This window comes from Paenibacillus sp. sgz302148, from assembly GCF_056120465.1.
Genome location: NZ_JBVYOJ010000021.1, coordinates 1 through 114023, shown reverse-complemented (window position 1 = coordinate 114023; position 114023 = coordinate 1). Strand labels below are relative to the sequence as shown.

Below are 114023 nucleotides of genomic sequence, written 5' to 3'. Positions count from 1 at the left end.
AGCACCTTATTGCCGCTTTTCTGCAAATAGGGGAGAGCAAAATCCTGCCCGGGATCGAGCAGCTCCGGCAAAATCGTTTGCAGATTTTCCTTCGGCACCATAGTCATCTCTTCTGTCGCTTTAAGCAATTTATAGATGTGCTCTCCGATTAGCCTGTTCCCGGCTTTTTTCATCTCGATCACGTCCTGTGCAGTCCCCCGAACTACGGCCAGCCGTGCGGTAATGGCTGTTTTCGCCTCGCGGTAATAGACTTGAGCAGCCGGGTATATTCCTTTTTTCGCCATACGTTCCCCGATCAGCTGCACGTACATTTTATTAAAAGCGAGCGTATCAGAAATCTCATGATTGAGAATATCGCTTCCGTTCCGGGGCGTCTTGGCTTTCACCGAATGAATTTCATTCCGGTCGCTCGTTCCCGAATCCGATTTCTTCGCGTCCACGATCGAAATCGTGCCCCGCAGTTCTCCCTTATCCGTCAGGTCCCAGCCGCCGATCGAAACGATGCGCACGTTTTTTAACAGCTGCTGATCCCAACAACCCGATAAAACGGCCGCCAACAGGGCGATAACCAGACAAGAAATGCCTCTTCTCACGTTCGGTTCACTCCCGTTTGGCGGATGCGGAACGCAAAGGATATTCCCAGGATGACAAGGGGAATGACCAAAGTAAACACGTAGCTGACGATGGAGATCCACCCCGTAAAAGCTTCAATCTTGAACGGATCTTTCATAAACATGGCAACCACGAATACGAGAAAAGCCGTATAAGGAATGGCTTTGCTATGCTTATTGCCGCCAAAAAGCCGTGTCAATCCTTTGGATGCCAAGTATAAATTTCCGATGAGCGAGGTAGAAACCAAAACCGTCCAGATGCTAAGAAAATAAAGATCCGGCCGCTCGATTAATTGAAAGGTAAATGCTCTGAGCATATAGAGAACAGGCTCGGGAACAAGCTCCATTTCATTCGGGCTGAAGAAGACCAGGCTCGTAAACACCATAAACACGTACAGTATTGTCGTAAAAACGTTTCCGAGAGAAGCTGCTTTTAATACTGCTTTACTATCCCCCTCCACGTACGGGTAAACGACTAGCAACAGCTCGAATCCGATCATGGCGATCGTCACCTGATAGGAGCCTTTCACGATGCTCGGCCAGCCCGCTTGGCCAATCGGCAAAATATAAAGAAGATTGGCTTTTGTATAGGCCCATGCAGCGATAACGATCATGAAGACAATCAAACTTGTAACGAGCACAAAAAAACGGGCGATCGTTCGAAAATTTTCCCGAGCCAGATACATGCATACGCCAAGCATCAGAACATATATGACCCAATTGGGCGTATTCGAGAACATCCATTTGCCGATAATGCCCCCGAAGTTAACGGTCGTCGAGACCCCCGTCAGGATGAAATAAACGATGTATGCGGCATGGAGCGTTTTGCCAAGCGGCTTTCCGAAGACATGCGGCAATATCTCATACACGGTCATGGACGGGAACCGCCTGCCTACTGCCCAAATCACCAAAATGATGAGCTGAATGAAAATTCCGGATAAAAAGGTAGATATCCATCCGTCCGCTTTGGCGACAGAGAACACTTGGTAGGGCAGAGCTAGTACGCCGTAGCCCACCTGCGCCTGGGTGATGACGAACATCAGCTGACCTGGCGTAATTTTATTTTTCTCGTCCGTCATTTCGCTGCCACTCCCTTGAACTATGTTCTCTCTCCAGGCTTTGAGGATGGGCATCCAGAGGGCGTTCGTTCTGCTTCCAAACCGGAAGACGGGCAAGCGTGTCCTTGAAATCTTTCCAGCGAAACGGTGCAAGAGGCGCAAAATACGGCGTGCCGAACGATTCCAGCTTGCACAGATGGATAAGAATGAACATCAAGCTTACGACGATCCCGAGAAAACCGAACATTGCGGCCGCGATCATGACCGGAAATCGCAAAAGGCGGAGTGAACCGCTCATTTCATGGCTGGGCACGATAAACGAAGCAACCGCGGTTAGCGCGACCACGACGATCATGGCGTTTGAAACCAAGCCCGCCTTGACAACCGCATCCCCGATCACCAAACCGCCAACGATGCCGATCGTCTGTCCGACGCGACCGGGCAAACGGATGCTTGCCTCCCTCAGCAGCTCAATCGTCAGTTCCATGAATAAAGCTTCCATGATTGGGGAAAAGGGGAGCTTTTCTACGCCGCTTTTGATCGTTTCGAATACATCGGATGGGATGGCTTCGAAGTGAAACGAAATGACCGCGATGTAATAAGCGGGAAGCACGATGGCAATGAAAAAGCTGATCAGCCGGATCAACCGGATAAAGGTCCCCAGAATCGAACGGCTGTAATAATCGTCCGGCGATTGGTAAAAAGCGAAAAAGGTAACCGGGAATATATAAGCGCTGGCGCTTCCTTCCGACAAGAGCGCCACTCTGCCCTCCAATAAGTTGCCTGCGACCCGGTCCGGACGTTCCGTGCTTAGAAGTTGGGGAAATGGGCTATACGATCGATCTTCGATATATTCCTCAATGAGATTCGTTGAAAGCACACTGGCAGCCGAGATCGCGCGGATTCTGCGCTCCGCTTCGCATACGAGCTTTGGATCGGCAATATGATGAAGATAAACGAGGGCGAACCGATTTTTCGTTTCCTCCCCCAGCTCATAAAACCGAACAACAAGGTTTCGGCTCGCGATCAATCTTCGGACCAGTTGCAAGTTGACGTTCAAATTTTCAACAAAGCCTTCATGGGAGCCGCGCACGACACGTTCGTTTTCCGGTTCGGCTACCGCTCGCTTATTGACTGCGGGTGCGTGAACGACATAGCATTCCTGCTTATTTTCCAAAAGAAACGCAATGAACCCTTTCGTCATCAAATCCACGACTTTTTCCAGCCGATTCTGTTGTTTTGCGTTTATTGCAGTGAGGACGTGTTCCAACGCACCTTCACTCGTTTCAGCGAGCGGCTTGATTATTTTTTCGTTGATGAAGTCTTCGTCGCACGTCGATTCCAAATAAAGGAGTTGGCCCTGAAGTTGATTGACCTGCACGGGACGTATTTTCAAATCATCCGTATGGAAGAACGCATCCTGGATATTGCTTATATTTTCTTGCAACGAGCAAGATACGGTTTGCGAATATACATGCCGATTATCTTCAACGGGTACGCTGGTCCGCCTATTGTTACGCAGCATTCGCTTCCAGAAGCTCATAGCCCATCATCTCCAACAATTGGTTATTGGTCTTTGGAAAGTATTCCAAAGTTGCACTCGGGCTATTCCTTGCGTCTGTGGCAGATGCCAAAGGCGAACATACGCCGGCAGATCCGATTCAGATCTAAATGAGGTCGTCCGCCTGTATGGCAGTTGAACTTCCTCCTTGAGTTGCCTACAATAAAGTTAACTTGTTCCACTTATACACGAGTTATTAACAGGTCGTTCTGTGGAGAATGTGGACAAAATCAAAGTTATCCACAGGATTATCCACATCGTGTTAACAACGAATAAATGTTCTTGGGATAACAGGGCAATATCTGGGGATAGTCGAAAAAGATCGGAGGCTGGCGAATGATGCCGAATACGGAAGAACAACAAGCAACCTCAACCGCTGCCGCGACCTATGAGCACCACCGGTGGATGCGCGAAGCGATCGAGGAGGCGCGCAAGGCCGAAGCGCTCGGCGAAGTGCCGATCGGCGCCGTCATCGTGCGCGACGGGCAGGTGATCGGCCGCGGCCACAACCTGCGGGAGACCGGGCTCGACCCGACCGCGCATGCGGAGATGATCGCGATCAAGCAGGCGAGCGCCCATCTGGAGGCGTGGCGGCTGCTCGACTGCACGCTGTACGTAACGCTGGAGCCGTGCCCGATGTGCGCCGGGGCGCTGGTGCAGGCACGGGTGCCGCGCGTCGTATACGGCACGACCGACCCGAAGGCCGGATGCGCCGGGACGCTGATGAACCTGCTGCAGGAGCCGCGGTTCAATCATGAAGCAGAGGTCATCGGCGACGTCATGCAGGAGGAGTGCGCAGAGCTGCTGAAATCGTTTTTCCGCAGGCTGCGGGGGAAGAAGGCATGATGATCGCCATGATCGCAATGTTCTTTTTTTGGCCGCTGATCATCTTGTCGGTGATCCTGTCTTTGGCCGGCATAGCGGCCAAGAAGCCGCTCGCGCTTTATATTTCGGCAGTATGCATCGTGCCGACCGCTTTGTATTTTATCAACCTTCTCAAGTGGGGGGTCCCGCTGGTTCCGCTCCTGTACGTCGCGGCCGGCCTGTTCGTTCGACGCGACCGCTGGCCGCTCGCCCTGCTCTGCGCCGCGCCGGTGTACGCGCTGATCGGCTGGCTGGCTTATACGGTGCTGACGCAATAATTCGATTATTTTTACGTAAAATGCATAAAGCTCCCGCAAGCTCGTTCGTCTTGTAACCGCAAAGCCGCCTTGGCTTCTGCGGTTTTTTCATTGCAACGAAAACGATCCGACGTTCCATCGCCATGATCAATCCCACGGAAGGTCGCAGAAATTTTTCCAGCATCAAGGGAACCTTTCGCTGAGTCGTCCGTCCAATTCAATGAGAGGTGACCGAGTTGCGTTACGAATACTTAAAAACGATCTCCCAAGGCATCGACAAAAACGCCGCCCTCCACGACCTCATGATCGATTATGGAGACGACGTGTGGAACTATATTTTTTTTCTTACCCGCCAGTCCAATCTCGCTGACGATCTGTCGCAGGACGCGTTCCTGAAGGTGTTCGAGAAGCTGCATACGTACCGTGGGCAGTCCACCGTGAAGACGTGGATTCTAAGCATTACGTACAACGCCGTGCGCGATTATTGGCGGTCAGCCTGGCTGCGCAAGGTGACGCTGCAGGAGCGGCTATTCCGCAAAGAATCGGCCCCGTCCGCCGAAGCGGAATTTCTCGCAGACGACGGCACGAAGGCGTTATGGGACGCAGTGCTGACGCTGCCGCTTAAGCTGCGCGAGGTGCTGCTGCTGCACGCCCACCATCAGCTCGCATTGGCCGAGATCGCGGGTGTGCTAAACATCTCGCAGGGGACGGTCAAGTCCCGGCTGTTCCGGGCACGGGCCCGCGTTGCGGAGCAATTGAAGCGGCAGGAGCAGGCGGAATTCGATGCGGAAGGAGCGGATAAGCCATGAGCACGAATGCGAACATTCCCGATTGGGAGAAAAAGCTGGCGAAGCTGCCGCTTGCATCCGGCGGCTTTACGAAAGAAATGATGCAGCAAGTAAAGGAGCGTACCACGATGAAGCAAGAGAAGAAGTTCAAGCCGCTGCGCATGGTGTTGATCGCGCTCGCCGCCGTTGTTTGCAGCGCCGGGATTTGGCAGCACGAGCGAATCGGCGAAGCCGTGGGGGCGATGTTCTCGCCGGACGGTTCCCATCTGAAGCCGATGGACAAAAACGCCGACATCAAGTTAAAGGTGTTCACCCCTTATGGCGATCAGTTTATGGATGAATATGGGCGAGCGTTTGAGATACGCAACCCCAATGTGAATTTGATCCCAGTAGCTCCTCGTTCCGATGAATTCCCTGACGGGTCCGCCATGACGATGCAACAGTTGGAGGAGTGGCTGGAAAAGGAGAAACCCGACGTGGTCCAGCTCAGCCCGACACAATACGAAAACTTGGCTAAGGCTGGCAAGCTTTACGATCTGGATGCCGTAATCAAGCAGGATCTTTTCGATCTCGAGAGCTTCCACCCTACGGTCGTCCGGGCGATTCGCGATTTGAGCGACGGCCGTATCTACGGCTTGGCACCGGAAGTGAGCACAAACGCTCTTTTTTACAACAAAGATCTGTTCGATCGTTATGGCATCGACTATCCAACGGACCAAATGTCGTGGGACGAGGTGCTGCAGCTGGCCGCCCGCTTCCCGACCGACGGACAAGAAGAAAACCACGTATACGGTCTCGACGCTTCGGGCAGCGCATTCTGGCTCATCCAAAGTATTGGCAGCACACTCGGCCTGCGTATGACAAACAATGAAGGAACAGCCGCGACGATTGACAGTAAGTCATGGAGCGCCATATGGGAAAAGGTAACTGAGGGCTATCGGAAGGGCTATATTTCGCAAGCCTCTTCAACAAACGGAAGCAAGTCATCGTCAGAGTACAAAAAGGGCCCCTTTTTATCCGGCCGTGCCGCAATGACTGTAAGTACGCTCAACACGTTAAGCTACTTTCTCAGGTATGAGGAAAAGAATGACGGTCCCCAGCCTTTTCGCTGGGATGTTACAACCGAACCCGTCGATCCGGCGAACCGTAATGCAGCGACAACATTCTATTTAGGAACAATTCACGCCGTCAATGCAAAATCCAATAATCTGCGTGCCGCCTGGGAGCTGGTGAAATATGTGAACAGCGCGGAAAATGCAAGAAAACAAATGCGTTCCAAACCTTACACGCCGCTGCTCTCGCGTTCCGCGTTCCTTCCATCCGACGGCGAACATCACTTTGAAGCCTTCTTCAAGCTGGAGCCGAGTGTTCGGCAAATGACCGAACCCTGGAATCTATCGCTGTATTATATGGCGGAAGCCGAAGCGGATCATGTCATCCGCGGCGAAAAAACAGTCGAAGAGGCTCTCTCGGATGCCAACACCCAAGGAAATCTGCTGCTGAAAGGAAAGCCGTGACCCTCATGAAGATGCTAAGAAACATGATAGTTCTGCTCTTTGTACTCATGCATCTGCTGCTTGTCGTTGGCTGCAAAGAACAAGAACCAACCGTAAAAAAGCCGATCAAAATCGCATACAACGATGAAGAATCATTTTACAATCAATACGGCGATTATTTCGATGCAGTTTTCCCGAATCTGGATATTAAAATTATTCCGACGAAAAGCGTCCTCGATCAACCCGGTTCAGCCGGTATAAAGGAGTATGAACGAATTATGGATCAGGAGCAGCCTGATTTGGTCATACTGTGGCCCTTATGGTTCAAGGAAATGGTCAATCACGATAAGTTTTACGATATCACTACCTTCGTTGAGAAGGACCTTGATGCCGATCAGCTGTACCCGATTGCATTGGAATGGTTAAAGTCCGCAGGGCAAGGCAAGCTGTACGGATTAAATTCGCATTTTACAACGTACGCGTTGTACTATAATAAAAGCTTGTTCGATGAATATGGCGTTGATTACCCGACGGATGGCATGAGTTGGCAGGAGATTCTGCGGCTGGCCGAGCGCTTCTCGAATAAACATAATGGTAACAAGCAAGTCTACGGCTACCATCAGATGTACTTGGAATCCCCGAAGGATTTAATTACAACGATCGCGGGAACGCAACACTTATCGTTCACAAACGCCGACGGTACGCGTATGACGGTGGATACGAAGCCTTGGCGGGATATTTTTCAAATGGTCGTAGAGTCGTTGAGTCGGGGGAACTTCACTTTGCAGACCGTCGACACGGCGAGCCCGAATGCGGCGAATAAGATGGATTTATTCCCTAAAGGAAATGTCGCCATGACCATAGATGATCTGTATTACATGAACAGGCTCAAGCAAAACAATGTCCCCTTCGACTGGGGAGTTGTCACCACACCAATTGATCCTGCAAATCCCGAATTCGACAACAACTACAATCCATCGTCTATATTTGCGATTCCGGCCAATGCCAGTCACATCGAAACCGCTTGGGAAGTGATCCGTTATTTCAGTGGTCCTGATTATGCCAAGCTGGGACATGCCCAGAGGTATGTAGGAGAGCTTCCCACCCGGCGCGACGGCAAGTTGAATATCAATAAGGAGGTAGTCGATCTCATTCAGCGAAAATCGTCCGCCGACGCTCAGTATTCGGTCTACGAATCCCTCGTACCCGGATTATCCGAATTGATTGATCGCGAGATTGGGAAGTTGTTGCACGAGGGCGGCTCCGTGGACGAAGCCGTGAAGCGGATCCAAGCGGAAGGCCAGCAGCTGCTGGACGCAGTAAAAACGAAAAAAAGGTATCGGTGAGGCGATGGTAAGCGGACTGGGAAGTCGGAACCCGAGCCGGAGAAAAATTCACCAAGCAGATTGACGGGAAGCTTTGGGAGTTAAGGCCAGATGAACTGCGTGTTTTCTTTTTTGTATGGAGTGATAACAGGCTTATCCTACTCCATATGTTCCGGAAGGAAACTCAAAAAACTCCGACATTGGAAATCGAGAAGGCAAAGCGAGGAATGCAGGATTGGGTAGAGATAACGGGCATTGTGGGGAAGAAATTCCCCTCCCTTACGGGGCTTAACATTCATCATGTAATCTGAATGATCGGTTGATAGGTATAAAATAGGAGGAGGTGAAGAACGATTGTTGTTAAGCCGGTCGGCCTTCCAAGATAAAGAGGGAGATATCAAATCATGATTTCTTGGGAAGATGTAAAGAAAGACGTTACAGCCCTGGCGGAGTCGGAAAAGCTTGCGCTCGAACTGACAGCTCGAATGGACATCATGATTAGTGCTTGCCAAAAAAGCGAAAGTAGCGGAGGGGACGGAATCGATTCTCCCCACTTTAATGCGGGGAACAGGATCGCGCCTTCATTCAACGACTTGGACCTGTCAAGCAGCTTGTCCGCATCGAACTGCACCACCTGTCCGACTCCGGAGCATTCCGGGCACATACCGGCCGGGTCGTTAAACGAGAATACATGCGAATTGCCGGCAAAAGGTTTACCGATTCTGGAGAACAGCAGCCGGAGCATCGAATAAATATCCGTGATCGTGCCAACCGTCGAACGGGAGTTGCCGCCGAGCCTTTTTTGATCGATCACAACCGCCGTAGACAAGTTCTGGATGAGATCGGTATCCGGCCGAGACGCCGGTGAAGATCGTGATTTTTCGCTTCGGGATGCGGACATTCACGTTTTTCAGGTTATTCTCGCGCGCTCCTTCAATTACGATATCATTGACGTTCATAGACTCCACCTCGGATTTCTATTTTCTAAGCCCCTTAAATGAAAAAGCGGCGGTCGAAGACCAAAAATAAAGTCTTAGATTTGCCGCTAAACAAACGATTTTAACATTGGAATGTGCAATATTATTTGTTCGCATCAAAATGATAAATTAGTTGTACAACGCCTGAGGAGAACGTTCTGGTATTGACCATTTTTAAATTCAACCTCTGTTTTATATCCACAAACAGCGGTTTTCCTTCTCCCAAAACAACAGGGTGAACAGATAATCTAAATTCATCAACAAGTCCTAAATTGATAAAAGTTGTAATCAGACTTGCTCCGCCATATAGCCAGATGTCTTTACCAGGCTTATTCTTTATTTTATTTACTTCTTCAAGAATACTATCATTTATGAATACTGCTTTATTATCAGTCCCCTTTTGCGTCCTGGAAAACACATATTTCTCTTTACTATGCACCAGTTCCCAAAACTCTTTTTCAGAATCCGCAGGATCGATTTCCGGAGTAAATTGTCCCCATAAATCATAGCTTTTTCTTCCATAGAAAATGGCATCAATTTGATTTAAAAAATGATTAAACCCTAGCTCAGAGTCCATAATGCACCAATCAACTTCACCATTTTTCCCTTCAATAAAACCATCTAAAGTAACCGCTAAATCTAAAATAATTCTTCGCTTCATGATTTATTACTCCTTTCGTTAATCTACCACCCATTATAGACCTCAAATATGTCACCTTATGTCATATTAATAAAAGAGAGGATATCTTTTTATTTATCTTCCTTCAGACAAAAAGAGGTGCGAGCTGTTAGACAGCGGCACCTCATTGCGTACATTCGTAGTTTGCGTGGCATCCGGCGATCCCATTAACGGGATTCGACGACCGCAGCCAAGGCTGGCTGATCCTCCAATTCCATTTTGGCTTTGGCAGACCAGACCGCTTCGATTTCCTCCAGCGATTTTCCTTTCGTCTCCGGCACAACGCGCCAGGTGAACAGGAACGTCACGACCGACAGAATGCCGAATATCCAGAAGGTCATCGCGGGTCCCGCGGAATTCAGCATCGGCGGGAACGACTGGGATACGATATAATCGGCTGCCCAAAGCGACATGGAAGCGATCGCCGTCGCCCTACCGCGGATGCGGTTTGGAAAAATTTCGGACAACAGCACCCAGACGACCGGACCAAGCGAAATGGCGAAGGCGGCGACATAAACCAGGATGAAGACCAGCACCAGCGGCCCCGACGTATGCCCGCCATGAAAAGCGATCCCGATCACGAAGAGAGATATGGCCATCAGAGCCGATCCGACGAGCAGCAGCGCTTTGCGTCCCACCTTATCGATGAGCCACAGCGCAAGTATCGTGAACAGGAAGTTGATCGCTCCGACCAGAATCGTCTGGATCAGCGATGCGTTCGTCCCGGCTCCGGTTTCCTTGAAGATCTCCGGGGCATAATACATGATGGCGTTAATTCCCGTAGCCTGCTGCAGCACGGCCAGCGCTACGCCCACGATCAATGCGATGCGCAATCCGGGGCTGAACAGCTGCCGGAGCGAAGAACTTTCCTGCTTGAACGATGCCTTGATGTCGAGCACTTCCTGCCGGGCCAAATCTTCGCCGTGAATTTTAAGCAGTATCGGTAGAGCCTCGGCAGGTCTTCCCTGCTTAATGAGCCAACGTGGGCTTTCCGGCACGAAGAATAGCAGCACCAGGAACAGCAGACCGGGAAGGACTCCAACACCGAACATCCAGCGCCAGGCGGAATTGATCGCCCATGCATCGTTTCCGAAGCCGGCAATGCCGGAGTTGACGAAATAAACGAGAAAAATGCCGGTGACGGTCGCGAGCTGATTCAGCGCCACCAAACGGCCGCGGTACCGGGCCGGCGCGATTTCCGCGTTATACAGCGGGCACAAGGTGGACGTAATGCCGATTCCGAGTCCTCCGATCATCCGGGCGACAATATAGCCGGAGAACGTAGCCGGGACAGCGGAGCCGAGGGAACCGACGATGAACAGCGCCGCCGCGGCAATGAGCACTTTTTTCCGGCCGAACTTATCGCTAAGCATGCCGGATGCAGCAGCCCCGACAATACAGCCGATAATCAGGCTCGAGACAGCCCAGCCGACCTCGAAATCATTCAGGCTGAATCGTTGTTTCATAAAACCGATCGCACCCGATACGACAGCCGTGTCAAAACCAAATAATAAACCGCCCAAAGCGGCAACAATCGAAACGAGCGTAACGAACTTCATGCTGACTTGTCCGTTTTGCGTGTTAGGGGAGCTCATGATGGATTCTCCTTTCCGTTGAAAGCGAGTTCATTATATCACGCGGTCACGCAGCGCTGGCGGACAATGACCCGCACTTATTTGGGCTCTTCCCGCATTAATTTGCAATTTCCTGTTCAGAGTTACCGTTTATTTAAAAGCTAGCAAAATCTTGTTCCCCAGAACAAAAAAGTCCATGCCTCCAGCAGCAATGAACCTCCAATAATGCCATAAATTTCACACAACTGCGCAAACGCGGTTTATCTTTTGTAAAAGGCTCCGGGGTGCATGTTACATCTTCAAAGCCACATATGAAATCTATCTGCATCGAAAAAAGCTTCGATCAGAAGCTTCGCTTATTTGCCCTGCCCTCGGTACTCGGTCGGCGTGACGCCGGTCACTTTTTTGAACACGCGGCTGAAATAATTCGGGTCTTTATACCCTACCTCGAAGCAAACCTCCTTCAGGCTCATATCCGTTGAGGTCATCAGTTCTTTGGCTTTTCCGATCCGCAAGCTGGTTACAAAATCGATAAATGTCTCGCCCACCTGCTGCTTGAATATTTTGCTGAAATAATAGGGGTTCAAATGGACAAAGTCCGCTACCTCCTCAAGGGAGAGCTCTTCGGCAAACCGCTCCCGGATGTAGCCTTTCGCTTTGTCAAGAACGGTCAACGTCTGCCGCTCGCGTTCTTCGCGAATGTGCTGCAGCGCCGAGGTCACGTACGATTGCTGCATCGCCACCCCGCTGTCTGTTTGCGCCCCCGGTTCACGAAAGCTGTCCGTATGATTTCCTTTCAGCTCGTCGAAAAGGCATACCTGACCGCCCCGTTCATAATATGTGGAGGCAAAAACCGCTTCAAAATACGACGTGCGCAGCCCTTCCCCTTCCTTGCGGACCGCCCCGATGCCGACCGATACCGCAAATTCCAGCTGCCGCTCGGCTAATTCGCACAGCTTCTCTCCGCACAGCTTGATTTTTTCCTTCCATGCGGTGTCTTCGGTTTCCGGCTTCTTCCGGAGAAAAATAGCCATATGGTAGTTGATGAGCGAACTAACGATACACGGCTCACCCTGCGCCTTGACAAAGCTGCGGATCAGGTCGTAAATCTTCTTCTTGTCCCGCAAATAAGAGGCCTTCGGAAAAGCAATGACCATCGCGCAGCCTTGATCGAGCGGAAAATCAAGCCATTCGGACAACTGGCCGGTCCCGGCGTCCAGCACCTGATCGGCCATAAACATTAAGGCGAGTTCGTTCTCCACCAAGGGCAGCAGCTGGGAAACCTTGTCCCGGAGCCCCAATTCTTCCGTTCGCTTCCGTTTGTCCCGCTCCAATTCCTCAACAAGCTGCTGCAAAATACGAACAACCTGTTCCCGCTTCGCCGGTTTCACGATATATTCCCTTACGCCAATCGACAGTGCTTCCTGGGCATAGGCAAAATAATCGTAGGCCGTCACCACGACCAACTTCGCGTCCGGAAGCCGCTCTCTAATTTCCCGCAGGGCGGCCAAGCCTTGAATGCCGGGCATATTGACATCCATCAGCACAATATGCGGACGATGCTCTTCCGCCAGCTCAATGGCCCTCCGGCCGTTCTCCGCATGAATGACCCGGAACGCCCCCGACAGCTCGCGCCGGATAATCCATTCCAGCCCTTCGCGTTCCAGCGCTTCGTCATCTGCGATCATCAACCGGTACATGTGTCGTTAGCCCTCCTTTTCGCGGAAAAATATTCAGACCGTGGGGAATGCGGATGATCACCGTCGTCCCCTGACCCGGTTCGCTCTTGATGTCCACCAGATCGCTCCGCCCGAAAAACAACTGCAGCCGCTTGAACACATTGCGGGTGCCGAGCCCGGTGGACTGCTTGTTGTCCGCCCGCCCCAAGGCTCTCACGCCGCTTTCGTCCCCCAGCCGCAGCAAGGACTGCCGGACGGCCTCGCTCATGCCGCTCCCGTTATCCGAGACCGTTAGACGCACATGCTCCGGCTCGCCCCGGATCGTCAGACGGATCACGGCATCCCGCTCCATGCTTTCGATGCCGTGCACGAACGCATTTTCCACGATCGGCTGCAGCGTTAGAGCCGGAACGGACGCTTGCAGTGCAGACTCGTCGATCTCCGTCTCGAATCGGAACCGGTCGCGGAAGCGGGCTTTTTGGATCGTCACATATTCTCGGACGTGCCCGAGCTCGTCCTGCAGCGTCACCGGCCGATCAAGCCCGCGCAAATTGTACCGCAGCAGATTCGACATCGAAACGATCAGGTCGCTCGTCTGCTCCGCTCCTTCCAGCAGAGCCAGCTTGGAGAGCGCATTCAGCGTATTGAACAGAAAATGGGGGTGAATCTGGCTTTGCAGCGCTTGAAGCTCCAGCTCCTTGACCAGCCGGCCCATCTCCAGCCGTTCTTTATCCTTCTCGATCAGCAGCTTCAAGTCAGCCAGCATCCGTTTGAAGGCATCGGACAAAATGCCGAGCTCGTCCCCCGTTCGCAGCGGCTGAAGGTCCGGGAACAGGTCCCCTTTGGCGATTTGTCCGGCCATCCCGACCAGCCGATTCACCGGTCCGGTAATGCTGCGGGAAATCCAGACCGCAATCACGACGCTGAGCGCCGTATTAACGATGAATATCGCAGGGCCTAGCCGATTCATACGTCCATTCTCCGCTTGGATTTGTCGATAAACCGGCTGGTACGAGCTCAGTTCCAGATCGACGAGATGCTGTCCTTCCTCCCGGATGAACCGGGTCGTTGTCTCCGTCTCCTCGTATCGGGACGGCGCCGAACCGGGGACGGCGGCAAGCGCTTGTTCCATTTGCGTTTCGAGCAGATGAAGATAGCCGGTTAGCTCGGACGGGTGAAGCGAAGAGCCGCTTTGTGCGGCCAGCATCGTGCGCAGCTCCTGCAGCTTGGCCCGCGCCCGGTCCAGCTCCGCTTTCTCGCCTTCGCCGGGATTCAGCAAATAACGGTAAACCGTTTTAAGATGTTCGTCCGCCGCCTGCGCGGCCTGCTTGTACAGCAGGATCCGGTTCATCATCAGATTGTAGCTCGTCTGCACGACTTTTCCGCTTTCGAACAAGAAGAACGTCACTACATTCACAAGCAGCACCAGCAGAGGAATGAACAACAGCAGCTTTGTGCGGATCGTCATGGGCAGCTTCCTCCGATCCCCAAGGCGCTTCGGTCCAGTACGGTGGTCGCTGTATAATGCCGTGGCTGCGGCGCTCTGCCCTGGAAATAATCGTGGAGCAAGGATACGGCATCATAGCCCATTTGCCGCGGCTGCTGGACGATGGCGGAGACGATCTTGCACTGCCGGATGCCTTCCGTTGTTTCCGGCAAATCGTCGAACGCGAATACCCGCGGTTTCGCACCGCTTGTGCCTTCCATCGCGCCGTGGGACGCCGCATTCGCATGTCGTTGATCAACAGCATATCCGCCCGGCCGGATGCGCCCCAGGGCGTCCAGCATGCCGGGGCCGTCCAGTGCGCTGAATCCGACGAGATAGCCGATCTGCGGATGCCGAAGCAACATGCTCGCCGTTTGTTCCGCGGCCTGGAGACGCGAAATTTGCGAGGTGCGCACCTCGGCGATGTTCAGCTTCGGATAACGCCCGATGACCGAGCGGAAGCCTTCGAGCCGCAGCCGCTGATTGGTCGCCTCGCTGCCGATTAGAACGCCGATCGTCCCTGAGCCGCCCGACGATGACGCCACGAGCTCGCCCATCCGTTTTCCCGCGTCCGAATTGTCCGTGCCGACGTAAGTCAGCCGGCGGCTTCCGGGCTCGTCCGTGTCGACGGCAATCACGGGAATTCCGCGATCGGCCGCTTGGTCGATCCATGCCCGGTACCCGGGGTCGCCGATGCCCTGAAGCACAATCGCATCGGCTTTGGCCGCGATCGCTTTCTCCAGCAGCCTGATCTGCTCCGCCGGGTCGATGCGGAACGGGCCCGTATATTCAAGCTCCATGCCGTATTGCCGGGCAGCCTCGCGCGCTCCTTGCTCGATAGACCGCCAAAACGGGTTATCCAGCTCCTGCGGGATCAGCACGATATGGCGGGGCCGAGCCCCGGCCGGGTGGCCGGCCTCAAGCGGCTTCGCCAAATCCCGGATCCGTAAGGCGGAGAGCGAAAATTGCAGCAGCAAGATGACCAATATGACAAACAGAAGAAGAAGTCCTATATTCCATTTCCGATTCGACATGCAGCCTCTTCCTTATCCTCGCAGAAATATAGGCTCATTATACGTCCCGGCGCCTCAAAGTAAACGCAGTTGTTTGTATCCGTACTTCTGGTACAATAAGGGCTATCACGACATCATCCCAAGGAGCTCATCCATGAAGACAACATCCGAGCGAGGCGGCAAACCGTCGCCATTCAATACATTTACCCGCCAGGAGTGGGCGGCGCTTCGCGACGCGACGCCGCTGCCGCTGACGGAAGCGGAGATCGAGCAGCTGCGCGGCTTGAACGACCGCATTTCGCTTGAAGAGGTGAGCGAAGTCTATTTGCCGCTGTCGCGGCTGCTGAACATGTTCGTCGCCGCCTCGCAGCGGCTCCATTCCGCATCCGGCTCTTTCCTCGGCAATTCGACCGAGCGAGTGCCCTACATCATCGGCATCGCCGGCAGCGTCGCCGTCGGCAAAAGCACGACGGCACGCGTGCTGCAAGCGCTGCTGGCGCGGTGGCCGAACCATCCGAAGGTCGACCTCGTAACGACCGACGGGTTCCTGTTCCCGAATGCCGTGCTGGAGGAGCGCGGCCTCATGCACCGCAAAGGCTTCCCCGAAAGCTACGACATCCGCAGCCTGCTGCGCTTCCTGATCGATTTGAAGTCCGGCAGTCCGGAGGTTCTCTGTCCTGTTTACTCCCATTTAGCCTACGATATTATCCCCGGCGAGATGCAGTCCGTACGGCAGCCGGATATTCTCATCCTGGAAGGACTCAATGTGCTCCAGACGACGCGGATCGACGGCGACCGGCCGATGCCGGAGCTGTTCGTATCCGATTTTTTCGACTTCTCCATTTACGTGGACGCGGACGAAGCGAACATCGCCAAATGGTATTTGGAGCGAATCGCCATGCTGCAGGAAACCGCGTTTCAAAATCCGAGCTCGTATTTCCACCGGCGCTTCGCCGGCTTAACCCCCGAGGAGCTCACTGCAAGAGGCTCCGAAATATGGCGCGACATCAACCTCGCCAACCTGCGGGCCAACATCTTGCCGACCCGTGGCCGCGCCAAGCTGATTCTGTATAAGGGAGCGGACCATGCCGTCGAGAAGGTCCGGCTGCGCAAGCTATAGCGCAGGTGGATATTTTTCCGCACGGAGGCAAATAATACAACCGATTCGCTGCAGCTGACGCTTCAGCGTGGAGGTGGTTGTAGCATGCTCCCGGATTCGGCGCAAGACGTAGAACAGTCCATTCTCGCATCGTTCCATCAAAGCTGCGACCTCGTCGTCAAGCGGATGGATTCCGCAACGACATTATTTTATATGAGCAATCTCGTTGACCCCGCCATCATCCAACAGCAGTTGATCGGAACGCTGCAGCGGATCGGCGGGCATGACATGCCGGTCGAAACGCTGCTTCAAGCGCTGCCGGTCGGTCGTGCGAAGCTGGTCTACGCGGTAAGCGAAGCGGTGGATGCGATTGTGCGCGGGCACGCCTTCGTATTTCGCAGCGGACACCGCCTCGGCATTGCGGTCGATGCGGTGAAACCGCAAACTCGCGATTTATCGACGGCTGAGATTGAAACGAATATTTTTGGCCCGCAGGTCGCATTCAACGAATCGCTGGCGACCAACATCGCGCTGCTTCGCTCCCTGATCGCCGATCCGAGCCTGGTCTGCGAATCGTTCGAAGTCGGCGAAAAAACTCATACCAAAATAGCCCTTCTCTATGTAAAGGACTTGGCGGACGAGAGAAATGTAGGCACGCTTCGGCAGCGCGTCACCGGCCTCGATTTTGACGGAACGATGGGCAGCACGACGCTGCAGCAGCTCATTGAGGACAACACGTGGACGATTTTCCCGCAGATGATGATGACGGAGCGTCCCGATCGCAGCTGCTTCGGCTTGCTCGAAGGCAAGGTCGCCCTTATCGTCGACGGCAGCCCGTTTGTCATTATGTCTCCTTGTACGTTCCTCGACTTTTTCAAGTCGTCGGAGGACTATTACGTCCGGTGGAATATCGGGACGTTCATCCGTTTGCTGCGTTTGCTGGCCGTCCTGCTCTCCATTACGCTAACACCGATTTACGTTGCGGCGGTAACTTACCACTACGAAATCATTCCGCCGGCGCTGCTCGTTCCGCTTGTCCAAACCCGTTCGCGTGTTCCTTTTCCGCCCTTAATCGAAGCGCTTATCATGGAAGTGACGATGGAGCTTCTGCGCGAAGCCGGCGTCCGCCTGCCTACTAAGGTAGGACAAACGATGGCCATCGTCGGCGGTATCGTGATCGGGCAAGCGGCCGTGCTCGCCGGATTCACCAGCAATATCCTGATCATGGTCGTCGCTTTAACCGCGCTGGCCTCTTTCACGACGCCCAGCTACGACATGGGAACGAGCATCCGATTCATCCGTTTTCCGATGATCATCTTGGCAGGGATGTGGGGATTCATCGGGATTGTATTCGGCGCTTGTTTTCTGCTCATTCATCTGCTTCGTCAAACCAGCCTTGGCCAGCCGTTTATGCACCCGTTCTATCCCCTTCGCTTCAAAGCGTGGAAAGACGGCGTGATCCGATTGCCCCTCCCGATGACGGAGCGCACGCCAGGCGGCCAGCATGCAAGCAAACCTCGTTCCAAGGCACGCAATGCCCGCAAACAACATGATATTGACGAATAGTGGTGATTTCGGTTATGAAAGTCACGGAAAAACCGAAACCAAACTTGCTGTTCCCTGCTTCCATGCTGTTGTTTACGATCGCATCGATGCAGGTTGGCGTCGGGTTGTTCGGATTTCAGCGGTACATCTACAAAGAAGCGGGACACGATGCATGGATTAGCGTCATACTGGCCGGACTCGCTTCCCATCTAGCCATGTGGGCCATCCTGCGCTCCCTCCGGCATTATGAATCCACCGATATTTTCGGCATCCATCGGGACGTGTTCGGCAAATGGCTCGGAGGACTGCTGAATCTCGTTTTTATGGCGTATTCCGCTTATTCGATTGTCGTCGTCTCGCGAACCTATATCGAAGCGGTGCAATCGTGGGTATTCCCCGATTTTCCGACCTGGCTGCTGACCTTGCTGCTGCTTGTCCTGGTTGGATACGGCATATACGGAGGAATACGCGTCCTCGTCGGCATCTGCTTGTTCAGCTTTGTTTGCCAAATCGCGGTAACCCCGCTGCTTTATTATCCGTTGAAATACGCGCAATGGAACTACTTGCTGCCTTTTCTTGAGGCAACCCCAACCGAACTGCTCCAAGCCGCCAAAAGCATGAGCTTCACGATAACCGGATTCGAGCTGATCCTCGTTTATTTTCCGTTCGTGCAAAATAAAAAGCTTGCCGGGCGATATACCCATATCGGTTTGGCCATAACAACCTTGTACTACCTTGCCGTTACTTTAACGACTATCGTATATTTCAGCGGCCCGCAGCTACTCAAGCATATCTGGGCTACCTTGAGCCTGCTCAAAATCATACAGCTTCCTTTCCTGGAACGGCTCGAATATATCGCGCTCCCTCTCTGGATGTTTGTGGTTCTGCCCGGCATCATGCTGCCCGCCTGGTCCGTTACAAGAGGGTTAAAGCGCATGTGGGCCATTCAGCAAAAAAAATCGCTATATGGCGTATGTTTGATCGTATTTATCGTCTCGTTGCTGTTCAAAAACCGGTATCAAATCGATCGGATGAACGATTTCATGTCGATTTTTTCTTTCTGCCTTGCTTTTGTGTATCCGTTCATCCTGCTCGCTGTCGTCTCTATTGTCCATGGGGTTCGTAAAAGGAGGCAATCGGTATGAGGAAGGTACTGCTTGCGATTGCAGTTTGTTCGCTTGCCGCAGCACCGGGCTGCATCCAGGCAAAGACGCTCGAAAAGCTCGGCATGTCGATTGTCGTCGGCGTCGACGGCGTAGGCAAGGAACGATTTTTGGCGACGACGGTCATGCAGAAGGTTGACCCTTCGGCCAAAGAAAAAACGCAAGTGGTTGCAAGCACCGGTTTTACGAGCAAAGGCAGCCGGATCGCTTCCAACCGGGAGCTTAGCAAGAAGCTCGTGGGCGGCCAAATCCGGGTCGTCATCTATAGCCGAAAGCTCGCGGAAAGAGGCATCCTTGATCTGGTGGACACCCTTTCCCGCGATCCGATGCTCGGCACCATGATCTACATTACCGTTAGCGACAAAAGCGCCAAGGAGCTGCTCACGCACCGTTACCCCGAGATTTCCAACGTCGGAACTTACATTTACGAGATGCTCCGACAAAATATCGAGACCGAGGAAATCCCTTCTTCGACGCTGCACGAGTTTATGCGCGATTTCTACAGCCCGGGGCAAGATCCGGTTGTTCCGCTCATCCGGCGGACGCACAACGAAATCATGATCAAAAGTCTTGCCTTATTCAATGCCGATCGGATGGTCGGCGAGGCGACGCCGCGGGAAGGCGTGCTGCTCAAGCTGCTTAACAACCGTGCAAAGTCCGCGTCCTATGAGAGTAGATTGCCTACAGATCAGCTTCTTCCCTACATAGGGCACAAAGACGATAAATTAAACGTCGTGTTCGAGATCGGCGGCAGTCGCAGCCGGATTCGACTCGTCGACCCCGTCAAACCGTCGTTTCAGATTTCCATTGCTATCGACGCAACGCTCCAGGAAATTTCTTCGCCCTATCAATTGGGAAAGCCGGATGCCGTACATGTGCTGGAAGACGTGTTGGGCAAACAAATCGCTTCCGAAACGGGACGGTTGATTCGCAAGCTGCAGAAGCTCTCCTCCGACGTAGTCGGATTCGGGGAAACATACCGCAGCTCGGTAAAGCGGCAGGCTCCCCTCAAAAAACGCGAATGGCACGACATGTTCCGGGATGCCAAAATTAGCACGAACGTCAAAGTGAACTTTATTCGCACCGGGGTGATCGAATAAAGCGCGAACTCGGTCCTTCGGAACAAGCTCCTCGTGCGGCGCGGCGTTCCAGCGTCATGGGAAATCTGGCCGGGAAGATAAGGATCGCCACCAACTCGGCGAATGAATTGATCGTAAATGCCGGCTGCCGCTTGCTCAACCCGCGGGATTGCCGTTTTCAAACGGCTTGAGCAACCCATACATCGTGCCGATCACGGGCAGACTTAGTCCCTTGTTCGCAGCAAGCCGAAGCGCGCCGCCTTGCAGGCTCTCCACCTCCAGCGGCAGCCCTTTCATGAAATCCTTATGCATCGAAGACGTCGAGCCCTCGGCGTGGCGGCTCATCCGCTCGATCGTCTTCGCCGTCCAGCCCTGCGGCAACGGCGTCCCGCACGCTTCGGCGAGCGACTCCATCTCTTGCAGCGCTTGCGCAAACACCGTCTTCGCCGGCTCGCACAGCATGATGCGGTCGATCGACAGCCTCGAAGCGGTCGTTACGGCCGAAAATGCGGTAATGAACGCATACTTGAGCCAGATATCGCTCCAGATGGCCGGCTTGAGCGTTGCCCGCATGTTCGCGCCTTGCAGCGCTTCATTCAGCCGCTCGCACACTTCCTGCTGCGACGGTTCGAAGGGGCCGAACGTCAAGTCGTGGCCCGCGCCGCCCTGAACGATGCCGCCCTTGTCGTCGAGCGTCGTCATCAATTGGCATAAGCCGCCGAGCACCGCCGGCTTGCCGCATGCCTTCGTCAACGTGTCGTAATGCTCGACGCCGTTCATGAGCGGCAAAATGTACGCGCCCTTCTCCGCCAAAACGCGCAGTTCATGCAGCGTTTCTTCGTTCAGATGATAGTTTTTGACCGCGAGGATCGCCACGTCGCACCGGTCGATCTCTTCCGCCGCCGTCGCAAGCTTGAGGTCGGTGAAGTTAACGTCGCCATGCGTGCTGCGGACGTTCAAGCCGGTCTCCTTCAGCTGTGCGGCTCGCCCCGCCCGGACGAGAAACGTCACGTCCAGCCCGGCCTCCAGCATTCTTGCCCCGAAATATCCGCCGACGGCTCCAGCGCCGATCATCGTAATGTTCATTCGTATCTTCCTCTCTCTACTCTCTTACTTTCTTTCCTCTCTTCTTTACATCGTTGGTACCGTGATCACCTATACCCGTTATATTCCACGCACCGCCGCGATCTCCTGCGTCTAATGCTCACAAGGCCGCCACAACAATCTTTACTACATTCAAAAAAAAAGCGGCTTGACACTTTTGGTAACCATCGGTTATATTATAACCAACGGTTAGTAACCAATGGTTACATTGGTGATTACAATACAAACTCAGGAGGTTTACGATGGTTAAATCGATGCTGCGCGCTGAAGGATTCGTGGAGTTATCCATTGCTGTCTGCACATACGCTGTTTTTGTCGACATCCCTTATAAATGGCTGCTTTTTGCGCTTCTGTTCCTGGCCCCCGATCTGTCCATGATCGGTTACGCGCGAAATCCGAATCTAGGTTCCTTGCTGTATAACTTATCGCATACGTATGTGCTGCCGCTGTTCCTTATCTTGCTGGGATGGCTCGGCGGAAACAGCTTCATGCTGGCGTTGGGCTTCATCTGGGCCGCCCACATCGCTTTCGACCGGGCGTTGGGTTACGGACTGAAGTATCCTTCCTCGTTCAAGGATACGCATTTGCAGCGGCTTGCAAACCCGATGCATCGATCTTAAAACGCCAAATTGATCATAAAGGAGAAATGGAAAATGGAATTTATCGTGTTCGTCATTTTATTTGCGGCAGGGTGCGGATGGCTCGATTCGCGGATCGACGCCAACATGCGGAAGGGGGTTATGTAAATGTTCGCAGGACATTTCGGACTTGCCGCCGCCGTCAAAGCCGGTCGGCCTGAAGTGCCTCTATGGGCGCTTATGCTGAGCACACAGCTGCTGGACGTGATTTTTGTGCCACTGTACGTCTCGGGGATCGAGACGATTGATCCTGTGGACGGCGGCGGATACGGCGGAGGCATCATTCATGCCGACTATACGCATTCCTTGGTCGGAGCGCTGCTGATCACACTCGTGGCGGGTTACTTGGCTGCAAGAGCCTGGGGGAAACGAAGCGGTTGGGTGATCGCCGGAACGGTGTTCAGCCACTGGCTGCTCGATCTGATCGTTCACCGCAGCGACTTGCCGCTCTTGCCCGGCAATCTCGGCGATCTGCCGCTGCTTGGTTTCGGCCTGTGGAGAAGCCCCGGCATCAGCGCCGCGCTGGAAGCGGTGCTCATCATCGGCGGAGCGCTGCTCTACTGGCGCTCGGCGTTATCCCGCGCCAAAAGCGCAGCTGCCTCGGCCGATAGCCGCAGCGCCTGGATTCGAGCGACCGTCGCCGGCGCCTTCATGAGCGTGCTGCTCATCGCTTCGCTCATCGTCGACGCCGGATAAAAGGATTCGACGCGGCGGCCTCACCCGAAGGCGGTTTGGCCGCCTTCCTACACCGTCGCACCGCGCGCCGGCAGCTGCGAGCGGCCCGATGAAGCGTACCGCTCGCACAAGCCGATCAATCTGTCCTTCCGGGACAACAGCCAACCGCACATGGCGGCCGCTTCGCGCATCTGCTCCTGCACGACGGCGGCCGGATCGACGCCGTCCCAATATCGGCCGAGAAAATGCACGAAGATGTCCAAGGCGCGAAGCTCAACCAGGAGCGGCACGGCGGCGATTTCTTCGGCCGACAGCGACGCCGTATCTCCATATCCGGCAAGAAACGCCTCGACGCCGCGCCAGATGGCGTCTTCTTCTTGCTCCGCACGGATAAGGTCGGAGATGCACACCGCCGGTTCCATAACGCGCAGGTCGTGCGTGACGAATTCAAAATCAAGGATGGCCGCGATCGTGCCGTCCGGCGCAGCCAGCATATTCGAAGCATTCAAGTCGCCGTGCACCAAACCGTGAGGCAGCTTCCGAAGCGACGGTACATCGCTTGCGAACGCCTTCAGCCGATCGCCGATCACGGCGAGCGCCCGCGCCTCCCCGGCGAACTCCTCCGGAGGCGATTCGCAGAAACAAGCCACTTCGGCAGGAGTGCTGCGAGGATGAATGTGCTCGATTTCGTAATAGGGCCGATAGGCCGGCTCAAGATGAACGCTCACCTGGCTTAACGCATCGCTCAACTGCCCCGCCGCCCGGCCGAATGACATGAGCTGCTCCTCCGTAGCCAGCTCCGGGCTCTTGCCATCCATATAGCGGAACAAAGCGGCGATCGGCCCGTCTTCTGCGCCGACTCGCACGAGCGTATCCCCTTCCGGCGTTCGGATAGGCAGCGGGGTGCCGAACGGCGTCCCAAGCTCAGCCAGCGCCAGCAGGACGGCATGTTCGTACCGCACTTTCTCATCGTCGCGATGGGTCTCGTATATGCGCAGCACGTATCGGTTACCGTCCGCTTCCACGAAACGCGTCGTATTATTCATGCCGCTCGCTCCGGCGCTTACCGAGCAACGGATCGCCCCCGGCAAGAACCCCCGTATGATCCGCTCCATATCCAGTTCATTGCCCATTTGTTATTCCTCCCCGGCTCATCTATCATCAGATGTGCGATACCGCTCGACACCTTCCGTTTCACCTATTATCGGAAAAGGAGGCACCCTCGTCAACTTGCCTGAGCGCAATGCGGCCGATCGCCGTCATTCCACGTCGTGCCTATTGACTACGGCATATGGATTGGCGCAATGAAGAGATGGTTATTTGCCCTTGCAGCAATGGTGTGGTACACATGCTTCCGAGTGCTCGCCGAGCAGCTCTGCGCACGATGACGCATGCAAATAACCGCCGTGCTGCGAGCACCGCGGTTATTCGTTCTTGGCTTTGTTTTACCTTCTTTATGCCATTCAACCTTATACGAATCAATGCCCTTGCGGCATCTGTGGACCTTTGCCCTTCGGGGTCAGCTGCACGCGCTCGTTGCCCATCATGAGAATCGATATGGCCGCGAGTATGGCCGGAATGACCGCCCACATGAACATTTGCGCAATTGAAGAAGACAGCGCATCCGTAATTTTGTCCAGTACTTCGGTAGGAATTTGCGCCCGGACGTTCGGATCGAGAATCGCCCGCGGGTCGTCGGCGACTTTGCCCTGCGCGCCTTGGGCGCCGGCGAACAGTTCCGCTAGCTTCGAGCTGAACAAATTGCGCTGCACGATGCCGAAGATCGTAACGCCAAGCGTCATGCCGAGCGAACGGGAGAACGAGTTCGTCGAGCTGGCCGAGCCGCGCTGCCGGATATCGAAGCCTTGAACGGCGGCCATCCCAAGCGTCGAAAACGAGAACCCTACGCCGAAGCCGGTGATGATCATGTAGAGCGTGACAATCCCGCGCGGCAGCCCGGGGTTCAGCGTACTGAGCAGAATCATGCCTGCAACGAAAAATACGCCGGACAGTATCATGATGTTGCGGAACGAGGTCTTGGTCGTCAGAAAGCCGCCCAATTGGCTGCCTACGACCGAACCGAGCATCATTGGGGTCAGAATGAGACCCGAGTTGGTCGCCGATCCGCCGTAAACCCCTTGAACATAAATCGGAATGTATACCGTACAGATGACGAACGTCGCCCCGTAGAAAAATCCGATCACATTGCTCATCGCAAACAAGCGGCGTCGGAACATGCTGTACGAGATGATCGGGTCGGACGCCACCTTCTCGACGAAAAGGAAAATAACGAACAAAACGACAAAAGCGGCGAACAAACCGATAATCTGCACCGAATCCCATGCATAGGTGCTGCCGCCGAGCTCCAAAGCGAACATCAGGCTGACAACCGCGCCGACAAGCGTGATCGCGCCCCACCAATCGATCTTCTGCTCGCGATGCTCTAGCGACTCTTTATACGAAACGAGAATGAACAGCAGCGAAAGGAGTCCGATCGGTAAATTGATGTAAAATACCCACCGCCAGTGAATATACTCGGTAATATAAGCGCCGAGCAGCGGCCCGAAAATGCTGGCTATGCCGAATACGGCGCCGAACAGCCCGGTCATCTTGCCTCTTTTTTCCGGAGGGAAAATATCGAAAATAATCGTGAACGCAATCGGCATGAGCGCGCCGCCGCCAATGCCTTGAATCGCGCGGTAGATGCTCAGCTGCACAATGCTGTTCGCCGTGCCGCAAAGCAGCGATCCGGCCAGAAATAAAATAAGTCCGAGCACATAAAACCGTTTCCGTCCGTACATGTCGGACAGCTTGCCGAAGATCGGCATGCCGGCCATCGTAGCGACCATATAGGCCGAGGTGACCCAAATGAATTGCTCGAAGCCGCCGAGCTCCGAGACGATGGTCCCCATCGCCGTGGCGACGATCGTGTTGTCCATCGCCGACATGAGGATGCCTAGCAGCAGGGCAAATACAACGAAGCCGATGTTGCTTTGTTTGCTGATCATAGACTCACTCCTTCGCTACTTGCATACGATCCCGGTAATAATCGAACTCAAATTATACAAATTATTATAATCATTTTGGATTATATTGAAAAGAAACGAAAAAAGCACATTCCCTCAGGAATGTGCTTAGTATTGACCAAAAATAGGCGGGTATTACGCCTTTGCCGGCGTTTTTAAGAAGTTTTCGATTTTGGCATCGGTTTTTGCTTTCGCGAGCCATTCGCTTGCTTTTTGGTTTGCCTCGTTGCTCTTCAGCAATTTTGCGATTTCGGCTTTTTTCTCGTCGAAGGTTGGGTTGACTGCCGGCTTTTTGTCGGTCAGCTTGATGATATGGTAGCCGTATTGCGTTTTCACCGGCTCGCTCAATTCGCCGACTTTCATTTTCCACACCGCTTCGTCGAATTCTTTCACCATTTGGCCTTCCGAGAAGAAGCCGAGGTCTCCGCCTTTGTCCTTGGTCGCATCTTCGTTCTTCTCTTTGGCAATAGCCGCGAAGTCGCCGCCGTTCTTGAGCTGCTTCAGGATCGCATCCGCTTCTTCTTTTGTTTTCACAAGAATGTGCGAGGCGCGAACTTGCTCCGGCGTGGAGAAGCTGGCTTTGTTTTCGTCGTAATATTTCTTAACGTCTTCGTCCTTGACCGTAACTTGTGGTTCGAAAATTTTGCGCGATTTCAGGTTTTGCTTGATCGATTTCTTCAAATCGTCCAGCGTCATGCCGTATTGCTGCAGCGTGCTATTGAATTCATCCTCGGAAGGAAACTGCTTCTTCACTTCCGCCAATTCCGCGTCCACGTCCGCGTCCGTGACGGTCGTGTTCGTTTTGGCCGCTTCCATGTCAACCAATTTATCGGAAATGAGCTGATCCAGCGCCGCTTGCCCGGATTGTCCGCCTTGCGCTTCCACCATGAAGTTGTACAAATCTTGCTGCGTGATCGTTTCGCCGTTTACCTTCGCTACGGCTTGAGATGCACCGCCGGTGGATGGTTTCACTAACACGAATATAAGCGCGGCTACCGCCGCCGCAGTGATGATCCACGGCCAAACGCTATGCTTGGCTTTCGACTGTTCTGCCGCAGGCTCATTCTCGCGCACAGGCTGAGACGCCTCATCTTGCTCGTCATCGCTTTCTTCAAAAAACTCGTTGTCCGGCTCTTGTTCTTGGCCACGGTCTTTTTTCGATTCCGTGGATGCCGTCAGTTCGTTATGCTCCGCGTTGTTTTCGATCGTTTCTTCGTTCTGCTCGCGCAGCTCGTCCGACTGCTTCTTATCTGTCATTGTATTATCCCCCATCATGGATTTGATTGTGTACTTGGTCGTGACACTTGTCCTAACACAATATATCAGACTTTCCCGATCCTTACCTTAAAGGAAGATAAAAATCCATTTATTTCATTCGTTCAATTACGGAAGCTAGCCATTCACGCTCTGCGCTCAGGATGACCCGGTGATGTTCCATCGCAAGATCAACGCCGATGCCGTGCCCGTGCTGCTGAGCCGACGGATGGTCGGCAATTTGCTTGTCCAACTGCGAAACCCGTTCCGCAAGAAACTCGCGAAGCTCTTGCTTCTCGAGGTGATCGACGAACATCAGGCCTACATCGAGGGCAAATGTCACCCGATCCGGTTGAGACAAATTATCGCGAAGCAGCTCCTTGAATTTCAGCCTGCCTTCCTCCGTAATGGAGTACACCTTGCGAGGCGGGCGATTCCCTTCCTGCTCGCTTGACATATGCACGAACCCTTCCGCGCTCAGCTTGTCGAGCAGCGAATAAGCGGTCGATTTTTTCATATTCGTAATGCGTCCCAAATTTTTCTCCAGAAAAACGTTCATCTGATATCCGTGAAGGCTTTGGGACATCAGCATGCCGAGCAGAAGCAAACTGCGTTCGTCCATGTTCGTAGGCTACCTCCCGTCCTGCTTTGCTAGTGTCATTATAGTCAAAATTGACGAGTTCGGTCAAACGACGTATAATTCATTTCGAATAGTCGATTTCGACTAATCATAAATAATGATATACGGCCTGAATGGAGGAATGTACGATGTCTCACTACAGCAAATGGTTCATTCGCATTTCCGCGCTTTATGCGCTGCTCGGCGCTTTCCTTGGCTCGCACATGGCAGGTTCGAAAGATTATTCGATGCTCCCCGGGCACTCGCACATTTTGGTCGTCGGCTGGCTGTCGTTGTTCGCCTATGGCATTTTTTATTATGTTTTTCCGACGCCGTCGATGCGTAAAATCGCCGCCGTTCAAGCTTGGACCGGTATGATCGGCGGAGCGCTCATGCCCGTCTGCTTCCTCGCTTATTCGAAGTACGAAAACGGACTGACGACGGGTGCGTTTATCGGCTCGGCTTCGGTGCTGCTGGTCGCCTTTATTTTGTTTGCCGTTATGGTCTTCTTCGATAAGAAGCTGTTCGCGCCGAAAGCACGCTGACGGTTGCGGTTGTGCGTTCGGTCTGGGACCAAGTCATAACCCTCATAAGGCAAAAAAACAGGGGACACCGCAAAGAATGCGGTTCCCCTGTCTTGTTATGGTAGATCGGCGGTTTGTGCGCGATTACAGCTTCACCCAGGCCGTAAGTCCTTCCGGCTGGTCCGGATCGATACCTTGGCGCTCTGCGCTGCTTAGGGCAACGATTTGCGGGATGAAAATAAACGGAATGCCTTGCGCCGCAACATCCAGCTCGCTATCGGAAACGATCAGCAGATCGACGTCGCCCTCCGCTACGATGCCGGCACGGTCGGCGAAAGCGATCACTTTCGCGCCGCGCGCACGGATATCTTGCATCAGCTTGCTCTGGTGGCTTGCTCCGTCAGCCGTAAGCACGGCAACGACAAGCGTATCCTTGTTTACCGTAACCATCGGACCGTGTCGTACGTCAAGCAGATGATGCGAGTGCGCTTGCGTCTTCGCGATTTCCGTCAGCGCGATGGCGCCTTCCGCGGCAAGGCCTTGCAGCTCGCCGTCCGCGAGCATCACGGCGTTGCTCCATTCGAAGTTCGCCGTTTCGCGAATGGCGGCCTCTACGCGTGCCATGTAAGCTTCGCCTTGCGAGATCGCCTTGGCGATATCCCCGATCAGCTTCTCGTCGTTGCCGATGAATGCGGCGATCAGCAGGTTGGCGACGTACAAGTTCGTCACCGTTCTCGTCTGGCATACGCTATGGTCGAACGCCCACGGCAGCTCCAGCGACAAGTCGGCTTTGACCGACAGCGGCGAACCGGTTACGCAGGACAGCGCGAGCACCGGGATTTGCTGCTTCTCTTGAATGAGGCGAATCGCCTCGACGACTTCGCTCGTGCTTCCGGAACGGGACGGCGCCACGAGCACCGCATTGTTCAGCAGCGGACGGTAACGCTCCACATTCAGCATCAAGTCGCCTCCGGCAAGCGACACGGCCGGCTGGCCCGCACGCAAACGGATGGAGAATGCCGCCGACTCGCTCAAGCAATAGCTGGAGCCGCATCCCGCAAAAATAACCGACGCCCCGCTCCGGGCGCGGAAAAATTCCACGATCTCTTGCCTCTTGGACAGCATATAGTCATAAGTTTGCTGAAGCGCGGCATACTGTTGTTTCACTTCGCTATAAGTCAAGCTCATTTCAATCTAGCCTCCTCGTAAGATTACATTCGCTCGTTGCGATAGTTCACGTCTTATCTTTCGATGTACTTATTGAAATTATAATTCATTTTTTTGATCGAATCAATCATTTCTTCTGATTGAAATCATCATTTTATTGTGGAATAACAACCTATAATAGAAACACTTTAATGGAACATGTTTTGTCTAGCCATAATTAAAATAAAGGAGCGTACCAAGAGGTAAGCTCCTTTATTTTGGTATCCGTATTGCATTTTGCGGGGATGTCAAAATGCCCTGCCACGGCAAGAACGGTTCCGTCTGTTTAATTTAACTTTTCTAAGGATTTCAACACCTTTACTAATTGTTCTGGAGTGGACTTGCCAGTTATTATGTACCATGTCTTCCCGTTATCATATGACCAACCGGCATCTGAACGAACACCTTCTTTAGAATCAAAAGCTGTGAACTGTCCTTTTTCAGCACCATTAACAGGACTTCTGCCTTTTGGTAAGGCTGCCATAACACGTTTTACGATATTAATTGCATCGTTGGTGTTATCGGCCCAAACTAAATATTCCCACCCGTGATCTTTCCATATGAACGCTGTTTTGTCGGTAAAATAGTCAACCCGATATCCATTAAATCTAATGCGTCCTTCGGACTTCTCAAACATTTCGTATGTTGAGAATGGCTGTTTTCGGTAACTAGGCAATGTTCCAGCTGACATTGTTATTACTTTAAAAGCAAGCATTGTTGGTTTCCCATTACGTACTCTCTGCCGCGATAACTGAAATACATAGTGATCTCGACTTACTTCAAGTTTACTTACAAATAAATGACCTAATTTTCGAGTGAAATCAGACGATGCTACCTTTGTTGGGACATAAACAGGTAGTTCAGCTTCTTTTAAATGAGTAATATATGGATCCTCCCATTTAAAGGGTTCAACATCTTCATCATTAGTAGAGATCACAGCAGCCTGGGCGGCTAAAGAACTTGTAAAAAGAAAAAAACAACTAACGAAAATATTTTTTTGTATTTCAAGTATCTCCCCACCTTATTTAGAGGTTTTCTTCCTGCCAACCTTGAGTACGTAGCGACTGTGCTTATTTTCGAGTCATTTGCTTGTATTCAACTAATTCAATTTTGGGTTTCGATAAAGAGTTTTTAACTTCTTGATTTCTGTAAAGGGAATCATAGTTTAGAGTAATTTGGTCAAGACTCCACTGTTGTTCGCCCACTCCAAATACCTTAATCATTATTCTTGCTTGATAAGTCCATTTATCGGGGCTTATTAGGCGTTTTATTTCTACGATTTTAGAATCGGCCCAATGCACATGAGAACCGTACTTATCTTGAACGAATTTATTTAACTCAGGATATATGGTGTCTAAAAAAATATCTTCAGTTGTTGCATATGTCGTTTTGTAAATCTTATTTTCTTTTGGTTCAGCCTGAGTATGTACTTGAATTGTTAAAGACATGCCGAGAATGGCAATGAGTAATAGATATCTAAGTTTTTTCAATTGAAGTCACCTCACCGGTATAATTTCCTTCGAACATCTCTTCTATTCTTCCCTCGAACCATGGTGACCACCGTAATGACATCGCGTCCAGGAACTGATTTCGTACAGATATGCTCATTGTCAAAATATTCACACTTCCGTAACAACATGTTCATTGCATTTTCCGTATACTGGAATTGAAATCTATTTCCTACCCGAGGTGAAGCTATGTTGTTTCGCAAAAGCCATGAAAACCGCGCGTCCAAGCCTACGCAGAAGCCAAGCTCCCCGCCCCCGATGCAAGGCCTCTCCGAAGAAGTGATCCACGATCCATCGGCACCGGTCACATTTGAGGATCTTATGGTGTCATGGGCAGATGAGGCAGTCCGTGAGTTTGCCGACCGGGGCGGATTCAACGACCTCCCAGGCAAAGGAAAGCCGCTGGATATTCCGTCCGGCGACCCGCTGCAAAGCATTTTGAAAAACGCGAACTTCGTCCCCCCATGGCTCGAGCTTCAGCATAAGATTCGCGACCGGATCGGGCAATTAATCGAAGTCGCAGACGTTGCTTCGGGCACAGAGTTCGATCTGGACCTCGCCGAAATCAATGAAATGATCTATAAATACAATCAGAAGGTTCCCCTGCCGATGATGCAGAAGATGAAGATTACAAGGGAAACGATGCTCCACCAATACCCTAAGTGGATCTAAAATCGCAGCGCCATTCTAATCGAAATTAGGCGGGTGACCCGCTCCTTCCGCTTCTGTGCACATACAATATGGAAGGGGAGGGATACGCATGCCTGCATACCGGATCATCGTCGATGTTTCCGATCGGAAGCTACATCTTCTGGATGGAGACACCGTTGTTCATACGTATCCTGTCGGAATCGGCAAAATGTTAACGCCTACGCCGACAGGCGATTATACGATCGTCACGAAAGCGCCGAACCCCGGCGGTCCGTTCGGTGCCTATTGGCTTGGATTGTCCAAGCCGCATTACGGCATTCACGGCACGAACAATCCTTCGTCGATCGGGCATTTCGTTTCGCATGGCTGCATTCGGATGTACAATCAGGATGTCAAGCAACTAGCCGCGCTAGTGCCGATCGGTACCTGGGTGAAGATTAGGCCGTGACGGCAGTGATCCATAAGTATAAAAATACCCTCCCCTATTGCCTGTAAGGCTTCAAGGGAGGGAGTCGATCAGGATGCATCCATTAACTCGCCAATTTAAAAATAAATGCGAATGTGCTTTTATTTTTAATTAGAAATAGCTATTGGAGAGATATACCTGCGAATGTGCATTTATTTCACACCAAAATTGGCCTGCACGGAATTTTTAAGTAAATAGATGTATTTTTGCATTAAAGATTTAGTCCGAGGGGTAATCTGAAGAAATACATGTACAATTGCAGTTATATGCTTGTAAATTAAAAGACCAGCCATTACGACGTAAATCATATTGGCTGGTCTCCTCTGTTCTTGGCGACGATTCAAAGTGACCGCTTCGCGACGGGCTGACGGAGGATCGTCTTCATCTTCTCCGTCGCCGCTTTGCGCGGGTCGCTTAAGTATATTTCGTGATGCTTGCCGGTTAATGCATACCCGTTGCTTTCAGCAAACGCGTACACCCGCGCAAGCGTTGCGGGCTCATCGGCATAAGTCCCGATATGCAGCGTTTGGATGCACAGCCCTTCGGCGAATGTCTCCAGTCGAACGCCGGACAGCAGTGGAGCCTCCCCTTTCCCTTTGGCGATCAGCCCTTCGCGAACCTGCTCCAATACTTCCGTGGTCACCTTGTCCGGCTGCATCACCATGATCGTCCACTGCCAGTTTTCCCGATCCTGCAGGTCGTACGGACGGTCGTCCTTCATGGACCACAGCCCTTCCAGCGGCATGACCGTATAATCGAGCGAGAACAAGCCGCGCTTCATCGCAAACTTGACGCCGTAAGACAGCTGGAACAGCGCTTCGGTTGCTTGCCGAAACGGAATCAAATTCGGATTGCCTACCCCGTCGATGCACAAAAACTTCATCTCCGGCACTTAGACCAGCGTTACTTCCTTGGCCGACGGCGCGTACAACATTTTCAACGTCTTCTTATAATCTGTCTTGGACATTCAGCCTCACCCCTTTAGCCCAATGTAAATATCCACTTGCGCATCCTCAGGATTTGCGCAGCGCTCGTCGTACACCTCGAAATCGCATGCAAATGCACGCTGTTTTTCCGGATGGGCAGCCGACCACGCCCAAATCGTCTGCCATGCCGCTATGACGACTTCGACCATAGGCCCACGAGACGACGTAAATACAGCGTACGTTCCTGCAGGAACTTGGACTGCAGTCATGCCTTGCGGGACGGATCCGCTGCCCGCCACCTCTGCACCGACAACCACCGAATATTCTCCCTCAACGCCGTTCGCATAACGGGTATACAAACCAAGCGTAACCGTCGGGTTCACCCGATCGGGAATTTTCGCGCCTTCGTTATGTTCGTAATACCGCTGCCATAACGCTCCGATGCTACCTTGACCGCTCATTTCCAGCGCATTCGTCGTTCTTGTTTCGATGCCGATGACCGACATCGCCGGTTTTGTTATGATGACAGGTTCTTTCATGGATGCTCCACCTTTCTGATCTTCCCCTATGCAGATGCGATTTCTTGCAAATCCGATTGCAAATCTGCTTGCAAATCCACTATACCGAACCAATGTTGACAACCGTATGGCAACTTTCCTCGCCGCTTCGAAAAAAATATTTTGAATGTATGCTGCAACGCATCTATAGTATTTTCAGAGACGGGTTGTTACTATAAATGCTAGAAGCTTAAACTCTAATCTACCTTGAGGAAAATAAGCCATGAAACCTATCGCACCGCCCGTCGCTCCGTACCGTTTCTTACCCGTTATTGCTTTCGCCGTCATCATGCTGATCGTTTCCCTATCGCCAAGCCGCACCGCTTTCGCCGAAGGAGCTCCCTCCATAGGCTCGAAGCCGGTTGCCGCACATGGCGAAATCGACTTGTCCCAATGGGATTTCGACCGGGACGGCATCGCCTCGCTGGACGGGCAATGGGAGTTTTATTGGCAGCAGCTACTGACGCCCGGCGATTTAGCCCAACAAGACAAGTCGATGAAAAATACCAAGATATCCGCCGGCGCCCCAGCCTATTATCCGGTCCCGCAAGTATGGAAGGCGGACGAGCGGCTCGGAACGCAGTCGCCGAGTCATTACGGTTATGCTACATATAGGCTGCATATCCGCTTGAAGGAGCCGCTCGCCAAATCGAACCTGTCGCTATACATTCCCGGCGCCGCGACCGCATACAATTTGTGGATTAACGGAGAGCTCGCTGCGCAGGTCGGAACGGTCGGAACGTCGCTTGCCTCGATGGTGCCCAAGTTCATTCCGACAGCGACGACGTTCCGCCCGCAGACGGCCGAGCTTACGCTCGTCATCCAAGTGTCCAATTATGTGCAGCGCAAAGGCGGCTTATGGGACGAAGTGCATCTCGGCACGCAGAAGGACGTCGAACGCCGGTTGTACGGCAAGCTGGTCCGGGAGCTGCTCGTTACGGGCGTTCTCGGCGCCATGGGCATGTACCATCTGTTCCTGTACTTCATGCGGCGAAAGGAACCGTCCACCCTGTGGTTCGGCGGCATCTGCCTCATGATGGTCGCGCGCGGCATCGTCACCGGCCAAGTCGTGCTCGTCTCGGTAATCCCAGGCTTCCCCTGGGAAATCGCGGTCAAGATGGAGTACCTGTCGATCATCGGAGCGCTGCAGTTCCTCGTCCTGTTCGTACGTTCGCAGTTCCCGAATGAAATGAGACGCGGATTCGTCCGCATCTCGCTCGCACTGCTCATGCCCTTTGCCTTGTTCGTGCTGGCAACGCCCGCCCGGATCTATACGGAGACGCTAGTCGTCCTCAATGTGCTGATCGTCGTCATCTTCATGTATTCGATTGCGGTATTTACGATCGCCACGCTGAAGAAGCGCCAAGGCTCGCTTACGAATTTCATCGGGCTCATGATTTTCTTCGCCGCGTCGGTGAATGAAATTTTGTATTTCGCCCACATCGTGTACACCGGCAGTTGGCTGACGTTCGGCTTGGTCGGCTTCCTGTTCACGCAATCGATCAATCTGGCTTCCGTCTACTCCAAGTCGTTCCAGCGAGTAGAGCGCTTGTCCGAAGAGCTGGCCGAGAGCAATGCGTCTCTCGAGGTGAAAGTGGCGGAACGGACGCGCCATCTGGAAGAGGCCAAACGGGAGCTCGAAACCGCCAACGGCGAATTATCCCGCATGGAAGAGTCGCGGCGCCGGCTCATGTCCGACATTTCGCACGAAATGGGCACCCCGCTCACGACGATCCGCGGTTATATTAAAGCGATGATCGACGGGCTCGTGGAGAAAGGCGACCCGAAATATTTGCAGCTCATTTTCGAAAAATCGGGGCTTATGGACCGAATGATCGGCGACCTATACGAGTTGTCCAAGCTGGAGGCGCGCCAAATCGAGTTCAAATTCCGGCTGATGCCGGTGGAGCCGCTCATACGCTCCATGTTCGACAAGTTCCAGTTGGAGATGCGGCAGAAGGGCATCCATTACGAGCTGCTGCCTATCCGCGAACCGGCCGATCTTAAGACGCCTCACGTTCTTGTCGATTCGAACCGGATCGAGCAAGTATACGGCAACTTGATCATGAACGCCTTGAAATTTACGCCGGAGGGCGGAAGGGTCCGGGTAGAGTGCGAATGGAGCGAGGAGCGGCCGGCTTATGTTAAAATCAAAGTCACCGATACCGGCGGCGGCATCGACGAGGTGGAATTTCCGACGCTTTTCAACCGGTTCTACAAAGGAAAAAGCTCGCAGCAAGCCAAGGCGAAAGGTCTCGGCTTAGGCCTTGCGATCGCCAAAGAAATCGTCGCCGCGCATAACGGCGATATCGGGGTGCGCAGCAAGCTGGGCGGCGGAAGCACTTTTTATTTCACGCTGCCGATTCGGAACGGCCAGGAAGAACAAGCAGAACAAGAAGAGGAGCTGTTATCGCATGAAGCAGGAGCATAAAACGATCACGATACGCAGGGTCCAGGCGGAAACGGCCGATTTGGAGCAAGCAGCCGTATTGTTCAATGATTACCGGATGTTTTATGAGCAGGCCTCCAATATCGAAGGGGCTCGGAAGTTTATCGAAGAACGGGTGAGAACCGGGGAATCGGTTATATTTCTCGCGGTGATCGAAGATGCCAAGGGAGAGAAGGCAATCGGCTTTACCCAGCTGTATCCTTCGTTTTCCTCGATTTCGATGAAGCGGTTATGGATTTTGAACGATCTGTTCGTGGCGGAGTCAGCCCGCGGCCAAGGAGCCGGAAGACGGCTTCTGGAAGCCGCCCGCCGGCACGCATTGGAAACGAACGCGAAAGGGCTTGCGCTGTCGACCGCAACGACCAACACGACCGCGCAAGCATTATACGAATCGTTCGGGTTCGTGCGGGACGAGCATTTTTATCATTATGATTTGATTTTCTAGCCGTTAGAGCAAATCGTCCGGGCGGCGGCGAGGGCTGCTGTCGCCCTGGATAAAATATTCAGCGGTGCCGAACGAGCGAATCGCCTCGGCCACCGGCTTCCAAATCCAGCGGTCGATCTCCGTCTGGCAGCGATGCGCCCGGTAAGCTAGCAGCTTCTCCGTCAGCGACTCGCTAATGTCGATCTTCGTAATTTGCTTCGGCGTGTAACCGTAAGGCTCCGGATTTTTCATCGTTTCGCCGTAAGAAATAAAGTACAGATGCTTCAGTCCCTCGTTCCCCCGGCTCCGGGCCTCGTTAAAAGCGGCGGTTGTCGCCTTTCCGATCGCGCAGTGATCGGGATGTCCTCCGTACAGCTCATGAAACGTAAGCACGATATCCGGCTTCACTTCTTCGATCATGCCGATGATCCGTTCCTTCAAGGAGCGGAAGTCCTCGAACTCGACCGTTTTGTCCAAAATATCGAAAAACTCCAGCCGCTTCACGCCCAAGATTCGGCATGCCTCGCGCAGCTCCCGCTCCCGCGTACTCGGCATCGATTCCCGCGTCACGAACGGCGGATTGCCGACACGGCGGCCCATTTCGCCGCGCGTTGCGCTGACGAGCGTAATGTCCGCGCCAAGCTTGGCGTATTTCGCCAGCGTCCCGCCGCAAATAAACGTTTCGTCGTCGGGATGGGCGAATACGGCTAATATTTTGGGTCCGTTCACGCCTCCGCCCCCCTTTCGAAGTCAAAAGGCGCATCGCTGAGCTGCAGCGCCGTCGTAATCCGTCCACGGTCGTCGTGTCCGGCGAGCAGCAGCGCGCCGTCGGCGGCTCTCGTCATATGCGTGATGCCTTCCACGCGAACCCAGCCTCCGTGCTGCAGCCTCAGCGCGACCCGGTACGGGCCTTCGCCTGCGGCGTACGTTTGAACGACGTCCGCGTACACGTTGCGCAGGAACGCGCCCGGATTCACCTCGGCATAGATGTAAATTTGCCGGCCTTCGTATGATCGAAGCGCCTGCTGCAAATCTTCCTTGTTCACTAACTGCATCGGTTGCGGCGATGACATGGTCGTTCCAGCTCCTCTCCTATATCCTTCCCTCGCAAACCGGCCGAAGCCGGCCCGCGTCTTCCCAACTTACTCCCCGATGACCGTCAATTCCTTCGGAAACGAAGTCAGCACTTCGACGCCGCTCGCCGTAACGAGCACATCGTCCTCAATGCGCACCCCGGCGACGCCCGGAATATAGATGCCAGGCTCGATCGTAATGACCATGCCTTCGCGGAGCAGCTCTTGGTTGCTCCCGTGGACCGACGGGTACTCGTGGATGTCGAGGCCGAGCCCGTGGCCGAGCCGATGCATGAAGTACTGGCCGTACCCTTGGCTTTCGATGTAGTCGCGCGCCGTACGGTCCAGGTCGGCCAGCACGACGCCGGGCGCTACGGCCGCAATGCCTCGCTTGTTCGCCCCGAGTACCGCCTCGTACACGGCCTTCTGCTTGTCGCCGACTTCGCCTACGGCGAATGTACGCGTAATATCCGAAGCGTAGCCGTCTGCGAATACGCCGATGTCGAACAGCAGCAGCTCACCGTGCTGCACCTGGCGCGCACCCGGCGAACCATGCGGCTTGGCGGCGTTGTCACCGGCAAGCACCATCGAATCGAACGACGGTCCTTCGGCGCCCAGCTTCTTCATTTGGTACTCCGCCTCGGCGACCAGCTCGATCTCCGTTACGCCCGGCTTCACCTTGGCGACAACGGTATGCAGCACGTCCTCGATGATGCGCACCGCGCGCTTGATCGTCACGATCTCGTCCGCTGACTTGACGAGACGCATCTCGCGCAGCGGCTCCTCCAGATCGACGAACCGCTCCGCGTCGATGACCGCTTGCAGCGCCTCGTAACGCTGCACCGTCAGGTGGCTTTTCTCCACGCCGATGTGCTTCACGCTCGCGCCGAGGTGCCCCCGAAGCACTTGGTACGGGTCTTCCGTATCCTTGTGCGTATAAATTCGCTTCACACTGGAAGCCGCACCGGCCGCTTCCGCATCCAGTACGGGCACGAGCAGGAACGGCTCTTCGCCGCGCCGCAGCACCAAGCCGAGAAACCGTTCATGCGGGTCGGACATGAAGCCGGTCAAATAATAAACGTGCTTCGGCAGCGTAATGAGCGCTGCATCAAGCGCGTGCTTCTCCATATAGTCATACAGCTGATCTATGCGATTTTGCATCCGTTTCACCCTTTTTATCGAAGATATCTCCCATTATACACGAAATGTTCGCCGCATTCGTAGCTTGATGCTCACCCTCTCGTGAGTTAACGGCAGTGTGGACAGCGCCGCATTCCATTCAGCCCGCTTCCGCCGATTCCGCAAAATACCCGATGAGAAAGTCTCGGAACTTGCGTGCCGCCAAGCTTAGATACCGTTTTTCATGCCAGACGATTTGAAAATTCCGCTGGCAAACAGGAGATTCAATATGCAGCAAATTCATCGTGGAGTTCGGACCGCCGCAGTTTCCGACAAGCGCAACGCCCAGCCCGGCTCGGACAAGACTTGCAATGGCGGCAGGCTCGTCGACCCGGCAGACGAAGCTTGGCGTGAACCCGGCTTCCTGAAAAAATCTATCGTTCATCTGCTGAAAAGGAAACCCTTCCTTGTAGCCGATAAACGGATCCTCCGCCAGCTCGCTCAAGCGGACGCTCTTTCGGCCGGCAAACCGATGTCCGCTTGGGACCGCCAAATAGACATCTTCCTTCAGGACGGACGCCGCACTGATATCAGGCCGGTCGATCGGCAGCGCGGTAAAACAGATGTCGACCTCGCCGGCTTCCACCAAATGTGTCATTTCTTCCATCGAAGCTTGCGTGATCCGAAAATTGACCTCCGGATGCAGCGCAACAAATTCACCCAGCGCGTCCGATAAGCGATCCAATGTCGATGTCGCGAGGTGAATGCTCCCTTGCTCGAGTCCCGCCAGCTCGGACACCTCTTTTTTCCCCTCGTCCAGCAGGGTGAGCGCCTTCTCGACTTTATCCAGAAACGCCTTGCCGAACGCATTCAGCCGAATCCGCCCTCCGTGCCGGTCGAATAACGGAACACCCACGTCCTCCTCCAGTCTCGAAATCGTCTTGCTCAGCGCCGGTTGCGCGATACACAGCTCCTGAGCAGCCTTCGTCATATGCTCCATTCGGGCCACCGTTCGAAAATACCGCAGCTGAAGCAGCTCCATCCACACCCCTCCTCATCATATACTCAAGTATATATATCCTATGGTATAAGATATATTTTTGTTTATTTACTTGTGATTGTAAAATAAAGCCTGTAAGGAAAACAATACGCTTCTCGCAAAAAAATTCGCAAAGGGCAGAAAGGAGAATACGCCGTTATGGAAACTGCCGTTCAGCAGCAAACCGGCGAAAAATTGATTCGGATTCTTGCGTTCACGCTAGTGATCTCCGTCATGAGCGCAACGATGTTCAATATCGTATTGCCCGAAATCGCCGCCGATTTCAATCTCTCTTTATCGCAGGTCAGTTGGGTTTCGTCCGCTTTTTTGCTAATCTACGCGATCGGAACGGTAACCTACGGGAAGCTGGCCGATACGTATCGGCTCAAAAGCTTGCTTACCTTCGGTCTTGTCTTCTTCGCGCTTGGCTCAATGATCGGCTTAGTTGCCCAGACGTACGGCATGGTGCTTCTAGGCCGAATTTTGCAAGCCGTAGGCGCAGCGGTCATCCCCGCCACGGCCGGCATCATCCCGGTCCGGTATTTCCCGCCGGAAAGCCGCGGACGCGCGCTCGGCATCTCGATGACCGGACTTGCGATCGGCAGCGCCATCGGCCCGGTCGTCGCCGCTCTGCTCGTGAGCGTCGTCCATTGGCGCTGGCTGTTCTGCATGCCGCTGTTCACCCTGCTTGCGCTGCCTTATTACCGCAAATATTTGAATGACGCGCCGGCACATCCCGGCCGAATCGACTGGCTCGGAGGCGGGCTTCTTGCGGGAACTGTCGCTTTGCTGCTGCTCGCGATCACGAATACGACATGGACGTCCGCCGCCGGATGCTTGCTCTTGTTCGTCCTGTTCTTGACGAGAATTCGCTTTGCGCCGGATCCGTTCATTAGGCCCGGCTTGTTCCGAAGCAAAGGGTATTCGCTTGGGCTGACGATTGCATTCCTGGCGACCGGAATCGGGTATTCGCTTAATTTTCTCAGTCCGCAGCTGCTGACCCATGTCAATGGGCTGGCACCGGGACTGGTAGGCTTCGCGTTGGTTCCGGCCGCGGCCACGACGGCGATATTGGGGCGCAAAGGCGGCAAGCTTGCGGACAGCAAGGGCAATTCGTTTCTTTTCTACATGGCATCTGCACTGTTACTCACATGTTTCGTGTTATTGTCATCCTTCGCGGGCATGTCGCCGGTGCTCATCGCAATCATCCTGATCTTTGGCAATGTGGGGCAATCGTTTCTACTCATCGCATTGTCCAATGCGGTTTCCCGTTCGCTGCCGAAAGAACAAACAGGCGTGGGCATGGGGCTGCTGGCGATGCTGAACTTTATTTCCGGTGCCATCGCCGCAGGCGTTTACGGCAAAGCCGTCGACCAAGGCGCAAGCTTTCCTTGGAATCCGGTGAACTCGCATCCGGCAGCTTTCGTTTACAGCAATATTTATTTGGTTTTAGCGGCTCTGCATGCGGGCATTTTGTTGTTCTATTATGTACAGTTCGGCAGAGCTAGGCAAACCGTTCAACAAGAAGTTGGAATGAAGCAAACAAACATGAATTGATGGGAGGATTACGAATGAGACAATTAAATATCGGCATTATTTTAGGAAGCACGCGTCAAGGACGGGTAAGTCCGCAAGTAGGAAGTTGGGTAAAAGAAATTGCCGATCGACGTAGGGATGCGAGTTATGAAATCGTAGATATCGCGGAATATAAATTGCCTTTTTTCGGTGAAGGTACAGGCCAAGAGCCGGGATTAATCGCTTGGTCCGAGAAGCTTTCCAGCTTGGACGGATTCGTGTTCGTTGTCCAGGAATACAATCACAGCATTACAGGCGCATTAAAAAATGCACTGGATTCGGCACGCGACGAATGGAACAACAAGGCAGCCGGTATCGTCAGCTATGGTTCAACGGGCGGAGCCCGAGCAGCGGAACATCTCCGCGGAATCTTGGGGGAATTGCTCGTAGCGGACGTTCGCGCACATCCGACTTTGTCGATTTTTACCGATTTTGAAAACTTCAAAACGTTTAAACCGGCCGAATTGCACGTTGATAAAATCAATGCAATGTTAGATCAACTTATCGCATGGAGCGGCGCATTAAAAACTTTGCGATAACCGCCGTTACAATTATGGGTAAACAGGGAGGATTGCACAATGAGAGCAGCAGCATTTGCTTCGATCGGCGGACCGGAGGTCATGCAGGTCATGACGTTTCCTGTTCCGCAGGCCGGTCCGGGTCAAGTCAGAGTCCGAGTGAAAACGGCCGGGGTACAGCATTACGATTGCGCCGTACGGAGTGGCTGGACTCCACAAGGCGTCACGATCCGGCTCCCGCAAATTCCGGGCAACGAGTTCGCGGGAGTTGTCGACCAGGTGGGTGAAGGCGTAACTGGCTTCGATGTCGGCAGTGAGGTGCTCGGCTTCGCGATGCTGAACTGTTACGCCGAATATGTGGTCGTCGGCGCCGACCAAGTCGTGAGCAAACCTGCCAGCATGACGTGGGAAGAGGCGGGCGGCTTGACCGGCAACGGCCAAGGCGCGTATATCGCCATGCAAGCGATCGGCGTCGGACCGGGCGATACGGTGCTGATCCACGGCGCGGCCGGATCGCTCGGCGCCTTCGCGGTGCAGCTCGCGAAGGAGTGGGGAGCCGCGACCGTGATCGGCACCGCCAGCGAGAGCAACCACGACTACTTGCGCTCGCTGGGGGCGATTCCGGTTACGTACGGGGAGGGGCTCGTCGAGCGGGTGAGGGCGCTCGCGCCAAACGGCGTCGACGCCGCATTCGACACCGCCGGAGCGGAAGCGGTGCGGGCCTCGGTCGAATTGGTGCAGGACCGAAACCGCATCTGCACGTTCGTCGCTTACGACCTTGTCGAGGAGCTCGGCCTCCGCGTCATCCGCAGCCAGCGCTCCGCCGCCCGGCTGGCGGAACTCGTCGATCTGCACAGCAAGGGTAAGCTGCGCATCCATATCCGGCAGACGTTCCCGCTGGAACAGGTCGCCGAGGCGCACCGGCTAATCGAAACGAGGCACGGCCGCGGGAAGATCGTGCTGACGGTCGGTTAGGCAGGGATAGTTCGTGTGATGGGTTGGTGATGGGAACTTGTGAATGGTGCAGAACCTGCAAATGTGCATCTTTTTTCCTCATTTATGTAGCCATTTTTTCATAGCAAAGTTATCCGTTTTGGACGGAACAGTTGTCCCGCAGCTTCCGTTCCATTGCGCAAAGGCAACCATTGCAGCCCGGATATACCGTTTCGGCAAATACCGTCCACGCGAGGAGCACCGAAAACGGTATCCGAAAGAAGAAAGCAGGATCTCCGCCGCAACCGTACGGCGGGAACCCTGCCTTCATCGTTCATAACCTAATCATACCGGCGAATCCAGCCTAGCCATCGAGCCCGTTCCGCGGCAAATCGGTCGGCAGCGCCGCCGGCTGCTTGCACACGCTTTCGACAGCGTAATGCATACCCCGCTCCGACGACAGATGGAAGCCGTGCATCAGCTCCAGCACATGGTAGGCCATGGCGCCGTTCGCGCGGTGCTCCCTTCCGTTCCGGATGGCGTACGCCATGTCCATGAGCCCCAGTCCACGGCTGTTCCCCGTGAAGCCATGCGTCAGCGGCATTTCCATAAATTCCGTTTGATTGTGCCGCTTCACGTACACCGGGCCGCCGAACGTGTTCGGATCGGGAACGACAAGCGTGCCCTTGGAGCCGTAAATCTCCATATTCGGCAGCTTCGAGCCCCACACGTCCACGCTCGTGATGATCGTGCCGACGGCGCCGTTCTCGAAGTCGAGCGTGCCGGCGATGTGGGTCGGCACTTCGACCGGAATTTTTTTGCCATAATCAATGTCGTTCGTAATCGTCCGTTCTGCGTACGTCCTTTGGGCCGAACCCGATACGCGTCGTACCGGGCCGATCAAGTTGACCAGCGCGGTCAGATAATACGGCCCCATGTCAAACATCGGCCCTGCGCCGACCTGGTACAGGAAGCCCGGGTTCGGGTGCCAGCTCTCCGGCCCCGAGCCCATCATGAACGCGGTTGCGGCGATCGGCTTGCCGATCCAACCATCGTCGATCAGCTTGCGGCACGTCTGGATGCCGCCCCCGAGGAACGTGTCCGGCGCGGAGCCGACGAGCAAGCCCTTCTCCTTGGCCAGCGCAAGAATGCGTTGCCCGTCCTCCATCGTCACCGCGAGTGGTTTTTCCCCGTACGTATGCTTGCCCGCTTCCAGCGCCCGCAGATGAATTTCCGCGTGAGCATGCGGAATCGTCAAGTTCACGACGATTTCGATATCCGGGTCGGCCAGCAGCTCATCCACCGTGTATGCCTTCGGCACGCCGTATTTTTCCGCGCTCGCTTTAGCCCGGTCGAAATCCAAATCGGCGCACGCAACGATATCGAGAATGTCGAACTTGCTCCCCGCCTCGAAATAAATCGAGCTAATGTTCCCGCAGCCGATAATGCCTACTTTTACTTTTTTCATGGGAAAAATCTCTCCTCTCCATACAAACAATCAAGCTCCAAACAGCTTCGAAAAATTCCGGTAGCTGATCTCGACGCTCTCCAACTGGTTGCGGGACGTCAAATCCTGTTCGACGAAAATATATTTCGCCGCCCCGATTTCCCGCGCCGTATCGAGAATGCCTGCAATATCCAGCGTACCTTCGCCTACCTCCGCGAATTGATCCGCCTGATGCAGCGTCAGGAACCGTTCGAACGAAATGTCCGAATCCTCGCCGAGCACCTTCAGCAGATTGACCGGATCCGCGCCGGCCGGCAAGTCTTTCTGATGAATGAGATCGCAGCGGTCACCCAGCTTCTTCAAGTAAGCGATCGGATCGACGCCGCCCCGCACGGCCCAATACGTGTCGAACTCGACTTTGACGAGTTCTTTGTCGGTATTTTCCAAAATGATGTCCAGAACGTACTGGCCGTCGAACTTCTGAAACTCTTGAAAATGGTTATGGTAGTAGAAGTCCAATCCGCCTTTTTTGTACGCTTCGCCGTGACGGTTCAGCAATTCGCAGCATTCCAGCACTTCGCGCTTGTTCTTGAAGAAGGCGATGCCGAGCGCGATGGACGTGCTGCCGAGTTCCTTGTTGTACGCGATGATTTCCTCGTAGCGTTCCAGCGGTTGAATGTGGCTCGATACGACTTTCATGCCGAGCGCGTCCAATCTTTTTCGAAGCTCGGTGGCGCTTGGGTTCAAACCCTCGTCCGCGTTGTGAATGGCGATCTCCAAGTTGCGATAGCCGATCGCAGCTAACTTCTCCAGCGTCCCCCAATAATCCTTCTGCAGTTCGTCTCGTACGGAATAAAGTTGCAGTCCAAATTGTAAGCTCATCGTTTGTACCTCCTATTTTCCCATGAATGGATTTGGATATTATCTCTTCTTCATCTTGTCCCATGCCGCCTGGAATTCGCCGAGCATGGCGTCGGCGTCGATTTTGCCGGCGATATATTTCTGCATCGATGCGCCGAACTCCGGTGCCGCACCGTCCGGGTATTTCGCCCAGTGCCAGCCGAGCACCTTTCCTTCTTGAATATATTTCAGCACTTCCGCGCCGATGCTACCGAGATCCGCCGGGTCCGTCTTGATGTTCGTGAACGCCGGAATGAACTTGAATTCCTTGGTCAAATATTTTTGTCCGGTTTCGGAGGAGACGAGCCAGTTCAAAAATTCCTTCGCTTCCTTCTTCACCGGGGAGTCCTTGTAGATGACCCAGTTGTTGGACGGTCCGACGAACAGCTTGTCGTTTAATGCCGGGTCGTCGTTGATCGGCATCGGCAGCAGTCCGACGTTCATGCCCGGATTCAGCTTGTCCAGCACCGGCTGGAGCCAGTTGCCGCTTTGATTCATCGCGCCTTTGCCGGTCGCGAACAAGGTGGACGCCGTGTTATAGTCTGTCGTCAGGGCGTTTTTGTTGCCGTATTTGATCACAACGTCGAACAGATGGGTCCAATCTTTGAAAACCGCGTTGCCGGTTATTTTCGCCGAGCCGTCGTTTAAGCCTTTAATGAACGCGTTCGGATCGGGCTGCTTGGCAAAAGCGTTGTTCAGATTGTGGAAGGCCATGCCGAACCACGTATCGAACGTATTGACGAACGGCTGGATGCCGGACGCTTCAAGCTTCTTGGCAACCGCCTCGAGCTCCGTCAGCGTTTTCGGCAGCTCGGTAATGCCCGCTTTCGCGAACAAGTCCTTGTTGTACAGGAAGCCGAGCCCTTCGAGGCCGACCGGCATGCCGTACACTTTGCCGTCTCTTGTCGTCGGTTCTTTCGCGATGGCGATTTCGTCCTTCACCCACGGCTGGTCGGACAAATCTTCGAGATATTCGATCCACGCGTCCATTTGGTTATAGCCTTCGTTGTTGAAAATATCCGGCATTTCCCCCGAAGCGAACCGCGCTTTCAACTGCGTGTTGTAATCGTCGCCGCCCAGGAGCGTGTCAACTTGGAGCTTGATGCCGGGATGCGTTTTTTCGTATTCGTCCTTCAGCTTGTTGAATTGCTCGGCGACCTCGACCTTGAAGTTCATGATCTTGATCGTCACTTCTTTACCGGCCGGCTGCTCTCCGCTTTGTGCCGCACCGCTCCCCGTCTCTTCCTTGCCGCCGCAGCCCGCGAGTAAGGAGCCTGCCAGCGCGACCGCGCCGATCGTCGTTAGCCACTTTTTCATCCTGCCTTTCCTCCCCTGTATGTTATGTTGGTTACAAGCCCATTGTAGTTCAGCGATCGTTCGCTTCGACACTCATCGCATTGACTGTTTAGGTGGACAAATTTGCTCTGGGGTTGACGGCCAAGTCAGCCCTCCCATCCATTGTATCCGGTTGCTTCGGACGCGTTACCCTTTCACCGCACCGGCGGTAATGCCTTGAATGACGTGCCTTTGCAGCGCGAGGAAAAAAGCCAAAATCGGCACGATGCCCATCACGAGCGCCGCAAGCGCGAGGTCCCACTGCTTCAAGTATTGCCCGAACAGCGAATTCGTTGCGAGCTGAATCGTTTGCAGCTCCGGCTTTTGCAGAATGAGCAGCGGAAGCAGGAAGTCGTTCCACATCCACAAGCTTTGCAGCACGATCACGGTAATCGTCATCGGCTTCAGCAGCGGAAACACGATCCGCCAGAAAATGCCGTACGGATTGCACCCGTCCATAACGGCCGCTTCCTCGACCTCCAGCGGGATGGACTTCATGAAGCCATGATACAGGAAAATCGAGAAGGATACGCCAAGACCGGTGTAGCATAAAATGATGCCCGGAATGCTGTTCAGGAATCCCAGCCAATTGCCGACCTTGACAAGCGGAATCATGACTGCTTGGAACGGTACGACCATCGCCGCGACAAAAAACGGAAACAAAAACCGGTTGATCCGGGTCGGATGCCGCAGCAGTCGGTAAGCCGCCATCGAGGACACGACGATCATGCATAGGTCGCTGAATACGGTAATGAGCAGCGAGTTGCGCAAAGCCCGCGGGAAATTCAGCACGTCCCAAGCCCGCCCGTAATTGCTCCAGGTGAAGCTTTGCGGTAACCCCGATGTATCGGCCAGCAGCTCGGCAAATCCTTTGAACGAGTTCGCCACCACGAAGTAAAAAGGTGCCAAGAACACAAGCGCAAGCAGCATGGCGACGATTTCGGCCGAAAGCCATTTGGCGCCGTACGATTGTTCTTTCATCACATCTCCACCTCCTTCTTCTTCGTGATCGCGACTTGCAGCATCGTAATGACGGTGACGACCGCGAAGAAAATGACCGCCTTCGCCGTGCCGAGCCCGTACCGGTTGTTTTTGAATGCTTCGTAATAGATGTTCATGGCGACCGATTCTGTCGATTTGTACGGCCCGCCTTGGGTGAGCGAGAAGTTCAGGTCAAACGACTTGAACGCCCACGAAATGCTGAGGAACAAGCAAATCGTCACCGCCGGCATAATGAGCGGCAGCACGATATGGCGCAGCGTTTGCAGCCCTGTCGCCCCGTCGATCGCGGCCGCCTCCAGCATATCGCTCGGCACGTTCGTCAGCCCGGCGATGTAAATGACCATGAGGTACCCGGCGCCCTGCCACACGCTAACGATCACAAGCGCCCAAAAAGCGGTCGCCTCCGTCCCGAGCCAGGACAGGTTGAAAAATCCGATATCGGTTGCTTGTCCGATCGCGGCGAAGCTCCGGGTGAAGATGAATTGCCATATGAACCCTAACAGTAAACCGCCAAGCACGTTCGGCATAAAAAAGATCGTGCGCAGCACATTGCGCGTTTTCAGCGGCTTCGACAAAGCGTAAGCGATGATGAAGCCGAGCGCATTGCTGATGATGACGACGGCTGCGGTGAAGCGTGCCGTAAACCAGAAGGACCGGCCAAAGTCGGGGTCGTCCGTCAGGATCGTTTTGTAATTTTTCAGCCCGACCCAATCGATCTGGCTCGAAACGCCGTTCCAGTCGGAAAACGAATAATATATGCCGAGCAGGAACGGCACCACCATAATGACCGCATACACCAGCAGCGCAGGTCCGACGAACACCGACTGCTGGGCCGCTTGCGAGGTCAACCATCTTTTCATAACAGGCTCCTCCTATCTTGGATGCGAAGTATCTTTATTGTATTCAGGGCATGAAACGATTCCCACTCAGTAATTTGAGAAGATAGGTGGACGATTTTGACCCGGCGGTGTTAGAATGAAAGCGCTGACATGACTCTGACCCGGAGAAAGGCGGAATCGGAATGCGGTTGCTGACAACAAGCGTGCGCTACAAACTGATCGCGCTCATGCTGATTTCCATCATCGTGCCGATCGCCGCATCGATTATCGTAACCTACGCGTATACGAAAGAATCGGTGAAGCAGCGGTCGATCGAAGAGAACACCCGGCTTCTGTCCGAAGGCAAAACGAACATTTCCAATTTCCTGAACGTCGTGAACAACGCTTCGCTGATCTTGTATTCGAATAAGACGCTGGACGGCATCCTGCTGAACGGCGTCGCCGATAACAAGGACCAATCCTACGTGTACACGGCGCTTCAGCTTGTATCGAAAGCGGCGAACAACATCTTTCAGGTATATCTGCACCTGGACCAAGGGCAAAACAACAGCTTCCTAATGTATTCAGACAATTTCACGTACGGACAAGCCCCCGCTCCGTTTGATGTGACGGACATCGTACCTTATGCCGCCAAAACGGTGCCGTCGCACTGGAGCGGCAATTACGGGCTGCAGCAAATTCGGCCGAACAGGTCGGCTCTCGTCTTTTCCATCTACCGCCCGCTGTTCCGGGTACCGACCCAGGAGCGGATCGGCTTGCTCGCCATCGACGTTCAAGTCGATGCGCTTCGGAAGCTATGCGCGCAGCTGTACGATCCTGCGCAAGAAGACTTGTACATCGTCGACGGCGGCGGCACGATCGTGTATGCCTCGAACGAGCGCGAGATCGGCCAAAACCCGGAGCAAGCCTGGATTGACGGCATCGCCGGCGGCGGGGCTGCATCGGGCAGCATGGAAAAAAGCGAATCCGGCTACAACGGCATCATCCTGTATGACCGCATCCAGCTTCCTTACTTGAACTGGACGCTCGTGAAGCGGATCCCTGCACAGCACCTGTATTCGCAGGCCCGCAACCTGACGATGATCAATACCGCCGTCGCGGTGCTCTGCCTCTCGGTGGCGACCGCCGCCGTCCTGATCGTCTCGATCCGGTTCACGCACCCGATCAAGCAATTGATCCGCAGCATCAACAGGATCCAGTCCGGCCAAATGGAGGAGCCGATCGACATCGTCCGCAACGACGAATTCGGCATTTTGGCCAAGCGGTTTCGCACGATGATGGGGACGATCAACGATTTGATTTTTCGGGAATACAAGCTGAACTTGGCTAACAAGACGACCCAACTCAAAATGCTGCAAGCGCAAATCAACCCGCATTTCATCAACAACGCGTTGCAATCGATCGGGGCTTCGGCTTTGGACAACGACGCCCCGGAAGTGTACGGGCTCGTGTCCTCGCTCGGCCAGATGATGCATTACAGCATGAACACGAAGCAGACGATCGTCCCTTTATCGCGGGAGCTCGACTACGTCCATCATTATTTGCTGCTGCAGCAGCAGCGTTTCGAGGAAAAGCTACAGATCGAATACGCGCTGGAGGAGGAGGCCGGGTCGATACCGATTCCGAAAATGGTCGTTCAGCCGCTCGTTGAAAACTATTTCAAGCACGGCTTCCACAAGTCGCACAACACTGGCGTGCTGCGGATCGCGACGGCCTTGACGGAAGGCAAGCTGCACATCGTCGTTACAGACAACGGCATCGGCATGACCGAGGACCGGCTCGCCGCCGTCCGATCCGATCTATCCGGCGTCCGGCACGAATCCGCGGACAGCGGCGACCGGATCGGTCTCATGAACGTGATGTACCGGCTGCACCTGTATTACGGCGACCAAGCCGCGCTTCAGCTGGAGCAGAATGAACCGACCGGCCTCAAAATTACGATGACCGTACCCATTCCAACCCACCAGGAGGAGACTGCATCATGAAAGCATTAATCGTCGATGATGAAAAACACGTCCGCAAAACGGTGCTGAAGCTTGTCGATTGGAACGCGTTCGGCTTCGCGGCAGTGTTGGAAGCGGAAGACGGCGCAGAAGCCGCGGCGCTCATCCGGGAACACCGGCCCCAGCTCGTGATTACCGACATTATGATGCCGATGAAGTCAGGCATCGAGCTGATGGAATGGATGGAAGCCGAAGCGGTCGATTGCAAAAAAATCGTCATCAGCGGCTTCAACGACTTCGAGTTCGTCCGGCATACGGTCAAGTTCGGCGGAACGGACTACTTGCTGAAGCCGATCGACCGCAAGCAGCTGCACGAAGCCGTCGGCAAAGCGGTGGCCAGCTGGACCGAGGCTAAGCGGGAGCGGCTCCAATTTCATGAGAAGAACAAAGAGGTAAACGAGCTGAAGCCGATGTACCGCGACAAACTGTTGTCACGGCTGCTGACGGACGCTGCCGCGGGCAATGCGCCTGCCCCAGGGGAATCATACTTGCGCGAATTTCCGCAGCTGAAGGACGTTCGCTCTTGTCGGGTCGCCGTGTTCGATCTGAATACGCTGCATCAGTCGATCCGCGACAAATACGCTTCCAGCCTCGACTTGCTGTTCTTCACCCTGCTCAATATTTGCAACGATTTCGTACAACCCGCCGGGCGGGGCATCGCCTTCCGCAACTGGAACCGACCGTTCGAGATCGTGCTGCTGCTCTGGGACGAACCCGAAGCGGCGGCACCGGGCTGGCTGCGCAAAATCGCGAACGGCATCGATCAGACGCTGCGGGGCTCCGTGGAATTCGGCCTAAGCGGGGCCGGCCTGTTCCCAGGCGAGCTTCACAAGGCGTATACCGAAGCGGCCGACGCGCTGAATAAGCGCAATTTGCTCTCTCCGGGCGGGCGCGTTCATGAGTATGGCACGCCAGCGGCGGCTCGTGTCGGCGCCGTGCGTTTCGGCAAATTCGAGGAAAACATCCGGCTGGCCGTCCGCAGCGGCAATCCCGGCCAAATTCGGCACGCGCTTGGGCAGTGGTTTGAGGCTATCGGCGTCTTGCCGCACATTTCGATGGAGCAGATGAAGATGTGGTGGGAGGAATACAACGTGGCCAGGGCTGGCTGGGTCGAGGAGTTTTTCCGCGAGCGTGACGGGGCACAGCAGCCGATTCTGGAAAACCGCCCGTTCAACATCCCGCTGGATGAGTCGGGCCGGCTTTCGTTGTCCGCGCTGCAGGAAATTTTGGAGAAGAGCCTGATCGAGCTGTCGAACATTTTCATCTCCATGCAAACGTTCAACAGCAATCCAATGCGCGAAATCGCCCGCTACATCGAAGCGCATTATACCCAAGACATCACGCTGCAGGATATATCGGCACGTTTCCATTTGAATCGGGAATATATTTCGCGTAAATTCAAAAACGAATTCCAGGAAACGCTGATCGACTACGTCAACCGGATCCGGGTGGAGAAAGCAAAAATGCTGCTGCTGAACCCGCACCTGCGCATGGCGCAAATCGCGCAAATGATCGGCTACCACGACGAGAAATATTTCAGCCGCGTTTTCAAGAAGCTGACGCAGATGTCGCCGAACGATTACCGCAAGGGCATGGCGGTGAAGGACAGCGAGCAGCCGGCGGTGTTGTGAGGTGTGAGGGGTTAAAGCGCGGTAGGAGTCTATGACACATTTCACCGCGCTTTCTATACCCGCAATCTCCTGCACTAGCCTGTTAACGAAGCTCCGTACGATAAAGCAATCGCATCGACTCGATTTTTTGTTCCATGTAGGCTATAGCCTCCGCGGGTCCCACGATTTTGGCTTCTCCTCCCAGCTGCCAGATCAAGTCCACGTAAAAAAGCAAGTCCTCCGCCGCGATTTGAATGGCTGCCGTTCCGCTGCCGTCTTCATTGCGCCGTATATATGGAGCTATACGTGCGTTAGACTCCAGCAGCCACACCCCTTTGTCCGTCATCTCCAGTTGAAGCGTCGTCTGTTCCAGATGGTCTTTGTTCGGCCGATCCAGTAAAGTCTTCCGGCTTACATCGTCTCGGCAAGGAATCGTTTCGTTCAGCGCGGCGGAGAGGATCCGGTCGGCCCTAAACTGCCTGATGTCTTCTCTACTGAAGCAATACGCGGGACAATACCAATAACCGGAGCTGGCATAAAGTCCGATGGGCTGGATATTCCGCTCCGTTACTCCGCTGCCGGATTTGTATGTGATGGTGACAACACTGCGAATCATAACGGCTTGCAGCAGGGTCTGAAGAATCTCCGCAGACATCGGTCGATAAGGGCTCCAGAACATGACCCTGTTCTTTAGCCGGTCAATCTGTTCCTTAATATCGGCGGGCAAGTAATGATAAAACTTATGCAGCGCGGAATCGGCTCCCTCACCGAAAGGCAAGGAACCGAAATAATCCAACGTCTGGCAAGCGAAAAACATAGCGAGCGCCTCACCCTCGGTAAAGCTGATTGGCGGCAAAAGCCTCTCTTGAAGAAGCTTATACCCTCCTCCCCTTCCTTGAATGGAATACACGGGGACGCCGAGTTCGCTGAGTTCTTGCAGATCCCTCGTAATCGTCCGAGTGGATAGACCGAATTCATCGGCCAGCTCTCTGACCGTAAAAGACGGTTTGGCGTTGATCCTCATAATCAATTGAATGAGACGCTGTGCCTTTTGCAATGATCCACCTCATTTCCGATATTTCTTCCAATCTAACACTTAAATAAGACATGAATTGTCTTGTTTACATGATACCATGTTCCCATAAGCAATCTAAACCGACAAGTTACAGGGGGCATGATTCATTTGCAAAACAATATGCAAGAAAAGATCGGCTTTGTGTTCATGTATGGAGCAGGCTTGGAAAGCCGAATTTGGAGTAAAGTTGTGGAGGGATTTGAACACCCTTATTTACTTGCCGAGTTTCCTCAAAGGGATCGTTCGGTTGATTCGAGAAGACGGCTCTCCTTGGAAGATTACGTGACGCATATGAAAAAACAAGTGGATGAATGGGGGTTTCACAAAATCGTACTTGTAGCGCATTCGCTTGGCGGCGTTCTTGCTCTTAAGCTTGCATCCGAACTGTCCGATCGATTGGCGGGATTTGTCGCCGTAGGGGCGATTATTCCGAGGAATGGCGGTTCATTTTTATCGGTAATGCCGTTGCCCAAAAGAATTCTAATGTCTGCTATCCTGCGAACCCTGGGTACGAAACCTCCGGAATCCGCCATCCGTGCGGGGTTATGCAACGATCTTTCGCCGGATCAAGCTGCGGAAATCGTCCAAGGATTCATTCCCGAGGCCGTACGCGTGTATACAGATCGAACCCACGTATCCGTTCCGGAAATACCAAGGCTTTATGTGAAGCTAACCAAGGATAAAGAGCTCAGTCCGTCCTTGCAAAATCAAATGATCGTAAACCTATCCCCGCAATCGGTACGAAGCCTGGAAACCGGACATTTGCCGATGATCAGCGATCCGGATGGGTTAAGAGTCATCTTAGAAGATTTCATGGAACATGTGAGGTAAATATGGATAGGTCCAATACGTTTGCGAAGGTTACTTTCTTAGAAGTCGATCACAATCGGTGGTCGGATTTGCAAACTTCTCAGGGCATTGTAAGCTATATCGATCCCGTAACTTCACTGCTGATCTCAGCCTTTGTTCTCGGCGAAAGGATGGCCTTGCTTCAAATGGCAGGCGCTGTCTTGTTGCTTGGGTCGACTTGGATAAGCGAAACAAGTAGAGTTAAGAGGATTCCACATGGGAGTAAAAGTCCATCTTAGAGATTCGGTCTTGATCGCGTCCTGGCGCTCGTACTCTAACAGCGTCAGAACGCGTTTTTTTTACAATACGGGCCGACTTACACGGAACTATCGTCCGTTTCTATACCAATGCAGCGCCTTTGTTTCCAGCTCTTTCACAAACGCGTCTTTACCGTCCATGTAAGCTTCGATGTCCTTCGGGAATTGTTTCGCAAGGTTTTCTTTTAGACTTCCGTACCGCCCTGCCTCTTCGGAATGCGTTCGGAGGTAGTCTCTTACAGCCAAATGACGGTTAATGTCTTCCGTGTTATCCACCTGAAATACATGGACCTGGTGTGTTCGGTGATCTCCGCCTTTTCTGAAATACCTCCTGCCTTTCATGCCCTACTCGCCCATACACTCGTAACCGAGGCGTTCCATTTGTTCGTTAAACGAATCGATTTTTTCAATATCTCGCACGACCGGCATAATATCGATGATGGGTTTGGCTTGCAATCCAGGAACCGAAGTGCTGCCAATATGATGAATATCCATTAACTCATCCGCAAAAATATGTTTGATTTTTTCGGATTCATCTTGAAACATTTGCTTCCAATTGTCGTTGTATTCCGTAACTACAACATTCATCATGTAACCGGCCTCCTAGAAAATAACTATTATTATATTATATAAAAACCGATTCGATGCCGCCATGATTGGCGGTTTTTTTTATTATGCAACCCTTGTAGGTATGGGCTGGAGTCATATCGGTTAGGATGGGAACATAGATTGGTTGTAGTTTTACTTGTAGTTTTCTTGTAATTTAACTTGCAGTTTGATAAGATTGGAGGTGAAAAATAGCATGAGCGGAGGTGTGATACTTATGACGACGGCGGAAGTTCGATCGCAGGCAAGAGAACTAGTCAGAGTCATTGCAGAAAAAGATGACCACGAAGTTATTACGTTAAACGCCCGCTCACTAAAGGGCTTGGTAGAATTGATGCGAGATTATGCCGTCATTACGCATGCTAGTGATCCGCATTCTGAAGTTTCCGCTGCAGTTGACAAATTGATCGACTATGTGGATTTAAATTCTCGATCTGCCGGACCAATTGCGCCCACCCAATATAAGACAACCTACCTTGCCGAAGTATTCGGCGTTTCGGTAACAGCAGTTAATAACTGGATTGATGAAGGTAGGTTTGTCGGCTATCGAAGGGAACCGAACAAACATGCTCGAATCCCGCACTTCACCCCGTTTCAACATCGTGACGGGCGAATTGAGCCTCTTGGACTTATCGTCGAACGGTATAGACACCAAGAGAGTGAGTCGTTTGCCGAGGATGACGAAAAGGAATTACTGTTAAGCGAAATCCAACATCTTAAACAAAAATATGGTGGGAAAGACTTCAAGGACGCATTCGACATCGATAATCTTACTAACGAACAGGAAAGTGACGTTTCCCGTTGGCGCTTCTATCTAGCGAGGCTTGAAGAACTTTCATGAGTCGATATAGCGATTACGTAGAGAAGCCTGTGCCCAGACCTCCCATTGTCCCCACCGACTGGGACTACGTGCGCAACGAATTTGATGACATCATCGAAGGTAATATTTTTTCCGGGAATAAAGAGGGTCCCAGCCGATATCCCCAAGTACGGAAGACGATAAAAATTAAGCATGGCGGAGGGACTCTGCATGCTACAGAATATATACAGGATCGCAAGGGTGATGCGCCCCATGTGATTCGGTTCGAATATGATTGGCAATACAGTCCGATGAATTCGGAAGCGCAGTGGAAATTCCATTACGATACGTACCATCCTGAAAAGTACTGGCCTGCTACAAAACACTTCCATCAGCATGACCAGCCCAATCCGCAAAAAACAAGCCATGGGAGAATGTCCAATTTTGCCGTTCGCGATATGTGTGCGGTACTCGAAATGATCCGTGTCGCGCTTCGTGTCTCTGGAAAGTTGCCTTTGCCCTAAGTTAACAATAAGCCGCCCCTCATCGAGTGGCTTATTTGTTGTATTCATCCAACCCCTGGCGAAATACATCCTTTCTCTTATTCTTCAAATGAAAATAGCTTGAAAATACGCACCAAAAACTAAATAATAGAAACCAAGTCTTCCAACCGGCACGGCATGCTCAAGATTAGAGACTTTATTCTGCACGAAAGAAAGGTAAACATTGACATCATGGCTTTATCTCAAAGTATTACGAAAAATCAAGCGGCCAAGGAGTCGTTCCCGATCTCCATCCTTTCGCTGACCGTCGGCGCTTTTGCGATCGGCATGACCGAATTCGTCATCATGGGCATTTTGCCCAATGTCGCGGAGGATTTGGGGGTCAGCATCCCATCCGCGGGACAGCTCATTACGATGTATGCCCTCGGAGTCGCTGTCGGAGCTCCAATATTGACCGTACTCACCCACCGCATTCCGCAGAAAAAACTGTTATGCCTGCTCATGATGTTATTCATCCTCGGCAATGGGATCTCGGTTATTGCTCCGAACTATGCCGTTCTGATGGCCGCCCGTTTAGTCACCGCATTGACCCACGGGACTTTTTTCGGCGTTGGGGCCGTGATCGCTTCAAGTCTCGTACGTCCGGACAAGCGTGCGGGGGCCGTATCCATTATGATGGCCGGACTCACCATCGCGAATATTATCGGCGTTCCGCTCGGGACGTTGATCGGTCAACATATGGGATGGCGAGCATCGTTTGGCGCTATCGCGATCATGGGGGTTTTGGCCTTGATCGGCATTATGATTTTCATCCCGCACATGCGGCAAGACAAACCGTCAAGCATCGCCCGGCAGATTGGCGCGCTGTTGAAGCCCAAGCTTCTGCTGTTCCTGCTCATCGGTGCGGTAGGCAATTCCGGTTTATTCGCCGTATTTTCGTACATTACGCCGCTTCTGATTCAAATTACCGGTTTTGCCGAGCACAGTGTCACGTGGATTTTGATCCTCTTCGGCTGCGGGGTGACGTTCGGTAATATCGTCGGCGGAAAGCTGGCGGACTGGAAGCTGATGCCCTCCATGCTGGGACTCTACTTGACGGTTTGCGTCCTGCTTACCGTCTTCACGTTTACCATGTATAACCCAATTGCGGCTGTCGTGACCATTTTCCTGTGGGGTGCCGCTTCTTTCGCCGTGTTCCCGGGGTTGCAGGTCCGCATGATGAACCTGGCCAAGGACGCGCCGGCGCTCGCCTCCACCTCCAGCCATTCAGCCGGCAATCTTGGGAATGCAGCCGGCGCTTTTATCGGGGGATGGGTCATTAATCATCTGGCCTTGACCGCCCTGCCTTGGGTCGGGGCTTTGCTTGTGGGACTGGCTTTGATCTTAGGGATTGTCAGTTATGTCGCAGAACGTAAGCCCGCCGCGGCGTAGTCTATTTCATAGTGACGCAAGCAGCCCCGACTTCCATGAGAAGCTGGGGCTGTTTCGTTTTTGCGGGATATCAATTGGTATGATCTTTGCGATACAACTCGCGGGTCTTATAGCCCGCCCGAAGAATCATCTTCATTTCCTCGCGCCGAGCTGCTTTCGTTTCCTCTTGCTTCGCGCTATACACATAACGCGCCCAGTCTTTGCGATACCCCGGCGTCAACGATTGGTAGAAGGCCAGCAATTCCGGCGTATCCTCCAAATCCTTCTCCACGCTTGGAATCAAGGCAATATAGTCATCGACGCGTTGACTTGGCGTTGAAGAGGGCTGATCGGCCTTGCCTTTGCCCTTCGCGTCTTCTTTGAAACCGACAACCGTAAAGACATCATCCAAGCCGACCATCCGCGCAAACTTGATGCTGCTTGTCCCGATATACCCGTTCTCGTCGCTTCCGAGACCGTCCATCAGCTCATCGCGATGGATAAACGTCGGGTAAACCTTGTTCCCTTTTTTCGGGTATGCCGCAAAGAGGTAGCCTGCCGGCTTGAGGTGCTCATGCTCAATGACGCGATGAATCAACGCCCGAAGTGCATCCATATCCAGCACAAAAGCAAAGATAAGATCGTACGCAGCGCCATCCTTGAGCGTCGTATCATAACCGCTTAATTCGGCCAAATATTCGCTTCCTTCAGGTTGACCCAATACAGCCACTTGCTCATATTTATGTAAATTCAGCTTCTCGACTACCGATTTCGTCATCTGGTTCAGCTCCTCGGGCATTTCGTTAGATATCATCCATTCCATTATAGCCTTGGCATCGCGGAAAATAAATATATGCCGTCCCCCCCGGGCTTTGTGCGGATTCATCTCCCGAACGCTCCTGCGCCGCTTCTAAATACTTGCCCTTCCCTACTTATCGCCGAGAAACAGCCCTTTATGCTTATTGAAAAATTCAAAGTACACTTTTGGGTTTTCCAATTCCCACCATTGCTTGACGCCCACTGGATTCGCTTCTAAATCATATATTTTTGTAAACTCCATCGCCAGCAGAAACGGTGAGTGCGTTGCAATGATAAATTGACATCCGCAATAGTGAGCCATTTCCTCTATCATTTTAACAAGTTCAAGCTGCATTTTAGGAGATAGACTGTTCTCCGGTTCGTCCAAACAATACAATGTGTCATTTTTAAATCTGGAATTAAAATAATTCAGGGCTGTCTCCCCATTGCTGTTCAGCTTCACATCGGTGCCGGCGACTCTGCGAATAAATTCCCTGCGTGAAATTGATTTTTTTCTTGAAAGCATCTGTAGCCTCAATGCTTCATAATCTTCCATGCTATTCATTTTCACGGTATCGGCGTATTTCAAACTTCCGCTCCTAGTTCTGCTATCTCCCCATTCCGCTCTTATTTCTTCTGCGCTATCCGCGATTTCTTCGTTGTTTGTGCGGACTGTAAGCATATAATCAAAAATATCGTCACTTGTGATGATTCTGCTTCCATTCGGAATGCGATGTTTAAATCCCTCGTCGTCAAGTCCAAGTTCAAATTTACAATGTTCGACATATGAACTAAACAATTCACTTGAATTGAATGGTGCAATCCGATTCAGTTCCAATTTATTCGCGATGAGATTTAGGAGCGTGCTTTTCCCCGAGCCGTTTCCTCCATATAAAATTGTAATTTTTGAAAAGCTCAATTCGGAAAATCGATTTTTTGAGAAAATGCCACATGGGTAAGTTTCGTCGATATATCCAAACTTACCGCCATTGTATGCCATTCTTTGATCGATCAAAGAGGACTCTTCATCTATCGGCAATATGAATTTATCTAAATACATGTTCATTCCTCCCTCACTCATCTAACCTGCTCTCATGTTATACTCTTCCGTTCCAATAATGCTGCTTTACATGGTTGTCCACCCTTATTTTGGGTTTTATTCAATTGTAGTCCACACCGAATTGCGGTGTCAATTTGCAAAATATCCCCACGAAGTGGGGCCTTGCTTCGAAGATGATTCAGGTACTTAAAAAGTTTGCGAAGCAANACATGGTTGTCCACCCTTATTTTGGGTTTTATTCAATTGTAGTCCACACCGAATTGCGGTGTCAATTTGCAAAATATCCCCACGAAGTGGGGCCTTGCTTCGAAGATGATTCAGGTACTTAAAAAGTTTGCGAAGCAAACTTGCATCGGAAGCGTTGCTCGGGGACCCCGAATATATAATTCGGGTCAAAAAAAGCCCAAGGCGCAAGCCCTGGGCGTTTGTTGAAACTTCGTTGCACATCTATGCACCGACCACGCGGACGTTTGCGGTTGCCGTTAAGCCGCCGTATTCGACCGTGATCGCCGTTTCCCCTTGCAGATTGGGCACAATCGTACCGTCAGCCCAAACTTCCAACACAGATCGGTCATCGACCGTATAAGTCGGCCTCAGAACGGATATCGTAACCCCGTCCCTATAGGTTGCGATCGCATTCAGGCGGCATGTAGGACCATCAAGGGCAACCTCTCCGCATCCTTGCAAGGTCAACGATTGCACGCCTCCCCTGTCTCCGAACAGATGAATGAGCGGCGAGGCTAATCGGGCCGCCCAATCTTTCTCCGTATGCTCGGCCTCGGGATCGCAATAATACGCGAGCTCACCGTCGGCGCTATAACCTAGCTCCAGCAATTGCTCCGCCGCTCCGCGGACTTGCTTCTCCATGATCAGCGTGCCTTCGCGGCCGCCGAGGTCGATCCAGATGCGGGACAGCGGCTGCTTCTGCCGGAAAACGTGCAGCTGCGGAGCTTCCGTACTCTCCACCGGGTCATTGCAGTAGAAGTACGGCGAAATGATCGCTAACTTGCCGAAAATATCCGGGCGGCGGAACCCGATATGGTACGTAACCTGCCCGCCGCGCGACGAGCCCATCAGCGCCGTATGCTCCGGACCGGACAACGTTCGAAATACCGCGTCGATGTACGCCTTCACCTCGTCGATCACAAAAGCTTCGTACAGATGGCCTTTCGGCTCGATCTGCACTTTATCCGATCGATACAGCACCCCTTCGAGGTCGTGCGTGAACTCGTCGGACCGCTCCATCCCCATGTTGGCGATGCCGACCACGATAATTTCTTCCATCCGGCCAAAGGCGATCAGCCGGTCGACCGTTTCATGCACATTCCACGAATAACCGTTAAATGCGGGGTGAAAAATATTTTGCCCATCGTGCATATATAGCACCGGATACCGCTTCGTCGTATCTTCCCCGTAGCTTGGGGGCAGATAAACGAATAGATCTCTCCGGTTGTCCAAATGAACGGAATAAAAGCTTTCGATTCGCAAAATGCTGGATCGGTTCGTCATCGCAATCCTCCCGATAAGCGCTCGGTCGCCGTGTCTATCCAATTCTCGACTTCGTAGTGCAGCCGCAATCCGACCTCGGCCTTAAAGCTTCGGTACGGAACTTCCCTACCGTTTCGATCGGTCTCATGTTTGCCGAGTCCGCGAGAAATGCGGAACATAAACGCAACGTTTCTGGGTACCTCGAACGTACCGCCGTATAATCCTTCTCGAACCCGCGGCAGCTCGATACCGGCGTACAAACTGTCCGTCTGCGGCGTATTGTCCGGCACGTTCACGTACATCTCCATCGATACCGTCTCGGAAACGTGCGGCACGACTTCCATATTGAGGCTTGCCGTTAAACCGTGGCCGATATAAGTAATCGTCGTTGTGCCCGTTTTCTTGGGCAGCAGCTTGCCGTCCGCACGGACCTCGATGATCTCCGGGTTGGCCGCTTCATAACGCGCGTTCAAATCCGTCATCATAAATCCGCTGTCATAGTGCACGACAGCATTTAGCGCGCTCTTCAGCCCCGCCAGGCCAACGACATCGGGACCGTGCAGCTCCACGCGCGACGGCTTGCCGATATCGCCGAAGAAATAAAGCAGCGGCGCATGGACTCTGGCGGCCCAATCCGTCTGGGAGTGGCCGGAGCCGATTGCTACGTGAAACATCAAATCGTCGCCCGGCTTGAAACCTGCCTGAATGAGAACATCCGCCACATCGCGCACGTGCTTTTCCATCACGGTATACCCTTCGGAATCGCCGACGTCCATCCAGATCTTCAGCTCTTCCTTCTTCGTATACACCCGGCTCAGCCACCGCTCCTCCATCGTCGCCGAGTCCACGCTGACGAAGAACGGGCATAACGCGCCGATCAACCCGAACACTTCCGGATGACGAAAGCCGATGTTATAGGATACGAGTCCTCCAGCCGACGACCCCATCAGCGCGGTGTTCGCTTTATCCGGCAAAGTCCGGTATTCCCTGTCGACATACGGCTTCACTTCCTGTAGAAGGAATTGCTCGTACATCTCGCCTTGATTCGTCGTACCGAACACATCGTGCCCGTCCGGGTTCTCGTGCATATATTCGGCAATCCGCGCGTCCTCAATATGAGCGACGGCCACGACGATAATTTCCCGCATCCGGCCTTCTGCGACGAGCCGGTCGACGGCAAGATGAACGTCCCAAGACTCGCCCTTCTGATCTTGAAAAAAAACGTGTTGCCCGTCGTGCATATACAAAACCGGATATCGTTTATCCGCTTCGCTGGCATAACTCGGGGGCAAATATATAAACATATCGCGATCGTTGTTTAAAAGATGGGAATGAAAATGTTTGATTTCGACTAACCGCGATGCATCCACCTGGTTGTTCTCCTCCTACCCGGGGGATCACGACGAAACGGACAAATAAATGAACTTCTCGCGATTGCTGTAATCCGCGTCTTGAATATTGCCGTTCATCATGTCCACAACCGGCTTGTAATCGTTTAATTCGTACGACAGCTTCGCTGCATGAACCGGCAAAATATCCGGGCAATGGCTCGTGCATAACACCGCAATCCGGTCTAAAGTTCCTCGGCTCCGCACGACTTCGTTCGCCAGAAATTCGTTGATGACCAGCCCAGGACGCCCCATAAACTTGCTTAGAAAGGCGTCCAATCCCTCTGCGCTCTCATACACATAAATCCGCTCTTCATCAAGTCCCGACAGCCGTTTGACGTCATCGACAAGCTCCGCATCGTTGTAAGCATCCATCACAAGGAACTCCGGCGTATCGCCAAGCAGCGTACTCGCTGCCCTGAAGCCGTTTGCGAAGTCGGGCATAATTTTGTGGAACAACGTATCCTCGATTCGGCTATCGATCACGAACACCGGAATGCCGAACCCGAAATAACGGGAAACGGTCGAAAATTGTTCCTGGTCCACGTTGATCAGAAACACGCCATCCAGATTTCGCTCTCGAATCATATCGTAAGACGGGGCGTTCCCTTCGATTTGCATAAAAATAACATGGTATCCAAGCTCGCCACACAAGCGCTCGAGCGTATATAACGTTTTGACGTATTTCAAATCGGACCACGGCCGCGGCACTAAATCACGGAACAATAAGATGCCGATCAGCCCGGTTTTCTGAAGCTTTAAGGAACGGGCGCTCCGGTTCGTGACGTACTGAAGCTGCTGTGCGATTTTCAGCACCTTCACGCGCGTTTCGTCGGAAATCGACTGCGTTTTGACGTCGTTCAAAATATAGGAAACGGTTGCGATCGATACGTCCGCCGCCTTCGCGATATCTTTGATTGTCGCTTTTTTCATGCTCATCATCCGCCCTTGCTTAAACGTTTCAGTCGATTTAATCATACGCCACCCAATTTGTCAATTACTCACGGGCAACGCGGCCAATATGAGCCAACCGAATGGCGACAATGTGACGGTCGCCACTTCGCCCTCTACCCGGGACGTGCCTTTGCCACCAATCGCAGCAAACGTTGTCGTCCGTTCAATCGCGAACGAAATCGACTTTTCGGCGTCTTCATGATTCAAACAAATATAAACGTGGTCGCTTGCAAACTTTCTTCGCACAATAAGCTGACGACCCTCCGCGTAAACGAACTCGAAGGAGCCTTCCCGCAGGGCGGCATGCGTCTTGCGTAATGCGATGAGCTGGCGGTAGAAGCCGAGTAGCTCCGCGTGCTGGCGCTCTTCGTCCCAAACCATCGGTTTCCGGCAGTCGGGGTCGGCCCCGCCCGTCATTCCGATTTCGTCCCCATAATAGATGCACGGTGCACCCGGCAAAATAAACTGAAGCAACGCAGCCTGCATGACCTTGCGCGCCTCTTGGGCGACGGTGAGTATCCGAGGCGTATCGTGGCTTCCGACAATGTTAAACGCCGCTTCGTTCACCTGCTGCGGGTAGCTTGCCAGCAGCCGGTTGATACGGGCAGACAACGTCTCCGCATCGATGGTGCCATGCGCGCAAAACTGCAGGACGGCCTCCGTCGCCGGATAATTCATCACCGCGTCGAACTGGTCCCCGCGCAGCCATGGCATTGCGTCATGCCAGATTTCGCCCAGGATATAGAAGTCGGGCTTGAGCGATTTTAACGTCTTGCGGAATTCGCGCCAGAAATCGTGGTCGACCTCATTGGCCACGTCCAGCCGCCAGCCGTCGATATCGCATTCCTTAACCCAATACTGGGCTACGCCGAGCAAATATTCCCGCACCTTCGGGTTCGTCGTGTTGAGCTTCGGCATATGCGCTTCGAAGGCAAAGCAATGGTAAGGCGGGATGGAGCCATCCACGGATAGATCGTCCCTCATCAGGAACCAGTCCCAATACGCCGATTCTCGCCCTTTCTCCAGCACATCGCGAAAAGGAGCGAACCCTTTGCCGCTATGATTGAACACCGCGTCCAAGACGACGCGAATGCCGCGCTCATGGCATGCTTGAACGAGCTTTTTCATCAGGCCGACGTCGCCAAAATGCGGATCGATCCGGTAATAATCGGCCGTATCGTATTTATGGTTCGTGTTCGCCTCGAATAGCGGCGTGAAGTAGATCGCATTCACGCCAAGCGACTGAATGTAGTCGAGGCGGTCCAGCACTCCTTGCAGGTCGCCGCCGTAATAATCGTACGGCCCCGGATCGTCCTGATCCCATGACCGAGTGTCCGCCGGGTCGTTCGACGGATCGCCGTTCGCGAACCGCTCGAGAAAAATTTGATAGAACACCGCCTCTTTCACCCATGCCGGCGGCTTCAATACCTCACTCGGCCAAATAAACGGGTAGTCGAAAAAGGTCAGCGGGTCCTTCGGTTTCACCTCGGTAAAACCTTGCTCCGTATACCACAGCTTACGGCTGCCCGAAACGAGCTCGAACGCGTACCGGAGCCTGCAATGCTGCGGCGTCAGCTCCGCCTGCCAATAATCGAACAGCTCGTCGGAAGCCATAACGCGCATAGGCGTTTCCGTAGCCGTTTGATTCCAGTTATACTTGTCTCCGTGTAGTGCCCTTACGCTTTGAAGATCGCCTTTCCGGGCGCGCAGCCGAATATGAACGGTACGCTCATCGTAGGCGTAGCAATAGCTATCCGCGGAGCGGTGATAAATCGCTTCAACGAGCATGGCTTGCTCCCTCCATCCTATTTTTCTCTGTGTATAAGTTGAACCCATGTCCGGATGTCCATTGCATTCTCAACTTATAAAGCCCTCTGTCCATCGTTCTCTCATCAGCCTTTATCCGCACCCGACGTGATCCCGCCGACCAAATATTTTTGGAAATACATATAGAGGATCGTAATCGGCAGTGCGACGAGGACGGCACCGGCCGCGAACAACGTGAAGCTGGAATTCGTTTCGTTGGCGACCATATTGTACAGCCCTTGGGCGAGCGTCATTTTGTCGGACGACCTTAGTACGATTTGCGGCAAAATGAAATCCATGAACGGCGTAATAAAGCTGTTCAGCGCCACGAAGGTTACGGCCGGCAGCGACAGCGGGAGAATGATTTTGAAAAAAATGTCCCTGTGTGTCGCTCCATCGAGGAAGGCCGCTTCCTCCAGACTACGCGGGATCGTGTCGAAATGACCTTTCATGACCCATGTCCCCATCGAAACGGCACCGCCGGCATACACGAGAATGATGCCAAGATGCGTGTCGAGCATCTTCGTCTGCAACAGCAGCACGAAAATCGCCATAATGGACAAGAACCCCGGGAACATTTGTAACACGAGCAGCACCATCAAGCCTTGCTTTCTGCCGGCGAACCGAAACCGGGAGAAGGCGTATGCCGTCATCGCCACCAAGGCCGTCGACAGCACCGCGTTCGCGGCGGCGATCTTGACCGTATTGCCATACCACAGCACAAAATCCGTATTGCGGATCAGCTCGGTGTAATGGCTGACCGTCGGATTTGCAGGAAACATGCTGCTGACCAGCAGCGCCGTGCCGGGATTGAGCGACGTCCCGACGACCCAGATGATCGGGTAGAAGATCGCACAGAGCAATAGCGCAAAAACGATATAAATACCGATGACGACCAACTTGTTATTCAGCTTCGACATCAGACCAAATCCTCTTCTCGGGTTGACTTCATGCGCCTGTAATTCCATATGGAAAAAGCCGCGATGAACAGGAACATCAGGATCGACACCGCCGAGGCCATGTTGAACTGGCTTTGGTTCAGCGTCATTTTGAATATCCACGAAATCAAAATATCGGTGCTCCCCGCGTAATAATACCCAGGGTTATTCGGCTGCCCGTCCGTGAGCAAATAAATCAAATTGAAATTGTTGAAGTTAAACGCAAACTGCATGATCAGGATCGGCGCCGTAGCCGTCAACACGAGCGGCAGCGTAATGCCGAAGAACTTGTGCCTTCCGGACGCTCCATCCACCTCGGCCGCTTCGTACAGATCGCGAGGCAGCGTCGTCAGTACGCCCGACATGAGCGCCATCAGGAACGGGGTCGAAAACCATAGGTTGACGAGCACGACCGACACCTTCGCCATCGTCGGATCGGACAACCACGGTACCGGCGCAATGCCGATCTTCGCCAGCAAATCGTTGATCGGGCCGAACGACCCGTTGAGCAGTACCCGGAACACGAGAATCGATATAAACTGCGGCACCGCCCACGGCAGAATGAACACCGTTCGCCAGAACCGCTTGAACCGGATGCCCGGGTGATTGACCATCATCGCCAGCAGCAGGCCGCCGAAGAACGTCGTACCGGTCGAAGCTACCGCCCAGATGACGTTCCAGACGGAAATCCCGAAGAACGTAGACCGCCAAGCCTCTTGGGTGAACAAATCGGCAAACGTCCGGAGGCCGATCCAATCGACCAGCGACCGGTCCGGAATGTGCGCCGGCGCCGAGTAGTTCGTGAAGGCGATCAGCACGTTGAACACGAGCGGGATTACCGTGACAAATAGCACGAAGCCGACGGCCGGCAGAAGCAGTAGGTACGGCAGCTGCCGGAATTTCGCCTTTCGGAACGAATCGAACATCCCCGGCACGCGGCCGCCTTCGTCGCGAATCTCGCCGTTTTTGCGTGCGTCAACGATATTCAGTACATAGAAGCCGAGGAACAGCAGGACGATCACCAACGTGATGAGTCCATTGATCAGCATGAAGATGGAGTGGTCGCCCTGAACGATTTTTCCGCCAACGACTCGCGTCGGCGTATCCCCCAGCGTAATGAGTCCGGTGATGCCCTTGAAGGCAATCGGGTAATAGTTCCAGAATAATAGCTGCGCCGCCAGCATGAACAACAGACCTTTGACGTATTGCCTATTGTAGAGCTGGCCCAGTCCGATGAAAACCGCGGAACATACCGCGGCTTTCGTCCGGTATCGCAAAACGCCTTGATTGGAGTGCATATGCAAAAACCGCCTTATTTCGTCGTCTTGATTGCTATTTTGATTTGATCGACCGCGCTGTTCAAGACGGTGCCCGGATCCTTATTATCATTCCACAGGGAGGCGAGTGCAGTGCCCACAGGCACCCAGACGTTGCCCATTTCCGGAATGGACGGCATCGGCGTGGAGTACTTCGCCTGCTCCAGAAAAGCTGCAGCATTCGCGTCCTTCGTGATGATCGGATCGTCCATCAAATCTTTTCTCGTCGGGAGCTGCTTCGTCATTTCGAAACGTTTGGTCAAGTTCTCCTTGTTCGTCGCAAAGCTTGCAAACAGCTTCGCCGCGGCCGGATACTTCGTATACGAGTTGACGTACAGTCCGCGAATGCCGGAGAAGCTGACCGGATGCTGTCCGTTCGGAAGCAGCGGCAATGGCGCGACGCCGTATTCGAAACCGACATCGGTCAAACTCGATTGTAGCCACGGTCCATTGATGACGGCCGCCGTTTTTCCTTCTTGGAAGAAGCCTGTAATGATATTGTCGTTGATGTCGTTCGTGTTCAAAGGAAGTATTTGCTTGAGCGATTGCAAATATTTTGCGCCTTCGACCGATTTTTCGCTGTTCAGCCCGATGTCGTTCGCATCGCTGCCGCCCTTCCCGAATACGTAACCGCCGTAGCCGGCAAGGAACGAGTACGATTGGTACAACTGGCTCACGTTCCACATGAACGCGTACTTCTTGCTTTTCGGATCGTTGTACGTTGCCGCGAATTTCACAATGTCCTCGTAGGTTTTCGGAGCGGTAGGCATGAGGCTTTTATTGTAAAATAACGCGTACGTATCGATTGCCGTCGGAAATCCGTATAACGTGCCTTGGTTGGTGACGCCTTCGATGGCCGACGCCATGTATTCGTCTTTCTTCTTGTCGTCGAATACGTCGTTTTGCAGCACGAGCCCGGCCATCACGGCATTGCCCAGTTGATCGTGCGGCGCGGAGAATACGTCTGCTCCGATTCCCGCAGGACCGTCCGTCGTCAACTTCTTCACGGAGTCGATTGCGGGAACGGCTTCCACCTTCACTTTGACGCCGTATTCTTTCTCGAATTGCTCTGCGACCGCTTTCAAATAATCCAGCTCCGGACCTTTCGACTCCCAGACGAGCAGCTGCGCTCCGGCCTCCGGCTTCAGCTCTTCCGGATTGGCGGTTTCTTCGGGTTGCTTGCCGGAATCATCGGGCTGCTTGCCCTCTTCTTGCGCTGCAGGCGGGTTGGAATCGGTGCTCTTGCCGCATGCGGTTAAAATCGAAAAACTGCAAATCATAGCAACAATCGCGACCAGGAATAAACGCTTGGACATGGTATATCCCCCTTTTTTAAGTTGACTTAATCGTTTAAGTACTTATACGTTTAAGTGATGAGTGTACTGAAACGTTTAAGTAGATATTTGCCCCTATCATAACGCGCTCTTCTCGTTGAAGTCAATGGAAATAACAGGGATGTTTAAGGTGCATCCCCTCTTGGACAACCCCTTGTTCTGTCTCGCTCGTTTGTTATACTACCGGCCCGCCGTCTCCCTTCTAATTGGAATCGATTGAAAACGAAATAGGTGCGAACGTGCAGTTATTTCCGTTTATAAATCCCCCACCCGAAGAAATACCTGCAATCGTACATCTATTCCAGGCCATGATCACCAAAACTCCTCGTCGCGGCGAAAATACCTGTACTTTTGCAGGTAAAGGTTCCTTATCCTTATCCGACACATAAAAGGATGTACAATCGCAGTTATTTGTATTCGCCCCTAGCTCTGAACGGTAAGCCTGTAGGACAAACCCGTCCGCGTCCGTACATCGTGCATGTCCATAGGGGACGGAACAATCACGGGGCTCCCCCTCGTATCCATGAAAAAACCGGCAACAGCTTTTGCAAGCCATTGCCGGGTTTCTTTTTAGTTCAATACCGCCGTTATATGTTCGGTCGTGATCGACCAATGCGAAGCGGTCCAATATTTCGCTTTGTCCTTCACGTAGATGATTTGCGGCGATTCGTGCTTCACGCCGAGATCTTCCGCGATCTGGTTCGATACCGGACGGGACTCGATGACTTTGACAAGTACGTAATCGACGTCGCCGTTCGGGGCTTCTTTCAAGTAGTGGTCGTATTCCTCAAGCGCATTGGAGCTGACCGGGCAAGTCGTGCTATGCTTCAGGATCACTTGGCCGCGTTCCGCGGATTTCTCCAGAACGGCGTTCCATTCCTCAAGCGTCGTAATTTCTTTCCACTGCATCTTGTTTCCCTCCCTCGGGCAGATTAAGCGTGAACGTGCTCCAAAGATTCAAGATATTTCTCGGCATCAAGCGCAGCCATACAGCCACTGCCCGCCGCCGTAATCGCTTGGCGATATTTGTTGTCTTGCACGTCGCCGCAAGCGAAGACGCCCGGGATGTTCGTTTGGGACGTTCCCGGCTTCACGATCAGATAGCCAAGCTCGTCGGTTTCGAGTTGTCCGCCCAAGAAATCGGTGTTCGGCTTATGGCCGATCGCAACGAAGATGCCGTCGGTTTCGAGAATTTCCTCTTCGCCCGTTTCGTTGTTTTTCACTTTCAGGCCGGTAACGCCTTTGTCACCAGCAACGACTTCAAGCGGCGTGTTGTTAAGGCTCCACTTGATTTTTTCGTTGGCGCGAGCGCGATCCTGCATGATCTTGGAGGCGCGCATCTCGTTGCGGCGATGGACAAGGCGCACTTCGGAGCCGAAACGCGTCAAGAAGTTCGCTTCTTCCATTGCGGAGTCGCCGCCGCCGACTACGATTATTTTTTTGTTGCGGAAGAAGAAACCGTCGCATGTCGCGCAAGCGCTGACGCCGCGTCCGAGGTTTTCCTTCTCGTTCGGAATGCCCAAATATTTGGCCGATGCGCCGGTCGAAATAATCAGCGTTTCCGCCGTCAATTCGCCGATGCCTTCTACGCTCAGCTTGAACGGACGCTGCGACAGATCAACGGAGTTGACCCAGCCGGAACGGAATTCCGTGCCGAAGCGCTCGGCTTGTTTTCTCATATTATCCATCAATTCCGGTCCCATGATGCCTTCCGGGAATCCAGGAAAGTTTTCCACTTCGGTTGTTGTCGTCAATTGCCCGCCTGGCTCCGGTCCTTCGATAACAAGCGGCTTCAGATTGGCGCGCGCCAAATAAATAGCGGCGGTCAGTCCTGCAGGCCCTGTTCCGATAACGATCGATTTGTACGATGTAGACATTGGATTTCCTCCCTCTCTATTCGCTTGCTCGCTTTACGCTTGCCCGCCGGCCAGCGCTACGATTTTGTCTTTCAGCTCCGCTTTCGATTTCAGGCCGACCATTTTGTCCGCCAGCTCGCCGTCTTTGAACAGCAGCATCGTCGGAATGCCGGTAATGCCGTATTGCATTGCGAGGTCGCCTTCGTCATCGACGTTTACTTTCGCCAAAGTCGCTTGGCCTTGCAGCTCAACCGCCAATTCTTCAACGATCGGAAGCTGGACTTTGCAAGGTCCGCACCACGGAGCCCAGAAGTCGACGAGCGTTACGCCGGATTTGATTTGATCTTGAAACGATTCTTTTGTTAATGCTACTGCTGCCATGGGGAATTCCTCCTTAAGTATATGTTGACTAGCATTCACCAGTTGCATAGTTATTTAGTTAACTTGTTATTATCATATGCTTTTCCGGTCGCTTTGTCAACCTTTGTTTGGTGCAATGGTGCAGCACGTCTACACCTATTTATAACATATTTCTGCTCGCGGCGCGCTCTGCCACTTGATTTTTCTTCCGCAGTTCATTAAGCTTAGGTTAACTGAATTACTAGGTAAGTGAGAAAGCTGGTGCAAGATGATGGAACTTTCAGGAACGTTGTTCAAAATCGATCCGAATTCACCGTTGCCTATCAACGTGCAAATTAAAGAACAAATCAAATGGCTGATCGGCAAAGACCTGCTGAAGCCCGGCGATACGCTGCCTTCGACGAACCAGCTCGCGGACCAATTGTCGATTAACCGCAATACGATCCAGTGGGTCTATTCGCAGCTGAAGGAGGAAGGACTGCTCGTCATCCAGAAAGGCCGCGGCACCCAAGTCGCCGGCGATACGAAAATCGAGGAGTTCAAGAAACAGCACCGCTACTTCGGCTTGATCGAGCAAACGATTAAAGATGCTTACGAAGCCGGTTATGATCCGGAAGACGTGCTGCTGGCCGGATTCGCGTATATGCAATTGTTCGGGCAGCCGGGCAAGAAGCAGTTGAAATATCTTTTTTTCGAATGCAAAATGAGCTCGTGTTTCTTCTACGTGGACGAAATCAAGCGAATGTCCTCGGCGGACATCCAGACGATCGACATCTCGGCCCCTCCCGATACGGTCAGCACCGCCATTGCCGGCGCCGACGTCGTCGTCACGACGCTCGATCAGGCGGATACGGTCAGAGGGTTTCCGGAGTCGGCTAAGAAGACCGTCATTACGGTTGGTTCCGCCAACGACGTGTCGTTGCTGCTGAATATGCTGCATCCGCAGTGAGTGGGCCTTAGGCGGGCCCGGCGCCAAAAAGGAAAATCGCCAAGAATCCGGTACGCCGGACTGTGGCGATTTTTTTTGACTATGGGGAGGGTTGAAGTTGCCTATTCGTTTAGTGATTTTCGCTGCATCCGTTATTCCGGAAGCGTTGCGTTCCCCTCTTCCAATATGGTATTATATATGCGCTGCGCGCCCGTAGCTCAGCAGGATAGAGCGACAGTTTCCTAAACTGCAGGTCGTACGTTCGAATCGTATCGGGCGCGCCATATTATTGCAAACCTTGTTATTGCAAGGTTTTTTGTTTTTATGAGAATAATTTGGACTTACATTTTAAAATATAGGGTTTAATTCTAGCCATTTTTTAAGCATAGCAATATCTTCGTCAACATTTCTTATGACAGCAGAATCTCCCCATGTATCAGAAAAATATGAAACGTATAGAGTGCCAATATTAAAAATTCTTCTGAAAGGAATAAAGAGGGCAATAGAATTTATTTCACCGTCACTCATTGCTCTAACCTTGTTATATCCTTTTAAAAATTGATCCCTGCGTTGTTCTCTCTTTTGCAATTTTGTAACATCACATCCCATGCCAAAAGGAAAAGCGTACATTGAAATATCATATGCTCTCCAACCACTCCCACAGAAATCAAAATCAATTAGGATAGGATTGTTGTTAGCGTCAACCCGTATATTCCCACTATAAAAGTCGCCATGGCACATGCCATATTGTGGCTTTTCGAGAGTTAAGCTTGCTAATTTCTTTTTTACATGTTTCGCAACTTCCTCTAAAAAGTCTATGTCAAAATCATAAATCGTTGAAAAATGTCTTATCGCGTTCATAGAACGATCTATAAACGAATTTTCAAAGTGCATTTGATGATAAAGTAGATACCTCCAGCGGGAAAAAATTATCCATTAAAAAATGATCTCCCTTCTATAATTTAGAAGATTATTATTTCACGGTAGTTATAATTGCCCTTCTCCCTCACGCATTTCTTAATTGTAATTCTCCTTAATATCATAGGATTGCCGTATCATCATAAGGAAGTTCTATTACCGGAGCTTGTCCGCTTGTTTCTGCTTATCGATCTCCATATGTATTTGTATTGTTTCGGCAATTGTATAAAGATCATGATGACCAAAATTAGGATATCGCCTTTCCTCATTTATATCAATAGGCTTGTGATGCATATGATCGGGCTCGGTTACCGTCTGTTGCTGCTTGTGCTCATGAGGTTCATTATGCCACTTCCACAACTTCCCACGTTGATACTCCCAGTCATATTGATACTTTTTCTTTATCCCTGTCTTGGTGTCAAGCAATTCGAAAACCGTCATGTATGAACCATCCACGAATTTGACCGTCTTCCGAACAATTGGCCCCTTACTCGGCTCCTCTCCGAAAAAACCATCCTCAATGGACTCGATCAGATCAGGGAAGGAACGTTTCAAAAAATCAAAATTCGTCCCGTAGAGCTCACCATTACGCTTCATTCATTTCCCTCAACTCATCGAGCAAAGCAAGCCAAATAGATGCATCACGTTCTTCTTGAACCGAACGATTCATCTTCGCCGCGAGAGTCATTTCATATGTGCCGCCGTATTTTTTCATTAACCGGGTTATCTCGTCCAGCACGGCATCACGATGTTCGCGCTCGGATAATTCGCCCGCCTGTTGTTCCTGCAGTTGGAATTCGTACATCGTCACCACTTCCCGAAGTGGCAGTGCCTCACCCGTTCTCATCGAAAAGGACAACGTCTCGGGAATGCGATTATGCTTGTTATTTCCCTCGCGTTTGTAGCCTAGAAACCGCCCCTCGTCAATCCACTTATTAACTGCTTGGACCGAGACGCCGAAGAGACGAGCCAGTTCTCCCGTCGTATAGGCCCGAACCGGTTGCGCCTGATTTACCGTCTCAGCCATCAGAACAATCAATTCTCGAAGATCCTTTCGATTCTCGATCTTCTTACGCAGGCTTGTAACCATGATATAATCGTGCAGCATATTGCTGAACGCCTGGTAGAATTCAGGGTCAGTTTGTTTGATTGTCTTCTCGAAAATAAGTTCACTCTTCTCAACGACAAGTTCAAGTTCTTGCTTTGTAGACACGAACATCACCTCTATCCCCATCTTACCATTCTTAAACCAGAACTTCAACTAAAGTTAAACCCAAACATCAACTGGTATGCAAACAAATAAACCGCGACCCATGTTCACCCGAACTTGGATCGCGGTTTTTTATCAACTTTGCTGCTAGTGCTCCTTCCACCCGTTCACATACTAGAAGCTTCCGCATAATACTGCGCTTGCGCATGCCAGAGCTCATGGTATTTCCCGCCCTTGTCGGAAACCAGCTCCTCGTGGCTGCCTCGTTGAATCACCCTGCCTTCGTGGAACACGGCGATATTGTCGCAGAAGCGACAGCTCGACAAGCGGTGCGAGATATAAATTGCGGTTTTGTTGCCGACGATTTCGTTGAATTTCGCGTAAATTTCGAACTCGGCGATCGGGTCGAGCGCGGCGGTCGGCTCGTCGAGGATGATAAACGGCGCTTCCTTGTATAGCGCGCGAGCCAGCGCGATTTTCTGTGCCTCCCCGCCAGAGATTTCAACGCCTTTTTCGTCGAAGTCCTTGTATAGGCATGTTTCCGTTCCGTCAGGCATTTCGCCGTATCGTGCGCCGAATCCCGCTTCCGCAAGGCAAGCTTCCACCTTCGTCCTGTCGTAATCGACCTTGGCGGCGACATTCTGGCCGAGGCTATACGAGAACAGCTTGAAATCCTGAAACACAACCGCAAAAATCGACATATACTCTTCGTAGCTGTACTTCTTGATGTTGACGCCATTCAGCAATATTTCGCCTTCCGTCGGGTCGTACAGGCGGCATAACAGCTTGATGAAGGTCGTCTTGCCGCTTCCGTTCATGCCGACAACCGCTAGCCGCTCGCCGACTTTGAACTTCAGCGATACGTTGCGCAGCGTCTCGGTTTCCGAAGCAGGGTACTTGAACGAGACGTTTCGAAACTCGATTTCGTACTCGTTGTCGCCATCTTCGCATAATGCCCGCTTCTCGACGGGAAGCGTGCCTTGGTACATCCGCGAAGGAACATCGAGAAAATCGAAGTAAACCTTCATGCTTTCGTTATTCGCGCGAAGCGTGGCAAGCTCAGTCATGAAGCCTGTAAAAGCGCCGGTGAATTCATTGATGCTTCCCACATACCGCACAATTGAACCGACACCGAACAATCCCGTAAGCGCCTTTAATCCGACGAAAAGGTAGACCAGAGTCGTGATCACAACAGTTGAAATCGTTGTCATGCCCTCGTACTTCATTTGACTTTTAGACAATTTGTTCATGACAACATTAGCGTCACCCAGTAAAACCATTGATTCGCTTTCGATCAATGCCTTCTGATTGTAAATCCGAATATCTTTTCCTGCGCGATAGCCAGGAATATAATTGTTCAAATAATACAAGAAGATCCGGTTGATCGGGATGACTTCATGCATGATTTGATACATCTTTTTTGTAACGGTTGCGTTGGCGTACATACTGATGATCACGTTTGCAACAATGCACAAGCCCAAGACGATCGAGAAGATCGGCGATGCCGCAAAACCGTATATCCCGGACAATTCTTCATCGGTGTTCAGCGTAAACAACGAGAACGTAAGCGATACCGAGAAGACGATAATGAACAGGCATCTGATCATCCCTTGAAAAGAATCAACCAGCCGCCAAACCCCTGCATTGTTCATATTGCGGACTTCGTTAATCTTTTGTCTCAAACGGTGCGTCTCGGGATTTTCGACACTGGTGTAGTCCATGTCTATAATTTTTTGGCTCAATACCATTTCATATTTATGTTCAAGCTCCGCCCTCAAAATATGATTGAATCTATTCATCGATGCGGTAAGCAAAGCAACTATGAAATTCAGCGATAGGGTGACGGCAGCATATTGAAGGAGAAGCTGAAAAGGTTTCCCACCCACGATTCCGTCAATAATAAGCCCGGACATATAAATATTGATAAAAGGAGCGATGGCATCAAAAATCCCTTTGACAACAAGAAGAGATAGTAACCACGGACGGAGTCGGCGGATTTCCCGCAGCCCTTTGACAATATAGCGAATATCCTCGATTAGACGCGTCATACTCCCACAACCTCCTTGTAATAGTGACTTTGGAGATTGAACATATCGGCGTATTTGCCCCCAAGCCGCATCAGCTCGTCATGGGTGCCCTCCTCCGCGATTTCGCCGTTTTCAAGAAAAAGAATCCGGTCGCAAAAGCGCGTGCTGGACAAACGGTGGGAAATGAATATCGAAGTTGCGCCCGATGTCAATTCGCTGTACTTCAAATACATTTCATTTTCGGCAATCGGATCAAGCGCTGCCGTCGGCTCGTCAAGAACGATCATATTTCCGCCTTTGTACAGTGCTCTTGCCAACGCAAGCTTTTGTTTTTCTCCACCTGATAAATCGGTTGCGTGATCGTGAATGCTTTTGAGCAGCAAGGTGTTTTCCTTGTCCGGCAGACCTTGTACCTTCTCATAAAGTCCCGAAAGTTTGAGCACCTGTTCAAGCCTCTCGTTGTCGATAAGCTGCTCCTCGCATAAAGCGATATTTTTCGCAATCGAAATCGGCATTAAAGAGATGTCCTGGAAAACTACCGATAATAGCTTGTAATATTCGTCTCGGTTATACTCGGTTATATTGACATTCCCTACCTTAATCGTCCCCTCGGTCGGTTGATATAGACCGCATAGCAGCTTGACCAGCGTCGTTTTACCCGCTCCGTTAAGTCCGACCAGCGCGATTTTTTCACCTTGCTTCACTGTAAAATTCAAGTGCTTCAAGGCATTGCCTTCACTATTCGGATAACTAAAAGAAACATCGTCGAACTCAATTTCGGGGGAGTGATCCGGCAATTCTACGCCTTTTCCGCGATTGAATCGGTCCGGCATATCGAGAAATTCACGTATGTCGCAAAAACCGAGACTTGTTGCCTGAAGCGCATTGTACGATCCGATCAAACCGAGCAACCACCCGGAGTATTGGGAAATCAGCGCAAAATAGAACACAAACTCCGCCGCCGTAATCCCGTTTTGAGTGATTTGGTAAATTAAAACGCCGTACGCGGCGCCGTCTCTGGCAAAAGTCATGACAGCTCCCATCGCATCGATGGCAAAACCGCGTTTTTCGGTTTTTTGGGTCCAGTGCATCCGATCTGCGAGCAGCTTTGCGAATACGTCTTTAAACCAGCCGGACATGCCGTAAAGGCGCATATCCTTGGCAACCTCAAAATCGCCGGCCTTATTGCGGATGTATCCGAGCTTCCGATCGACCGGCACCCAATGGTCTTTATTTCGATGCACCCAATAATTATGTGCTTTATTCACATAATAGCTCGCGACGGTCATCCCGAAGAGCAGCAGCACAAGCCACGGGCTAAGCGCAACGATCAGAGCCGAATAAGTGACAAGACCGATCGCATTGGAGCAAATATTGACGAATTGAGCGAAGATTTGCTGGGTTCCGCCGTTGCCGTTGTCCAGCGTACTTAACGCTTTTTGCATTTTGGTCTGCCCGTCAGGGTTTTCGATGTTGTCGTAGTCCGTATCCATGATTTTTTGATTGCACAAAAGAATGTACAAAAAACGGTTGCCGTTCGCTCTCCAATAGATCTTTGTGCTGACAAAGGTATTTAGCAAGTGAAGCGACAATAATGCGGCGGATATACCCAAAACATAAGCAATCAAGGTGCCTACAGACGATCCTTTCGATACAAGCTCTACAACGTACCTGGATAGATAGGCTGCAAGCAGCGGCAGCAGCACGACGATCGGAATACGGGCAACCGTCGTAAATAACAGCGTTTTGTCCAACTGCCACGATTTTCGAAGCAGAAATACGATATTGCTCGGCAAAGAATATAAGGGCTTCGTTTTTTCCTTTTTCTTCATCGACCCGCCTCCTTGCCCTCAGAGTAGCATACCAAGAAGTATGATTGCCGATTGTTGCACGAACGGTCGGTATACGAACACGAACGGTTACAGCGGAAGCATAACCTCCGTAGCGAACACGCCTTCTTCGCTCTGGCGGTTGACGTATCCTTCGTATTTATCCGCGATTCGGTCGATCCGCATGAGCCCGAAGCCGTGGGTGGCGCTGTCCTTGGTCGAGACGAAGGTTGGACCGCTCCGGATCACTTCGCCGCCGACGGAATTTTGTACGGATATATACAGTTGTTCTTTTAAGACGCCGATATAAACGCGGATAAAGCGTTCGGATCCTGTCGGTTGTTTCAGGCACGCCTCCATCGCATTATCTAGCAGATTTCCGATAATGACGCAAAGATCGATCTCGGAAATTTGCAGCTCGCTTGGCACGGTCGCCTTTGCGTTGATGGCTATATTCCTCGTTGCAATAAGCGAAAGCTTGCTGTTCAAGATTGCATCGACCATGACATTACCTGTCTGGAGGACGGTATCGACGGCGGACAAATCGCTGTCCAGCTTATTTAAATATTCGTCCAGATCGGCGGTTTGACCGAGCGCGAGGTGCGCTTTCATCGTCTGGATGTGGTTATGGTAATCGTGCCGCCAGCCGCGCATTTGCTTGTATATGTTCTCTACCTCGTCGTAATGCTTGGTGATCAGGTCCTTCTGATATGCGGAGATACGACGATCAAGCATTCGGCCAAATAGTAAATTCGCAAGCCCCATCATCATTCCCCTTTGAAAAATCGGATAAAAGCTTGATTGACCTCGTCATACGAGCGGCGTGAAAGCGGTATCGACTTGCCGTTGTCGAGAATGACCTCGATTTTGGTGATGCGCTTTACGTACTTAAGCCCGGCGATGTAAGATCGGTGGCAGCGGATAAAACCGTCGCCCAGCAGGCTTTGGATTTCGCTGATGGATTGCTTCGCATCGTATCGGTCAGCTGTCGTCGTAATCGCGACAGAATGCCCAAACGCCTCGACGCAGAGGATATCGCTCATCGGAATGCGTACGCTCTCGCCTGCGATGTTCAGCATCATTGCGCGTTCGATTTTGTTCCGTTTTTTGCACGCCTTATCAAGCACGGACAACAGCTTCGCTTCACTCACGGGCTTCATGAGATAATGCAGAGCCGACACCTCGTAGCCTTCCGCGATGAAATCCGGAAAGCCCGTAATAAACACGATTTGCACCGCTTCATTGTCGCGGCGTATATGCTGCGCGAGCTCCACGCCGTTCATTGTACCCATCTCGATATCGAGCAGAAGAATGTCATAGCTCTTATTTTCGGCATACCGAAAAAGAAGCGCTTCGGCGGATTCGAAGGCTTCAATGACTGCGACTTGCTTGTTCGCCGCGGCCCACTTATTTACGAGCATCGTCAAATATTCGATTTCAACCTTTTCGTCGTCGCAAATCGCGATATTGTAGATCATGTCTTGTCCTCCGCCCGATGTCGTCTCGGCGAGTTTTATTTCGTTCGATCGGCAAGCTTGGCGAAAGCATCATTAATTGTTTTCATCCGTACTTCGACTTTCTTGGCAGCCGCATCCAATGTGAATCCGTCGTCCAACAGCTCTTTGACGAGGAGAATTTTTTTGATATTTACATAATCGTACTTCCGCGTCGTTCCCTCGCCCTCTTTGGCGGAAACAATAATCCCCTTCTCCTCCCAATACCGTATCTGCCTCTGCGGAACGCCCGTAATATCCGATACTTCGCCGATGCCTACAACCAATTTGCCTAAAAGCTCAATATCCCATAAGAAGCTTTCCGCTTGTTCATGATTATTGTGATTATCGCTCATCATTCGCACCTCGTGTATGCATTTTCATGAAGATATTTTACATGAAGCAATTTTTATTTACAATGGTAGTTCGATTATTGACAATGATTGTAGATTTGTTACAATATGCGTAGCGAAATTACATTCGGTGATTTTGCTAATAAAAATTAGGGAGTGTATGTCATGCCGATCATTAACGTGGATTGCTGGGAAGGCTTTACTGCAGAACAGAAGAAACAATGGATCAAGGAACTGACGGACACTACAGTCAATCTGTTTCATCTTCCTCCGGATAAAGTACTGGTTATCCTGCGCGAAACGTCTCTGGACAATTGGGGCCAAGCAGGAACGGTCGCATCCGACCCGGATTTCTTGCCGAAAAGCCGCATCACGGAGAGCAGTCCGGTTGGGAATTAGATGAGCGTCATGATCAATTTTCAGCCCCCTATCCATAGCGCCGTGGCGCCCGGCTATCAAGAAGCGTTGGATCATGCAATTTCATTGCTGCCTTTGCCGGACAATTATATGTTACAAACGGTCCAGCTGCAGAAACAAAACACGGCTGAGGTTTGGCTGTTCCGATACGTGAAAATGAACGGAATCAACAGTGGGCTTGGAGGCGAACATTTTTCGTTCGTCGTCGAGAAGGACACCCATGCGATTCTCGGATTTACTTGGATGGACCACCGCCTTCGCTCAGGGTCGCTGCCGACCCCGGAGGAAACAAAGGCTATTGCGGAAGCCTTGTTTAACCGTATAGAACCCGGAATGTCCGGCCGCCTGCACAATCTCTGGATTGACCGCCACGACGAAGAGATCACAATCACGGATGAGCTGGGCAAGCAAGCGAAATGCATCATCCCGGGCATGAAATATAAGTGTTATTGCCGGGAGAGCAACAACTATGCCTGGGTCATCGTAGGGACCGGCGGACGTATCGTTACTTTTGAACAAGGCATCGAGTGGCGCAACGGGCGCGTAACGGAAAAGTGGCTTCATGACAGCTGGCTGCGGAGGTTCGTGGGCGGGGACGGGGGCGATGAACGAAATGGTTAAGCCTGAAACGATGAAAGCGGTCGGATTCTTCAGCCCGCTCCCTGTATCGGAATCGGAGTATCTTGTTGACCTGAGAATCGATATCCCGAAGCCTGAAGGCAGGGATTTACTCGTCCAAGTCAAAGCTGTTTCGGTGAACCCCGCGGATGTGAAGAGCCGGTCGGGGAGAAAAGCAGAATCCTCGGAGCCGATCATTCTTGGATGGGATGCGGCAGGTATCGTGGTAGAGACCGGCCCGGATTGTACTCTATTCAAGCCGGGCGACGAAGTCTATTATGCCGGTTCGATTGACCGCCCCGGGTGCAATAGCGAATTCCATCTCGTGGACGAACGAATCACCGGACGAAAACCGAAGACATTAAGCTTTGCAGAGGCTGCGGCGATGCCATTAACCTCGCTTACAGCCTGGGAGGGTCTATTCGATAGGCTGGGGATCAGCCGAAATGCATCGGATAATCGGAACAAATCTATTCTCATGATTGGCGCTGCGGGGGGCGTTGGATCCGTCGCCGCTCAGCTTGCCAAGTATGCCGGTCTTACCGTCATCGGTACGGCCTCCAGAGAAGAATCCATCCAATGGGCCAAAGAGTATGGAGCCGATATGGTGTTGAATCACAACGAGGCGTTACAGCCTCAGTTGAGTGCTTTAGGTTTTGCGCATGTGGACTATATCTTCTGCCTTAACGATACCGAAGCCCATTGGAATTCCATGGCCGAAGCCATTCGCCCGCAAGGCGCGATCTGCTCCATTGTCCCGGTTCAGCAGCCCGTAAACTTAGGATTGCTCTTTGCCAAGAGCGTCTCCTTCCACTGGGAACTTATGTTCACCCGCGCCAAATACCAAACCGATGACATGATCGAACAGCACAATTTGCTGAGTGCCGTTGCCGAGCTGATTGACTGCGGAAAGGTAAAAACAACGATGGCTCAGCTACTGAAGCCGATTAACGCCTTAAACCTCCGGTTCGCGCATGAAAAAGTACGTGCAGGCAATAGGGTCGGCAAGCTTGTGCTCGAACAGTTTTAATCATGTGCCGCATGGCAAATAAACCGCGATTCCATGTCCTTATAGACAAGGGATCGCGGTTTCGACTTTCGCTTCGATTATCCTCCCGATGTTGTCGCAACAAGCACGATTATTGCTACCGGCAAGAGCAATATCACGCCCATGAACACCCAACTGAACGGCCGGGCAAAATTCAACGTCCAACCGATCCCGTAACGCTTCTCGACGAACAATGACGAGTCGTCGGCGTTATAGTAGAACAAGCCGCCGCGCCAGTGCCGGTCGTCCGTCATGACCGATCCCATCGGCTGGGCGAGTCCTTTCTTGTTCAAGATCAGCATGAATCCGACAATGCCGACAGTCATCGCGAGCGGCAATAGGATCACGACGATATCGATGCCATTGATCGTCAAGGTGTACAGCATTTCGGCTTGAATGTAGCCGAACAGGGCCACGATAAGCAAGCACATCACGAATAGAAATATGGAATTCAAGCGCCGGGCTTGCAATTGTTTGTCCCGGGAAGCTTCCGGCTGCTTCGGATCGAGCTGCTGCCTGGTTCTTTGGATAACGGCATTAATGCCCATAAACATGCCGATGAGTCCGACTTGAATCAAATTCAGCGTAAATACGCTGCCGAACGTCCTTGCGGAATATTTGTCCGGCTTGCCGTCAATGCCGAAGTGGGAGGCAAACGGATCCGGAATGTTGTCCCATTGCACGATGGCCGTTCCGGCGCATAAGGCGACGATGAGCAGCGGAATCAGAAACCAGCCGTTATGCAGCACGCTGCGCTTCTCGCGGAACCGCAGATCGGCGACCCGGCGGGTCGCGTCGGTCGGGGCCGCCCATCGCCGCGATGCCTTCAGCTTCAGCGTCGAACTACGGCAAGCCACCATGGCGGCAAACGAGCCTAGAAGCTGAACGCTCAGCGTCGTGCCGAATACGGCGATCGGCATGTTGTCCGCCGCGTAATACACGGCCGCTCCCGCAGCGTAACCGACAATCAGCATACTGACCGCGAGCACCGTATATTTGCGGCGAATCGCAACGACAGCCGGGTTCTCCCGATCCTCCTCGGGAACATATGCGCCGAACAACAGCATCTTGGGCGCAAGCTGCGGCATGAATACGATCGGCACTACGGCGGTCAAATCCAGAACTAACAGGACGATCCAATTCCAAATGGTAATCATCGATGGTCTCCCCCTTCATTCGGTCGGCGCTGACGGTAGATCGCCGCGCACTGCTCCAAAAACTCGGCTTCGGACATTCCCCGTACCGTCGCTTCCGCCGCCAGCGGCCGCAGCTGCTGCGTCAGCTTCTCTCGGAAAGCGGCCGTCACGCCCGGCATGCCGTCCGGCTGAACGACGACGCCTTGCTTGCGGTGAACCTGCAGGAACCCTTCCTGCTTCAGCAGCTGATAGGCTTTGTTCACCGTATGCAGGTTAATGCTCAAGTCCGCGGCCAGGCTGCGCACGGAGGGCAACGGGTCGCCGGGCTTCAACTGGCCCGAAGCAATCCCTTCGATCAATTGGTCGGCCAACTGCGTATAAATCGGAACTTCGGATTGCAGATCCAGTTCAACGAACATGTGAAGCCTTCTTTCTTCAAATGAATTAAATCTGTTATACTTATTATATAACACATAACCTAAGTATATTCAATATCCATATCTCCCGACACGATTGGCCGGCGGTTTATTCCATTAAATTGAAGCTTTTCTTGTTGGCTAATTTAGGCTAACCATGTCATACTAGAACATGTACTTCAATTTTTATGACACAGGTGATTTTATGACCAACAGATCGCTTCGCGGATGGTTTTTCGTCGCCATGGCCCTATGCCTTATCTTCATTTCGGCATGTGGCGGGTCGGACAACGAAGCGCAGTCGCCCGTTACAAAACCGCCGACAACAACTCCCGTCCCGCCAAATACGGACGCCCATAAACCCGAAGAGACGAAGCCGGACCCCGAGCCGGCGCCGGAAACGACGCCGCCGGACGAGCACGATCCGATTCGGGATATCGTCGACAGCATGACCGTCGAGCAGAAGGTCGGCCAAATCGTTCTGTTCGGCGTAACCGGCACGGAAATGAACGAACAAATCCGGCAATGGATTGCCGTCAATCGCGTCGGCGGATTTATTTTCTTCAAGCCGAACATTCAAAATTCGGAGCAGACATGGAAGCTCGTTAGTGCCATGAAGCACCTCAACACGAATGAAGGAAATAAGCTGCCGCTCTTCCTCAGCATCGACCAGGAGGGCGGCAAAGTGTCCCGGACGCCGAAGGATGTCCGCAGCTTCCCGACCAGCCAAGCCGTCGGCCGGACGAAGGACGGAAAATTCGCCTATCAAGTCGGAGAAGCGCTAGGCCAAACGTTAAATACGTACGGGTTCAATGTTGACTTCGCCCCCGTGCTCGACGTGAACAGCAATCCGAAAAACCCGGTCATCGGCTCCCGTTCGTTCGGCAGCACTACCAATCTCGTCGCCTCGATGGGAATTCAGGAGATGAAGGGCATCCGTTCGCAGAACGTCATTCCGGTCGTCAAGCATTTTCCGGGACACGGCGATACGTCGGTCGATTCCCATAAGGATTTACCCGTTGTCGAGCACGATATGAAGCGGCTGCGGAGCTTGGAGCTCGTGCCTTTCGCCAAAGCGATCCAGGAAGGCGCCGATGCCGTCATGGTTGCGCATTTGCTCATGAAGCAGCTGGATCCGGATCTTCCGGCCTCCCTGTCGCGCGCCGTGATCCACGATTTGTTGCGGGAGGAGCTTGGGTTCCAAGGGGTAATTTTCACTGATGACATGACGATGGAAGCCATCACCAAAACAATGCCGATCGGACAAGCCGCCGTCAAAGCGGTAAACGCGGGTGCGGATGTCGTCCTTGTCGGACACGATCCGGAGAAACAGCAGAACGTGCTGGATGCGCTCATATCGGCCGTAGAGGATGGCACGATTTCGGAGGAGACGATCAATGCCAGCGTCTACCGGATCGCAAAGCTGAAAATTACGGCGGAGCTCAAGGACAAAGCGGCTCCCAAGCCGGATATCGCCGGGCTGAACAAGGATATCGACGCGGTGCTTTCGAAATATTTTAAACGATAGGGTTGCAATTCATTCGGCGGTCAGGACCTAAACGGTGTCCAGGGCTGCCGTTTCTTCGTGACGTGGCAAGTTTCGTTCTAACGATCTTCCACACTCCCTTTGATTTTTGCCGGACCTATATAATGTAAAAAATAAACATGAATAAAGGAGGGCAAAGAGATGAACGAGCCCCTCACCGGCGACATAAAATCAATCTTCTACAACCAAGCGCCTGACACGCTGCGGCGGGAAATCGCAGCCTTGCTGCACCGGGTTTGGCCCGATGATGGCCCGCTGGGAGAGGCGATCCCGGCCACGCACGATCCTGCACTCGAAGCGCGTTCATTTTATTGCCGTGCTGATGGAAGAATGGTCAGCTACGCAGGTGTCGTCCGCAAGACCATCCATCACGGCGGGCAGGCGTTCATCATTGCCGGGCTTAGCTGCGTGGCGACCGATCCCGACCATCAAAGAAGAGGGTACGGCTTGCGTACGGTCGCCGACGCTACCCAGTGGATCGAGCAGAGCGGCGTTGATATGGGCTTGTTCACTTGTCAGCCGGCTTTGGCCTATTTTTACGAACGTGCAGGTGCATGGCCCGTTGTGCCGGATGTGGCGTTGATCGGCAGTCAAGACGAAGACGCTATATCCAGCGAAGCATTGGGGCTTGTTGTTTTGATGCGACTGTTTTCCGGAAAAGCGAAAGGCTCAGAATCGATGCTGCGGCATACGACCATCGATCTGGGCCTTCCTGTCGGCCAGTTTCTATGAAGATGTTTTGCACTGCGGTGGTACGGCATTGAGGAATTCAAGCTCGTTCTGGAATCGATCGGCTTTGACGACGTCGTTGTATCGGCCGATTTCGAATATGGCAAGGCTCCAACGCATGCGAACCAGACATTCGTTTTCGAAGCGGTGCGCAAGTAACGCCAAGCTACCTCCATCGAAAAGAGCGGCAGCCCGACTTGAACTACAAGTCTCGGCTGTCGCTGTTATTTACTTGCGCAGGGACGGAAACAATCGCTACCCGGCCACCGGCGGCTGGAACGCTTGAAATTTGTTGCCGTCCAGGTCGTAAAAAATAAACTGAAGCCCGCAGCCGCCTTCGTCGCGTACGTCTTCGACCTCGACGCCTTCGGAACGCAGCTTCTCGTGCAGCTGCCTCGCATCATCGACCGTAAAACAAAGGGAAAACATCTCGTAGTTGCCGCCTTCCCGCCAGCCCGAAGTCGCAAAGTTCGCCGTCTCGCGAGCAATCGCCCGCTCCAGAAACACCCATGTCCCATCCCCCAGCTGCAAAATCCCGCTGTTTGGCCCAAGCGGGCGCGTCAGCCCCAAATGCTTTTCGTACCATGCAATCGACTTCTCCGGATCGCGCGCCGGCAAATAAATGCTGTTGATTCTGTTTAGTTGGTTCATTACGCTGCCTCCTTATTATTTTAACCGCCGAAAGCAATCCGATAACCGTTCACGTCGCGCATCGTAAATTCATTCCACCCGCCGCCAAAATAAGGCCCTTTCACGATTTCTACGCCTTTCGCAACGAACTCTTCATAAATGGCGACGGCATCCCCGTAGCAGAACACATCGAAGTACAAGCCACCCTCCACCGTAGACGGTGGTCTGACGTCGCTTGCATTCGGTACGGGATGCAGAATAAAACAAACGGTTCCCCGCGTCAGATGGGCATGCCCGCCAATATCCTCGTGTTCGAAGCCAAGGCCGCGATAATACGCAATAGAACCTTGCAAATCCGCCGTCAACAAAACGACCGACGGTCCTTTCAACTCCATGTTTTGTTTTGCCGTTACCATTTCACTCAATCCGTTCTCCTCCTGTCAGTCCTATATTGGCCTACACTCTCTTAATGCCATAGCGGCACAAAACCTGACCGATTGGCGAAAAAATATTTTTGGAGCCCCAGGTCATTGCGTTGCCTGCAAAAAACTTATACATTCTTATTGTTAATAAAAATTACCAATCCGCTTATGGGTAAAATGTGGGGTCGATCATACCATGCCTTTCGAAGCTTCGGACAATGCCGCAAGCGGCGAAACGGACGAGCGCGAGCTGCTGCTTCGCGCCAAAGCCGGACAGATGGACGCGTTCAACGAGCTGTTCTTTCGCCACCGGGACCAAGCGCTCGGTTACGCCAAGCAGTTGACCCGCGACCCGCACCTCGCGGAGGACGTCGTGCAGGATGCGCTGATCAATGCTTTCCTGCACCTCGGCAAGCTGTCGCATGCCGGATTCGTCCCTTGGCTGCAGACGATCGTCCGCAACCAAGCGATGATGCGGCTGCGCCGCGGCGGACCGCACGGCAAAGAGCGCCCGTTCTCCGGCTTCGCCTCACCGGAGCGCGACGTTTCGCCCGTAGACTGGTCGAACGTGGAACACGTTGTCGACTATATGCTGAAACAGCACGGCACGACATCATCGGAGCCGGACGAACCGGTAGGCATCCTGCTGCGCAAAGAGGTGCTGCAAACGATCCGCGGCATGCTCCGCGTGTTGAGCCGCAAGGAACGGGATATTTTCGAAGCGCATTTTTTCGATCAGCTGTCTCCGGACGAGATTGCCCGTTTATTCGATACGTCGACGGACAATATTTATAAATCGTTGTCCCGCTCCAGACAGAAGCTGGCAAAGGAGCGGTTCGTCTTCGACGTGCGCGATTCGCTGCGCCACCGGCTGGAGCGTCAAGGCCTTCGCCGTCATGTGCTGCCGAAGCCGCCCGTCGCCAGCTCCTCGTATCCGCACCCGGACCTGACGTTTCCGAACGCGCTGCTGCACCTGCTGCCTTACTCCGATCAGGCCATGACAAAACACCAGCTCTACGGCTGGACGAATTACGCTTTCAAAATCAACGTCTGGAAGCAGCGCGTCGGCCCGCTCAGCATGCACGACTGGAACACGTTCAAAGCGAATGCGCTTATTAACGTCGGTTATCATTGCCGGACGATGGATATTTATAATTTCGCCTTGAAGGATCACCCCAAGAAGCCGTTTCTCATCTGGGAAAACGTTCGGCTGATCCGGGAATCGATCGATCGCGGCGTACCCGCGCTGCTGTTCGATGCGCTGCATCCCAAATTCGGGCTCGTCTACGGCTACGATGACGAGAAGCAGCTCTTCTACGCGGCCGATACGCTAGGTTACGGCGACTTTCCGTATGCCGCCGTCGGCCATCAGCGAACGAAATCGCTGTATCTCGTCGTTACCGAGGGACGGTTCCGGCTTGCGCCACAAGCGCAGTTGATCCGGCTGCTGCGGCTGATTCGCCGCCATACCCGCGGCGGGGAAGCCGTCTTCCTGTCCCAGGTGAACGGGATTGCCGCCTACGACGAATGGATCGCCTCCATTCATGGCGGAACGGCCGACCCGCTAGGCCATGCCTCGAACGTGCGGATCCTGCTGGACGCGCGAAAGTCGGCCTTGCATTTCTGGGACGAGCTTGCAGGCAGCTGGTCCGAAGGGGATGCGGCGGCGACCGCGCAGCAGCGAGAATGGATGCGCCAAGCGGCGGCGGCTTATGGCAAGGTATACAGCCTGTTCCAGCGGCTCGGGGAGCGGTTCCCCTTCCCCGACTACGTGGAATGGGATGCCAAGAACCGGGCTTTCGCAGCCGCTGCGCTCGCCGAGGCCAAACAAGCCGAAGAAAAGGCGGTGGCAGTGTTGGAACAGCTGCACGATCATATGGAGCAGCACGTGCCAAGCGATACGGTCATTCCTCAGCTCGTGCAGCCGAGTCCGTTTTTCGTATTTTAATGGGATGAGGGTCCGGCGGAATGGCCGGATTCTGACTGGGAGTTACTTTCTATCAACGTGGACGAAGGAGGAAGTGAGAACAGCGTGTCTGACTCGGTAATTTTTGATCTGGAGGCCGTATTCATGCATGCCGCCGATATGAAGCCGGTCATCCGGCTCTATAGCGATTTGCTCGGAATTCCGTTTGTTCCGGGCCTTTACGATAGCTCTATCTATGCGATGGAGCTCAAGGGGAGCATAAAGCTGCTGGTCGGCGACCATCGGCTCGATCTGCATCATTACGATCCGCAGCCGGCCTTTGCGCTGCGCAGCTCCGACTTGGAAGCGGCAAGGCACGCAGCGATTCGCGGCAAATGGGACGTGACGTCCCCGATTTTGCAAGGAACCGGCCTTGGGTTCTTCATGCTGCGCGATCCGGCGGATGGCCATACGTTCATCGTCGTCGACCGCACGATTCCGTATCCTGCGGCGAACGGGACGGCTTGCGGCATCGCCGGCATCTACTTGCCGGTCCGGCAAGTGTCGGCTTCGCTCCCGAGGTATGCCTCATTGCTCGGGATGCATACTTCGCCGCCATATGCCGGTCCTTCTTCGGAGAATGCGCAAGCCGACTCGTATCTGACGTTCCCTTCGGGCATCCGGCTCACGCTCGTCCCGAGCTGGTCGCGCGAATCGTGGCCTCAGGCACGGATCATAATGCAGAGCAGCGATCTCGCGGACACGGTTCGAAGCCGATTAAGAGGCTACCCGGACACGAGGCATACGGTTCATCCGGACGGTTCGATCGAGGTCCGGGACGCGAATGGCAACGGGCTTGTCATTGCCGACGAGCCCTAGCCTTAAGCTTTGGTGCCCGTTTGCCGGACTATGCTTTATTATGCTTACCTATCACCCGATGTAAACGACAGCCCCGTCCCGTTGCAGCGCTTTAGGCAGCTCCGCCTGCAGCAATTCGATCCGGCTTGCCAGCTTTTCCATGCGTTCCCCGCCGGCTTGGCTTAAAGCCCACTTCTTGAGTCGTGCCAGTTCATCCAGCACCGCGGGCAAATCTTCTTTCATGACGTCGACCCCTGTGGAGAAAAGGGGCACCCACTGCAAGCCGAGTGCTTCCGCAGCGGGCTCCCAGCACTCCGCGAAGAACGCTTCCGCCGCGACGGGGACGTTATATTGCCGTTCGAAATCGTTGACGGGATCAGGAATAAAAGCACTAATGGACATTACGGTTTCCCTCCAAAAAGAACGTTGAATGTGTATTCCGGAAATTCCGTTCTCAGCTGATTCAAGCTATTCTCGACGGCGCTGCGGAGCTCCGGTGTATCGCCATCCAGGCGGAATGTGAAGTTGCGGATCGACTTGATCTCTTCCAAACTTGGGACTTCGGCAGACCCATGAGCCGTAGGCCGGGTTGAGGCCGCTTGGTCCAGGTTTTGAATCCGCGTCCGCGTCTTCCCGAGTATCTGCTTATCGGCAAATTCCTGCGGCGTCTGAGCAGGTTTCCCCGTTCGCGGATTGATGCGGTCAAGTCCTTTGGCTGTCTTGTCTTCGTAGAAAATACCTTTCTCCAGATCGATTTCGTCGAACTCACCAAGCGGACTTCCCCGATGATCGACAATTTCGACCTCATTATACTTTTTGCCTGTCACCGGTGCATGATCGTCCTTATGTTCATCGGCTTTATCCTTATTCGGAGCACCGTCATCCGACTTCCCGGCGCCGTCCGGTTCATCCGGGTGCTTGCCGGGGACCTCCTCGTGACCTTTCGGATGCTTGCCAGGCACGCCGGCATCCGGCTTCGGGGGACGCAGCCTTTCGATCCATTTGCGCATGACACCGCGCGCTTTTTTCCCTACCCATCCGACCGCTCTGCCGAAAGGAATTCTACTGATCAGGATGCCAGCCGCGATAGATAGCGCGTTTTCGGGTGTGAGCATTTTTTTCGGGTCGCGGATATATCCCGCAATCTCGTGCCCGCTCCCGGCGATCCCCGCCGCTGTCAGCGCGATGCCGAGGGCCGGCCAGAACCCGACGAACAAAAGCGACAGCGCAAGGGCGCCTAGGATGATCGCGCCTTGCTCATACCACTCCAGCCGATCCCACCAATCTTGCAGCGAATCGAACATACAGGCGAAGCATGCCGTTCCGTCGCCGACCGAGTAAGACGCCATGCCTGCGAGCATACCCGTGGCAAGGAGGATCAACGCAAGCCCGGTCAGCACCTTGAGCAGAATCTTCACCCGCTCCCGGATCGGTTCCTGTCTGCCGGCCGCTTCCTCATTGCCGTAAAGCAGATGAAATCCGAGCTCCCTCCGCTCGCGGTAGAAGCCAAGCCAATAAGCGAATTTTCCCCGGTCCAGGAACAAGGCGGAGCCCATGCTCCAAAGCTCAGTGAATGGGTTGAGAAACGGCTCGCTTGGCAGCGCCGGAAGGCGGCTTCGCGCTTTGTTCAGCGCCCAGTAATCGGCAATCAGCGAAGCTGCCAGCATGATGAGAAACGCCGGCCGCGTCATATATCCGTTACCTGCCCAATCATGAATGCGAAACACCCAATCCGGCAGCTTGTACTGACCGTTATAGGCCGCATGGTCCAGGATGGACCAAAGCAATATGAGCAACGGGAATACGAAAACCCATTTCGTCAGTTTTGTCCTAAGCCGATAAGCGATTCCGCATGCAAGTGCGATCATCGCGGTATGTACGGGATGGCTGACGGTCATCATCTGCGGCAGCAAGCTTTCTTCGAAACGCCCCGGAAACAACGAGAACAAATCCCAGTGGATGGTCTCGCCGCCGAGCAGCGTATGGCCGTAGGAGCTGGGATTCAGCCATCTTCGGGTGAGCTCCTCCATCAATTGGAACCCGACGCCCGTTGCAGCGCCGATCATCGTATAATCGCTCAAACTCAAGGCTGAAGCGCGGCGCGAGAACAACAGAAAGAGGCCAAGCGGAAAGAGCTTCCACAATTCTTCGAAAAACGGTGTGATGACGGCAACGGACCAGGTGTCGGACGTTTCCCCGCCGAAGAGCGCATGGATTGTATTTACGGTAAGCGTATTGAGGGGTACAACGAAGAAGACACCGGCCAAGACGAACAGAACGATCGGCTTCCATGGCAGCGTTTTGCTCCGGCATAAAAACCAAAATTGCAGCAAAACATAAAATGACCACACATATTGGACGGCCATGGTACGTGATTCTTTAACGAAAAACAAGCTAACGACAAATGCGATCAGCGAAAGCCACGAAAAAATCGTATAAGCTATCCGAATTAACGGATATTTCGAAATCCATGCCCGGCAAAGACGGTAGATTGACTCAAGCATATCCCGGATTCCAGTGCGAATGTGCCAAATCGTGTTGATTTCGGTCGCCTCCTTTAACAACCGGCCGCCTTCCTTGAGGGCGGGCCAGTCATAAATGGTTTACGCGCGAACACGGCTCAACTTATATCATACCATCTTTGCTATTTACTAATAGTGGCAAAAGTGCTAGCCACATAGTCTAATAGACCGCTTTTTTCCCTTTATTCTGCCAGATTGATTCGGGAAACGGGACGGGACGATGGTTCTATATTTGTAGGCAAATGCATTCCTACACCAGCAAAGGAACGACAATCAACGTGAAAAAAGCCCCCACCAGCATCGAAATTGTAGCGATCGAACCGCTGACCTCACCCATTTGAAATGCGCGGGTCGCCCCTGCCGTATGCGCGCTCGTCCCCATCACGACGCCTTTGGCGATATCGCTGCGAATTCGGAAGGCACGGATCGCATACGGTCCCGCGACCATACCGAGTATGCCGGTGATCATGACGATCACCGCGGTAATTGCCGCCACGCCGCCGATCTGGTTCGACACGACGATGGCGAAGGCGGTCGTCGTCGAACGAAGCAGAAGCTCGGACATGAGCGTATGGTCCAGATGCAGCAGCCGCGCTAGGGCGAACGCCGCCCAGAAGCCGATCACCGAACCGCCGATCGTGCCGACGACGATGGCAAGCGCGTGTTTTTTCAATACATCGAGATGTTTGTAGAAAGGAACCGCCAGCGCAATCGTAGCCGGTCCGATCATATCGGTCAGCCATCGGCCGCCGGCGTTGTACTCCGCATATGGAATGCGCCCCGCAATCAAGACCACGATGACGACAACGGGCGCCAGGATGATCGGGGACAAAAGCACGATCGGCTTCAATCGGTACACCCGCTTTGCCCCCCAATAGATGAGCAACGTAAGCAGAATAAAAGCAATGGCCGAGATCATGACTGCACCTTCTCTTTCGGTTTGTCCATCCATTGCACGATCAGCCCGGCGGCCAGCATGACGAGCAGCGTGCTTGCGACGATAACGAGCAGCATCGGAATGCCGCTCGACCGCAGCAGATCCTGGAACTGGATGATGCCCGCGGCGGCGGGAACGAAGAACAGCAGCATTTCCGCAATGAGCGTGTTCGCGCCTTTTTCGATCCATTTTAAAGGAAGAAGGCCGGTTTTCAGAAGGACAAAAAGTAGCACAAACCCGAGTACGCTGCCCGGCACCCGCAAGTGGAGCGCATGCGCAAGCCGGTCCAGTCCGAGCGATAAGCCGTACAGACCGCCGATCTGAATGGCGGTCACCGCGATCCTCTTCATTTTATCCATTTGAATCCATCCTCTCTACTCCGTACCTTACCCATGTTGTTGTTAATGAAAGTATACTCCGGCCATTTTCATAGGTAAAATACATATGTAGCATGTCAGTTATTCATAATCAGAATGGATGTGGCAAAGTGGACATTCGGCATTTGCAATATTTTATCGAGGTGGCGCGGACGGGAAGCTTCACGAAAGCGGCGGAATCGCTGCATATCAGCCAACCGACGATCAGCAAGGCGGTCAAGGAAATGGAGGACGAGCTCGGTTACGTGCTGTTTCACCGTGCGGGGAAGAAAGCGGAAATTACGCCCGAAGGGCAGCTGATCCTGAATCAAGCGAGAGACATCGTGCATTCGTTTCAAAATTTGTCCTCGGAGCTGCCGCACGGGCCGCATGTGCTGCAAGGCAAGCTGCGAATGGGGGTACCTCCGATGGCGGGGGCGGGATATTTTCCGGAGGTGATCGGCCAGTTCCACGAGCAATACCCGGGCATTACGCTGGAGCTGGTGGAATACGGGGCGAAGAAGATCGAAGAGGAAATCGAAAACGGCGCGCTCGACATCGGCGTCGTGCTGCTTCCGACGAAGCATGATCTGTATCATACGATCCCGTTCGCCGATGAGCGGCTGATGCTGATCGTGCATCCGGGGCACCGCCTCGCCTCGAAAGAGGAAGTTGCCTTGAAGGAGCTGACGGAGGAATCGTTTATTTTGTTCCGGGAGGACTTTGCGCTGCATGACCGCATCCCGGCCATCTGCATGAGCGTCGGGTTCCAACCGCGCATCGTGTTCGAGACGTCGCAGTGGGATTTTATCGGCAACCTGGTCGCCGCCAAGCTCGGCATCGCGCTGCTGCCCGAGAGCATCTGCCGCCAAATGGACCCCACGCGCGTCGCCGCGCGGCCGCTTGTCGCTCCTGTCATTCCATGGCGGCTTGCGTTTATTTGGCGCAAAGACCGCTACCTTTCTTTTGCGGCAAAGGAGTGGATCCGGTTTATGCGGTCGATTTATCCGGAGAAGGCGGAGAAGACAGTGCAGGTGGAAAAGGCCGAAAAAGGATGAGCTCGGCCTCCTTACGTTCTTTTCACATGTTCCTTCAGCGTTTTTTCCTGCTCAGCGTCCCACTCTTCGAATATTTCAAACGTGCCCTCTTCGAAAAATAATGGGAATCGTCTGCGGAACCATGGCTGCATCGGATAATCCATTGCTTCCCGGATCGGCACCCACCGCAGCTCTCCCTCCGGCGGGTTTTGCAGCAGTTCCCCCTCGAAAGAGGTCGCTACGTAATTGAACACCATGTAACGAAAATTTTTCGCCGGGTCCACATATTCGTCAAGGCCTTTGTAAATTAAGTTTTTCACGGTTAATCCGGTTTCTTCCCAAACCTCGCGAATCGCCCCTTCCGTCAAGCTCTCCGGGAAATCCACCTTCCCGCCGGGCCCGATCCAACCAGGAAAGCCGAGCTTGTCTGGCCGATTGACGAGCAGAACCTTGTCCCCATCGCGAACGAGGCACATCGTATACATTTTTACTTGTACTTCCTGGATCCGATCTCCCATTCTGACTTTCTCCTCCAGTTTATTCTGATGACTGCGGCACATCCGAGACCATCGTGATCGAGGTACCTACCCAACCAACCTGTCTGAAGCCAAACCGCGCATACAGCGACATGGCCGCCCGATTGCCGGGGTCTACGCTAAGGGAAACTTGGCGAATCCCCTTCTCCCGCATGCCGTCGAATAGCGCCCGCATCAGCGCCGTTCCGATGCCTTGTCCCCTGTATACGGCCGCCAAAGCCATGCCCAGCTCGGGGACATCGTCACGCACGTAGCCGAAACCTCGATGCTCGCCGCTATAATAACGCAGCGTGATCGAGCCGAGCGGCTTGCCTTCGGCATCAACCGCGATAAAGCCCAAGTCTCCCTCTCTGCCCCATCCTTCCACGTACTTGGAGATCAGCGGGTCGCTCAGGACGTCCCGACTCATCGGCACCTGACCCTTCGGCACATATATAGAAGCATAGAGCATTTCCCACAAAAAAGGAACATCCTGCTCGGTTACCGGTCTGATCGTACAATTGGTCATTCGCACCTCCGTGTCACTGCTATCATTTATGCTTTTCCGGTGTATTGATACACCTCGCGGATCGCATCCTCGATGTCCGGCTCCTGTACGCTCAAGTCCTGTACGGCAAGCTTCTGCGACAAGTCGGCGATCAGCGCCGATGCCGAAATCGCATTTTTGTTGAACCGGTACGTCACCTGCAGTCCGTCCTGCTTGATCATTTCGGCCATCGGATGGCTCATATCCGCAGCCGGCTCCGCCAGCGTCAGCACGAGCAGCCGGTACGGCGCCAGCTTATCCACGATCATGGACAACGGGCCATCCTCGACGATTTTCCCGTGATTGACGACGATGAGCCGCTTGCATAGCTGTTCTACGTCATCGAGGTCATGCGTCGTGAGAATAACCGTAGTTCCGCGCAGACGGTTGATCTCGAGAATAAACCGGCGTATCGCATGCTTTGCTTCGACGTCAAGCCCGATCGTCGGCTCATCGAGAAACAGAATTGACGGCGAATGCAGCATTGCCGCGGCCAAATCGCCCTTCATCCGCTGCCCGAGCGACAGCTGGCGAACCGGCGTATCGATAATTTCGTCGATATTCAATACGTCGTTCATCAACCTAAGATTGGTTTGATACAGCTCCTCGTCGATCCGGTAAATCCGCTTCAGCAGCTCAAACGACTCGCCAAGGCGCAAATCCCAGTACAGCTGCGTTCTTTGCCCGAAAACGACGCCGAGATCGCCGACAACGGCCTTGCGATTTTGCTGCGGCGAAATGCCGTTGACCGTGATCGTGCCGGAGGTTGGGTGAAGAATGCCCGTCAGCATCTTGATCGTTGTGCTTTTCCCGGCGCCGTTCGGGCCGATGTAACCGACAATTTCCCCGGGCTCGATCGAAAAACTGATGCCGTCGACGCCGCGTACCTTTTTCTTTTCCGGCTTCAAGAGACTCAATAGCTGCCCGCGGAGCCCGCTTTTTTTCTTCACCAGCATAAATTCCTTGACCAAGTCCTTTACTTCGATTAATGCCATCGGATTCACCTCATGAGCCGGAGCTTTCGTATTTTTTCAACCCTAGAACAAACACTTTATGTGCAATGTAAAAAGAAAGCAGTCCGATGATCGGCGTCCAAATCGCGAGACCGACCGGCAGCGTAAAACCGTCATCCTGACCCAAAAATTCAACCGCCGGATAAAAGCTGATAAACCCGATCGGCACGACAAACGTCAGCACCACCTGCAGCAGGTACGGGTAAATCGACAATGGATATAACGTCGTCCGTTCCAGAAGGTTGATCGTCAGCCCGACGAGCGAGCGGCTGCCCTTCGTCCAGAAGGCGACGCAGCCGAGCAGCGTGTACAATGCGGCCCGGATCATCGCTCCTCCGATGATGACCAGGACAAGCTTCACGATATTGGAGAATGACCATACGAAATCAACGAGCCAGCAGCTGTATATGAATATGATCGTCCCCGGAATCAAATCGATCAGGCCGATAAAATTAAAATAACTCACCGCAAATTGAAAAAACACGTTCATCGGCCGCAGCAGCATCCGATCGAAGCCGCCGTGAAGCACCATGCTGTCCATGTTCCACGATTGGATGAACAATACGACCATGATCCCATGGCTAAGCAAGCCGAGCCCGTACACAAACGCAAGCTGCGAAAAATCCCAGCCGTTCAGCTCCTGGAACCGGTCCACGATGATTTTCAGCATCCATACGCCCGCAAAATATTGAATGGGAATCATCAGCAGCCAACTGATCAAAAATAACGGATATTCGATCTGCCGCTGAATCGCCATTTTCATAAAAGCACCGGCCACCGACAAATGATATTTGACTTGACCCAGCATGTCATTATCCCCCTTGAATCATCGTGCTTCGCTTCGCTCTTTTCCAGACGAGCGCGACAACGAACGCAAACAAGACGACCCACAGCGCCTGAATGCCCATCGCTTGCAATGCCTGCGTATGAGTCAGCTTGCCGATGTAGATGCCAAGCGGCGTCTGGTATGTATATTGAAACGGCAAAAATACGGAAACCTGCTGCACCGTCTGCGGAAAAAACCAAAGCGGGACAAGGCTGCCCGACAACACGCGCACGAGCGCGTCTTTGACGATGCCAAGATTGCCAAGCTCCATCACCCAAAAGGCGGTTAGCCCGGTGAGCGCGCTCAGCAGCCACAGAATCGCGAAGCTCAACAGACAGCTCGGCACGAACAACAGCAGGTCCGTCAAGCTTGCAGGCGCGGGCACCTGAAAGAATATCGCGCTGAATACGAACAACGGAAGCACCTTGTTCATCAGCGACGTAATCACCGAACCGATATCCTCCGCCAAATAACAGCCGAGCAGCCGAACCGGCTTAATCAGATCCACCGCGATTTGACCCTCGCGAATCCGCTCGTTGATCAAATTTTGCACATTGCAGCTGAACAGATTGCTGAGCAGCACCGCAAGGATCGCATACGTCACCATCATCTCCCGGTTCATCGCTTCGACGCTGCCGATGCCGTTATAGGCCGTGTTCCACAGGAAAATGGTCGCCAGCAGCATGAACAGGTTCGTCCCGATCGACGCATATACCTCGAACCGGTACGCAAGCGCGGACATGATGCGCATTTTTGTAATATAGGCGTAAGCCCGCAAGTCCCCCACCCCATTTCATTTTTGCAATATCAAACAATCAATTGATTAACCAGGGAAAAAATACCTGACACAATTAAGGAATCATTATAGCCTAGCGCCGATCGCGGTGTAAACTCATTTTTTCGTTATATTCAAACGCTCCGGAGTACAGTGCATTACCATTCCCGGACACAGCAAAAAGACTGCGTCCCATCACGCCTGTAGGGTGATTCCGGGATTTGACCGCCGCGAAGGCCAACTGGGATGGAAACAAGCTTTTACATAATCCTCATGTTAAGTTTACAGTCATTTGACACAATAGACCGGTGGATAAATGTACAATAATTTTTGTACGTGACAAGTTTAGAGTTATAAAGTGGGAGGCGATATATATAAATTAAATTTTTTTTGAATAAAAAGTAAAGGAAAAGAGGAGCAGATCAATTACGTATGTGAAGCATAATTGTTCCTTGACTGGGCGATCAGAGACGAGCCGATGAAGGAATACAGCAAAAACAAGCAGCACCGGGATCGTGATGCGGTGCTTGCGGAATGGGGGAAGAAATACGGATCCAAGGAAGCCTTTTGAACAGGCTCTTAAACACTTAAAAAATGGAGGTTTTCTGTAGTGAAAAGAATTTTATCCGTTACGCTCGTATTGACGATGATATTCGGTATGTTATCGACCAGCGTATACGCAGAAACCGATACTGCCGGCGCGAATGCCAACCCTCTAATTGCATCGATTAAATTCGACAATAATTTGAAGGACGATGCAAATCAGCAAGATTTGATAGCAAATGGGACTCATAGTTTTGCAGACGGTGTATTGCCAGGAACCAAAGCGCTGCACTTAGAAAGCGGAAACGGCAATTATGTCAGCACGCCGAATAGCTTGAAATTTGGTGAAGAGAGTTTTACCGTATCCTTCTGGTATAAGGGCGACACCAACAATGACAATGTCATATTATCTAACAAGGATTTTAGTAACGGCTCTAACGCAGGCTGGGCGATTTACACATCAGCCAATTCGGTCAACATGAATTTTGGATTCCCGACCGCTAAAGTAAAAAACATTTCCTTTGGGCGCAACACGTTTAATGCTTCCGATTGGCGTTATGTGACATTTGTCGTAGACCGAGATAAAATGCTCGCGTCGCTTTATATTGATGCTAGCAAAATGGCTGAAACTTCGCTGAGGCCCGGATCTTTGGATACATCGAACCCATTGAATATAGGCGCCGACGGATTGGGCAATAAAGGCGGGAATGCATTCGATATCGCTGATCTGATGATTTCGAAAGGCGTAATTAGCAGCGATGCAATTCAAACGAATTATAATAGTTACGCTGGACATCCAGTAGATACGAACGCTCTTAACAAAGCCATATCGGAAGCCAATACAATCGTAGAAGGCGGTCTCGGCAACGGCTTCAGCGAAACCGATTTTAATTATTTGAAAAAGGTTTTAAATGAGGCAAATACGGTTGCAACAACGCAAAAAGTAAAATTTTATACCCAGGAAACCATCAATTATTACGAACGTGAGCTAAACAACGCCATATTCATCTATCAAAAAAGCAATAAAACTTCAACTCCCGCCGATTTGAATATAACGGTGAACAGCGACCCGGAAATCAGCAGTAATCCCGATAAAATCGCGCAAGTGGAATCGGATATTAGAAAAGCCATGAAATTATTCCCGCAGGCCGACGCCATGTTGATGCCTGGCGACATTACCGGCGGTAATAATGCCAATGAATATGTGTGGATGGGCTTGATGGCAGACGTATACAATAAACTTAAAAATGAAGGCTTATTTAACACTACTAGGTTATTGATGGTAAGAGGCAATCATGATATGGGCGGCGCCGAAAAATTAATTCCTATCGGTTCGGCGGGAGCGTGGAACGAAGCAACGAATTCGTATGATAACAATTTCTTTAACGATGCTTATCGGGTCAAGATAAAAGGATATAATATTGTCGGTTTTGACGGAAATTATAACAACAGTAATACGTCGGGAAAAGCCAAAGATTTCCTCAACCAAATTAAAAGTGAAGCCGATTATGATCCAACAAAGCCTATATTTGCAATGTCTCACTACCCTATAAGCGGAACCGTGTGGTCAGAGAGATGGAGCAGCGCGGGAAGTAATAGTTTCGGTCAATTTATTAAAGACAATAATTTTTCGCAGGTGTTTTATATGTCAGGTCATACGCAATACGACCCGACCGACGAACGTTCGCTCTATCAAGGTTCGGCTACGTTCCTCGATTCCGGTGCGTCGTCCTATTCCAGTTATATTGATGACGGTCCATACGGCGGATATATCGAAGGCGCGTATATCAAATATAAAACCGTACCTCGCATCATTAATTTCTTAGAGGTTTACGGTACGAAAATTATTATCAAGCAATATAATGTAAGTACAGATGAATTTGTAGGCACACCTCGTGTAGTCCATGTTGGGGAAGGCAAAGATGCCTTTACGTATAGCAGGAACGATGTAAGAGAACTCATCGCTCCGCAGTTTGATGAGGGGATTACAGTCAATTCCGTCAGCAGCAGCGAAGTTACTTTTACGATGAAGCAAGCCAATGATAATGTACGCGTGTTGGAATATAATGTTGAGCTTCTCAACAAGCTCACCGGCGAAGTGGACAAATCGTTCAACAGCCTTTCGCTGCCGCTGGACAAGCCATTCGATGTATACAGGCAGTATAAGGTTACGGGTTTATTGCCGAAAACGCCGTATCTACTCCGGGTATTCACCGCGGATTCCATGTATAACCGTTCGTCGCAGGACATTGACATTATGACGAAGGGTGCTAACTTAACCAGCGTCACTGCGCCTGCAGCGGTATCTGCGAGCAACGGATCGCCGAAGACGGCGATAGGTCTTGGATTGCCCACAAAAGTAATTCTTGCAACCGATGGAGGAGATGTGGATACTAGTGTGAATTGGGATTTAAGCGGTGTTAGCTACGATCCGGCTATCAAGACTGTGCAGACCTTCTCGGTGCCAGGGACCGTAACCCTGCCTTCCGGAGTTGATAACCCTAACAGCATACCATTGACAACAAGCATTAACGTAACTGTTCTTGCAGTTGGAGAAAGATCTATATCCCTAGACAAATCCCAGTACTTACAAGGGGAAGCCATTACCCTTTCCTATAACGGGGCAGCGTCACACGGGAAAGATTGGGTCGGCGTCTACCCTACCGGAAAAAAACCAGGTGATATATATTCTCCGACATGGGGTTATATGCGTCCTGGAGACGGAAGACTGAGTTTATCTACCCCACTGGCCCCTGGCACTTATGATGCATACTTTTTGCTCAATGACGGTTATACGTCAACGGATAAAAAGTCATTCGAAGTCGTTCGAAAAATGACGTTACAGAGCGTTACACAACCATCAGCCATCCAGGGATTGGAGAGCGGAACAGCAAAGACGGCAGCAGCCCTTGGCTTGCCTTCTTCCGTAAAGTTGGTTACTGATGCAGGAAGTAAAAATGCCAATGTAACATGGAATGTAGATGCTGCAAACTATGATCCAGCTCTTAAGATAGAACAGACCTTCACGGTAAATGGAACGGTAACCTTGCCTGCAGGTGTGGCAAATCCGAACCATGTAGATTTAGCAGTAACCATCACTGTAACTGTAAATGCAGAAAAAGTAGTCGATCAGACACCTCCAACGACAACAGACAATGCGCCAAGCGGCTGGGTCAATCAAGACACCAAGGTAACCTTAAGCGTAAGTGATAACGAAACGGGTGTAGCCAATACCTACTACATCGTAGACAATGGCGCCGAGCAACCGGGGACTTCCGTCGTATTGTCGGAAGGTGTCCACACTCTTGTCTATTGGAGCGTAGACAAAGCAGGCAATGTGGAGGAGCGGCATACGGTTACCGTCAGCATCGATAAGACAGCACCTGAGATCGCGGTGAGCGTACCGGGAGACAACAGCACTTATGAAAATTCCGGGGATTTGACGCCTCAGATTACTTTCACGGATAACTTGTCTAGTGTCGACAACAACAAGACAACAGTGACACTCGATTCACAAGCTTACCAAATCGGAACGGCGATCCCGCTTTATACGTTGCCGCTTGGACAGCATACGCTTGTTGTATCCTCCACCGACTTGGCGGACAACCAGGTAAGCAAAACCGTTCAATTCACGACTGTGGCCAGCGTCGATTCCTTGAAGGCATTGGTGACACACTTTGCAAAGAACAATGGGATCGATAATGCCGGCATTATCAAGAGTCTGCTGGCAAAATTGGCAAACAACGATTTGATCGGCTTTGTGAATGAAGTGAAGGCGCAAAGCGGCAAGCATATTTCAAGCGAAGCGGCAAACTATTTGCTGCGAGACGCTCAATATGTATTGACACAAAGTAAAGTAATTCAAAGCTTAACAACAGAATAAACGCAGATGCCATCACATTAGCGAATTTTAGGATGGATTGGTAATGAAACGGGGGGGAGATCCATTTCTCCCCCTTCTCTACTTAGTCCATTTTACGAAAAGAGGTCCAACAGCTATGAAACTTCGTGCATTGCTTGCCTTGATCGCAATCGTCTTCCTGTTTTTTGGGAATACTGCAACTTCATTTGCGCATTCCGCAAGCATGGGTTACTCGTCGTTAACCGTTAAAGGGAATCAGATTGATTATGAACTTTTTCTTGATGAAAAAGACTTGCTGGTGCAATTTGATACGAACAAAAATAATCATCTGGAGAACGAGGAACTGGCCTCGCAAAAAGAAGAAATCGAATCGTTTATACAAAAAGATCTTCGGATCGATGTGGATTCGAAGCCTTTAACGATGGAATTGCTTTCGATGAACGCGGCGGAAAAAGGTTCCACCAAAGGCGTTGTGCTGCAACTCAAGTTCACCGCCGATGAAGCGATCGAACAAATCAATATTCATTACAATCTGGTGTTTGAAGACGCACCTGTTCATTCGAGTGTACTCATGGTCCGTTCAGGGGAGTTAATCCATCAAGATATTTTGGATATCAATAAAAAAGATATTCAGATCACCTTTCCCTCGGCGGAAACAACCGACGCTCCGTCCGGGATTGGCTCCGTCCTGTGGAAATATTTTGTGCTTGGAATCGAACATATTTTAACCGGCTATGATCATTTGATCTTTTTGTTATCCTTAGTATTAATCGCGTCACGCTTCAAGGATGCGCTCAAGATTGTTACCGCATTTACAATCGCCCACAGCATTACCCTTTTCTTGGTGGCGTCGGGCCAGATTCAAGTCATCTCGTCTTGGGTTGAAGCCTTGATTGCCCTAACGATCTGTTATGTGGCCGTGGAAAATCTGTTTGTTCAAAAGGCGAAATGGCGGTGGATATTAACAGCCATTTTCGGCCTGATTCATGGCATGGGCTTCGCCGGAGCTTTGGCCGTAACGGGGCTTCCTAAGGAAAATTTGATTGGCTCACTCTTGACGTTTAATCTAGGTGTGGAAGCAGGCCAGCTCATGATCCTTTGCCTGTTACTCCCCCTCTTGATATGGCTGCGAAAGTTCCCATGGTATCGTAAAATGATGATCTCAACGTCTTGCCTTATTTTTGTACTGGCATTTTATTGGTTGATACAAAGATTGCAATGAAGCCATTCGTTGAACAACATAAGAAACAGCGCACCTCCACGCCATGGTCCAAGTTCAATTTAACCCAATTCCCCCCTCCGCAGGACCGCCTATTTGTATTATAGTAGTTGTATCCGCTGCCATTTGCGGTAGCAGTTGGAGGTGCAAGCAAAAGCATGATTAAGGAAATTACGGAACAATACCACCCCGGCATTCTGGAGGAAGCCGCTCGCCGTTTCGGCGTCACGGCAGATCAGGTGAAGGATATCGGAGGATTCGAAAGCTACGTCTATGAATATGACAACAAAGGTCAGAGCTACATCCTGAAAATTACGCATCAGCTTCGACGTACGGCGGATACGATCATGGGCGAGCTCGATTGGGTGAACTACTTGGCCGACGGCGGCGTTCCCGTGGCTAGAGCGGTCGCTTCGGAGGCGGGACGTTACGTGGAAACGATCGACTGCGGCGATTCGTACTTCCTTGCGTACGCGTTCGAGAAGGCGCCGGGCAAGCTGGCCGGAAAGGACGAGTGGAACGACGCGCTGTTCGAGCGCTGGGGCCGCTGCACCGGACGGATGCACGCGCTGACGAAGCTGTACAAGCCGTCTAACCCTGCATACCGGAGGTCGCCTTGGCAGGAGGACGATATGTTGCGTGTCGCCCACCATTTGCCGGAGCAAACGCTCGTGATCGAGAAATCGGAAGCGCTGATCCGCCGGATCGCCGCGCTGCCCCAGACGAAAGACGGCTACGGACTGATCCATAACGACTTGCATCAAAAAAACTTCTTTGTCGAGGGCGATCGGATGACCGCTTTTGATTTTGACGATGCGACATACAATTATCTCGTAAACGATATCGCCATGCCGCTGTATTATGCGCTGTGGTTGCCGCCGATCCCGGTTCCCGACCGGGACGAATACGCCAGACGGTTTATGGGCCATTTCATGAACGGCTATGCCAAGGAAAACACGATCGGCGCCGAATGGCTCCGGCATATGCATGATTTTATGCTGCTGCGGCATGTCATTCTGCATGTCATCTTCAACATTATCCTCGATAAAAACAATTTGAACGATCGCCAGCAGCAAATGCTGCACAAATTCAGGAACGATATCGAAAACGATATCCCGCTGACGGGGCTTGATTTTTCAAGTTTGTAAGTGCAGACCGGCAGACCCGCCACATCTGCCAGCATCCACAGCAAAAAAAGACTGTGCCCTCTGGCGACACGCTTTTGTAGCGTCTCGGGGGCAGCAGTCTTTTTTATTGCAGGCCTACCTCGCGCTCGCTCCATGTCCATAGCCGTTTCGCAAGCTCTTTGTCCGCCGCCTTGGCGGAAACGCGGGCGACCCGCTTCTTGTAGTAATATTCGCCGGAGATATATGCAACGTCGGGGCTCAGCGACAAATAATTGGCCGTTTCCGCTCCCTTCGCCGGAGTCAGGAAGAAGGGCCGCAGCAAGGCATGCAGCCTTTTGCCGAATCCGGTCGTCCGGTTCACCCCGATGTTCGTCGACACGGCGCCCGGGTGCAGGCAATTGACGGTCACGCCCGTCCCCCGCAGCCGCTCCGCCAGCTCTTTCGTGAACAGAATGTTCGCCAGCTTCGACTGGGCGTACCCTTTCCAAATGCCGTACCCTTGCTTCATATGCGGATCGGGAAAATGAATCGTCCCCGCCTTATGAGCTCCTGAGGATACGTTGACGATGCGGCCTTGCGGAGCTTGCTTCAAATGGCCTAGCAGTAAGTGGGTCAGCAGAAAAGGGCCGAGGTGATTGACGCCGATCATGCTTTCGAACCCGTCGCCCGTCGTTTCACGGCGGATCGCGATGATCCCCGCATTGTTCAGCAGCACGTCCAGCTTCGGGTATGCGCTTGTGAAAGCCGCGGCAAACTCCCGGATGCTCGTCAGCGACCCAAGGTCGCACAGCATCAGCTCGATCTTTGCCGAACCGCTCTGCCGCCTCGCTTCCTGAAGCGCTTGTTCGCCCCGCTGGGCGCTGCGGCACGCCATGACTACGCGATAACCCGCCCTCGCAAGCTCCACCGTCGATGCCAGCCCCATTCCCGAATTCGCCCCGGTGACGATCGCAATTTTCTCTTGCTCCATGTCTTTCGCTCCCTTCATTGTCCGAGCGCAGCTCGACGCAACGGCATTGTTTTTTCGTGACGCGGTCAACCTGTCCCGTCCACGGATAGTTCCATTATATCGTTCCGACTTCAAGATGAGGAGTACCGGGGATCGAATGAGAGAGCAACATGACAAAATCCGGCTCATGGTATAACAGAACTGCAGTTGTTGAACATGATAGGAGGAGATGGAAATGAGCAAACTGAACGGCAAATTAAAGGGGAAGATCGCACTCGTAACAGGCGCAAGCCGGGGGATCGGCCGGGGGATTGCCTTGCGGTTGGCGCAGGACGGAGCCTTCGTCGCCGTCCACTTTGCCAAGAAGCAGGGCGCGGCGGAAGAGGTCGTGCGCGAAATCCAATATCACGGCGGATCGGCCTGTGCGATCGGTGCGGACTTGAGTTCGGTGAAAGGCATTTATGAGCTGTTCCGGGCATTGGATGCGGCGCTTAAGGAACGTACCGGCGAAACCCGGTTCGATATTCTCGTCAACAATGCCGGCATCGGGCAAGCCGCCACGATTGAGACGTTGTCGGAGGAATCGTTCGATGAAGTGATGAGCGTGAACGTCAAAGCCCCGCTATTTCTGATCCAGCACGCTTTGCCTCGTTTAAGGGACGAGGGCCGCATCATCAATATTTCGTCAAAGGTGACGCAGTTCGCCTTGCCGAACCTGCTTGGCTACAGCATATCGAAAGGCGCAATCAATACGCTCACGTCCACCTTGGCCAAACAGCTCGGGGCGCGCAACATTACGGTGAATGCCATCATGCCGGGGGTTATCGATACGGATATGAATACTGCCACGCTCCAGGATCCCGCCGGACGGGAATTCGCCGCCGGCTTGTCCGTATTCGGCCGATGGGGGCAGCCGGGCGACGTCGCGGATATCGCCGCATTTCTGGCTTCGCCGGATAGCCGCTGGGTAACCGGCCAGTTGATCGATGCAAGCGGCGGAACGCACCTATAAGGTTATCCGCAAGGAACGTCCGTGTCTGCACAGCTTATCCGCTTAAACGCGCCGCTTCTAGCGGCGAACGTCGACGTGCTGCGTAATCGCTGCTCCCATTAACGATTCGTTGTTGCGGACATTGGGGCTTACCCACAACAAGCCAACACCCGGGCGCGTTGAAGTCGACCGCCGCCATGGAACGCCAACCCTATACCGGGTACTGCCCCTGTCGGAAAGGGAAACTGATGCGCGTTAAGGTGCGCCCGACAGCATGACATTTGCGCGAGATTGGCATCCTACAGCTGTTATTTGGGGGCTAACCAATGCCATATAACACCCGGGCGTGCACCTTATAAAGGTGCACGCCCGGGGTTTTTTTAACGTCGGTCGCTTGCTGGAACTCGCGAAATAAATCTTCAAGCTTCGGGTATGGCTCCGGCCTTTTGCAGGTTGGAGTTCGCCGGCTCCAGGCGATTGCGGGAGCGGCCCAGGCCGAGCGATACTGCGGCCGTCAGTGCAGCTACTGCAACCCCGGCTGCTCCGATCCAGCTGATCGACGTCAACGACGCCCCGTTCACGACAACGCCGCCGATTCCGGCGCCGGCCGCCATGGCCAGCTGCAACACCGAGGTGTTCAAGCTGAGCATAATGCCTGACGCTTCGGGAGCCATCGTCATTAAGTAATATTGCTGCGTTGGACCCGACGACCAAGCTGAGAAAGCCCACAGCATAAGGAGCAGGAATACGGCCGTTTGGGAATGCGCCGCAAGCGACAGCAGGATTAGAGCCGCCGTGTGCAGCAGCATGCCGCCGATCAGCGTCCGGGCAACTCCCCATCGGTCCGTGCTGAATCCGCCTAGCTTCGAGCCGATCAGGCTTGCGATACCGAAAGCGAACAGGCCCGCACTCACGCCTTCCTCGCTCATGCCGGTGACATTAAGCAAATACGGCGAGATGTAAGTATAGGCAATGGAATATCCGGCGATCCAGAAGAACGTAATGGATAAAGCGACGGCGATGCGAGGTTGCTTCAATAGCGCGAGCTGTTTAAGAAGCGGTACCGGCTCTTCGCCTTCCGATTGGGGAATCACGAAGTAGATGAGGACCATCGCCACTATGCCCAGTATGCCGATGCCGCCGAAGGTCGTTTTCCAATCGTAAGCGGAAGCGACCACGCGGCCGAGAGGAACGCCTACGATCAAGGCCGTGCTGAAGCCCATGACGAGCGTTGCGATAGCGCTGCCCTGCTTCTCGGGGCGCGCCATCTTCGAGGCGACGGTTAACGCTGTAACGACGAATACCCCGGTGCTCAAAGCGAGAATAACGCGCGATCCGATGAGGAACCCGAAGCCCGGCAGAACGACAGCGAGCGCGTTGCCGATGACGAATAAGCCAAGCGAATACAGCAGCAGCTTCCGCCGCTCCAAGCGGGCCGTCACGGCCATCAGAATCGGCGTTCCGAAGGCGTAGGCGAGCGAGAATACGGTAATGAGCTGGCCTGCGGTGGATACCGAAACGCCAATATCTTCCGCCACCTTATCCAGAATGCCCGCAATAATAAATTCCGATGTACCGACCAGAAAACTTACGACGGCCAGCATATAAATCTTCCATGTGTTCGACATGATTTTTCCCACTCTCTCTCCACTCTTATTTTTAACCACAATCGAATTTATAAGTTTTCCGCAGGAAACGCAGTGAGCCAAATTCGATATGGAATGAATCTTATTTTATATTTCTAAAAATATAGAAATAAACGATAAAAAAAATTATTGAAGCAAATATGGCGCGTATTTCTGGGCCATCTCACGGTTTACGCTATAGTAAATATACGTTCCGTCCTTGCGAAGATTAAGCAGCCCGCAATCCGTCAGCTGCTTCAAGTGATGCGACAATGTCGAGCCCGCGACCGATTCCAGCTTGCCTCCGATATCGGAGCAGCACAAATTTTTCTCCTCCGTCAGCAGCATGGCGATCTTGAGCCGAGTCGGTTCTCCAAGCGCCTTGTATATTTTAACGGCTTGCTTTACTTCCTCGTTATCTTCGACCATTGTAATCCCACCTTGCCGTTTCGATATTTCCAAATGTATCGAAATAAGAATAGCACACCGCCATCCGATTGTAAATAGGCAAGCATTACGGTCCGGAACTTTAGCTCCGGACCGCTGCACTTATGTGCTTATCAAGCATCTTGCTTGTTGCATGGCGGAGATGCACCGTTGGACCCACGGCGCTCCAAACGGTCCCCCGGCAATGTCTCAACTGCAGAGCGCTCCTCCGCTGCTTGTGGACGGCTTGGTCATGCGCCTATTCTTCCATCGGCCTTCCGCGCAATATCGTCGATTCCATGGCATCGAGCTTCATCTCGAAAGCCCCCCGTGCCGTAAACGAAGTCCCGCTCCACAGATCGGTCCATTCGTAAAGCATGCCGTCCGGTATCCCGCAAGACGCTGGATCAATCTGCTTCGCTCCGGCCTCTCGGGATAAATGAAATACGGCGACGAACAATCTACGGAATCCCTGTCATGCAAAAAATATACTTCAGAGGCCTGGTCGCCTACATTCTTCTCCGCCGGAATAAAGGTACGGCCTTTGCGCGCGATCGACAGCACCTCGGGGTTAGCGAGCAGCTTCGACGCCCGTTCCTTGGCCGGCTCCAGCCGGAAATCATCGCCCGCCATCAGCACGGTTCCGCTGATGACGGACGCATTGAGACGGCTGCGGGCTTCCGCTTCGGTCACGGGGTCTTGGTTGTAGCTTTTGTACAATACCGTATGGTCAGGGTCGCTGAACCGGTATAATGCATCGTTGATCCACCAGCCATAGGTGACGGCATTGAGCAAATAAGCCGTATCCTCGATCGTCGCGAAAACATCACACGAAATGCGTCGACTGTGCGCATACGCATACGGGAACAGCGGGGCAATCGACAAGTTGATAAAGAAAGGACGGCCGACCCGGTCCGGGTGCAAAGCCTGTGTCCGCTCCCGAGGCAGTTGACCGCGCCATCCGGCAGCTTCGAGGGAGTTATCGGCGATGAAAAGGTGCTCATGCTCTACAAGTCGATGAAGAACGGCTGGAGAACCGTCGCCGTCATTCCGTACGGAACGTTCCTGACGAACGGGCGGACCATATTTTGAATTCGAAAAAGACTGCCGTCATGGCAGTCTTTGGGTCATCTATGATTTTGACAAACGGTGATAACGTTAAAATCCGGGTCTCTCATGTTAAAAAAGGAAACCGCGTCATTTCTATGGATGCCTCCGTAAATGATTTCAAACCCGAGTTCTTGTACAAGCGCTACCGCCTTATCAATATCCGCCGCGGGCATAAAAAACAAAGGTGGTGCCTTGTCCGGGACCGGGACGGCGTCCATGCCACCCGCATCAATCATCACATCCATTCCCGAAGGGAGATGAAAGATGTGGAGGTGCCCGAAGCTTTGCTGCTGTTCTGGCGAAAGCCGGAATAGCTTATTATACATATCAACCGATCGTTCTAGATTTCTTGACCATAAAATAACGCCGGATACTTGATTGAGTACAGGGGATTGCTCTTCCATTTGCTTAATTTCTCCTTTGTATAAGATTGATAAACCTTGAGTTCAGCACTTCTTCACATGTTACTTTCTATGCTCATTTCTCCTCCTTCCTACCTTCTTACAATAGACACACTTGCGGTCCCATTTCTATCATGCTAGAAAAAAATAATTTTGGGATGCAAAAAAGGAGCCGAATAATCGGCTCCTTTCCCATGACAAACTGCAACGAAAATCATATCGCTAATGGATATCCTTCTTCTTGAAACGCCCGCCGCGTACATCATGGATGTTACCCACCGCAAGGAATGCGGTTGGATCTGTTTCGGAAACGATGCTCTTGAGCTTCGCTTCCTCCAGCCTGGTGATGACGCAGAAGATGACCTTTTTCAAGTCTCCGGAAAACCCACCTTCACCATGTAAATACGTAACGCCCCGACCTAACCGGTCAAGCAGTGCATCGCCGATCTCTTGGGCTTTTTCGCTAATGATCCAAACGGATTTCGATTCGTCGAAGCCTTCAATCGTAATATCGATCATTTTGAACGCAATGTAATACGCGATAAGCGAATACATGGCCCGATCCCAGTCGAACACAAAACCGGCCGCTCCCAGAATGAAAAAATTGAAGAACATGACGACTTCGCCTACGGAGAACGGCAGCTTGCGGTTGAACAAAATCGCCACAATTTCCGTTCCGTCGAGCGATCCGCCGGATCGAATGACGAGCCCGACACCTACGCCGAGAATAATTCCTCCGAATACAGCCGCAAGCAGCGGATTGCTTGTGAAGGCTTCTACGGGGTGAAGCAGAACCGTACCGATCGACATAATAATAACGCCAAAAAGGGTGGATAGTGCGAACGTCTTACCGATCTGCTTATAGCCCAGGAACAGGAAGGGCAAGTTAAGCAAGAACAGGAACCAGCCAAGCGGGATCCCGGTTAAATGTGACACGAGGATGGAAATCCCCGTCACGCCCCCATCGATAATATTGTTCGGCACGAGGAATACTTCGAGCGCAACCGCCATCAGAGACGCTCCTAGCAAGATGAGGATGAGCCGGCGCAGCAAAATCAAACGCGGCAACCTCAAGTGTTGGTGTTGCTTCTTGTTCGGTGTCATTCGTAATAACTCCTCCTTTTCTCCTATTATTATCTCAAACTTGACCCCGTCTGTAAAACGATCTATCATAATTGTTTTACTAATTATCCGAATTTTCTTCTGTTTTTTCGTCTGGAACGAAGCTGGACGACTCCAAACGGAGCGTAAACAAGCAGCATAAAAGCAACCGTTACTCCTTCCAGCGAAACGATATACCACGGCCACGGACCGAGCACATCCAGCAGGGATCCGCCGGCAGGTTTGTGCGCAAGAAACATATAATTGCCACCGGTTATGACATTGATGATGAACACGACGGCAGCATAGGCATTAAGCGCCAGAAATACGACCAGCAGTGATTTGAATCTTGGACGATAACGCTCCACTGCGATCATGAAAATACAAGCCAATACAATTGCCGCATGGGAGATGAAGAACAGAAAGAAACGGATATGCGGAAAAGAAAAGTCCAGATCCGGCGTGACGAGCGCTTGTAGTGCACCACAAGCACCGACAAGACAAATGCATTCGAATAGGAACCGATTCCCCGTAAAGAGCATTGCCGCGGACAAAATAACGGAAATCGTACATAAATGAACCGGCAATGAATATTGCGCTTCCCACTGGCCCTCTACGATCATCCATAGCTGCAGAATGAATTCCATTCCGATTAAACCTGCGATTAGCGTATACCGGACCGTTTTGTTCCATGCAGGCTCCCGCAGCTTATGCCGGAACACAACAACAAGCAGTGCCATTACAGCAATAAGGGCTAATACAATCCAATGAATTGGCGAAAACATTTCGAACGATTCGGCAAACTTATAGCTGAAAAACGACTCCATTCCCGCATACCCTCCCTTTTTTAGTCGAAAAGCTCTCTTTTTCTAACGTATTCGGGAAAAGATTTCGGTTTTCCTTTATTGCCTTGTTTTCCGGTTTCCTAACAACTTTTTTGACTACTTCAAATCCGTTATGTACCGCAGGCGAAGGCGTCATAAGAAATGAATAAACGGGCAGGACAGTAGTCCTAGCCCGTTTATTCTATGTCTTTTTACTGTTGCCATGTTTCCGATACGTCAAGTGAACAGTTAACCTTCCCCGTTATTATGCCGGGTATGGTTTTGTTGTTTCACCTTTTTGGATCCGGACAAAGGCGCTTGCGGCTGGTTTTCGTTATGATCGTCCGGCTGGTTGGCGCCTGTTGGCGGAGTGACAGCTTGGGAACGAGGTTTGCTCATCGAACGGACACCTCCTTAATCTTTGTCGTGAAGCTCGGCTGGAGTGCTGTAATCCCCTTCATGATTCAATGCGTCCTGATGACGCCGATCGTTGGTGTCTTGCTGGAGCTGTTGGGCATGATGGCTATTTACAATCGTTTTGTCCAAATCTTCAACTACGTTGCTCAGGTTTTTGTCTACGCCCTTGGATTTGCTCATCGCGGTTCGCCCCCTATGCTTTCGTTACCGAATGCAGAGCTTGAGCGCACTCATGAATATGGCGCGTGTAATCCTGCACCAGCTGTTGTATGATTTCGCCTCGTTCGTCAACGGTTTGGCCGTCACGTTCCACATCGACCAACTCAACGCGAATTTCGCGCGAATCGACATACGTACATTTAAAATCAAACGAATACATCGTATGGCCCTCTACACGAATATGAATGCGGAGCGTCTGGGCATCCGCCTCATCCGCCAGCACTTCGGCTTTATCGCTGCCGTTCAGAATCGTCGGCAAAGTCCGCTGCCATGCCGCGACCAATCGGTCCTGATCGATTGACAGTTGTTCCTCTGGATTCATTAGAAACACCTCCACTTTAGTAGCGTGCGGAAGATCGATGGAGATTATGCGTTGGTTAAATATCCATATTTTTTAAAATGAAACCGGCGGCATGCCATGTTACAATACGAGGGAATCAAACGCCAAAGCTCATCACGAGCGCGGGGGAACCACCACTGGGGTGAAGCCGCATTGTATATGCGGCCGGGGCGCTCTTTGACCCGAACCCGTCAGCTAACCTCGCAGGCGGAACAAAGGGGAGGAAATTGAAGTAATGAAGAACATCTCGAAGAAGATTATGGTTGGTGCGATGGCGGTAGCATTGATGATTCCCGCAGCAGGAATGGCATCTGCAGAAGGAACAACGACGAAATATACCGTGCAAGGCAACGATACTCTGTCCCAAATCGCTCAGCAATACGGAATCGACTTGAATAAGTTGATTATGTCCAATCCGCAGTTGTTTAACCCGAACCTGATTTGCCCAGGCTTCCAAATTAGCATTCCGGGATTCCCTCCATCGGGACAAGATACAAAACCAGGTCAAGGCGACCAAGGTCAAGGTTCTAACCAAGGACAGGACTCTAAGCCAGGTCAAGGTTCTAACCAAGGACAAGACTCTAAGCCAGGTCAAGGTTCCAACCAAGGGCAAGGCACTACGCCAGGCCAAGGTTCCAACCAAGGGCAAGGCACTACGCCAGGTCAAGGTTCCAACCAAGGGCAAGGCACTACGCCAGGTCAAGGTAACCAAGGGCAAGGCAACGTGACGCAGTCGCAATTTGCTGCCGAGGTTGTCAACCTTGTAAACCAAGAGCGTGCGAAAGCCGGCCTGCAGCCGTTGAAAACTGACTCTGCCCTCGCAGGCTTGGCGATGGACAAAGCAAAAGATATGTACAACAACAACTACTTTGACCATACCTCGCCTACGTACGGTTCGCCTTTTGACATGATGAATCAATACGGCATCACGTACCGTTCGGCCGGTGAAAATATCGCTAAAGGCCAACGTTCTCCGGAAGAAGTCATGAACGCATGGATGAACAGCCCTGGCCATCGTCAAAATATTTTAAATTCCAGCTACAACTTGATCGGTGTAGCATACTACAACGGCGAATGGGTACAAGAATTCGTCGGCCGTTAATCGGCTAATTAGTTTGGAATAACCCTAGACCTTATGGTCTAGGGTTATTTTTTTTTTGCTGCGGTTGTTGCGGTTGTTGCGGTTGTTGCGGTTGTTGCGGTTGTTGCGGTTGTTGCGGTTGTTGCGGCTGCTTCGCTTCGAATTATAACTGCATATGTACATTTATTTAAACTAGTTTGGGTCAAGTCCAATATTGTGTGTAAAATCCTCGTTTAGGATTACACAGGTACTTTTGGATTTTGGGTCTTTCGCCAATCGTAGTACTCTTTCATATCGAGATACTT

The 114023-nt window shown here is 52.5% G+C and carries 112 protein-coding genes, 1 tRNA gene, 4 pseudogenes and 1 riboswitch (1 of these 118 running past the window's edge); of the genes and pseudogenes, 44 read left to right on the top strand and 73 right to left on the bottom strand.

Annotated features, from left to right (window positions below):
• The 3 genes in view from AC0LWM_RS26435 to AC0LWM_RS26425 are tightly spaced (each overlapping or abutting the next) and all read right to left on the bottom strand, a layout consistent with a single transcriptional unit that may run on beyond the window.
• On the bottom strand, window positions 1-593 hold the 5' portion of the coding sequence (locus AC0LWM_RS26435; RefSeq protein ID WP_474678019.1) for a Ger(x)C family spore germination protein. It extends 526 nt beyond the left edge of the window; 593 of the gene's 1119 nt are visible here — the first part of the coding sequence; the start codon lies at window positions 591-593; its stop codon lies off the left edge, out of view.
• Window positions 590-1690, bottom strand: coding sequence for a GerAB/ArcD/ProY family transporter (locus AC0LWM_RS26430; RefSeq protein ID WP_474678018.1), 1101 nt, complete (start codon window positions 1688-1690; stop codon window positions 590-592). Before AC0LWM_RS26430 ends, AC0LWM_RS26435 begins: the two co-directional genes overlap by 4 nt.
• Window positions 1671-3212, bottom strand: coding sequence for a spore germination protein (locus AC0LWM_RS26425; protein WP_474678017.1), 1542 nt, complete (start codon window positions 3210-3212; stop codon window positions 1671-1673). Before AC0LWM_RS26425 ends, AC0LWM_RS26430 begins: the two co-directional genes overlap by 20 nt.
• A gap of 354 nt (window positions 3213-3566) precedes the next feature.
• On the opposite strand from AC0LWM_RS26425, the gene tadA reads away from it, so the two are divergent.
• From tadA to AC0LWM_RS26395, 6 genes and pseudogenes are all read left to right on the top strand, one after another.
• Window positions 3567-4076: a tRNA adenosine(34) deaminase TadA gene (tadA, locus tag AC0LWM_RS26420; protein ID WP_474678016.1), complete on the top strand. Its 510-nt coding sequence runs from the start codon at window positions 3567-3569 to the stop codon at window positions 4074-4076.
• Window positions 4073-4372 (top strand): hypothetical protein, encoded by a 300-nt coding sequence (locus AC0LWM_RS26415; RefSeq protein ID WP_474678015.1) that lies wholly within the window; start codon window positions 4073-4075, stop codon window positions 4370-4372. Before tadA ends, AC0LWM_RS26415 begins: the two co-directional genes overlap by 4 nt.
• Window positions 4373-4587: 215 nt before the next feature.
• The gene (locus AC0LWM_RS26410; protein ID WP_474678014.1) at window positions 4588-5160 is read left to right on the top strand and encodes an RNA polymerase sigma factor; all 573 of its coding nucleotides are present in this window, start codon (window positions 4588-4590) and stop codon (window positions 5158-5160) included.
• The gene (locus AC0LWM_RS26405; RefSeq protein ID WP_474678013.1) at window positions 5157-6656 is read left to right on the top strand and encodes an ABC transporter substrate-binding protein; all 1500 of its coding nucleotides are present in this window, start codon (window positions 5157-5159) and stop codon (window positions 6654-6656) included. The genes AC0LWM_RS26410 and AC0LWM_RS26405 overlap by 4 nt, the downstream gene beginning before the upstream one ends.
• Window positions 6657-6679: 23 nt before the next feature.
• Window positions 6680-7981 (top strand): ABC transporter substrate-binding protein, encoded by a 1302-nt coding sequence (locus tag AC0LWM_RS26400; protein WP_474678012.1) that lies wholly within the window; start codon window positions 6680-6682, stop codon window positions 7979-7981.
• Window positions 7982-8019: 38 nt separating this feature from the next.
• Window positions 8020-8271: pseudogene (locus AC0LWM_RS26395) on the top strand (type II toxin-antitoxin system RelE/ParE family toxin); the annotation flags it as partial.
• Between the two features lie 251 nt (window positions 8272-8522).
• On the opposite strand, the pseudogene AC0LWM_RS26390 reads toward AC0LWM_RS26395, so the two are convergent.
• The 6 genes and pseudogenes from AC0LWM_RS26390 to AC0LWM_RS26365 all read right to left on the bottom strand — a co-directional run.
• Window positions 8523-8919 (bottom strand): annotated as a pseudogene (locus AC0LWM_RS26390) (excinuclease ABC subunit UvrA); the annotation flags it as partial.
• Between the two features lie 121 nt (window positions 8920-9040).
• Entirely contained in the window at window positions 9041-9598 is a 558-nt protein-coding gene (locus AC0LWM_RS26385) for a dihydrofolate reductase family protein (protein ID WP_474678011.1), read from the bottom strand.
• 185 nt (window positions 9599-9783) lie between these two features.
• On the bottom strand, window positions 9784-11211 hold the full coding sequence (locus AC0LWM_RS26380) for a sugar porter family MFS transporter (RefSeq protein WP_474678010.1): 1428 nt from the start codon (window positions 11209-11211) through the stop codon (window positions 9784-9786).
• 335 nt (window positions 11212-11546) lie between these two features.
• Window positions 11547-12890, bottom strand: coding sequence for an AraC family transcriptional regulator (locus AC0LWM_RS26375; protein ID WP_474678009.1), 1344 nt, complete (start codon window positions 12888-12890; stop codon window positions 11547-11549).
• Window positions 12865-14337: a sensor histidine kinase gene (locus AC0LWM_RS26370; protein WP_474678008.1), complete on the bottom strand. Its 1473-nt coding sequence runs from the start codon at window positions 14335-14337 to the stop codon at window positions 12865-12867. The genes AC0LWM_RS26375 and AC0LWM_RS26370 overlap by 26 nt, the downstream gene beginning before the upstream one ends.
• The gene (locus AC0LWM_RS26365) at window positions 14334-15389 is read right to left on the bottom strand and encodes a substrate-binding domain-containing protein (protein WP_474678007.1); all 1056 of its coding nucleotides are present in this window, start codon (window positions 15387-15389) and stop codon (window positions 14334-14336) included. Before AC0LWM_RS26365 ends, AC0LWM_RS26370 begins: the two co-directional genes overlap by 4 nt.
• 133 nt (window positions 15390-15522) lie before the next feature.
• Here AC0LWM_RS26365 and coaA point away from each other — a divergent pair, with 133 nt between their 5' ends.
• The 4 genes from coaA to AC0LWM_RS26345 all read left to right on the top strand — a co-directional run bounded on the left by coaA (window position 15523) and on the right by AC0LWM_RS26345 (window position 20275).
• Window positions 15523-16488, top strand: a complete 966-nt coding sequence (gene coaA, locus AC0LWM_RS26360) for a type I pantothenate kinase (protein ID WP_474678006.1) — start codon at window positions 15523-15525, stop codon at window positions 16486-16488.
• A gap of 84 nt (window positions 16489-16572) precedes the next feature.
• On the top strand, window positions 16573-18033 hold the full coding sequence (locus tag AC0LWM_RS26355) for a spore germination protein (RefSeq protein WP_474678005.1): 1461 nt from the start codon (window positions 16573-16575) through the stop codon (window positions 18031-18033).
• A 14-nt stretch (window positions 18034-18047) separates the two neighbouring features.
• Window positions 18048-19157: a GerAB/ArcD/ProY family transporter gene (locus tag AC0LWM_RS26350; RefSeq protein ID WP_474678004.1), complete on the top strand. Its 1110-nt coding sequence runs from the start codon at window positions 18048-18050 to the stop codon at window positions 19155-19157.
• Window positions 19154-20275, top strand: coding sequence for a Ger(x)C family spore germination protein (locus tag AC0LWM_RS26345; protein ID WP_474678003.1), 1122 nt, complete (start codon window positions 19154-19156; stop codon window positions 20273-20275). The genes AC0LWM_RS26350 and AC0LWM_RS26345 overlap by 4 nt, the downstream gene beginning before the upstream one ends.
• Window positions 20276-20410: 135 nt before the next feature.
• On the opposite strand, the gene AC0LWM_RS26340 is transcribed toward AC0LWM_RS26345, so the two are convergent.
• Window positions 20411-21340, bottom strand: a complete 930-nt coding sequence (locus AC0LWM_RS26340) for a ketopantoate reductase family protein (RefSeq protein WP_474678002.1) — start codon at window positions 21338-21340, stop codon at window positions 20411-20413.
• Window positions 21341-21600: 260 nt separating this feature from the next.
• On the opposite strand from AC0LWM_RS26340, the gene AC0LWM_RS26335 reads away from it, so the two are divergent.
• Both AC0LWM_RS26335 and AC0LWM_RS26330 read left to right on the top strand, forming a co-directional pair.
• Window positions 21601-21978, top strand: a complete 378-nt coding sequence (locus AC0LWM_RS26335; RefSeq protein WP_474678001.1) for a DUF4260 domain-containing protein — start codon at window positions 21601-21603, stop codon at window positions 21976-21978.
• A 126-nt stretch (window positions 21979-22104) separates the two neighbouring features.
• Window positions 22105-22692, top strand: a complete 588-nt coding sequence (locus AC0LWM_RS26330) for a permease (protein WP_474678000.1) — start codon at window positions 22105-22107, stop codon at window positions 22690-22692.
• 47 nt (window positions 22693-22739) lie between these two features.
• On the opposite strand, the gene AC0LWM_RS26325 is transcribed toward AC0LWM_RS26330, so the two are convergent.
• The 4 genes from AC0LWM_RS26325 to AC0LWM_RS26310 all read right to left on the bottom strand — a co-directional run bounded on the left by AC0LWM_RS26325 (window position 22740) and on the right by AC0LWM_RS26310 (window position 27573).
• Window positions 22740-23804 (bottom strand): phosphotransferase, encoded by a 1065-nt coding sequence (locus AC0LWM_RS26325; protein ID WP_474677999.1) that lies wholly within the window; start codon window positions 23802-23804, stop codon window positions 22740-22742.
• A gap of 345 nt (window positions 23805-24149) precedes the next feature.
• The gene (locus tag AC0LWM_RS26320) at window positions 24150-25679 is read right to left on the bottom strand and encodes an MDR family MFS transporter (RefSeq protein ID WP_474677998.1); all 1530 of its coding nucleotides are present in this window, start codon (window positions 25677-25679) and stop codon (window positions 24150-24152) included.
• Window positions 25680-25832: 153 nt separating this feature from the next.
• Window positions 25833-26954, bottom strand: coding sequence for a peptidylprolyl isomerase (locus AC0LWM_RS26315; protein WP_474677997.1), 1122 nt, complete (start codon window positions 26952-26954; stop codon window positions 25833-25835).
• A gap of 109 nt (window positions 26955-27063) precedes the next feature.
• Window positions 27064-27573: a PadR family transcriptional regulator gene (locus AC0LWM_RS26310; protein WP_474677996.1), complete on the bottom strand. Its 510-nt coding sequence runs from the start codon at window positions 27571-27573 to the stop codon at window positions 27064-27066.
• A 146-nt stretch (window positions 27574-27719) separates the two neighbouring features.
• Here AC0LWM_RS26310 and AC0LWM_RS26305 point away from each other — a divergent pair, with 146 nt between their 5' ends.
• Window positions 27720-28115 (top strand): hypothetical protein, encoded by a 396-nt coding sequence (locus tag AC0LWM_RS26305; RefSeq protein ID WP_474677995.1) that lies wholly within the window; start codon window positions 27720-27722, stop codon window positions 28113-28115.
• A gap of 123 nt (window positions 28116-28238) precedes the next feature.
• On the opposite strand, the gene AC0LWM_RS26300 is transcribed toward AC0LWM_RS26305, so the two are convergent.
• The 3 genes from AC0LWM_RS26300 to AC0LWM_RS26290 form a co-directional block, all read right to left on the bottom strand.
• Window positions 28239-29282 carry an SIS domain-containing protein gene (locus AC0LWM_RS26300; RefSeq protein ID WP_474677994.1) on the bottom strand — a complete coding sequence of 348 codons (1044 nt, stop codon included), beginning with the start codon at window positions 29280-29282 and terminating at the stop codon, window positions 28239-28241.
• Between the two features lie 304 nt (window positions 29283-29586).
• A complete protein-coding gene (locus AC0LWM_RS26295; RefSeq protein WP_474677992.1) occupies window positions 29587-30237 on the bottom strand; it encodes a hypothetical protein in 651 nt (216 codons plus the stop codon).
• Window positions 30238-30370: 133 nt separating this feature from the next.
• A complete protein-coding gene (locus AC0LWM_RS26290; protein WP_474677991.1) occupies window positions 30371-30790 on the bottom strand; it encodes a hypothetical protein in 420 nt (139 codons plus the stop codon).
• 207 nt (window positions 30791-30997) lie between these two features.
• Here AC0LWM_RS26290 and AC0LWM_RS26285 point away from each other — a divergent pair, with 207 nt between their 5' ends.
• Both AC0LWM_RS26285 and AC0LWM_RS26280 read left to right on the top strand, forming a co-directional pair.
• Window positions 30998-31480, top strand: a complete 483-nt coding sequence (locus AC0LWM_RS26285; protein WP_474677990.1) for a DnaJ family domain-containing protein — start codon at window positions 30998-31000, stop codon at window positions 31478-31480.
• An 88-nt stretch (window positions 31481-31568) separates the two neighbouring features.
• Window positions 31569-31907: a L,D-transpeptidase gene (locus AC0LWM_RS26280; protein ID WP_474677989.1), complete on the top strand. Its 339-nt coding sequence runs from the start codon at window positions 31569-31571 to the stop codon at window positions 31905-31907.
• Between the two features lie 358 nt (window positions 31908-32265).
• Here AC0LWM_RS26280 and AC0LWM_RS26275 read toward each other — a convergent pair whose 3' ends face one another.
• Both AC0LWM_RS26275 and AC0LWM_RS26270 read right to left on the bottom strand, forming a co-directional pair.
• Window positions 32266-32808 (bottom strand): GyrI-like domain-containing protein, encoded by a 543-nt coding sequence (locus AC0LWM_RS26275; protein ID WP_474677988.1) that lies wholly within the window; start codon window positions 32806-32808, stop codon window positions 32266-32268.
• 90 nt (window positions 32809-32898) lie between these two features.
• Window positions 32899-33390 carry a GyrI-like domain-containing protein gene (locus tag AC0LWM_RS26270; RefSeq protein ID WP_474677987.1) on the bottom strand — a complete coding sequence of 164 codons (492 nt, stop codon included), beginning with the start codon at window positions 33388-33390 and terminating at the stop codon, window positions 32899-32901.
• A 241-nt stretch (window positions 33391-33631) separates the two neighbouring features.
• Here AC0LWM_RS26270 and AC0LWM_RS26265 point away from each other — a divergent pair, with 241 nt between their 5' ends.
• Together AC0LWM_RS26265 and AC0LWM_RS26260 are read left to right on the top strand one after the other, a co-directional pair.
• Window positions 33632-35839 (top strand): sensor histidine kinase, encoded by a 2208-nt coding sequence (locus tag AC0LWM_RS26265; RefSeq protein ID WP_474677986.1) that lies wholly within the window; start codon window positions 33632-33634, stop codon window positions 35837-35839.
• Between the two features lie 10 nt (window positions 35840-35849).
• Window positions 35850-36302: a GNAT family N-acetyltransferase gene (locus AC0LWM_RS26260; RefSeq protein WP_474678039.1), complete on the top strand. Its 453-nt coding sequence runs from the start codon at window positions 35850-35852 to the stop codon at window positions 36300-36302.
• Between the two features lie 3 nt (window positions 36303-36305).
• Here AC0LWM_RS26260 and AC0LWM_RS26255 read toward each other — a convergent pair whose 3' ends face one another.
• The 4 genes from AC0LWM_RS26255 to AC0LWM_RS26240 form a co-directional block, all read right to left on the bottom strand.
• Window positions 36306-37010: a PIG-L family deacetylase gene (locus AC0LWM_RS26255; RefSeq protein WP_474677985.1), complete on the bottom strand. Its 705-nt coding sequence runs from the start codon at window positions 37008-37010 to the stop codon at window positions 36306-36308.
• Window positions 37007-37354: a DUF1806 family protein gene (locus tag AC0LWM_RS26250; RefSeq protein ID WP_474677984.1), complete on the bottom strand. Its 348-nt coding sequence runs from the start codon at window positions 37352-37354 to the stop codon at window positions 37007-37009. Before AC0LWM_RS26250 ends, AC0LWM_RS26255 begins: the two co-directional genes overlap by 4 nt.
• Before the next feature lie 69 nt (window positions 37355-37423).
• Window positions 37424-38515 carry a M24 family metallopeptidase gene (locus AC0LWM_RS26245; protein ID WP_474677983.1) on the bottom strand — a complete coding sequence of 364 codons (1092 nt, stop codon included), beginning with the start codon at window positions 38513-38515 and terminating at the stop codon, window positions 37424-37426.
• A gap of 118 nt (window positions 38516-38633) precedes the next feature.
• Window positions 38634-39515: a LysR family transcriptional regulator gene (locus AC0LWM_RS26240; protein ID WP_474677981.1), complete on the bottom strand. Its 882-nt coding sequence runs from the start codon at window positions 39513-39515 to the stop codon at window positions 38634-38636.
• A gap of 156 nt (window positions 39516-39671) precedes the next feature.
• On the opposite strand from AC0LWM_RS26240, the gene AC0LWM_RS26235 reads away from it, so the two are divergent.
• From AC0LWM_RS26235 to AC0LWM_RS26225, 3 genes are read left to right on the top strand one after another with little or no spacing between them, the layout of a single operon-like run.
• Window positions 39672-41069, top strand: a complete 1398-nt coding sequence (locus AC0LWM_RS26235; protein ID WP_474677980.1) for an MFS transporter — start codon at window positions 39672-39674, stop codon at window positions 41067-41069.
• Between the two features lie 14 nt (window positions 41070-41083).
• Window positions 41084-41626, top strand: a complete 543-nt coding sequence (locus tag AC0LWM_RS26230) for an NADPH-dependent FMN reductase (RefSeq protein WP_474677979.1) — start codon at window positions 41084-41086, stop codon at window positions 41624-41626.
• A gap of 39 nt (window positions 41627-41665) precedes the next feature.
• Complete coding sequence (locus AC0LWM_RS26225) at window positions 41666-42580, top strand: NADP-dependent oxidoreductase (RefSeq protein WP_474677978.1); 915 nt, start codon at window positions 41666-41668, stop codon at window positions 42578-42580.
• Window positions 42581-42902: 322 nt separating this feature from the next.
• Here AC0LWM_RS26225 and AC0LWM_RS26220 read toward each other — a convergent pair whose 3' ends face one another.
• The 5 genes from AC0LWM_RS26220 to AC0LWM_RS26200 all read right to left on the bottom strand — a co-directional run bounded on the left by AC0LWM_RS26220 (window position 42903) and on the right by AC0LWM_RS26200 (window position 48082).
• Window positions 42903-44006, bottom strand: coding sequence for a Gfo/Idh/MocA family protein (locus AC0LWM_RS26220; RefSeq protein WP_474677977.1), 1104 nt, complete (start codon window positions 44004-44006; stop codon window positions 42903-42905).
• 30 nt (window positions 44007-44036) lie between these two features.
• Window positions 44037-44867 (bottom strand): sugar phosphate isomerase/epimerase family protein, encoded by an 831-nt coding sequence (locus AC0LWM_RS26215; protein ID WP_474677976.1) that lies wholly within the window; start codon window positions 44865-44867, stop codon window positions 44037-44039.
• Between the two features lie 39 nt (window positions 44868-44906).
• Window positions 44907-46202, bottom strand: a complete 1296-nt coding sequence (locus tag AC0LWM_RS26210; RefSeq protein WP_474677975.1) for an ABC transporter substrate-binding protein — start codon at window positions 46200-46202, stop codon at window positions 44907-44909.
• Window positions 46203-46367: 165 nt separating this feature from the next.
• On the bottom strand, window positions 46368-47201 hold the full coding sequence (locus AC0LWM_RS26205) for a carbohydrate ABC transporter permease (protein ID WP_474678038.1): 834 nt from the start codon (window positions 47199-47201) through the stop codon (window positions 46368-46370).
• Window positions 47201-48082, bottom strand: coding sequence for a carbohydrate ABC transporter permease (locus tag AC0LWM_RS26200; RefSeq protein WP_474677973.1), 882 nt, complete (start codon window positions 48080-48082; stop codon window positions 47201-47203). Before AC0LWM_RS26200 ends, AC0LWM_RS26205 begins: the two co-directional genes overlap by 1 nt.
• Window positions 48083-48243: 161 nt before the next feature.
• Here AC0LWM_RS26200 and AC0LWM_RS26195 point away from each other — a divergent pair, with 161 nt between their 5' ends.
• Together AC0LWM_RS26195 and AC0LWM_RS26190 are read left to right on the top strand one after the other, a co-directional pair.
• A complete protein-coding gene (locus AC0LWM_RS26195) occupies window positions 48244-50046 on the top strand; it encodes a cache domain-containing sensor histidine kinase (RefSeq protein WP_474677972.1) in 1803 nt (600 codons plus the stop codon).
• Window positions 50043-51695: a response regulator gene (locus AC0LWM_RS26190; RefSeq protein WP_474677970.1), complete on the top strand. Its 1653-nt coding sequence runs from the start codon at window positions 50043-50045 to the stop codon at window positions 51693-51695. Before AC0LWM_RS26195 ends, AC0LWM_RS26190 begins: the two co-directional genes overlap by 4 nt.
• Window positions 51696-51777: 82 nt before the next feature.
• Here the strand turns inward: AC0LWM_RS26190 and AC0LWM_RS26185 are convergent, their stop codons facing one another.
• The gene (locus tag AC0LWM_RS26185) at window positions 51778-52731 is read right to left on the bottom strand and encodes a helix-turn-helix transcriptional regulator (RefSeq protein ID WP_474677969.1); all 954 of its coding nucleotides are present in this window, start codon (window positions 52729-52731) and stop codon (window positions 51778-51780) included.
• A gap of 117 nt (window positions 52732-52848) precedes the next feature.
• On the opposite strand from AC0LWM_RS26185, the gene AC0LWM_RS26180 reads away from it, so the two are divergent.
• Window positions 52849-53580, top strand: coding sequence for an alpha/beta fold hydrolase (locus AC0LWM_RS26180; RefSeq protein ID WP_474677968.1), 732 nt, complete (start codon window positions 52849-52851; stop codon window positions 53578-53580).
• Window positions 53581-53924: 344 nt separating this feature from the next.
• On the opposite strand, the pseudogene AC0LWM_RS26175 reads toward AC0LWM_RS26180, so the two are convergent.
• Window positions 53925-54443 (bottom strand): annotated as a pseudogene (locus tag AC0LWM_RS26175) (GrpB family protein).
• Between the two features lie 235 nt (window positions 54444-54678).
• On the opposite strand from AC0LWM_RS26175, the gene AC0LWM_RS26170 reads away from it, so the two are divergent.
• The 3 genes from AC0LWM_RS26170 to AC0LWM_RS26160 all read left to right on the top strand — a co-directional run bounded on the left by AC0LWM_RS26170 (window position 54679) and on the right by AC0LWM_RS26160 (window position 57194).
• Window positions 54679-55302, top strand: a complete 624-nt coding sequence (locus tag AC0LWM_RS26170; protein ID WP_474677967.1) for a hypothetical protein — start codon at window positions 54679-54681, stop codon at window positions 55300-55302.
• Window positions 55299-55784 carry a hypothetical protein gene (locus AC0LWM_RS26165; RefSeq protein WP_474677966.1) on the top strand — a complete coding sequence of 162 codons (486 nt, stop codon included), beginning with the start codon at window positions 55299-55301 and terminating at the stop codon, window positions 55782-55784. Before AC0LWM_RS26170 ends, AC0LWM_RS26165 begins: the two co-directional genes overlap by 4 nt.
• A 210-nt stretch (window positions 55785-55994) precedes the next feature.
• On the top strand, window positions 55995-57194 hold the full coding sequence (locus AC0LWM_RS26160; protein ID WP_474677965.1) for an MFS transporter: 1200 nt from the start codon (window positions 55995-55997) through the stop codon (window positions 57192-57194).
• 70 nt (window positions 57195-57264) lie between these two features.
• Here the strand turns inward: AC0LWM_RS26160 and AC0LWM_RS26155 are convergent, their stop codons facing one another.
• The 12 genes from AC0LWM_RS26155 to trxA all read right to left on the bottom strand — a co-directional run bounded on the left by AC0LWM_RS26155 (window position 57265) and on the right by trxA (window position 70492).
• Window positions 57265-58059 carry a YdeI/OmpD-associated family protein gene (locus AC0LWM_RS26155; protein ID WP_474677964.1) on the bottom strand — a complete coding sequence of 265 codons (795 nt, stop codon included), beginning with the start codon at window positions 58057-58059 and terminating at the stop codon, window positions 57265-57267.
• A gap of 42 nt (window positions 58060-58101) precedes the next feature.
• The gene (locus AC0LWM_RS26150) at window positions 58102-59031 is read right to left on the bottom strand and encodes an AAA family ATPase (RefSeq protein WP_474677963.1); all 930 of its coding nucleotides are present in this window, start codon (window positions 59029-59031) and stop codon (window positions 58102-58104) included.
• A 447-nt stretch (window positions 59032-59478) separates the two neighbouring features.
• Window positions 59479-60540: an alpha/beta hydrolase gene (locus AC0LWM_RS26145; RefSeq protein ID WP_474677962.1), complete on the bottom strand. Its 1062-nt coding sequence runs from the start codon at window positions 60538-60540 to the stop codon at window positions 59479-59481.
• A complete protein-coding gene (locus tag AC0LWM_RS26140; RefSeq protein ID WP_474677961.1) occupies window positions 60537-61889 on the bottom strand; it encodes an alpha/beta hydrolase in 1353 nt (450 codons plus the stop codon). The genes AC0LWM_RS26145 and AC0LWM_RS26140 overlap by 4 nt, the downstream gene beginning before the upstream one ends.
• 27 nt (window positions 61890-61916) lie before the next feature.
• Window positions 61917-62885 carry a LacI family DNA-binding transcriptional regulator gene (locus AC0LWM_RS26135; protein ID WP_474677960.1) on the bottom strand — a complete coding sequence of 323 codons (969 nt, stop codon included), beginning with the start codon at window positions 62883-62885 and terminating at the stop codon, window positions 61917-61919.
• A gap of 15 nt (window positions 62886-62900) precedes the next feature.
• Entirely contained in the window at window positions 62901-64649 is a 1749-nt protein-coding gene (locus AC0LWM_RS26130; protein ID WP_474677959.1) for a glycoside hydrolase family 13 protein, read from the bottom strand.
• A gap of 104 nt (window positions 64650-64753) precedes the next feature.
• Entirely contained in the window at window positions 64754-65587 is an 834-nt protein-coding gene (locus AC0LWM_RS26125) for a sugar ABC transporter permease (RefSeq protein ID WP_474677958.1), read from the bottom strand.
• Complete coding sequence (locus AC0LWM_RS26120; protein WP_474677956.1) at window positions 65587-66903, bottom strand: sugar ABC transporter permease; 1317 nt, start codon at window positions 66901-66903, stop codon at window positions 65587-65589. The genes AC0LWM_RS26125 and AC0LWM_RS26120 overlap by 1 nt, the downstream gene beginning before the upstream one ends.
• Before the next feature lie 14 nt (window positions 66904-66917).
• Entirely contained in the window at window positions 66918-68237 is a 1320-nt protein-coding gene (locus tag AC0LWM_RS26115) for a sugar ABC transporter substrate-binding protein (RefSeq protein ID WP_474677955.1), read from the bottom strand.
• A 588-nt stretch (window positions 68238-68825) separates the two neighbouring features.
• The gene (gene ytxJ, locus AC0LWM_RS26110; RefSeq protein WP_474677954.1) at window positions 68826-69164 is read right to left on the bottom strand and encodes a bacillithiol system redox-active protein YtxJ; all 339 of its coding nucleotides are present in this window, start codon (window positions 69162-69164) and stop codon (window positions 68826-68828) included.
• Between the two features lie 23 nt (window positions 69165-69187).
• Entirely contained in the window at window positions 69188-70132 is a 945-nt protein-coding gene (gene trxB, locus AC0LWM_RS26105; protein ID WP_474677953.1) for a thioredoxin-disulfide reductase, read from the bottom strand.
• 33 nt (window positions 70133-70165) lie between these two features.
• Window positions 70166-70492, bottom strand: a complete 327-nt coding sequence (trxA, locus tag AC0LWM_RS26100; RefSeq protein WP_474677952.1) for a thioredoxin — start codon at window positions 70490-70492, stop codon at window positions 70166-70168.
• Window positions 70493-70739: 247 nt separating this feature from the next.
• Between trxA and AC0LWM_RS26095 the strand changes: the two genes are divergently transcribed.
• Window positions 70740-71420: a GntR family transcriptional regulator gene (locus AC0LWM_RS26095; protein ID WP_474677950.1), complete on the top strand. Its 681-nt coding sequence runs from the start codon at window positions 70740-70742 to the stop codon at window positions 71418-71420.
• A gap of 186 nt (window positions 71421-71606) precedes the next feature.
• Window positions 71607-71683: transfer RNA gene (locus tag AC0LWM_RS26090), tRNA-Arg, on the top strand.
• A 64-nt stretch (window positions 71684-71747) separates the two neighbouring features.
• Here AC0LWM_RS26090 and AC0LWM_RS26085 read toward each other — a convergent pair.
• The 8 genes from AC0LWM_RS26085 to AC0LWM_RS26050 form a co-directional block, all read right to left on the bottom strand.
• A complete protein-coding gene (locus AC0LWM_RS26085) occupies window positions 71748-72260 on the bottom strand; it encodes a phosphotransferase enzyme family protein (RefSeq protein WP_474677949.1) in 513 nt (170 codons plus the stop codon).
• Window positions 72261-72473: 213 nt separating this feature from the next.
• A complete protein-coding gene (locus AC0LWM_RS26080; RefSeq protein WP_474677948.1) occupies window positions 72474-72914 on the bottom strand; it encodes a toxin-antitoxin system TumE family protein in 441 nt (146 codons plus the stop codon).
• Complete coding sequence (locus tag AC0LWM_RS26075) at window positions 72904-73530, bottom strand: hypothetical protein (RefSeq protein WP_474677946.1); 627 nt, start codon at window positions 73528-73530, stop codon at window positions 72904-72906. The genes AC0LWM_RS26080 and AC0LWM_RS26075 overlap by 11 nt, the downstream gene beginning before the upstream one ends.
• Before the next feature lie 164 nt (window positions 73531-73694).
• Entirely contained in the window at window positions 73695-75575 is a 1881-nt protein-coding gene (locus AC0LWM_RS26070; protein WP_474677945.1) for an ABC transporter ATP-binding protein, read from the bottom strand.
• Complete coding sequence (locus tag AC0LWM_RS26065) at window positions 75572-77386, bottom strand: ABC transporter ATP-binding protein (RefSeq protein WP_474677944.1); 1815 nt, start codon at window positions 77384-77386, stop codon at window positions 75572-75574. Before AC0LWM_RS26065 ends, AC0LWM_RS26070 begins: the two co-directional genes overlap by 4 nt.
• 87 nt (window positions 77387-77473) lie before the next feature.
• Window positions 77474-78148 carry a sensor histidine kinase gene (locus tag AC0LWM_RS26060; RefSeq protein ID WP_474677943.1) on the bottom strand — a complete coding sequence of 225 codons (675 nt, stop codon included), beginning with the start codon at window positions 78146-78148 and terminating at the stop codon, window positions 77474-77476.
• 2 nt (window positions 78149-78150) lie between these two features.
• A complete protein-coding gene (locus AC0LWM_RS26055) occupies window positions 78151-78861 on the bottom strand; it encodes a LytR/AlgR family response regulator transcription factor (protein ID WP_474677942.1) in 711 nt (236 codons plus the stop codon).
• A gap of 35 nt (window positions 78862-78896) precedes the next feature.
• Window positions 78897-79232, bottom strand: a complete 336-nt coding sequence (locus AC0LWM_RS26050; protein WP_474677941.1) for a MerR family transcriptional regulator — start codon at window positions 79230-79232, stop codon at window positions 78897-78899.
• A 162-nt stretch (window positions 79233-79394) separates the two neighbouring features.
• On the opposite strand from AC0LWM_RS26050, the gene AC0LWM_RS26045 reads away from it, so the two are divergent.
• From AC0LWM_RS26045 to AC0LWM_RS26035, 3 genes are read left to right on the top strand one after another with little or no spacing between them, the layout of a single operon-like run.
• Entirely contained in the window at window positions 79395-79628 is a 234-nt protein-coding gene (locus AC0LWM_RS26045; protein ID WP_474677940.1) for a tautomerase family protein, read from the top strand.
• Window positions 79629-80267: a hypothetical protein gene (locus tag AC0LWM_RS26040; protein ID WP_474677939.1), complete on the top strand. Its 639-nt coding sequence runs from the start codon at window positions 79629-79631 to the stop codon at window positions 80265-80267.
• Window positions 80251-81294 (top strand): zinc-binding alcohol dehydrogenase family protein, encoded by a 1044-nt coding sequence (locus AC0LWM_RS26035; protein ID WP_474677938.1) that lies wholly within the window; start codon window positions 80251-80253, stop codon window positions 81292-81294. The genes AC0LWM_RS26040 and AC0LWM_RS26035 overlap by 17 nt, the downstream gene beginning before the upstream one ends.
• A 77-nt stretch (window positions 81295-81371) precedes the next feature.
• Here the strand turns inward: AC0LWM_RS26035 and AC0LWM_RS26030 are convergent, their stop codons facing one another.
• Together AC0LWM_RS26030 and AC0LWM_RS26025 are read right to left on the bottom strand one after the other, a co-directional pair.
• Window positions 81372-82469 (bottom strand): DUF1648 domain-containing protein, encoded by a 1098-nt coding sequence (locus AC0LWM_RS26030; protein ID WP_474677937.1) that lies wholly within the window; start codon window positions 82467-82469, stop codon window positions 81372-81374.
• Window positions 82466-82867 carry a GntR family transcriptional regulator gene (locus tag AC0LWM_RS26025; protein WP_474677936.1) on the bottom strand — a complete coding sequence of 134 codons (402 nt, stop codon included), beginning with the start codon at window positions 82865-82867 and terminating at the stop codon, window positions 82466-82468. Before AC0LWM_RS26025 ends, AC0LWM_RS26030 begins: the two co-directional genes overlap by 4 nt.
• A 202-nt stretch (window positions 82868-83069) precedes the next feature.
• On the opposite strand from AC0LWM_RS26025, the gene nagZ reads away from it, so the two are divergent.
• The 3 genes and pseudogenes from nagZ to AC0LWM_RS26010 form a co-directional block, all read left to right on the top strand.
• Window positions 83070-84392 (top strand): beta-N-acetylhexosaminidase, encoded by a 1323-nt coding sequence (gene nagZ / locus AC0LWM_RS26020; protein ID WP_474677935.1) that lies wholly within the window; start codon window positions 83070-83072, stop codon window positions 84390-84392.
• Between the two features lie 159 nt (window positions 84393-84551).
• Window positions 84552-85142 carry a GNAT family N-acetyltransferase gene (locus AC0LWM_RS26015; protein WP_474677934.1) on the top strand — a complete coding sequence of 197 codons (591 nt, stop codon included), beginning with the start codon at window positions 84552-84554 and terminating at the stop codon, window positions 85140-85142.
• 6 nt (window positions 85143-85148) lie between these two features.
• Window positions 85149-85298 (top strand): annotated as a pseudogene (locus tag AC0LWM_RS26010) (class I SAM-dependent methyltransferase); the annotation flags it as partial.
• A gap of 96 nt (window positions 85299-85394) precedes the next feature.
• Here the strand turns inward: AC0LWM_RS26010 and AC0LWM_RS26005 are convergent.
• Together AC0LWM_RS26005 and AC0LWM_RS26000 are read right to left on the bottom strand one after the other, a co-directional pair.
• The gene (locus AC0LWM_RS26005; protein ID WP_474677933.1) at window positions 85395-85790 is read right to left on the bottom strand and encodes a VOC family protein; all 396 of its coding nucleotides are present in this window, start codon (window positions 85788-85790) and stop codon (window positions 85395-85397) included.
• Window positions 85791-85810: 20 nt separating this feature from the next.
• Window positions 85811-86185, bottom strand: coding sequence for a VOC family protein (locus AC0LWM_RS26000; RefSeq protein WP_474678037.1), 375 nt, complete (start codon window positions 86183-86185; stop codon window positions 85811-85813).
• 202 nt (window positions 86186-86387) lie between these two features.
• On the opposite strand from AC0LWM_RS26000, the gene AC0LWM_RS25995 reads away from it, so the two are divergent.
• A complete protein-coding gene (locus AC0LWM_RS25995; RefSeq protein ID WP_474677931.1) occupies window positions 86388-88139 on the top strand; it encodes an RNA polymerase sigma factor in 1752 nt (583 codons plus the stop codon).
• Window positions 88140-88223: 84 nt separating this feature from the next.
• Window positions 88224-88976 carry a hypothetical protein gene (locus AC0LWM_RS25990; protein ID WP_474677930.1) on the top strand — a complete coding sequence of 251 codons (753 nt, stop codon included), beginning with the start codon at window positions 88224-88226 and terminating at the stop codon, window positions 88974-88976.
• Window positions 88977-89027: 51 nt separating this feature from the next.
• On the opposite strand, the gene AC0LWM_RS25985 is transcribed toward AC0LWM_RS25990, so the two are convergent.
• The 4 genes from AC0LWM_RS25985 to AC0LWM_RS25970 all read right to left on the bottom strand — a co-directional run bounded on the left by AC0LWM_RS25985 (window position 89028) and on the right by AC0LWM_RS25970 (window position 92773).
• On the bottom strand, window positions 89028-89357 hold the full coding sequence (locus AC0LWM_RS25985) for a hypothetical protein (protein WP_474677929.1): 330 nt from the start codon (window positions 89355-89357) through the stop codon (window positions 89028-89030).
• Window positions 89357-91519 carry a PrsW family glutamic-type intramembrane protease gene (locus AC0LWM_RS25980; RefSeq protein WP_474677928.1) on the bottom strand — a complete coding sequence of 721 codons (2163 nt, stop codon included), beginning with the start codon at window positions 91517-91519 and terminating at the stop codon, window positions 89357-89359. Before AC0LWM_RS25980 ends, AC0LWM_RS25985 begins: the two co-directional genes overlap by 1 nt.
• Before the next feature lie 208 nt (window positions 91520-91727).
• A complete protein-coding gene (locus AC0LWM_RS25975) occupies window positions 91728-92396 on the bottom strand; it encodes an LrgB family protein (protein WP_474677927.1) in 669 nt (222 codons plus the stop codon).
• Window positions 92393-92773 (bottom strand): CidA/LrgA family protein, encoded by a 381-nt coding sequence (locus AC0LWM_RS25970; RefSeq protein ID WP_474677926.1) that lies wholly within the window; start codon window positions 92771-92773, stop codon window positions 92393-92395. Before AC0LWM_RS25970 ends, AC0LWM_RS25975 begins: the two co-directional genes overlap by 4 nt.
• 128 nt (window positions 92774-92901) lie before the next feature.
• Here AC0LWM_RS25970 and AC0LWM_RS25965 point away from each other — a divergent pair, with 128 nt between their 5' ends.
• Window positions 92902-93828 (top strand): LysR family transcriptional regulator, encoded by a 927-nt coding sequence (locus AC0LWM_RS25965; RefSeq protein ID WP_474677925.1) that lies wholly within the window; start codon window positions 92902-92904, stop codon window positions 93826-93828.
• Between the two features lie 11 nt (window positions 93829-93839).
• Here the strand turns inward: AC0LWM_RS25965 and AC0LWM_RS25960 are convergent, their stop codons facing one another.
• From AC0LWM_RS25960 to AC0LWM_RS25940, 5 genes are read right to left on the bottom strand one after another with little or no spacing between them, the layout of a single operon-like run.
• Window positions 93840-94325 (bottom strand): 8-oxo-dGTP diphosphatase, encoded by a 486-nt coding sequence (locus AC0LWM_RS25960; RefSeq protein WP_474677924.1) that lies wholly within the window; start codon window positions 94323-94325, stop codon window positions 93840-93842.
• A 19-nt stretch (window positions 94326-94344) separates the two neighbouring features.
• Window positions 94345-94851: a GNAT family N-acetyltransferase gene (locus AC0LWM_RS25955; protein WP_474677923.1), complete on the bottom strand. Its 507-nt coding sequence runs from the start codon at window positions 94849-94851 to the stop codon at window positions 94345-94347.
• Window positions 94852-94877: 26 nt separating this feature from the next.
• On the bottom strand, window positions 94878-95864 hold the full coding sequence (locus tag AC0LWM_RS25950; protein ID WP_474677922.1) for an ABC transporter ATP-binding protein: 987 nt from the start codon (window positions 95862-95864) through the stop codon (window positions 94878-94880).
• A gap of 10 nt (window positions 95865-95874) precedes the next feature.
• Window positions 95875-96690: an ABC transporter permease gene (locus AC0LWM_RS25945; RefSeq protein ID WP_474677921.1), complete on the bottom strand. Its 816-nt coding sequence runs from the start codon at window positions 96688-96690 to the stop codon at window positions 95875-95877.
• 4 nt (window positions 96691-96694) lie between these two features.
• Complete coding sequence (locus AC0LWM_RS25940) at window positions 96695-97486, bottom strand: ABC transporter permease (RefSeq protein WP_474677920.1); 792 nt, start codon at window positions 97484-97486, stop codon at window positions 96695-96697.
• A 442-nt stretch (window positions 97487-97928) separates the two neighbouring features.
• On the opposite strand from AC0LWM_RS25940, the gene AC0LWM_RS25935 reads away from it, so the two are divergent.
• From AC0LWM_RS25935 to AC0LWM_RS25920, 4 genes are all read left to right on the top strand, one after another.
• On the top strand, window positions 97929-98054 hold the full coding sequence (locus AC0LWM_RS25935; RefSeq protein WP_474677919.1) for a hypothetical protein: 126 nt from the start codon (window positions 97929-97931) through the stop codon (window positions 98052-98054).
• A 39-nt stretch (window positions 98055-98093) separates the two neighbouring features.
• Entirely contained in the window at window positions 98094-101909 is a 3816-nt protein-coding gene (locus AC0LWM_RS25930; protein WP_474677918.1) for an OmpL47-type beta-barrel domain-containing protein, read from the top strand.
• A 115-nt stretch (window positions 101910-102024) separates the two neighbouring features.
• Window positions 102025-103110 (top strand): HupE/UreJ family protein, encoded by a 1086-nt coding sequence (locus AC0LWM_RS25925; protein ID WP_474677917.1) that lies wholly within the window; start codon window positions 102025-102027, stop codon window positions 103108-103110.
• 155 nt (window positions 103111-103265) lie between these two features.
• The gene (locus AC0LWM_RS25920) at window positions 103266-104255 is read left to right on the top strand and encodes a phosphotransferase enzyme family protein (protein ID WP_474677916.1); all 990 of its coding nucleotides are present in this window, start codon (window positions 103266-103268) and stop codon (window positions 104253-104255) included.
• Window positions 104256-104358: 103 nt separating this feature from the next.
• Here AC0LWM_RS25920 and AC0LWM_RS25915 read toward each other — a convergent pair whose 3' ends face one another.
• Window positions 104359-105204: an SDR family oxidoreductase gene (locus tag AC0LWM_RS25915; protein ID WP_474677915.1), complete on the bottom strand. Its 846-nt coding sequence runs from the start codon at window positions 105202-105204 to the stop codon at window positions 104359-104361.
• A gap of 214 nt (window positions 105205-105418) precedes the next feature.
• Between AC0LWM_RS25915 and AC0LWM_RS25910 the strand changes: the two genes are divergently transcribed.
• The gene (locus tag AC0LWM_RS25910; RefSeq protein WP_474677914.1) at window positions 105419-106195 is read left to right on the top strand and encodes an SDR family oxidoreductase; all 777 of its coding nucleotides are present in this window, start codon (window positions 105419-105421) and stop codon (window positions 106193-106195) included.
• A 398-nt stretch (window positions 106196-106593) separates the two neighbouring features.
• Here AC0LWM_RS25910 and AC0LWM_RS25905 read toward each other — a convergent pair whose 3' ends face one another.
• The 3 genes from AC0LWM_RS25905 to AC0LWM_RS25895 form a co-directional block, all read right to left on the bottom strand.
• On the bottom strand, window positions 106594-107802 hold the full coding sequence (locus AC0LWM_RS25905) for an MFS transporter (protein ID WP_474677913.1): 1209 nt from the start codon (window positions 107800-107802) through the stop codon (window positions 106594-106596).
• 144 nt (window positions 107803-107946) lie between these two features.
• On the bottom strand, window positions 107947-108228 hold the full coding sequence (locus tag AC0LWM_RS25900) for an ArsR/SmtB family transcription factor (RefSeq protein WP_474677912.1): 282 nt from the start codon (window positions 108226-108228) through the stop codon (window positions 107947-107949).
• 309 nt (window positions 108229-108537) lie between these two features.
• Window positions 108538-109149 (bottom strand): hypothetical protein, encoded by a 612-nt coding sequence (locus AC0LWM_RS25895; RefSeq protein ID WP_474677911.1) that lies wholly within the window; start codon window positions 109147-109149, stop codon window positions 108538-108540.
• A 24-nt stretch (window positions 109150-109173) separates the two neighbouring features.
• On the opposite strand from AC0LWM_RS25895, the gene AC0LWM_RS25890 reads away from it, so the two are divergent.
• The gene (locus AC0LWM_RS25890; RefSeq protein ID WP_474677910.1) at window positions 109174-109317 is read left to right on the top strand and encodes an SANT/Myb-like DNA-binding domain-containing protein; all 144 of its coding nucleotides are present in this window, start codon (window positions 109174-109176) and stop codon (window positions 109315-109317) included.
• 35 nt (window positions 109318-109352) lie between these two features.
• On the opposite strand, the gene AC0LWM_RS25885 is transcribed toward AC0LWM_RS25890, so the two are convergent.
• The 6 genes from AC0LWM_RS25885 to AC0LWM_RS25860 all read right to left on the bottom strand — a co-directional run bounded on the left by AC0LWM_RS25885 (window position 109353) and on the right by AC0LWM_RS25860 (window position 112619).
• Window positions 109353-109739, bottom strand: a complete 387-nt coding sequence (locus tag AC0LWM_RS25885; protein WP_474677909.1) for a VOC family protein — start codon at window positions 109737-109739, stop codon at window positions 109353-109355.
• A gap of 219 nt (window positions 109740-109958) precedes the next feature.
• Window positions 109959-110840, bottom strand: a complete 882-nt coding sequence (locus tag AC0LWM_RS25880; RefSeq protein ID WP_474677908.1) for a YitT family protein — start codon at window positions 110838-110840, stop codon at window positions 109959-109961.
• A gap of 83 nt (window positions 110841-110923) precedes the next feature.
• Entirely contained in the window at window positions 110924-111664 is a 741-nt protein-coding gene (locus AC0LWM_RS25875) for a YwaF family protein (RefSeq protein ID WP_474677907.1), read from the bottom strand.
• Between the two features lie 246 nt (window positions 111665-111910).
• The gene (locus AC0LWM_RS25870) at window positions 111911-112060 is read right to left on the bottom strand and encodes a small acid-soluble spore protein P (RefSeq protein ID WP_474677906.1); all 150 of its coding nucleotides are present in this window, start codon (window positions 112058-112060) and stop codon (window positions 111911-111913) included.
• Between the two features lie 15 nt (window positions 112061-112075).
• The gene (locus AC0LWM_RS25865) at window positions 112076-112258 is read right to left on the bottom strand and encodes a hypothetical protein (protein WP_474677905.1); all 183 of its coding nucleotides are present in this window, start codon (window positions 112256-112258) and stop codon (window positions 112076-112078) included.
• Between the two features lie 13 nt (window positions 112259-112271).
• A complete protein-coding gene (locus AC0LWM_RS25860) occupies window positions 112272-112619 on the bottom strand; it encodes a hypothetical protein (protein ID WP_474677904.1) in 348 nt (115 codons plus the stop codon).
• 110 nt (window positions 112620-112729) lie between these two features.
• Window positions 112730-112862, top strand: a riboswitch (cyclic di-AMP (ydaO/yuaA leader).
• A 10-nt stretch (window positions 112863-112872) separates the two neighbouring features.
• Here AC0LWM_RS25860 and AC0LWM_RS25855 point away from each other — a divergent pair.
• Window positions 112873-113739: a CAP domain-containing protein gene (locus AC0LWM_RS25855; protein ID WP_474677903.1), complete on the top strand. Its 867-nt coding sequence runs from the start codon at window positions 112873-112875 to the stop codon at window positions 113737-113739.
• Window positions 113740-114023 lie beyond the last annotated feature (284 nt).

Bases quoted from the DNA above. Each gene is read 5' to 3' on its own strand.
- AC0LWM_RS26430 (WP_474678018.1), bottom strand. From the start codon at position 1,690: ATGACGGACGAGAAAAATAAAATTACGCCAGGTCAGCTGATGTTCGTC.
- AC0LWM_RS26425 (WP_474678017.1), bottom strand. From the start codon at position 3,212: ATGAGCTTCTGGAAGCGAATGCTGCGTAACAATAGGCGGACCAGCGTA.
- tadA (WP_474678016.1), top strand. From the start codon at position 3,567: ATGATGCCGAATACGGAAGAACAACAAGCAACCTCAACCGCTGCCGCG.
- AC0LWM_RS26415 (WP_474678015.1), top strand. From the start codon at position 4,073: ATGATGATCGCCATGATCGCAATGTTCTTTTTTTGGCCGCTGATCATC.
- AC0LWM_RS26405 (WP_474678013.1), top strand. From the start codon at position 5,157: ATGAGCACGAATGCGAACATTCCCGATTGGGAGAAAAAGCTGGCGAAG.
- AC0LWM_RS26400 (WP_474678012.1), top strand. From the start codon at position 6,680: ATGATAGTTCTGCTCTTTGTACTCATGCATCTGCTGCTTGTCGTTGGC.
- AC0LWM_RS26385 (WP_474678011.1), bottom strand. From the start codon at position 9,598: ATGAAGCGAAGAATTATTTTAGATTTAGCGGTTACTTTAGATGGTTTT.
- AC0LWM_RS26380 (WP_474678010.1), bottom strand. From the start codon at position 11,211: ATGAGCTCCCCTAACACGCAAAACGGACAAGTCAGCATGAAGTTCGTT.
- AC0LWM_RS26375 (WP_474678009.1), bottom strand. From the start codon at position 12,890: ATGTACCGGTTGATGATCGCAGATGACGAAGCGCTGGAACGCGAAGGG.
- AC0LWM_RS26370 (WP_474678008.1), bottom strand. From the start codon at position 14,337: ATGACGATCCGCACAAAGCTGCTGTTGTTCATTCCTCTGCTGGTGCTG.
- AC0LWM_RS26365 (WP_474678007.1), bottom strand. From the start codon at position 15,389: ATGTCGAATCGGAAATGGAATATAGGACTTCTTCTTCTGTTTGTCATA.
- coaA (WP_474678006.1), top strand. From the start codon at position 15,523: ATGAAGACAACATCCGAGCGAGGCGGCAAACCGTCGCCATTCAATACA.
- AC0LWM_RS26355 (WP_474678005.1), top strand. From the start codon at position 16,573: ATGCTCCCGGATTCGGCGCAAGACGTAGAACAGTCCATTCTCGCATCG.
- AC0LWM_RS26350 (WP_474678004.1), top strand. From the start codon at position 18,048: ATGAAAGTCACGGAAAAACCGAAACCAAACTTGCTGTTCCCTGCTTCC.
- AC0LWM_RS26345 (WP_474678003.1), top strand. From the start codon at position 19,154: ATGAGGAAGGTACTGCTTGCGATTGCAGTTTGTTCGCTTGCCGCAGCA.
- AC0LWM_RS26340 (WP_474678002.1), bottom strand. From the start codon at position 21,340: ATGAACATTACGATGATCGGCGCTGGAGCCGTCGGCGGATATTTCGGG.
- AC0LWM_RS26335 (WP_474678001.1), top strand. From the start codon at position 21,601: ATGGTTAAATCGATGCTGCGCGCTGAAGGATTCGTGGAGTTATCCATT.
- AC0LWM_RS26330 (WP_474678000.1), top strand. From the start codon at position 22,105: ATGTTCGCAGGACATTTCGGACTTGCCGCCGCCGTCAAAGCCGGTCGG.
- AC0LWM_RS26325 (WP_474677999.1), bottom strand. From the start codon at position 23,804: ATGGGCAATGAACTGGATATGGAGCGGATCATACGGGGGTTCTTGCCG.
- AC0LWM_RS26320 (WP_474677998.1), bottom strand. From the start codon at position 25,679: ATGATCAGCAAACAAAGCAACATCGGCTTCGTTGTATTTGCCCTGCTG.
- AC0LWM_RS26315 (WP_474677997.1), bottom strand. From the start codon at position 26,954: ATGACAGATAAGAAGCAGTCGGACGAGCTGCGCGAGCAGAACGAAGAA.
- AC0LWM_RS26310 (WP_474677996.1), bottom strand. From the start codon at position 27,573: ATGGACGAACGCAGTTTGCTTCTGCTCGGCATGCTGATGTCCCAAAGC.
- AC0LWM_RS26305 (WP_474677995.1), top strand. From the start codon at position 27,720: ATGTCTCACTACAGCAAATGGTTCATTCGCATTTCCGCGCTTTATGCG.
- AC0LWM_RS26300 (WP_474677994.1), bottom strand. From the start codon at position 29,282: ATGAGCTTGACTTATAGCGAAGTGAAACAACAGTATGCCGCGCTTCAG.
- AC0LWM_RS26285 (WP_474677990.1), top strand. From the start codon at position 30,998: ATGTTGTTTCGCAAAAGCCATGAAAACCGCGCGTCCAAGCCTACGCAG.
- AC0LWM_RS26280 (WP_474677989.1), top strand. From the start codon at position 31,569: ATGCCTGCATACCGGATCATCGTCGATGTTTCCGATCGGAAGCTACAT.
- AC0LWM_RS26275 (WP_474677988.1), bottom strand. From the start codon at position 32,808: ATGAAGTTTTTGTGCATCGACGGGGTAGGCAATCCGAATTTGATTCCG.
- AC0LWM_RS26270 (WP_474677987.1), bottom strand. From the start codon at position 33,390: ATGAAAGAACCTGTCATCATAACAAAACCGGCGATGTCGGTCATCGGC.
- AC0LWM_RS26265 (WP_474677986.1), top strand. From the start codon at position 33,632: ATGAAACCTATCGCACCGCCCGTCGCTCCGTACCGTTTCTTACCCGTT.
- AC0LWM_RS26250 (WP_474677984.1), bottom strand. From the start codon at position 37,354: ATGTCATCGCCGCAACCGATGCAGTTAGTGAACAAGGAAGATTTGCAG.
- AC0LWM_RS26245 (WP_474677983.1), bottom strand. From the start codon at position 38,515: ATGCAAAATCGCATAGATCAGCTGTATGACTATATGGAGAAGCACGCG.
- AC0LWM_RS26240 (WP_474677981.1), bottom strand. From the start codon at position 39,515: ATGGAGCTGCTTCAGCTGCGGTATTTTCGAACGGTGGCCCGAATGGAG.
- AC0LWM_RS26235 (WP_474677980.1), top strand. From the start codon at position 39,672: ATGGAAACTGCCGTTCAGCAGCAAACCGGCGAAAAATTGATTCGGATT.
- AC0LWM_RS26230 (WP_474677979.1), top strand. From the start codon at position 41,084: ATGAGACAATTAAATATCGGCATTATTTTAGGAAGCACGCGTCAAGGA.
- AC0LWM_RS26225 (WP_474677978.1), top strand. From the start codon at position 41,666: ATGAGAGCAGCAGCATTTGCTTCGATCGGCGGACCGGAGGTCATGCAG.
- AC0LWM_RS26220 (WP_474677977.1), bottom strand. From the start codon at position 44,006: ATGAAAAAAGTAAAAGTAGGCATTATCGGCTGCGGGAACATTAGCTCG.
- AC0LWM_RS26215 (WP_474677976.1), bottom strand. From the start codon at position 44,867: ATGAGCTTACAATTTGGACTGCAACTTTATTCCGTACGAGACGAACTG.
- AC0LWM_RS26210 (WP_474677975.1), bottom strand. From the start codon at position 46,202: ATGAAAAAGTGGCTAACGACGATCGGCGCGGTCGCGCTGGCAGGCTCC.
- AC0LWM_RS26205 (WP_474678038.1), bottom strand. From the start codon at position 47,201: ATGAAAGAACAATCGTACGGCGCCAAATGGCTTTCGGCCGAAATCGTC.
- AC0LWM_RS26200 (WP_474677973.1), bottom strand. From the start codon at position 48,082: ATGAAAAGATGGTTGACCTCGCAAGCGGCCCAGCAGTCGGTGTTCGTC.
- AC0LWM_RS26195 (WP_474677972.1), top strand. From the start codon at position 48,244: ATGCGGTTGCTGACAACAAGCGTGCGCTACAAACTGATCGCGCTCATG.
- AC0LWM_RS26190 (WP_474677970.1), top strand. From the start codon at position 50,043: ATGAAAGCATTAATCGTCGATGATGAAAAACACGTCCGCAAAACGGTG.
- AC0LWM_RS26180 (WP_474677968.1), top strand. From the start codon at position 52,849: ATGATTCATTTGCAAAACAATATGCAAGAAAAGATCGGCTTTGTGTTC.
- AC0LWM_RS26170 (WP_474677967.1), top strand. From the start codon at position 54,679: ATGACGACGGCGGAAGTTCGATCGCAGGCAAGAGAACTAGTCAGAGTC.
- AC0LWM_RS26165 (WP_474677966.1), top strand. From the start codon at position 55,299: ATGAGTCGATATAGCGATTACGTAGAGAAGCCTGTGCCCAGACCTCCC.
- AC0LWM_RS26160 (WP_474677965.1), top strand. From the start codon at position 55,995: ATGGCTTTATCTCAAAGTATTACGAAAAATCAAGCGGCCAAGGAGTCG.
- AC0LWM_RS26155 (WP_474677964.1), bottom strand. From the start codon at position 58,059: ATGAATCCGCACAAAGCCCGGGGGGGACGGCATATATTTATTTTCCGC.
- AC0LWM_RS26150 (WP_474677963.1), bottom strand. From the start codon at position 59,031: ATGTATTTAGATAAATTCATATTGCCGATAGATGAAGAGTCCTCTTTG.
- AC0LWM_RS26145 (WP_474677962.1), bottom strand. From the start codon at position 60,540: ATGACGAACCGATCCAGCATTTTGCGAATCGAAAGCTTTTATTCCGTT.
- AC0LWM_RS26135 (WP_474677960.1), bottom strand. From the start codon at position 62,885: ATGATTAAATCGACTGAAACGTTTAAGCAAGGGCGGATGATGAGCATG.
- AC0LWM_RS26130 (WP_474677959.1), bottom strand. From the start codon at position 64,649: ATGCTCGTTGAAGCGATTTATCACCGCTCCGCGGATAGCTATTGCTAC.
- AC0LWM_RS26125 (WP_474677958.1), bottom strand. From the start codon at position 65,587: ATGTCGAAGCTGAATAACAAGTTGGTCGTCATCGGTATTTATATCGTT.
- AC0LWM_RS26120 (WP_474677956.1), bottom strand. From the start codon at position 66,903: ATGCACTCCAATCAAGGCGTTTTGCGATACCGGACGAAAGCCGCGGTA.
- AC0LWM_RS26115 (WP_474677955.1), bottom strand. From the start codon at position 68,237: ATGTCCAAGCGTTTATTCCTGGTCGCGATTGTTGCTATGATTTGCAGT.
- ytxJ (WP_474677954.1), bottom strand. From the start codon at position 69,164: ATGCAGTGGAAAGAAATTACGACGCTTGAGGAATGGAACGCCGTTCTG.
- trxB (WP_474677953.1), bottom strand. From the start codon at position 70,132: ATGTCTACATCGTACAAATCGATCGTTATCGGAACAGGGCCTGCAGGA.
- trxA (WP_474677952.1), bottom strand. From the start codon at position 70,492: ATGGCAGCAGTAGCATTAACAAAAGAATCGTTTCAAGATCAAATCAAA.
- AC0LWM_RS26095 (WP_474677950.1), top strand. From the start codon at position 70,740: ATGATGGAACTTTCAGGAACGTTGTTCAAAATCGATCCGAATTCACCG.
- AC0LWM_RS26085 (WP_474677949.1), bottom strand. From the start codon at position 72,260: ATGAACGCGATAAGACATTTTTCAACGATTTATGATTTTGACATAGAC.
- AC0LWM_RS26080 (WP_474677948.1), bottom strand. From the start codon at position 72,914: ATGAAGCGTAATGGTGAGCTCTACGGGACGAATTTTGATTTTTTGAAA.
- AC0LWM_RS26070 (WP_474677945.1), bottom strand. From the start codon at position 75,575: ATGACGCGTCTAATCGAGGATATTCGCTATATTGTCAAAGGGCTGCGG.
- AC0LWM_RS26065 (WP_474677944.1), bottom strand. From the start codon at position 77,386: ATGAAGAAAAAGGAAAAAACGAAGCCCTTATATTCTTTGCCGAGCAAT.
- AC0LWM_RS26060 (WP_474677943.1), bottom strand. From the start codon at position 78,148: ATGGGGCTTGCGAATTTACTATTTGGCCGAATGCTTGATCGTCGTATC.
- AC0LWM_RS26055 (WP_474677942.1), bottom strand. From the start codon at position 78,861: ATGATCTACAATATCGCGATTTGCGACGACGAAAAGGTTGAAATCGAA.
- AC0LWM_RS26050 (WP_474677941.1), bottom strand. From the start codon at position 79,232: ATGAGCGATAATCACAATAATCATGAACAAGCGGAAAGCTTCTTATGG.
- AC0LWM_RS26045 (WP_474677940.1), top strand. From the start codon at position 79,395: ATGCCGATCATTAACGTGGATTGCTGGGAAGGCTTTACTGCAGAACAG.
- AC0LWM_RS26040 (WP_474677939.1), top strand. From the start codon at position 79,629: ATGAGCGTCATGATCAATTTTCAGCCCCCTATCCATAGCGCCGTGGCG.
- AC0LWM_RS26035 (WP_474677938.1), top strand. From the start codon at position 80,251: ATGAACGAAATGGTTAAGCCTGAAACGATGAAAGCGGTCGGATTCTTC.
- AC0LWM_RS26030 (WP_474677937.1), bottom strand. From the start codon at position 82,469: ATGATTACCATTTGGAATTGGATCGTCCTGTTAGTTCTGGATTTGACC.
- AC0LWM_RS26025 (WP_474677936.1), bottom strand. From the start codon at position 82,867: ATGTTCGTTGAACTGGATCTGCAATCCGAAGTTCCGATTTATACGCAG.
- nagZ (WP_474677935.1), top strand. From the start codon at position 83,070: ATGACCAACAGATCGCTTCGCGGATGGTTTTTCGTCGCCATGGCCCTA.
- AC0LWM_RS26015 (WP_474677934.1), top strand. From the start codon at position 84,552: ATGAACGAGCCCCTCACCGGCGACATAAAATCAATCTTCTACAACCAA.
- AC0LWM_RS26005 (WP_474677933.1), bottom strand. From the start codon at position 85,790: ATGAACCAACTAAACAGAATCAACAGCATTTATTTGCCGGCGCGCGAT.
- AC0LWM_RS26000 (WP_474678037.1), bottom strand. From the start codon at position 86,185: ATGGTAACGGCAAAACAAAACATGGAGTTGAAAGGACCGTCGGTCGTT.
- AC0LWM_RS25995 (WP_474677931.1), top strand. From the start codon at position 86,388: ATGCCTTTCGAAGCTTCGGACAATGCCGCAAGCGGCGAAACGGACGAG.
- AC0LWM_RS25985 (WP_474677929.1), bottom strand. From the start codon at position 89,357: ATGTCCATTAGTGCTTTTATTCCTGATCCCGTCAACGATTTCGAACGG.
- AC0LWM_RS25975 (WP_474677927.1), bottom strand. From the start codon at position 92,396: ATGATCTCGGCCATTGCTTTTATTCTGCTTACGTTGCTCATCTATTGG.
- AC0LWM_RS25970 (WP_474677926.1), bottom strand. From the start codon at position 92,773: ATGGATAAAATGAAGAGGATCGCGGTGACCGCCATTCAGATCGGCGGT.
- AC0LWM_RS25960 (WP_474677924.1), bottom strand. From the start codon at position 94,325: ATGGGAGATCGGATCCAGGAAGTACAAGTAAAAATGTATACGATGTGC.
- AC0LWM_RS25955 (WP_474677923.1), bottom strand. From the start codon at position 94,851: ATGACCAATTGTACGATCAGACCGGTAACCGAGCAGGATGTTCCTTTT.
- AC0LWM_RS25950 (WP_474677922.1), bottom strand. From the start codon at position 95,864: ATGGCATTAATCGAAGTAAAGGACTTGGTCAAGGAATTTATGCTGGTG.
- AC0LWM_RS25945 (WP_474677921.1), bottom strand. From the start codon at position 96,690: ATGCTGGGTCAAGTCAAATATCATTTGTCGGTGGCCGGTGCTTTTATG.
- AC0LWM_RS25925 (WP_474677917.1), top strand. From the start codon at position 102,025: ATGAAACTTCGTGCATTGCTTGCCTTGATCGCAATCGTCTTCCTGTTT.
- AC0LWM_RS25920 (WP_474677916.1), top strand. From the start codon at position 103,266: ATGATTAAGGAAATTACGGAACAATACCACCCCGGCATTCTGGAGGAA.
- AC0LWM_RS25915 (WP_474677915.1), bottom strand. From the start codon at position 105,204: ATGGAGCAAGAGAAAATTGCGATCGTCACCGGGGCGAATTCGGGAATG.
- AC0LWM_RS25910 (WP_474677914.1), top strand. From the start codon at position 105,419: ATGAGCAAACTGAACGGCAAATTAAAGGGGAAGATCGCACTCGTAACA.
- AC0LWM_RS25905 (WP_474677913.1), bottom strand. From the start codon at position 107,802: ATGTCGAACACATGGAAGATTTATATGCTGGCCGTCGTAAGTTTTCTG.
- AC0LWM_RS25900 (WP_474677912.1), bottom strand. From the start codon at position 108,228: ATGGTCGAAGATAACGAGGAAGTAAAGCAAGCCGTTAAAATATACAAG.
- AC0LWM_RS25885 (WP_474677909.1), bottom strand. From the start codon at position 109,739: ATGGAAGAGCAATCCCCTGTACTCAATCAAGTATCCGGCGTTATTTTA.
- AC0LWM_RS25880 (WP_474677908.1), bottom strand. From the start codon at position 110,840: ATGACACCGAACAAGAAGCAACACCAACACTTGAGGTTGCCGCGTTTG.
- AC0LWM_RS25875 (WP_474677907.1), bottom strand. From the start codon at position 111,664: ATGGAGTCGTTTTTCAGCTATAAGTTTGCCGAATCGTTCGAAATGTTT.
- AC0LWM_RS25870 (WP_474677906.1), bottom strand. From the start codon at position 112,060: ATGAGCAAACCTCGTTCCCAAGCTGTCACTCCGCCAACAGGCGCCAAC.
- AC0LWM_RS25865 (WP_474677905.1), bottom strand. From the start codon at position 112,258: ATGAGCAAATCCAAGGGCGTAGACAAAAACCTGAGCAACGTAGTTGAA.
- AC0LWM_RS25860 (WP_474677904.1), bottom strand. From the start codon at position 112,619: ATGAATCCAGAGGAACAACTGTCAATCGATCAGGACCGATTGGTCGCG.
- AC0LWM_RS25855 (WP_474677903.1), top strand. From the start codon at position 112,873: ATGAAGAACATCTCGAAGAAGATTATGGTTGGTGCGATGGCGGTAGCA.